The sequence below is a fragment of the Pseudomonas sp. Pseusp18 genome, from assembly GCF_059506005.1.
Map to the genome: position 1 here is coordinate 3204359 of NZ_CP169240.1, position 115343 is coordinate 3319701.

Consider the following 115343-nt stretch of genomic DNA (forward strand, 5'->3'; position numbering starts at 1 on the left):
ATGCACGCCCTTGCGCATCACCAATCTGACCAACAAAGCCTGGGACTCGCGGGGCAGTCGATTGAAGTCGCGGATGAAGTCCTGCTCTTCGATGCTGAGTACATCAGCATAACGATGCTCAAGCCAATCAAGCACTTGCATGAAGTTGTTCAAGTAATAGAACGGGTCATCGAGCGGATTTACAATCACGGGCAATCGGGCCATGGCAAGCGAATACTGGTTATGCGTACAGATACCAGCTATGCCCCACCCGGTGCAAACGGAAAAGGATAAGTGGCGACGCTATCGGGCAATTTTCGGGTGACCATCGAACTTTCTGCCATTCCATCGCACCAACCGCGTTAGAAGCACAGTGAGGATTGATCTCGAATGAGGCGTTCGCATTGTTTTTATTGAGTGATGGAGGTGTGTATGAATATCAAGACTCTGGGTTTGCCCCTGGTGGTAGCGGCCCTTCTGGCCCTGACCGGTTGCTCGACGCCAACGGTCGTGACCCTGCAGAACGGCACCCAGTATTTGACCAAGGACATGCCGAACACCAAGGGCAAGGATGGCTTCTTCGAGTTCGAAGATATTTCCGGGGCGAAAGTGAAAGTCCGCGCCGATGACGTGGCCACGATTCGCAAGGAAGACTGATCCCTTGCGTTCGGCCGTAGCAGCTGTCGAGCCTGCGAGGCTGCGATCGGCGACGAAGTCGTCGTAAATCCTGTCCACGGTTTAGCTGAAACACCGCAGTGCCTGATTTCACGACTGCTGCGCAGCCGAACGCAGTCTCGCAGGCTCGACAGCTGCTACACAAGGAGTGCGTCGCAGGCTTTAAAGCGCTTGCGCGATCGCCTTGCCGACCTCCTGAGTCGAGCCCTGCCCGCCCAGGTCCGGGGTGATTGGCCCTTCTGCAATCACCCGTTCGATCGCCTGCAGAATCCCGTCGTGCGCGGCGCGATAACGCTCATCGCCATTGCCCAGAAAATCCAGCATCAACGCACCGGACCAGATCATCGCGATCGGGTTGGCGATGTTGCGCCCGTAGATGTCCGGGGCCGAGCCGTGCACCGGTTCGAACAGCGATGGAAAACGCCGCTCGGGATCGAGGTTGGCCGACGGTGCAATGCCAATGGTGCCGGCGCAGGCCGGGCCGAGGTCGGACAGAATGTCGCCGAACAGGTTCGACGCCACCACCACATCGAACCGGTCCGGTTGCAGTACAAAACGCGCGCACAGGATGTCGATGTGCTGTTTGTCCCAAGTGATGTCCGGGTACTGCGCGGCCATCAATGCCGTGCGTTCGTCCCAGTACGGCATGCTGATGGAAATCCCGTTGGACTTGGTTGCCGCCGTCAGGCGTTTGCGCGGTCGGGTCTGGGCCAGGTCGAAGGCGAACTTGAGAATCCGGTCCACGCCGCGTCGGGTGAACACCGACTCTTGCAGCACGAACTCATGCTCGGTGCCTTCGAACATCTTGCCGCCGACCGAGGAATACTCGCCTTCGGTGTTCTCGCGGATCACCACGAAATCGATGTCCCCCGGTTTGCGCCCGGCCAGCGGGCACGGCACGCCGGGAAACAGACGTACCGGGCGAATGTTCACGTATTGGTCGAAGTCGCGACGAAACTTCAGCAGCGAGCCCCACAGGGAAATATGGTCCGGCACCTTGTCTGGCCAGCCGACGGCGCCAAAGTAGATCGCGTCGAAACCCTTGAGCTGGTCGAACCAGTCGTCGGGCATCATCTGCCCGTGTTCCAGGTAGTAATCGCAGTGGGCCCAGTCGAGCACTTCGATGCTCAACTCCAACTGCCACTTCTTCGCGGCCTGCTCCAGTACCCGCAAGCCTTCGGGCAGGACTTCCTTACCGATACCATCGCCGGCAATCGCGGCGATTCTGAATGGTTTACTCATCAATCATGCCTCGCAAAATGACAGTGCAATCGTTGCCGGGTTACAGCCCACCGATGTGGAAGGCTTTGACTTCAAGGTATTCATCCAGGCCGTACTTGCTGCCTTCACGGCCCAGCCCCGACTGTTTGATGCCGCCGAACGGCGCGACTTCCATGGAAATGATCCCGGTGTTGAGGCCGACCATGCCGAACTCCAGCGCCTCGCCGAACCGCCAGGACCGGCGTAAATCCTGAGTGAAATAGTAGGCACCCAGACCAAAAGGCGTGGCATTGGCCAACGCAAGCGCTTCGGCCTCAGAGGTAAACCGCATCAACGGCGCCACCGGGCCGAAGGTTTCTTCGTTGGCCAGCAACATGTCGGCGTGGGTGTCGCCAAGGACGGTCGGCTGAACGAACTGGTTGTCACCCTCGGGAATGCCGCCGCAGAGCAAACGCGCGCCCTGGCTCAGGGCATCGTCGATGTGCCGGGCGACCTTGCTCACCGCCGCCGGGTTGATCAGCGGGCCGATGGTCACGTCGGCGTCCAGGCCATTGCCGACCTTGAGTTTGCCCACCTCCTCCACCAGTCGCTGGGCGAAACGTTCGTAGATGCCATCCTGCACCAGAATGCGGTTGGCGCAGACGCAGGTCTGCCCGGCGTTGCGGAATTTGCTGAGCATGATCCCGGTTACCGCCTGCTCCAGGTCGGCGTCGTCGAACACAATGAATGGCGCGTTGCCGCCCAACTCCAGACTCAAGCGCTTGATGTGTTCGGCACTCTGGCGCATCAGCAGTCGACCGACCGCGGTGGAGCCGGTGAAGGAGATCTTGCGCACCGTCGGGTTGCCGGTCAGTTCTTCGCCGATGCCGGCGGGCATGCCGGTCAGCACATTGAACACCCCGGCCGGAATGCCGACGCGTTCGGCGAGTACCGCCAGGGCCAGGGCCGACAGCGGGGTCAGGTCCGAGGGTTTGACGATGATCGGGCACCCGGCGGCCAGGGCCGGCGCGCACTTGCGGGTGATCATCGCGTTGGGGAAATTCCATGGGGTGATCGCGGCACACACACCGACCGGTTGCTTGAGGGTCAGCAGGCGGCGGTCGCCGCTGGGGGCCGGCATGGTTTCGCCATAAACCCGGCGGGCCTCTTCGGCGAACCATTTGACGAACCCGGCACCGTAGCGGATTTCACCCTTGGCTTCGTTCAGCGGTTTGCCCTGCTCGCAGGTCATGATCAAGGCGAGGTCGTCGAGGTTATCGATCATCGCCTGATACCAGCGCTCCAGCAGCGCCGCCCGTTCTGCTGCCGGGCGTGTGCGCCACGCGGGCCAGGCCCGCTCGGCGGCTTCGATGGCGCGTCGGGTTTCTGCGCCCTGCATGGCCGGCACCCGGGCAAGCAACTGGCCGGTGGCCGGGTCGATGACGTCCAGGGTCGCGGCGTTATCGGCGCCGATCCACTGCCCGTCCACATAAGCGAGTTCTGCCAGAAGGCTGGGGTCTTTCAAACGATTCTTGAGCATGGTCGAGTCCTGATCCGAGACATTTCCAGTCTAGGGAGGTGCCACGGATAAGGATGCTGAAAGCGTTTGATGGGCAGTGTTGGATGCTGAAATTCGCGGTGGGACGGCAGGCTCTACCGGCAAGCAGAAATCAAAAGATCGTGACTATTTCAAAGTTTCAGGGAGCCCAGCAATCCCTCCAGAAACCGCTCCCCAGCCTGCATCTGGCTGATCTCGATGAACTCGTCCGGCTTGTGCGCCTGTTCGATCGAGCCTGGGCCGCAGACCACCACCGGTACATCCAGACGCTGCTTGAACAGCCCGCCCTCGGTGCCGAACGAGACTTTGGCGGTGCCGGTGTCCGGGGCGGCGAAGTTTTTCAGGAAGCGCACCGCTTCGACGCTCGGATGGGTATCGAGGCCCGGATAGACGTTGAGGGTTTCGATCTCGATGTCTGCCACGCTGGACAGCTTTTTCGCCTCGCGCACGATCACTTCGGCACGCTCGCGCATCTGCTCCAGGAACTGGTCCAGATCGTCCGCCGGCAAGTTACGCACCTCGAAATCCAGGGTGCACAGGTTCGGCACGATGTTCAGCGCCTTGCCGCCGACAATCTGCCCGACGTGCACGGTGCTGTAAGGCACGTCGTAATCGGCATCCTGCGCGCCCTGCTCTTGCAGGTGTTGCTGGCTCTGACGCAGAGCCGCGATGAAATCGCAGGCCACGTGAATCGCATTGACCGAACGCGGCGCCAACGAGGAATGCGCTTCCAGGCCACGGCAATAAGTGCGGTAAGACCCCTTGCCCTTGTGCCCCAGCACGAACTGCATGTTGGTCGGCTCACCGATCAGACACAGAAACGGCCGTACCGGCGCCAGGTGCAGCACGTCGAGCAAACGGCGTACACCGACGCAGCCGGTCTCTTCGTCATGGGACAAAGCTATTTGCAGCGGTCGGCTCAACGAATGGTCGGCGGCATCGAGCATGGCGTCGATGGCCAACGCGATAAACCCCTTCATGTCGCAACTGCCGCGCCCGTAGATCCGCCCGTCCTGCACCGTCGCCTCAAACGCCGGCAAGGTCCAGGCCTGGCCTGCCGCCGGCACTACGTCGGTGTGGCCGGACAACAGAATGCCTGGTAACTCTTTAGGGCCGGTGCTGGCGAACAGGTTGGCCTTTTTACCCGTTTCGTCCTTGACGATCAGTGACTCGATGCCCTTGGTCAGCAGCAAGTCGCGTACGTACTCGATCAGGGCCATGTTCGACTCTGAAGACACGGTGTCGAAGGCCATCAGGCGTTTGAGAATATCCAGTACACGGGGTTTCATGAGGCCCTGCTCCTTTGCTCAGTTGTCCGTTGCTCGGATGAAGGGGTGAACCGGCGGATCGAGAACGGCTCAATCGAAGTGCTGGTGCTGCCGGTGCTGATCAATTCGGCCATCACGTCGCCGACACCGGGGCCGAGCTGGAAGCCATGACCGCAGAAGCCGAACGCGTAGTACAAACCGTCAACGTTGCCGCTGGGGCCCATCACCGGCAGGGAATCGGGCAAGTAGCCTTCAATGCCGCTCCACACGCGGATGATGTTCAGGTTGCCGACGCCTGGCAGCAGGCGACGCATCTGGTCCATCTGATTGAGAATGCTGCGCGGCTCGACATAGGCGCGGCGGTTGAGCATGTCCGGTTTGCTGCGGTAGCCGCCACCGATGATGATGTTGCCACGCGGGATCTGGCGGAAGTAGATCACTTCTTCGGGGATCTTGGTGTACACGCCGATCACCGTTGGCAAGGCGTACGGCACCGGTTCGGTCACGGCCATTTGTGGGCCGTTGGTATCCAGCGGCACCGGTTCGCCGAACTGCGCCGAGAGTTTCTGGCCCCAGGCGCCGGCGGTGATCAGCAAGCGCTCGGCGGCGAACTGGCGACCGTCGGTGGTGGTCACCGTGAACTCGCCGGCAATTTTCTGCACCTCGGCGACTTCAGTCTGTTCCTCGATCCGCGCCCCGAGGCGGCGGGCAGCCCGGGCAAACGCCGGTGCGGCCAGACGCGGGTTGGCATGGCCATCGTGGGGCGCGTAAGAACCGCCCTTCACGTCCGGCCCGAGGAACGGAAAGCGCTGGTGCAGCTCGGCGCCACGATAGATCTTCAAATCCAGTTGCGCCGCCTCGGGCGCCGCCGCGTAGGCTTCCAGTTCGGGAATTTCATCCTCGCGATAACACACACGCATGTGCCCGCTGGCAATGAATTCGAGATCGTCGTCGATCAGCTCTGGCAAGCGTTTCCACAGCGCCCAGGAACGGTTGGCCAACTCCAGTTGGCCAAGGAAGCGCCCCTGCCGCCGGACGTTGCCGAAGTTCACCCCGCTGGCGTACTGACCGATCTGGTCGCGCTCCAGCAGAATCACCGACTGCCCGCGCTGGCGCAGGAAAAACGCCGCCGCCGAGCCCATCAGGCCGCCGCCGACAATCACTACATCGGCTTTGTGTAGCGTCATGGCGACACCTCCTCGGTGAGCATCGAAAGGGGTTTGACCGGTGCCTGTCCACGCTGCCGACCGACCTGTTGCACACTGACGCCTGCCGCCGCCGCGATCACTTCGGCCCCGGCCTGGGAGCAATAACGCCCCTGGCAGCGGCCCATGCCGACCCGGCTGAAGGCCTTGGCCCGATTGACTTCACAGGCCCCCTTCTCGCTCACGGTACGGCGCAACTCGCCGGCGCTGATCATCTCGCAGCGACAGACGATGGCTGAGTCCGGCAAGGCTTTGGCTTGATCCGCCGGCCAGGGAAACGCCTTGGCCAGACCGAGGCGAAACTCATCCATCACCGCCAGCGCGTGGCGTTGTTCGTCGCGCAAACCGGCGTTCACCGGTTGCTGCAGATCTTCCAGCAACGCCATGGCCGCCAGGCGCCCGGCGTGCTCGGCGGCATCGGCGCCGCGAATCTTCGAACCGTCCCCGGCGGCATACACACCGTTGACCGAGGTGCGGCCGTCTTCATCGACGGCCAGCCACCACTGGCTGGACGCCTCATCGAAGCGCATGCGACAACCGGCCAGATCGGCCAGTTGGGTTTCCGGGCGCAAGTGATAACCCAACGCCACAGCATCACAGTCCACCGTTAACGTCTCACCGCGCGCGGTACGCACCCGCACACCGCTGACGCCACTGGCCGCGTCGCCTTGCACCTGAAGCGGCGAAATCCCCAGATGCACCGGGATTTTCGCCCGATACAACTGCGCCAGTAACTTCATCCCGGTGAACAGCAATCCCGGACGCGCCATCAGCTTCGGCACTGCCGCGATGCGCTTGTTGAGGGGTGAAGTGTCGAGCACCGCCGCCACATTGGCGCCTGCTTTGACGTATTGGCTGGCGACCAGATACAGCAACGGCCCGCTGCCCATGAACACCACGCGGTGGCCGATGGAAACCGCCTGGGACTTGAGCGCGATTTGCGCCCCGCCAAGGCTGTAGGTGCCTGCCAACTGCCAGCCTTCGATCGGCATCAAGCGGTCGGTGGCACCGGTGCAGAGGATCAGCGCATCGTAGTCCACCGTCGAGTGCTTGCCCTGGCTGACGCAGCACAATTGCCCCGGCGTCAGGTTCCACACCAGCGTGTCGGGGCGGTAGTCGATTTGCCCGCGCAATCGGTCGAAACTCTGGTGCAGACTCTTGGCCTTGGCCGCTTCGGTGCCATACAAGGTGGCGTAGTCCCGGGTAAAACCTTCGGGCTGGCGCCGGTAGATCTGCCCGCCATCCCGGCGATTCTCATCGATCAGGATCGGTTTCAAGCCAGCCGCCAGCAGCGTTTCGGCACAGCGGATGCCGGCCGGTCCGGCACCGACAATAACCACTCGTTGAGCGCTCAGCCGTGCAGTGGCCATATTGCCTCCGGTTGTGTGGTGACGATGTCCAGCCCTTCGCGGACTTCATTGGAACAGGCGCGCAAACGCTCGCCACTGCGGGTCCAGACCCAGCAATCCTGGCAGGCGCCCATCAGGCAGAAACCGGCGCGGCGGCCCGAGTCGAATTCCGATTGGCGCAGCGCCGAGCCCTGGGTCAGCAACGCGACCATTAATGTGTCGCCCTGCAATGCCTCAATGGGCGAACCGTCCACCGTCAGCTTGACGGTCGGCCGGCCCTGCTCGGCCAGCCTCACAAAACGCCCTTTCATGCATAAGCTCCCAGGCTCATGGTGGATAAACCCTGCTGTGTTTTCAGCAACTCGGCACTGTCGTGATGACAAAGAATTTCGCTACCGCCGTCGATGATCCGCCGGTTCGGCGCGGTGCGATTGCACAGGCCGTCGACCCGCACCGGACAGCGACTGAGAAAGGTGCACAGTTCCGGCACATTGGCCCTGACGCCGATTGGCGGCAGCGCGCCGCACGTGGTGCCGCAGTTTTCCAGCCAGCCCTGACGCAGTTCCGGCACCGAATGGATCAACAGGTCGGTGTACGGATGGAACGGTGCCTGGGAAAACGCCTGCCGGCTGCCGGCCTGAACCTTGTGGCCGCTGTACATCACCACAATGTCGTCGCACAGCGCGCGTACCGTGGAAATGTCATGGCTGATGAACAGATACGACATGCCCAGTTGCTGACGCAGGTCGCGCAGCAGTTCGAGAATCGCCGCGCCGACCACGGTGTCCAGCGCCGAGGTCACCTCGTCGCAGAGGATCAGGTCCGGTTTGGCCGCCAGGGCTCGGGCCAGGTTGACCCGCTGTTTTTGCCCGCCGGAGAGTTCATTCGGACGGCGTTCGGCCATGGCGCGCGGCAAGCGCACCAGGTCCAGCAGTTCGCCGATACGCTCGCGCAGCGCTGCGCCCTTGAGGCCAAAGTACATTTTCAGCGGACGGCTCAGAATAGTGCTGACGCTGTGCATCGGGTTGAGCGCAGTGTCGGCATTCTGGAACACCATCTGAATCCGGCGGAACTGTTCATCGGTGCGCTCGGACAGGCTACCGCCCAGTGGCTGGCCATCGAAGGTCAGGCCGCCCAAGGCCGGCGTCAGCAACCCGGCCACCACCCGCGCCAGCGTAGACTTGCCGGAGCCCGACTCGCCGATCACGCCAATGGCCTGGCCCCGGCGCACAGTCAGGTCGATGTCTTCGAGCACGCGAATCGACGGCATGCCTTGCAGGTTCTTGTTGCCGTATCCGGCGGTCAGCCCCTGGATGGTCAGCAGCGGTGTTTCTTCAGCGATGCCGCAAGGTGGGCGGATCGTCGTGTCCGGGCGGGCCGCCAGCAGCAGGCTGCGGGTGTATTCGTGGGCCGGGGCCTTGAGCAGCGGCGCGGTGGCGCTCTGCTCGAAAATCTGTCCGCCGTTGAGTACCACAATCTGATCGGCCATTTGCGCTACGACCGCCAAATCATGGGAAACATAAACCGCCGTCGCGCCTCGCTCGCGGACCACCCGCTTGAAAGCGCGCAGCACGTCGATCTGCGTCGTCACGTCGAGGGCGGTGGTCGGCTCGTCGAGCACCACCAGCAGCGGATCGCTGATCAGCGCCATGGCCGCCATCACCCGTTGCAACTGCCCGCCGGATACTTGGTGCGGGTAACGCTGGCCAATGTGATCGGGGTCCGGCAAGGCCAGATCGCGGAACAGTTCGATGGCTTTGGCTTCCAGCACGGCCCGGCTACCCAGGCCGTGAATCAATGCGCCCTCCACCACTTGATCGATCAGTTTTTTCGCCGGGTTGAACGCAGCGGCGGCGCTCTGGGCAATGTACGACACCCGATTGCCGCGCAGGCCTTGCAGTTCGCTTTCACTCAACGCCAGCATGTCGTGCTCGCCGACTTGCACCACACCGGACGCCAATCGGCACCCGCGCCGGGCATAGCCGAGCAACGCCAGCGCTATGGTGGTCTTGCCGGAGCCGGACTCACCGATCAACGCCAGCACTTCACCTTTGGCCAGGGAGAAGCTCACGCCTTTGACGATCTCCACTTCGCCACGCTCGCCGCAAGCGACCACGCGCAGGTCTTCGACTCGAATCAAATCACTCATTTCAATGACCTCCCGTACGTCGACTACGCCGTGACGACAGTCGGTCGATGAACAGATTCACGCCAATGGTCAGGGTCCCAATGGCCAGCGCCGGAATCACGATGGCTGGCGCGCCCTGATTGAGGCCGCCGATGTTCTCGCGCACCAGCGAACCGAGGTCGGCATCCGGCGGTTGCACACCGAGGCCAAGGAAGCTCATGCCACTGAGCAGCAGCACGATGAAGCCGAAGCGCAGCCCCAGATCGGTCAGCACCGGGTTGAGCATGTTCGGCAGGATTTCCACGCAGGCGATGTACAACCGACGCTCGCCACGGGTGCGGGCCACTTGAACGTATTCCAGCGCTTCGATGTTCACCGCCATGCTGCGGGCGATGCGGAACGCGCCTGGGGTGAAACTCAAGACTGCGGTGCAAATCAGCAACAGCACCGAAGAACCGAACGCCGAGACCATGATCAACGCCAGCATCTTGCTCGGGATGGATATAAAGGCATCCATCAAGCGGCTGATCACTTCGTCCAGCCATTTCGGCGACACCACCGACAGCAGCGCACATCCGGTCCCCAGCGTGCTGGCCAACACCGCTGAAACCAGCGCCAGGCCCACGGTGAACCGCGCGCCGACGAGAATGCGGCTGAGCATGTCGCGGCCCAGGTAATCGGTGCCCAACGGGTAAGCCGCGCTGAGGCTGTCGAACACGTTATCGGAGACCACTTCACCCACCGGGTGCGGCGCCAGCCACGGACCGAAGATAGCCACCAGCAGCCAGATCACACACATCGCCGCCCCGACCAGGCCAAGCCACGACGGTCCATGGGCGACCTTGCCCAATGCCAGCTCGGGCCCGGCAGGCGCCGATTTCGCCATGAGATCGTTCATTGGTTTCTCAGCCTCGGATTGGAAAGAATCGCGCACAGGTCAGCAATCAGCACCAACCCCAGGTACGCCGTACAAAACAGCATGGTGCAGGCCTGAACCAGCGCCATGTCACGGTTGGTCACGGCATCGACCATCAGGCTGGCGATGCCGGGGTAGTTGAAGATCGTCTCGACGATCACCACCCCGCCCAGCAGGTACGACAGGCTCAGGGCGATGGCATTGGCAATCGGCCCGATGGCGTTGGGCAAGGCATGGCGCAACACGATCCGCACCGGGCTCACGCCCTTGAGCCGGGCCATTTCCACATAGGCGCTGTCGAGCTGATCGATCACTGCCGCCCGGGTCATGCGCGCCATTTGCGCGACAATCACGCAGCACAGGGTCATCACCGGCAAGGCGTAGGTGCGCATGAATTGCCAAGGTGAGGTGATGTCACTGGCATAGGACAGCGCCGACAGCCAGCCCAGGTTCACCGCAAAGATCAGCACCGCCAGGGTCGCCACCAGAAACTCCGGCACGGCGACCAGGGCCAGGGTGATGAAGCTGAGGAAACTGTCCATGCGCCCGCCCCGGCCCATGGCCGAGCCGATGCCGAGGATCAGCGCCACCGGCACCGACACCAGCGCCGTGACGGCCGCCAGCATCAGTGTGTTGGGCACCCGCCCGGCCATCAGCTCGCTGACCGGCAAGGCATTGGACACCGATTGCCCCATGTCGCCGCTCAGCAGATTGATCAACCAATGCAGGTAACGCACCACACCGGGTTGATCCAGCCCCAGTTTCAGGCGCAAGGCCGCCACCTGTTCCGGCGTGGCGAATTGCCCGAGTGCCTGTTGCGCCGCGTCCCCCGGCAATACCGCCGTGATCGCAAACACGACCATAGACACGATCAACAAAGTCACGATCGCCGCGCCCAGGCGCCGGCCGATCAACCACAGTGTGTTGCTATTCATCGCCCTACCCTCATGCAATAGCCCCGCTGACGCCCGTGTGCGGCCGATCAGGCATCGAGCCAGACCTGTTCGGCGAACATGTAGCCCATGAATCCGCCGAGGGGGTTGCTGCCGTAACCCTTGATGCGCTGATCGACACCGTCGATGTTGCTGATGAACACCGGCACGCCGATGCCACTGTGTTCATGCACCAGGGCCTGCATGTCGGCGTACATCTTGCTGCGCTTGTCGTCGTCGGTTTCACCGCGGGCGAGCATCAGCAGTTGGTCGAACTGATCGTTCTTCCAGCCCGACTCGTTCCATGGCGCGCTGGACTGGAAGAACTGCGAGAACATCACGTCGGCGTTCGGCCGAGGGTTGATGTTGCCGAAGCTCAGCGGGTGCTTCATCCAGTGGTTGGACCAGTAGCCGTCGCTGGGCAGGCGGTTGACGTCGAGCTTGAGCCCGGCCTGTTTCGCCGATTGCTGCAACAGCACGGCGATGTCCACCGAACCGGTCGCGGCAGGCGATGCCACCAGCGGCATGCTGATGCTTTCCATGCCGGCCTTCTTCAGCAGGAATTTGGCTTTTTCCGGGTCGTAGGCCCGCTGCGGCAGGTCGGCGTTGTAGTAGCGCGAGCCAGGGGAAATCGGATGGTCGTTACCGACGACGGCAAAGCCACGGAACACCGCGGATTTCACTTGTTCACGGTCCAGCAAATACTTCATCGCCTGAGTGAATTCGGCGCTTTTACCCGGCAACTGGTCCTGACGGATGATCAAGTCGGTGTAGTTGCCCGACGGCGCATCGACGACCCGGTGTTTGGCGCTGGCCTTGATCCGTGTGGTCGAGCGTGGGTTGACCTCGTTGATCATGTGCACGTCGCCCGACAGCAATGCGTTGACTCGTGACGGTTCGTCGGCAATCGCGATGAATTCGATCTCGTCCAGGTACGGCAGGCCCGGTTTCCAGTAGCCGGTGTTGCGCGCGGCAATCGAGCGCACGCCCGGTTTGAATTCCTTGACCGTGAACGGCCCGGTGCCGATGCCCTGGTTGAAGTCGGTGGTGCCTTCGGGAACGATCAACAAGTGCGACACGGCGAGGATCGACGGCAGCTCGGCGTTCGGCGCGCTCAGGCGGATCTGCACTTCGTGGGTGCCGGTGGCCTTGATCTCTTCGAACTGCGCCATCAGCGGCATGACCTTGGAACCGGTCAGCGGGTCTTTGTGGCGCGCCAGCGAGAACACCACGTCGGCGGCGCTCAGGGTCTTGCCGTTGTGGAAGGTCACGTCCTTGCGCAGGGTAATGATCCACAGCGTCGCATCGGTGTTATCGATGCGCTCGGCCAGTTCCAGTTGCGGCACCAGGTGGCTGTCGAAACGGGTCAGGCCGTTGTAGAACATGAAGTGACGCACGTAGTCAGTAGACAGCGCGCCCTTGGCCGGGTCCAGGGTGTCGGCGGTGGAACTGGACATGCCGGCGACGCGAATCCGCCCGCCCGGCTTGCCTTTGCCCGGGGTCGCCGCTTCTTCGGCGAACAGTTTGCCGGCGGCGCCGAACAGGCTGCCGGCACCCGCTGCGGCAACACCCGCCACGCCGAGCATCTGCAAGGCGTGGCGGCGTGACATGCCACGATTGAGGCCTTCGAATACCCGCAGGCTGTCCTGGCCGGAGATCAGTTTCGAGTCGATCTTGTTGTCAGTCATATCAGTTGTACCTGTCGAAAAAATGAGGCTCGAGTGCCCACGGATGTCCGGGGCGTCCTGGAAACGCAAACGACGGTGACGCCACAACATCAACTCAATGCAAATAGTCCTGGAGGCGGTAGTAAGCGCCCACGAACGGCAAGAACCACGGCTTGCCGAAATGCCCGGGAATCGCTGGCCAGTCGAGTTCGCGCCAGGGATTGGCCTCGACTTTGCCGGCCATCACCTCGGCCATCACCTGGCCCATGTGCACCGACATCTGCACTCCATGGCCGCTGTAGCCCATGGAGTGATAAACCCCGCCATGCTGACCGGCGCGAGGCAAACGGTCGGAGGTCATGTCCACCAGCCCGCCCCAGCAGTAGTCGATTTTCACCTTGGCCAACTGCGGGAACATCTGCACCATCGCCGCTTGCAACACCTTGCCGCTCTTGGCGTCGGACACGCTGTCGGACATCGCGAACCGCGCACGGCCGCCGAACAGCAAGCGGTTGTCCGGGGTCAGGCGAAAGTAGTTACCGATCATGCGACTGGTGACATAGGCTCGCCGACCGGGCAGCAACTGATCGATGAGGAACTGCGGCAGCACCTCAGTGGCGATCACGAAACTGCCGACCGGCACGATCCGCCGCCGATACCAGCCCAGGCCACCGTGCTGACAAGCGCCGGTCGCCAGCAGTACTTGCCCGGCGTGCAAAGAACCCTTGGCGGTGTTGACCCGATAACCGCCGGCCTGGGCCTTCCAGTCCGTCACCGACGTACCTTGATAGATCAGCGCGCCGTGACGCGCCGCAGCCTCAGCCAGACCGACGCCGAAACGCCCGACATGCATCTGCACACCGTTGCGCTGCAGCAAGCCGCCATGGAACTGGGCCGAATTCACTTCGGCGCGGGTCTGTTCGGCGTTCAGCAACTCGACCTCGGCATCGACCTCCTTGCGAATCAATTCGCAGGTGCGCGCCAGGCCTTCGTAGTGCAGCGGTTTGGCCGCCAGTTTGAGCTTGCCGTTGCGCTTGAGGTCGCAAGCGATCTGCTCCTGCTCCACCAGGGACACAACGCTCTGCACCGCGTTTTCATAGGCCTGGTAATAGGCCCGCGCCTTGTCGGCACCGAGGCTGGCACTCAGCCCGGCATAGTCCTGGGCAACGCCGGTGTTGCATTGGCCGCCATTGCGCCCGGAGGCTTCGCCGATCACTCTCCCGGCTTCCAGCACCACCACACTGGCGCCCTTCAAGGCCAGCGCGCGAGCCGCCGCCAGGCCGGTGAAACCGCCACCGACGATGGCCACGTCGACCTGCCCGGGCAATGCGCCGAGCTGAGCACCGGTGAAGGCCGGTGCGGTGTCGAGCCAGTAGGATTCACTGCCCATGTCTAACCCCTTATTCCGTGAAGAGCGCCGTTACCGTTCAACTCAGAGGCCGACCAGCGCCGCCAGTCCACCGATGTCGGTGATCTGCTGGTAGCCGTAGAACGCATTGCCCGGAACCTCGTGACCGCGGGCGACGAAGGCCTTGTTCTTGATCTTCATGTCGTGGGCCGGCATCAGGTCGTAACGGAAACTGGAAGACACATGCAAGATGTCTTCCGGGCCGCAGTTGAGGTTGTCGAGCATGTACTCGAACGCCGCCAGGCGCGGCTTGTAGGCCTGGGCCTGTTCGGCGGTGAAGACCTTGTGAAACGGTGCGCCGAGCTTGTCGACGTTGGACATGATCTGGCTGTCGCTGGCGTTGGAGAAAATCACCAGGGGGATCTTGTCGGCGATTTTCGACAGACCGGCCGGCACGTCCGGGTGCGGGCCCCAGGTCGGCACGGCGTCGTAATACAGCTGGCCTTCGCCACGGTATTCGACACCCCAACGCTTGCAGACCCGCGCCAGGGAGGTCTTGAGGATTTCGTCATACGGCATCCAGTCACCCATGACCTGGTCCAGGCGATAGGCCGAGAAGTCCTTGACGAACTGATCCATCTGCTCGGGCGCCACGCGGTCGGCGAACAGTTCGCGAGTCATCGTGCCCATGTGGAAATTGGTCAGCGTACCGTAGCAGTCGAACGTAATGAATTTGGGGCGTAGAAAGCTCATTGAGTGCGGTCCTGAAGTTCGTTGAGGTCATGGCGCGACAGGTATTCGCTGCGTTTCGGGAGCGGCGATGCAACGCTGCAGCACACCGTCATTACAACACCGTGAAATCAGCAGATGGCGTTAAAAGCGACCTCTGCTTGATACAAACCACCGTTTTAGCCTGCCCCCTCAGCAGACTTTGCGGCTCGCTCCAGCCTTGGGCAACCCCCGTATTTATGCGCTCTTATGGACCTTCATGGCTACGCGAGGCTGACGAACGCCCCCATTCACGGCAGAACCTGCGCCGGGCTGAACGAAAACGGGCGCTTACCAGAGGAAGCGCCCGTTTGGGTGCGGTTTGAAACCCGTCGACGATCTGCGGTTAACGGATCACCTGTGGCGAGGGAGCTTGCTCCCGTTCGGCTGCGAAGCAGTCGTAAAGTCGGCTGATGCGTACTACCTGAAGGATTGTGGTCGTTGGATTTGGGGTGCTTCGCCCCCCAGCGGGAGCAAGCTCCCTCGCCACAGGTGTTAGGGGGCGGACATTAGCCAGCGATATCGATCAGCACACTCTTGAAGCGCAGATTGGCTTCGAAGGCTTCGCGACCCAGGTCCTTGCCGATGCCGGAGCGTTTGTAGCCACCGGTCGGCAGGATGTAGTCGTTGCTGCGTCCATAGCGGTTGACCCACACCGTGCCCGCCTCCAGCCGCCGGACCAGTCGCAGGGCGCGGTTGATGTCGGCGGTGTGCACGCCCGCCGCCAGGCCGTAGGTGGCGTGCGCGGCCAGGCTCAGTGCCTGCTGTTCGTCATCGAACGCCTGCACCGTCAGCACCGGGCCGAAGATTTCTTCACAGATCGCCGGGTTCTGATTGTCCAGGCCGGCCAGCAAGGTCGGCTGGTAATAGGCACCGCCCAGCCCTTCAAACAAACCACCGCCAGTCAGCACTTCGGCCCCGGCCTGGCGTGAACGCTGGACGATGCCGTCGATACGGCTGGCCTGCAACCGGGAAATGATCGGCGACAGCGTACTCTCGGACGACCAGGTCGGCCCCGGGCGCAATTCCTCGAAATACGCCTGCAAGTGCGCAACGAACGGTTCCATGATCGAGCGCTCGATCAACAACCGCGAACCAGACACGCACACCTGCCCGGCATTGCCGGTGATAGCCAGCGCCACGGTGCGCGCGGTTTTCGCGATGTCCGGCACATCGGCGAACACCAGTTGCGGACTCTTGCCGCCCAGCTCCAGCGTCACCGGTTTCGGCCCTACCAATGCACAAGTGGACATAATGCTCGAACCCGTCGCCGTGGAGCCGGTAAAGGTTACCTTGCCCACCCGTGGATGACGGCACAAGGCGTCGCCAGTGACGCGGCCATCGCCCTGAACCACGTTGAAAATCCCGGCAGGAATGCCCGCCTGCAGCGCCAGTTCGGCAAAGCGCAGGCTGGAAAACGGCGTCAGCTCCGACGGCTTGAGCACCACGGCATTGCCGGCAGCCAGCGCCGGCGCGACTTTCCATGAAGCCATGCTCAAGGGGAAATTCCACGGCGCGATGGCGGCGATCACGCCGTACGGTTCAGCGATCTGCATGCCCAGGCGATCGGTCTGGGTCGCCGCGACTTGGCCGCCGTGCTTGTCCGCCAGTTCGGCAAAGAAACGAATGCCCTCGGCGACATAAGGAATGTCCCAGGCGATCACATCTTTATGCGGACGGGTCGAGCCCACCGCTTCCAGCGGCGCCAGCACGGCGACATCGGCTTCGATCAGATCGGCCCAGCGACGCATGACCCGTGCCCGTTCCCGGGGCGGACGGCTGGCCCAATCGCTTCGGTTAAACGCCTGCCAGGCATCGTTCACCGCCTCATCCACCAGGTCGGCATCGGCGATCGGCAACTGGGCATAGGCCTGACCGTCTGAAGGGCGAACCACCTCCAGCCCCGGTTGGGCGTCGCGGTATTTTCCGGCAATAAAATGAGCGCTGCGCACAGCGATAAGGCGAGGATCGAAGCTATCCATGGAGCACTCCAAAAAGGGACGGCGAGGCGTTTACTCAGGCCTCCATCGTAGAAAAAAAGCCCAAGCATTTGCTGCCGACCTTATGGGGCAATTAAGTAGTAAGTGTGGTCTGCAGGCCTTTGATGTGAGGAATCTGCCGAATCCTTCCACCCCCCTTGTCAGGCCTTCACGCAGATGGGATACAGGCATCCTCGCGCCGGAAAACCGGTTGATCGCGCACACTGTAAAACGGAGATTCATCATGTCCGCCTCGCACCCTTCCGCTTATGTCTATCGGCCGATGACCGCTGCTGATTTGCCTTCGGCCCATGCCTTGTCTGTCGAGTTGAAGTGGCCTCATCGCCTGGAAGACTGGGCGATGTTGCAGCGGGTCAGCGAAGGCTTTGTGGTGCTCGATGGCGATCGATTGATCGGCACCGCATTCGCCTGCCGGCAAGGCGACTTCGCCACCATCGGCCTGGTGATTGTCAGTGACAACTATCAGGGCAAGGGCATCGGCCGTCGGTTGATGGAACACGCGCTGCTAGCCTGCCAGTCGCGCACGCCGATGCTCAATGCAACCCTAGCCGGCGCACCGCTTTACGCCAGCCAGGGGTTTGTCGAGTTCGGGCGGATTCAGCAGCATCAAGGCCTGGCCCAGGCGCCCGCGCTTGAACCGCTGGCGGATGGTGAAGAATGCCGTCCGTTACAGGCGGCGGATCGGGCTCCTCAACTGGCACTGGCCAACGCCGGCAGTGGTCTGGACCGGCAAGCGGTGCTCACGGAGCTGTTTGCGGTGGCCGAGCATTCGGTGGGCATCGAGCGCGACGGTCAGTTGCGTGCCTTCGCCCTGCTGCGCCCGTTTGGTCGCGGTCGTTGCCTCGGCCCGGTCATCGCCGAAACCCTTGAACAGGCCAAACACCTGATCGCCGTGTTGCTGGCCCAGGTGCCGGACGCTTTCGTGCGAATCGACATTCCAGCGGACAGTGGTTTGAGCGAGTGGCTGGAGCTGGCCGGTCTCAAACAGGTCGACACCGTGGCGCAAATGGCACGGGGCACGCCGCCGCAAGCGGCCAACGGCGTACGCCAATTTGCCCTCGTCACCCAAGCCATCGGCTGATCCCGGCGCGCGATGAAGCGAGCGCCTTCCATCACTTTCTACCCCCCATTTGCAGGGAGCGTCACCCGCATGTCTCAACCCACCATTGTGCTGTTGGCCCGCGCCGACGGCAGCCGCGTGTCTACGTCTTTCAAGGCAGCGCCCTTGAGTTCCATCGATCCGTTCATGGACGGTCGTCAGATCGCCTACATTGGGTCCGACAGCATCTCGGCGGGGCTTGTTTACACCAGCAAATCCTTCGATATCGAGGGCTTCCCGCACACCGAAGTGATTGTGGTCCATGCCGGGCATGTGGTGCTGCAATCCGGGGAACAGGTGCTGGAACTGGGCATCGGTGCCAGCGCCGTGATCGGTCGCGGCACGGCGCTCAGGTTTCAGGCACAACCCGATACTTGCTGGGCCTTCTGCGCCGTCACCAGCCCCAGCGCCGAACAGAAACCGGGGCTGACAGCGCTCGACCCGCTGGCGATGCTGTCCCCTTCGGCGGCACCGGAACCGCAGATACTGATCGGGCCCACGCCGCAGTGCCGCTCGCGCAATGCCTTCGAAGACGACACGACTAATCTGCGCGTGGGTGTCTGGGATTCGACGCCGTACACCCGCCATGGCCGAGCGCACAAACTCAACGAGCTGATGCACCTGCTCGAAGGCAGCGTGACTTTACAGGCGCCGGATGGAACCAGCGTAACCGTCAACCCCGGTGACACCGTGTTCGTACCGCAAGGCGCACCGTGCGCCTGGAGCAGTGCGCGGTATGTGCGCAAGGTTTACGCCGTCAAATAGCGCTGGCCGATTTGAATCAGCGTAATCGGTCCCGGTTACGCTAATCCCGTAGCAGCTGCCGAGCTGTGCGAGGCTGCGTTCGGCTGCGCAGCAGTCGTAATCCCTGAATGCGCAGCGTGCCTGACGGACCGCAGCGCCTGATTTTGCGACTGCTACGCAGCCGAACGCAGCCTCGCGCGCTCGGCAGCTGCTACAAGGCGTGGGCCTCAGAATTTCACACCGAATGGGGGCCACCGAGGGGCGTCTTTGAATCAAAGGTATTTGAGAATCGCGATGTCGCGACGGCGCTGCTTGAGGTTGGCGAACCAGCGCGTCGGGAAGAACAGCAGCACCCCGAGAATCACGCTCCACAGCCAGACCATGGGCAGGTTATCGAAGCCGTAATAGGTGCCCTGATTGGCGCCCCAGATGGCAACGGCCACCAGGTACATGGCCTTGAGCACATACAGGTGCAACAAGTAGAAGAACATCGGCGCACCACCGTAGACCGCCAGAGTCGCGGTGGACCAACGATCCTGGGCCTTCTCGAACAACGCCAGGAGAATCAGCCCCAGGCCAAGGGTCGGCATCAGGAACATCAGTGACGGCGGGTACTTCTTCGCGCTCATGAAGCTCATGAAAGTGCGCAGCGAATCACCGGTCTGCACCCAGGGTTTCTCGCCGTAAACGTTCAGATAGCGGATGAACACAAACGCCGCCAGCAGGCCGAAGCCGACTTTGAGCAAGCGGGAAATCCGCTCTGCCGGGGCCATGTCCTTGCCGAACCACGGCCCGATGGCCCAGCCCAGCAGGATTACGCCGATCCACGGCAACACCGGGTACGTGGTGCGAGCCCGGGTGAACTCGGTGATGTCGATGAATACGCGCTGATGCAGGATCGACCACGGCACGAAGAACGGCGACTCCGGCCCCACGGTCACGCCATCGAGCAGGTTGTGCCCGGAGACGATCGCCACCCCGAGCACGATCAGCCAGCCGCGCTTGAAGTGCAGCAACCCGGCAAGCACGATCATGCAGATGCCGATGCACCAGATCACTTGCAGCCACAGCGTCTTGGGCGGGAACTCGGCGTTCCAGGCAAAGCACACGAACGTGAGCTCCAGCAACACCAGGAATAGCCCGCGCTTGAGCAGGAACACCGACGTTTCATTGGCCGTGTGTTTCTGGCTGTAGAGCCAGGCCGACAACCCGGTGAGGAAGATGAACACCGGGGCGCAAAGGGTGCTCAGCAGGCGGGTGAAGAACAGGTCCGGGGTCACGCTCAAGGCATCGATCGGGTCGGTGACCTGGCGGTGCAGCAGAAAGGTTTCGCGCACATGGTCGATGAGCATCAACAGCATGACAAAACCGCGCAGAGCATCGATGGCCAGCATCCGGGTGTTGGTTTTGGCAACGCTGGTGGCCAGCGCAGGGGAAACACTTCCCGCCTGCCCTGCCACGCTTGTGGATAGGGTCATATCAGTTACTCATGTCTTGGTCAGTGGACTACCGCTGGCTCAGCCCTGTTTCTTCAGCCTGGCAACTTCCGATGCCGGCAGCTGCGACGGCGCCCGCGGCAAGGGTACCTGACCTTCCTTTCGATAGAACGACAGTGTTGAACTGAAGCCGTGCAACGACCTGCCCCTCTCTCTGAACGCATTACAACGCAGGCGATTTTGCGCTTTGTTCCGAATTCATCGCCCGTAATGCAAACGAAGACTGTTTTCGCCGCGTAAACAGCGGTTTATACGGCCTGCGCCAGCATGAAGCGTGTTGAAGCGGTTGTGCGGCCCCGATGTCCGATTGAGGTGCATGCCCAAACCGAATTCTCCGTAGCAGCTGTCGAGCAGCGCGAGGCGGCGTTCGGCGGCGAAGCAGCCGCAAAATCAGTCACTGCGATCCGTCAGGTACACCGTGCATTCAGGGTTTACGACTGCTACGCAGCCGAACGCCACCTCGCGCTGCTCGGCAGCTGCTACACAGAGCCCGTCGCGCGCCTCTTTCGAAGGCGCGGCAGGCTGCAAGGGAATGGGGGGATGTGGCGTCAGCTTCAGTGCCGCAACAATTTGCGCAGCGGCACGCCGTCCTTCAGTACGGGTGACTTGATGACGATGTAGCTGAAATACTTGGAGATGCCGATGTTCTTGTCCAGCAGGCTTTCGACGACTTCCTGATAATGCTGGATGCTGCGTGTCATGAAGCGCACCAGGTAATCGTAGCCACCGCTGATCAAGTGGCATTCGAGCACTTCATCGACCAGACGGATATTGGACTCAAACTTGGCGAAGTCCTCGCGCTTGTGGTCGCTCAAGGTGATCTCGGTGAACACCGTGACCGAGTCGGTGATCTTGGCCAGGTTCAGGTGAGCCTTGTAGCTGGAAATATACCCGGCCGACTCCAGCCGCTTGACCCGTTGCAGGCAGGGGCTGGCCGACAGGCCCACGGCATCGGCCAGGCTGACGTTGGTCATGCGCCCGTCCTTTTGCAGCTCAACCAGGATGCTGATGTCGATTCGGTCCAGTTTTACTAAACCTTCCATTGCGTACCTCTTGACTGCCGTTTGTAAGACAATCTTCTAGCAAAATCAGCGCCGTAAAGACAGCTGATGCTGAGCCACCAGATCCGCCATGCTGTTGATGCAGTAATCCGCCGCGCACGGCGACGGGTGTCTGGCCCGGCCGCGACAGATCAGGCAGACCGCGCCCGCCCCCGGTTGCCGGGCGCCAGGCCGGGTTACCTGGAGGATGGTGTTGGCATCAAGGTCATTGGCCGCCAGCCAGTCATGATCCTGCAATGGGTCGCTTGCCAGGGAAATAAAATCGTCGGGCATGATCCCCAGGCGTTCGCACAGCAGGCCGCGATCTTCGGCGTCACGGTCGCCATGCACCAGCAGGCGATAGAACTTGCGCAAGTACAGCATGGCGCCGGGTGCATCCTCGAACAACGACCAGCCGACGACGGACCGGGCGAAGCTCATGCCCTCCTCCCAGCTGGCTTTCAACTCCCAGCGCTCGGCCAATTGACGGTGGGCGAAACACAGCAAACCACTGAAGCCCAACTCGCCGAAACGCGGGTACAGCGCCTGCACCACCTCGCTGAATTCGGCCAGCACCTGTGCCTTGTCCGGGTGACCGCCACGGCTGTCGAGCAGCGGCTGCAACGCCGCCCAGACTCCGGAGTCGCGATCCACCAGCACCTCATCGCAATCGATCAGCAACGCTCGATAATCAGTCAGCCCCATGGTGTGTAAAGCCTCCGATGATGCATTCCATCAATCCATGCTCCATAAATGCTCACGGGCGATGCCGTGTGGCAGCGCCCGTGAGCTGGCGTGAGCTCAGTTCAAGACTCGTGCCAGTGCCGCGTCGAGAATCTGCAACGCTTCATCGATCTGTGCTTCGCTGGTCACCAGTGGCGCGAGGAAGCGCAACACGTTGCGTTGCACGCCGCACTTGATCACCAACAGGCCACCGGCCCGGGCTTCGTCGATCAGTCGTTGGTTGAGGTCGGCATCCGCGGTCCGTGCCTCGTCATCCTTGATCAGCTCGATCGCCAGCATGAAGCCGCTGCCGCGCACGTCGCCGATCCGCGGGTAACGGGCCTGCAAGCGCAACAGTCCCTGACGCAGACGCTCGCCCAACGCTTCGCCACGGGCCAGCAACTGCTCTTGCTCGTAGGCCTCGATCACCGCCAGCGCCGCCGCGCACGACAGCGCGTTGCCGCCGTAAGTACCGCCAAGGCCGCCGGGCAATGGCGCGTCCATGATCTCGGCTTTACCGACCACACCGGACAGCGGCAAACCGCCGGCCAGGCTCTTGGCCACGGTGACCAGATCCGGCTGAATCCCGGCGTGCTGGAAACCGAACCATTTGCCGGTACGCCCGAAACCGGTCTGGATCTCATCGAGGATCAGCACGATGCCGTGCTTTTCAGTCAGGGCACGCAGGGCCTGTAGAAACTCCGCCGGTGCCGCAAGGAAACCGCCATCGCCCTGCACCGGTTCGATGATGATCGCCGCGACCCGCTCAGGCGCCACTTGGGTCGCCAACAACTCGTCCAGTGCCTTGAGCGCCATGTCGCTGGTGACACCGCGATAGGCATTCGGATACGGGGTGTGGAAGACCTCCGGCGCGAACGGCCCGAAGTTCTGTTTATACGGCTGGCTCATGCCGGTCAGCGTGGTGCCGAGCAAGGTCCGGCCATGGAACCCGCCACGAAAGGCGATCACTGCCGAGCGGTTGGTGTGGGCGCGGGCAATCTTCACCGCGTTTTCCACCGCTTCGGCGCCGGAGGTAAAGAACGCTGCTTTATAAGCGTCATGGCCGCCGATCATTTCGCACAGGCGCTGGGCCAGGTCGAGATAAGGCTTATAGGCCACCACCTGAAAACACGCGTGGGAGACTTTCTGCAACTGCGCCTGCACCGCCGCGACCACCTTCGGGTGATTGTGACCAATGTTAAGCACACCGATACCGCCGACAAAGTCCAGGTAGCGCTTGCCGTCCACGTCCCACAATTCTGAACCCTGGGCCCGATCGATCACCAACGGGTGCGCGGTAACCAGGCCACGTGGCACGAATTGATCGCGCTGACGGAGCAAATGAGGGGTTTCGTCGACTTTGCTATTCATGGCATTTCCCATCGTGAGTCCGGCAACCGGGAAGTGGTTGCGATGGTGTTCAGGTTAAGGCTTGCGCGAAACGAACTACGCCGAACTTGCCCCCTGAGAAATTCGGATCGACTGTTTTCACCCCGCCAAACGGCAGATTCCTTCAGCCCGCCGAATCTGCCGATGCCGGGTCGATACAAGATCACACAACCCGTTAAAGCCGCTGCTTTCGACAGATCCTGCGCTGGTATTGCGCGATGATGGGCAGCCCCTTCACCTTTCAGGAAATGCCCATGGCCCTGCTGTATAAAGCTGACCCTGTGCGCGGCGAACAGTGGAAAGCGCTGTTTGCCGAACACGCCCCGGATATCGAATGGCGCGCCTGGCCGGACATCGGCGACCCGAAGGACATTCAATACCTGGCCGCGTGGCAGGCACCTGACGATCTCGACGTTGTGCTGCCGAATCTGCAAGTGCTGTTTGCCCTGTCCGCCGGCGTCGATCAACTCGACCTCGGACGCCTGCCGGCGAGCTTGCCGGTGGTGCGCCTGCTGGATCCGGGCATCACCCGTGGCATGTGCGAATACGCGACTTTTGCCGTACTCAGCCTGCACCGCGACATGCTGCGCTATCGCCAGCAACAAATAGCTCGCTGCTGGCAGGCGCACTTGCTGCAACCGGCGGCCAAACGTCGGGTTGGGGTCATGGGGCTCGGCGCCCAGGCGCAGCAGATTCTGGCGACCTTGCAACCGCTGGGCTTTGCCTTGTCTGGCTGGGCGCGCAGTGCCCATCACATTCCGGGGATCGATTGCTATGCCGGCAACGCGCAACTGTCGGCGTTCCTCAGCCAGTGCGACATTCTGTTGTGTGTATTGCCGCTGACCGAACAGACCCAGGGCATTCTTGATCGCAACCTGTTTGAGCAACTGCCCAAGGGCGCGGCGCTGATCAACATGGGCCGTGGCGGGCATTTGATAGAAGAGGATCTGCTGGAAGCGCTGGGCAGCGGGCATTTGAGCGGCGCGGTACTCGATGTGCTGCAGCAGGAACCGGCACAGGAGGATCATCCGTTCTGGCACCACCCGCAGATTCTGCTGACGCCACACATCGCCGCGATGACCCAGCCGGAAAGCGCGTTCGGGGTGTTGCTGGAAAACATCCGCCGGCATCAACGGGGTGAGCCGATGCTCGGCGAGATCGATCGCGCACAGGGGTATTGAGCGCCCATGCAGTAACGGGCGCTCAGGGGCTAATGCCGGTCAGTTCAGCCGGAACGCACTCTTTGTGCGTTCGCCGTAGCAGCTGTCGAGCTTGCGAGGCTGCGTTCGGCTGCGAAGCAGTCGTGAATCCGGCTAACGCGGTCTGCCTGATGCACCGCAATGTCTGGTTTTACGACTGCTCTGCAGCCGAACGCAGCCTCGCAAGCTCGACAGCTGCTACAGATCGCATTACGGCTTAATTGTCCGGCATTAATAGGTTTAGTGAGTTCCCGGGAACGTTGTTATCACAGGAAATGTATTGCCCGCCACGCCGGATCAGTTGTTCCTGCATTCGCTGGCAGCGCTCCTGTTCCTGCTGCATCGAACGGTCGATGCTGATGTTGCCGGTCTTCTCCGGTTGTTTGCCGTCACCCAGGCGCACGGTCACCCAGGGCTGTTCCGGCTGGAGCTGGAAGCGGCTTTTTTCTTCGACGGGCTTGGCGGTTTCGGCGGCTGCCGGTTTCGGCAACTGATCGGAAGTGACCCCGTAACGGGTCAGAATCGAGCTCTGAGGCAGTTCTGCGGCGGCGGCTGCCGATAACAAGGCCAGCGCCAGACCGAAGGTATACCTCTTGCTGTTACTCACGTTACTAAATCTCCTGTACTCAATGGCGGCATGCAGCTATAGCGTTATAGCGTAACGCATGAGAGGGCTGATGCTTTAGTGCCAGTTCCTGTTGGTGCAGGTATTCAAGTCCGGGAGCGGTTGGTGAGTCACGGAGACAACCGCGTTATCGTTCTTTGCGGGCAAGCCTCGCTCCTGCATTGGAATGCATTCCCTGGAGCGAAGCTTGCTTGCGAAGAGGCCCTTACCGGCGCCCCATTACCCTCAGGCGATCACAATCGCGCTACCGGACAAACTGTCCAGCCCGACACCCACCAGGGTCACCGAATCACTGCCAAATGTCAGCAAAGTATCCTGCCCCACCGCCGTGGCATGGGCGCGGAAGTCGTCGTTTGGTGCGACGCCCTGAACCCCGAGGAACACCAGTTTGTCGTTGGACTGGTAGCCCACCACCCGGTCATGGCCAAATGTGCCGCTAAACAGGAAAGTATCAATCCCGCCGCCCGACTCGATCAGGTCATTACCCGCCCCGCCGACAAACACATCGTTGCCGGCGCTGCCGATCAAGTGGTCGTTGCCGTCCAGGCCAAACAACCAGTCGCCCGTTGTATGGGCCTTGAGGGTGTCGGCGCCGGTGGTGCCCTTCACGCTCGAGGCGTACTGGGTCAGGTTGCTGCCGACGGTGAGGCCATTGGCGGTGACGCTGTGGGTCACGTCATCCTTGAACAGGCCCCAGAGAAACCCCGGTTCCTTGGTAACGATGCTGCCGATGTCGCGGGTGATGCTGATGCCGCCATTGGCGTCACGCACGTACAGGTTGCCGGCACCGTCATTGGCGAAGACGAAATTCTTCACCGACTGTTGCAGGTCCAGCACGTTGCTGCCCTTGCCGCCCAACAGGATGTTGTAGCCACCACTGTCGCGGAAGGTGTCGTTACCGTCGCGGCCTTCGATGTAGTCGTTGCCCTTGCCGCCCTGGATCAGGTCATTGCCGTCGCTGCCGATGATGAAGGTGCTGCCTTTGTGGGTTTCGGCGTTGCGGTTCAAGTCCTGGACCCAGGTGTTGGCTCGCGCCGGGTCCGAGAGGTTGGCGACGATGATCGTCGAATCCTTGCTGGTCAGGTCGTAGAATTTGGACTCCAACACCCGGGTCATGCCGTCGCCGTAACCGGTGGGCAAGTGCGAGATCCAGGTAGGAATGTTAAGGATGGAATACGGCAACACATTCCACGCCGTCGAGGCGTAGTGGTCGTTGAAGCTGACGATGTTATCGGTCGCTGAATCCTTGGGAGCATCGTGCACGCCTACCGAAGCCAGGTTGAACGACGAGCCGTCGAGGGCGCGGAACACCGGGTCGTTTTCGTAACCGATGTTCAGCACTTTGTCGCTGCTGCTTTGGGTCGGCGAGGCGTAGGCGATGTAATTGGAGTCCTGGTAGAACCCGGACCATTTTTCGCTGCTCAAGTCCGCCAAGCTGTTGACGGCCAACCCGCCGAGGCTGTGGCCGCTGACCAGCACGTCCTTGCCTGCCAGGCCATTGGCCTGGGCAAACGCCGCGACTTTGCCGAGCAAATTGCCAAAGGCTTCGCCCACATAGTTTTTCGCGTAATCCTTGGGGCCCAACGCCGCCAGCAGATCGTTGATCACATCGCCGATGGAATCGCCGATCTGGATTTCCCGTGGGCCGCTGGTGCCGCGAAAAGCGATGCCGATTTCCGTGAGATGGCCCTGGGCGTCGTACTTGCCGAGGATCTCCACTTGCGCACTGGTGTAACCGGCCTTCTCGCCGAAGAAGGTTCCGCGAGCGTCGGTCTTGCCGTCATAGCCCAGTTGCGCGGCGGTGATTGGTGTCCAGCCGGCCTTTTGCACGGCGTCGAGCGCGGCCTTTTCCGAATCGGGGTTCCAGGGAATGCCGGGAATGACGCCCTGGGAGTCGGTGCCGCCGATCAGCGCGGTCACCAGGGTTGCCGGCAAGCCCAGGCCGAAGCCGTTTTGCTGGTACCCGGTGGCGAAACCGTTGTCGAGGTTGTGATAGGAATACAGCGTGATCGCCATGGCATCGCTGAACAACGCCTTGGAGTCTGCTGCGCCGAAGTTTTTGTAGTCATACACACCCATTGGTATTGCCTCTCTCTTTGTTGGAATTGTCAGAGATAGCTCACAGCCAGGACGCCTCGATCACGAGGCGCCCCGGAGCATCCAGTGCATGCAGCCTTTACGCAAAGGTAATTCCCGAAGCCGACAGGTTATCCAGTCCCACCCCCACCAGCGTCACGGCGTAATCGCCAATCTTCAGCACTGTGTCGTTGCCGGCCTGTGAGGCATGCTGGGTGTAGTCATAGCCCTGCCCCGCGCCCTGGACGCCGATGAACACCAGTTTGTCGCTGCCCTGGTAGCCATTGATCGCGTCAAAGCCGAAGGCGCCGCTGAACAAAAAGGTGTTGCCGCCGCCTGAGGCATGCATCACGTCATTGCCCGTGCCGCCGACGAAGGTCACGTGGCTTTTGTCGCTGCGCAGCAGGTCGTTGCCGGCGTTGCCGAACAGCCAGTCACCGTCGACGCTGGCCACCAGCGTGTTGCCGTAGGCGTCGCCGTTGAGCGAATGGTTGTAGTGGGTCAGTTCCGTACCATTGAGCAAGCCATTGGCGGTGACGTTGTAGGTCACCTCCTTGCTGCCCCACCATGAACCCGACTCCTTGCTCACCAGCGCGCCGATGTCGCGGGTCATGCTGATGCCGCCGTAGGCGTCGCGCACATACAGGGTGCCGTCGCCGTCATGGGCAAAGCTGAAGTTCTGCAACGGCTTCTGCAGCTCGAAGGTGTTGCTGCCCTTGCCGCCCAGCAGCAGGTTGTAGCCGCCGTCATCGCGGAACCGGTCGTTACCGTCTCGACCTTCGATGAAGTCATTGCCGGCGCCGCCCTTGAGCCAGTCATTACTGTCGGTGCCGATGATGAACGTGCTGCCGGTGTGGGGCTCGCCGCTGCGGCCCAGGTCCTCGACCCAAGTTGTGCCTCGGGACGACTCCGACAGGTTGGAAACGATCAGCGTCGAGTCCTTGTCGGTGAGGTCGTAGAAGCGCGAGTCGATCACCCGGTTCAAGCCGTCGGCATAGCCCAACGAGCCATGGGCCGACCAGTTCAGCGGGTTGAGGATGCTGAACGGCACCAGGTTCTGCGCGGTGGACGCGTACTGGTCATTGAAGTTGACGATGTTGTTGGTCGCCGAATCCTGATGACCGTCGTGCTTGCCCAGCGAGCCACTGCTGAAGGTGGTGCCGTCAAGCACGCGAAACACCGGGTCGTTCTCGTAACCGATGTTCAGCACGTTGTTGCCGGTGGCGCTTTGGGTCGGCGAGGCGAAGGCGATGTAGTTGGCGTCCTTGAAGAAACCACCCCAGTTATTGCCGCTCAACTCCGCCAGGCTGTTGACCCCCAACCCGCCGAGGCTGTGCCCGCTGACCAGTACGTCCTTGGCGCTCAGGCCGTGGGCGATGGCAAACGCGGCGACATTTTTGAGCAAAGTGTCGAAGGCATTTTTCGCGTAGTTCGTCGCGTAATCCACCGGGCCGACCGCGGCCAGCAGGTTGTTTTTCATGTCACCGAAGGTGTCGCTGTAGCCCAGGCCACCGGTGCCACGGAAGGCGATACCGAGGCCGATCAGCTGCCCTGCCCCGTCGTATTTACCGAGGATTTCGGCTTCGGCGCTGGTGAAGCCGTCCTTCTCGCCATAGAAGGTGCCTTGAGGCCCGACCTTGCCCTGATAGCCCAGGGCCGCCGCGCCAATCGGCGCCCAAGCGGTCGCCGGCAGTGGCTGGCCGGTGGGCGTGTACGCGTAGAGCGTCAGCGCGATCGCGTCGGAGTACAACGCCTTGCCGGCCTCACTGCCGGCATTTTTGTAATCAAACAGTCCCATGTTGTTGCTTCCTTTGCGTCAAATCAGAACTGCCAGTCCAGGGTCAGGCCCACACCGTGGTCTTTTTCCCGGGAGCCGAGCAGCCCGTTGTAATCCAGGTTCAAACGGGTATCGCGGCCCAGCGCCAGTCCGGCACGGGCGCCGACCACCGCGGCATCGCGGTCCATCGACACGCTTTGCACGCTGAACGCGGTGTTGCCGTTGACGAAGGCCAGGTGGTCTTCGGAACGGGTGTTGCTCAGGTTGTGCTGCCAGCCGAGCGTGCCGGACAGTTCCAACTGGTGCTGGTCGGACAGCGCAATGGCTTTGCTCGCCCGCAGACCGAGGGTCGAGAGCACCGCATCGCGGTTGTTTTCACCGCCCTTGAGTGCGGCGGCGTCACCTTTTTCGCTAAAGCTGTCGCTGTTCAGGTGCACGTAGGCCAGGTTGGCGAACGGCTCCAGTGCCAGCGGTTGCAGGTCCAGGCGATAGGCCGCTTCGGTGAACAGCTGTGCAGTCGTCGCATCGCGTTTGGATTTCTGCTTGCCGCTGACGTCACCGAATTGCAGGTCGCGTTTGACGTCGATGCGATGCCAGCTGTAAGCACCGCCGACACTCAGGCGCAGCGCGTCGATCTCATGGCCCAGGTAGGCGCCCAAGTGGTAGCTGTCGACCGATGCCTGCGAATGCGTGCCGTCGCCCATGCTCAACGAGCTATCGCTGTAACCAGTGACGAAACCCAACCGCGTATGTTCAGTGATCAAGCCATCGACACCGGCCAGCAGCCCGCCAATGGAGCTGTTGGAACTGGCGTTGTCATGCCCGCCATCGCTCTTGCCCCAGGCGCCGAGCACTTTGAGCCAGGCATTGCTGCGGTCATCGGTCGGTGCGCCGGCGTCGAACAGATCACGCTTGCGCAAGCGTTCGCCGACGGCATCGCGCAGGTAGCGGCTGTCGTTGATCAGCAGCGTACCGATCGCCGGATGAATCTCGCCAGACAGCTGCTGGAACGCTTGTTGCGCGACAGCGGCGGTCGGCGACAGCAGCAGGGTTTCGTACAGCGGATTGCCTGCGCCCAGTTGCTCGGCGGCAGCGGCCACGGCGCGTTGGTTCGGGGTTTGGCCGGCACTGGTGAACGACGTTGCGTTGCGAACGACGGCCAGTTGAATGCCGCCCGCCGAATAATCGAGAGTGCCGCCGAGGAACAGGTAGTCCGGCACTACCGCACCGAAGCGCCCTTCAATCCCGCCTGCTGCTTGCAGAATGTTGTACCGAGTGCCGAGCAGGGTTTTCGCCTCGCCGGTGGTCAACAGCGTCGGGCTGTTTTCCAGCGACAGGCTGACCGTTGCGCCGTCAATGATCGCCTTGCCGCCGGCGATGATCTGGTCGCTGCTGGTGGGCGACAGTTCTACGGCGTAGGTCGAACCAGGTTCGAAGGTCACGTCGCCCGCCACCTGCAAGGTGCCGATTGAGTTGCCGGGCGCTACGGTGCCGCCGCTTTTGGCGGTCAGCGCCGCAATGCTGCCGTTACCACCAAGGATGCCGCTGTTGTTGACGGTGACGGCCGACAGCAGCGAACCGTTGATCGCCAATCGGCCCTGATTGACCAGGGTCGGGCCGGTGTAGGTGTTGGCGCCGGTCAGCACCAGTGTGCCGATGCCCTGCTTGGTCAGGCCGCCATGGCCGGAAATGTCGTTACGCCAGAAGTCGAGCCCGCAATGCACGTCATTGCACACGCGCTCGGTGGGTTTGCCGGCGTCGATGATCGCGCCGATACCCGGCAAGTCCGCGACGAACTGGCTGGAGCCGTAGGCGCCGTTGATGCGGAACTCCTCGGGAATGTCCTGCTCGGTGACGAACATCGCCGGGCCATCGATGCCTTTGCGCAGGTTGATCATGCCCCAGCCGTACAGTGCGTCGACGCCGGGTGCGCCGAGGTCGGTAGCGGTGGTGCGCAGCACGCTGGCAACTTGCGCGCCGGTCATGTACGGGAAGCGTTCCATCAACACTGCCACCGAGCCGGCAACGTGCGGCGCCGCCATCGAGGTGCCGTTGTAGTTGGCGTAGCCGGTGGTCAGGTCAGCGGCATTGGTGCCGCTGATGATCGAGCTATAGATGCGGCTGCCCGGTGCCGACACGCAGAAACTCGCGGTGTAGCCGCAACGCGACGAGAAGGTGCTGATGGTGTAGAGGTCCGGGCTGTTGATGTCCGGGTTCTTCTGCAACGCGGCGACGGTCATCCAGTTCGGCGTGATCTGGGGGACGAAGTAACCGAGGCCGGCGATGGCGTCCGGGTTGTTGAGGTTGTAGTCGTTGCCGGCGGCGAAGATCGTGACGATGCCGCTGCGGGCCGCCGCGATGGCGCCGTCGTAGGCACCGCCGGGTTTGGTCCCGAGCAAGGTCTGGATTTCGTTGAATTGCAGCTGCGCGTCCTGCACGGTGAAGTGCGGGTATGCCGGGTCCCGGCCGCCGAGGTCGAAGCGGTCGGTGATGCCGATGCCCCAGCTGTTGTTGATGATCCGCGCGCCGCTGGCGATCAGGGCGTCCCAACCGGCCTTGTACACCGCGCCGTCGTTGCCACGGATGATGCCGTCTTCCGGGCCCGGGTCGCCGTTGTCGGCGCTGATGATCTGCGCGCCAAAGGCGACGCCGTGCATCGGCCCGCCATCGCGACTGCCCGCGGCGATCCCGCCGACGTGTGTGCCGTGGGCGCCGAGTTTGCCGTTGGAGCCTACCGAGGGCGAACCGTCATAGAGAAAAGCGTCCCCGGCTTTGACCGGAATGTACGGGTCGGTGTATTCGCGGATGCCGCTGGTGATCAGGGTTATCACCTTGTTGGCCCCGGAAAACTCCGGGTGCAAGGCGTAGACCGGCTGGTCGAAGATCCCCAGTTTCACCCCTTTGCCGGTGTAACCGGCCGCATAGGCATCCTGAGCGTTGATCGCCCCCAGCCCCCAGTCGGCGTTGAACTCCGCGCTGCGCCAACTGTTCGGGTCACCGACCCTGCCGTTTTCCACGTAGGGTGCCGCGTGTGCGGTGCCCAGGGTTGCCAGTGCACAGAGCAAGGCAAGTTTGTTGTACTTGTTATCCATCAAGCTACCGTCCTTAGTTGTGTTGCAAAAATCCATGTGCCTTCAAAGGCGTGTCTTGTCCTGCTGATACATCACGCATCAACCCGATCTGTAGCAGCTGCCGAGCAGCGCGAGGCTGCGTTCGGCGGCGCAGCCGTCGCAAACCCTGCCTGCAAGGTTTTCCTGACACACCGCGATAGCTGACTTCACGACTGCTTCGCAGCCTCGCGCTGCTCGGCAGCTGCTACAGGCGAACTACTAAAACTGCCAATTGAGACTCAGCCCGACTCCATGGCTCTTCTCGCGGCTGGCCAGTTGGCCGGTGTAATCGAGGTTCAACCGAATGTCCCGACTCAAGACCAGGCTGGCATGGGCGCCCACCAGCGCCGCATCACGAACCAGCGGCGAGCTCTGCACCGCGAACGGTGCGCCACCGCTGGCAAACGCCAGGTGTTCTTCGGAATCGGTGTTGCTCAGGTTGTGTTGCCAACCGAGGCTGCCGCTCAGGTCCAGCTGTTGCTGGCCGGACAACGTCAGGGTTTTCAGCGCGCGAACGCCCAGCGTGCCGAGCACCGCGTCACGCCGGACGCCACTGTTGTTGAGCGCGGCGGCGTCGCCTTTCTCGGTGAAACCCTCGGTGTCGAGGTGCACGTAAGCGAGGTTGGCGAACGGTTCCACCGCCAGCGGTTGCAGGTTCAGGCGATAGGCCGCTTCACCGAACACCTGGGTGGTCCCGGCATCGACCTTGGCTTTCTGTTTGGCGCTGATGTCAGCGTATTGCAGGTCACGTTTGATGTCGGCCCGATGCCAGCTGTAGGCACCGCCGGTACTCAGGCGCCAAGCGCCCATTTCGTGCCCGGCATAGGCGCCCAGGTGATAACTGTCGACCTGCGCCGATGAATGAGTTCCAGAGCCCATGTTGACGGAGCTGTCGCTATAGCCGGCGACCAGGCCGACACGGGTTTCGTCATCCACAGCGCCATCGACACCGGCCAGCAAACCACCAATCGACGTGGTGTAGCCGGCGGTGTCGTGGCGTTCATCGGTCTTGCCCCAGGCGCCCAAGGCTTTGATCCAGCCATTGCTGCGCGAACCGTTGGCTTCATTGAGACGCTCACCCACCGCATCGCGCAGATAGCGACTGTCATTGATCAACACCGAGCCCAGCGCCGGGTAGATTTCCCCCGACAATTGCCGGAACGCCTGTTGCGCCGAGCTCGCGGTCGGCGACAGCAGCAGGCTTTCGTACACCGCATTACCCGCGCCAAGCCCTTCCACCGCAGTCGCGACGGAACGCTGATTCGGGGTCTGGCCGACACTGGCGAAGGTTGTGGCGTTACGCTCGACGCTCAGCTGAATGCCGGTCGCGGCGTAATCGAGACTGCCGCCGATGAACACATAGTTGGGCAGCACCGCACCGAACTGGCCTTGAACTCCACCCGCCGCTTGCAGGATGTTGTACTGATGCCCCAGCAGGCTTTGCACTTGTTGGGTGCTGAGCAAGGTCGGGCTGTTTTCCAGCGACAGGCTGACGGTGGCGCCGCTGACCGTGGCCGTGCCACCGGCAATAATCTGGTCGCTGCTGCTCGGCGAGAGTTCGACGGCATAGGTCGACCCCGGCGCAAACGTCACATCGCCGCTGACTTGCAACGTACCAATGGAATTACCGGGCGCCACGGTGCCGCCGGCATTGGCAGTCAAGGCAGCGATTCGTGCGTTACCGCCGAGGGTGCCGCTGGCATTGACCGTCACCGCCGATGTCAGCGAACCGTTCACCGCCAGTAAGCCGCCGTTGACCGTGGTCGGGCCGCGATAAGTGTTGTCGCCAGTGAGCATCAAGCGTCCGGCACCGGACTTGATCAGGCTGCCTTCGTAGACTCGGCTGGCGGCGGCGGAATCCCTCGCCATACCTACCGCATAGTCGGTCTGATCCTGCTGACTGGCGCTGGCCGGGATACCGTTTGCCCAACCTTTGTCCTGCAACGTCTGTTGCCAGGCGCTGTGTTCGGCGGCGTCTTCGGCCTGGCGCTGAATCAGTGCCTTGTCCGAAATGTCATTGGTCCAGACATCGCTCTGCCCTGCCCCCAGATTGGCGTCGAACGTGCCGAGCAATTGCCCCGGCCCGCGCATCGCCCGGTCGAGGTTGGCCACCCCCCAACCGACGCGCGTGGTCGGCGCGTCGGTGATCGAACCGTCGAGCTGGGTCGCGGTGGTCAGCAACACCTCCAGCGCCTGCTGGTTGTTCATGTACGGATAGCGCTCCATCACCAGCGCCAGCGCCCCGGTGGCATGCGGCGCGGACATGGAGGTGCCGGACTTGATCGCGTAACCGCCTCCGGGAATGGTGCTGTCGATCTTCGCTCCCGGCGTGGTGATGCACCAATATTTGGCGATCCCGCACTGGTTGTATTTCTGCTGGTTGCCTTGATCCAGCCCCGATACCGCCAGCCAGTGGCCTTCCAGGTCTGGCTGAAAATACGGCAGGGCCGAGCGGACACTGGCATTCGGATAACCGCTGTTGCCGGCGCTGAACACGTTGATCACACCACGGAGTGAAACGTCGGCGGCGGCGTCGAGCCAGGTGCCTTGGTTCCAATGCTGGGCGTAGGCGGCGTGCAGGTCGTCGAGGGTCCGGTAGCTGACGTCCTTCGGCTGGCTGCCCCAACTGTTGTTGATCGCGCGTACCCCGGCATCCGCCAGGGCGTTATAGACCGCTTTGAAGTAGCGCGGGTCGGGGTTGGGACCGAACAGGAAGCTGTCGTTCTTGTTGGTGTTGCCGACGTAGATTTGCGCGTTTAACGCCACACCGTGCGTGCCGCTGCCATCGCGGGAAGCGCCCATGGTGCCGGTGACGTGGGTGCCGTGGGAGTCATTGTTGGCGTTGAGCGTGCCGTCGACGTTGAACGCTGAACCATCGACATAGCTGCCGCTGGCCGTCACGGCGTGGTAACGGTCGGCGGCGAATTCGGGATGGCTGGAATCGAAACCGGAATCCAGCGCGCCGATTTTCACGCCTTTGCCGGTGATGCCGGCGGCATAGGCTTGATCGGCCTGCATCCGCCCCAGGCCCCAATCGCGCTGGAACTCCGCCGAACGCCAACTGGCCGGGTCACCGAGGGTGCCGGTTTCCAGGTACTGCGCCTGGGCCGAACCCGGCGCTGATGAAATCAAGAGCAGCAGCGTGCCGACCGACATCGGCTTGATCTGTACGTCCATGTGCATGAAATCTCGCTTTCTTGGCGTTTTTAGAGTTCTAGGCCCCGGTCCCAGGGGCGACGTGTTGCTGTGATTCTGTGGCGAGGGAGCTTGCTCCCGTTCGGTTGCGCAGCAACCGCCATTGGGTCTGCTTCGCAGCCCAGCGGGAGCAAGCTCCCTCGCCACACTGTTTTCTAACGGCTACTGTGCCCTCGCGCCTTGCCCGAACGCCTCATCCACCTTGGCCAAGTCCTGTTCGTTCAAGGTGCCGGCGTAGTAATGCAACTTGGTCCAGGCCATCAGGTAGTCGTAGCGTGCCTGTGCCAGATCCCGGCGGGTGGTAAATAGTTGTTGTTCGGCATTCAATGCGTCGAGGTTGACCCGTTCACCACCCAGAATGCTTTGCTTGGTCGAGACCACCAGCGCTTCGGCCGAGGTCAGGGCCTTCTGATAAGCGCGCAACTTGTTGACCCCCGACAGGCAGGCGCTGAACTGGCGGCGCAGCTGGATCAAGGTTTCCCGGGTCTTGCCGTCCAGCTCATACTCAGCCTGTTCCATGGTGCGGCTGGCCTGCCGGGTCGAGGCCGAGACGCCGCCACCGGCGTACAGCGGCACGTTGACTTCGATACCGATGGTGTTGGTGTCGTAGCGCTGGTTGTAGGTGTTGCCGCTTTCCGATTCGTTCTGGCGCATCGAGGCGTAGGCGCTGACTTTCGGCAAGTGCCCGGCGCGGTTGCGTTCGACCTCGTAGCGCGCCACTTCCACCGCCTGGCGCTGAGAGGCCAGGTTCGGGTTATTGGCCACCGCCATCTCGTGCCAGGTGTCGTAGTTGGCCGGTTGCAGGGTGAAGGTCTGGAAGTTCTGATCCAGCGGCGTCAGGTCGCCAATATCGATGGCGGCTACACCCACCAGGGCGCCCAGTTCCCGCAGAGCCGCATCCTGTTCGTCACGCGCCTCGATTTCCTCGGCGGTCGCCAGCTCGTAACGTGACTCGGCTTCGAGGATGTCGGTGCGCGTGCCTTCCCCTTGGCGGAACATCTGCTCGTTCTGCTGGAACTGCTCCTCGAAGGCTTTTTTCTTCGCGCGTGCGATGTCGATCTGGTCCTGGGCAAACAGTGCCTTGGTGTAATTCTCCAGCACGCGAACCAGCAGTTCCTGGCTCTTGCCACGGAAGTTTTCATCGGCGAACAGCGATTGCGCCACACCTTTGCGATACGCCGCGTAAGCCTCGTAGTCGAGCAATGGCTGTTGCAAGGTCAAGGTCGAGCCGTAGCTACTGTAGTTGCGATCTTCACTCTGGCTGTTACCGCGGTCATTCAGTTGCGTGACCTTGGAGGAGTTACGCCCCTTGTTGTAGTTGTAACCCAGCTTCGGCAACAGCCCGGCGCGGCCGATGGCGCGGTTTTCAAGGCCGGCATCGCGCTCCTTGATGGCACCGAGGAACACCGGATCATTGCGTAATGCTTGCTCATAGATGTCGAACGGCCCCATGGCCATTGTGCTGTTGCACGTCAGCAAGGCCAGGGTCGCTGCGAGCAGGGAAAGCTTATTCATACAACCGAACATCCTTATTCCTCGGTCAACGCGGAGCCTGCCCGGTCGAGCAGCGGTTTGAACAGATAGTTGAGGAGTGAACGTTCACCGGTGCGCACGAACATTTCTGCAGGCATGCCGGGCTTGATCACCAGGCCGTTGAGTTTTTCCATGGCCTGATCGCTGACGCTGCTGCGCAGCACGTAATACGGCGCACCGGTTTTCTCATCGACCATTTGGTCGGCGGAAATCAGGCTGACTTCGCCCGGCACTCGCGGGGTACGGCTCTGGTTGAACGCGGTGAACAGAATGTCCACCGGCAAGTGCGTGCCGACCTTGTCGATCAGGTTGATCGGCAAGTGCCCTTCCACTTCCAGGCTGGTGCCTTGCGGGACAATCTCCAGCAGGTTTTCGCCCTGGCGTACTACCGCGCCTTCGGTATGAACCCCAAGGTTGACCGCAATGCCGTCGGCGGTGGCGACGATTTCGCTGTGTTGCAGGTCGAAGCCGGCGGAAGTCAGTTGCTCTTCCAGGGTCACGCTTTTGAGCTGCGCGTCGGCCAGTTGGCTGCGCACTTCCTTCTGGTATTCCTCGCTGTGCTGTTGCAGCTTCAGCCGGGATTCGAGGATGCCCTGCTCCACCCGCCCGCTTTCGCCGGTGTTCTCTGCCAATTGTTGCTGCACTTGCGACAGCTGACGCTGGTACTCCATCAAGCGGTTGCGCGGGATGTAGCCGTTGTCTGCCAGGGGCTGCAGATTGCTCAACTGTTGTTGCAGGGAACTGGCCTGGGCTGTCAGGTCCGTGCGCGCGCGGCGCATGCCGGCCAGTTGCGCGCTGGCGCCTTCGATGTTCGCGCGCAAAGCGGCTTGCTCACGGGAAAACGCTTCGCGGCGGCTGCTGAACAATTGCCGTTGACCTTCAAGCACCAGCGCCAGGCGCGGGTCGGGATCGTTGCTCAGCTCAGCGGGGAAATTCACCTGCTTGAGGTTGTCCCGTTCACTCTGCCAGCGCGCCAGGCTGGCCCACGCCATGCGGTATTGCGCTTGCAGCGATTGCACGTCGGCCGCGACCTGGGTCTGGTCGAGGCGGAACAGCGGCTGGCCTTGTTTCACTACTTGGCCTTCATGCACCAGAATCTGGCTGATCACGCCGTTGCTCATCGATTGCACGGCTTTGCGCTTGCCCGAGACCACCACGGTGCCTTGCACCGGGATGCCTTGATCGAGCGGCGCGAGGCTCGCCCAAGTGAAAAAACTGCCGGCGCCGACAATCGCCAGAATCCAGCCCATGCGGGCGAAGAAACGGGCGTCGCGCTCAGGGCGTTCGGCAATGTAGTCGTGTTCCATCGTCGCTTCGCTGTCGTTGTTCATGCGTGTGCTGCTCATACACCCGAATTCCTGGTCGTGGGCTGATACTGCCGGCTCATGCTGAGCCCGCCCGGTGCCTGCGCGGCTTTTTCACGTTGTGGTTCCTGAGCGCCTGACTGGTTGCCGGCAAGCGCCTTGAGCACGTCCTGGCTTGGGCCGAAGGCTTGCAAGCGACCTTCGTTGAGCACCAGCAACTTGTCGGCCTGAGCCAGGGCCGAAGAACGATGGGTGACCAGAATCACGCTGGTGCCCCGGGCCTTCATGTGTGCGATGGCGCCGGCCAGTGCCGCTTCGCCAACGGTGTCGAGGTTGGAGTTCGGTTCATCCAGTACCACGAGGCTCGGATGGCCGTACAACGCACGAGCCAGGGCCACGCGTTGCTTCTGGCCACCGGACAAACCACTGCCGTCTTCGCCGAGCACGGTGTCGTAGCCCTGGGGCATGCGCAGGATCAATTCATGGACGCCAGCCTGTTGCGCGGCTTCGACGACTTTTTGCGGGTCTGCCTCACGGAATCGGGCGATGTTTTCGGCGATGCTGCCACTGAACAATTCGATGTCCTGGGGCAGATAGCCGATGTAAGGGCCGAGGTCGTCGCGGTTCCAGCGATGAATGTCCGCGCCGTCGAGGCGCACCGTGCCGCCCAGCGTCGGCCAGACGCCGACCAGCACCCGGGCCAGGGTCGATTTACCGGAGCCGGAAGCCCCGAGCACGCCCAGCACTTCGCCGGCGCCCAGGTTGAAATTGACCATGTGCAAGGTCGCTGCCCGCTGCCCCGGCGGGCCGGCGCTGACTTGCTCGAACGTGATCTGGCCTTTCGGTGCCGGCAGCGCCATGGCCTCGTCACTCGGAGGAAAGGCTTGCAGCAAGGCGTCGAGGCGGCGGTAAGCGAGTTTGGCGCCGCTCCACTGTTTCCACACAGCGATCAACTGATCGATGGGGCTCAGCACCCGGCCCATCAAAATGGAGCCGGCGATCATCATCCCGGCGGTCATGTCGCCCTTGATCACCAACAAGGCGCCCAACCCCAGAACCAGGGACTGCAGGCACAGGCGCAGGGTTTTGCTCAGGGAGCTGATGACCGCGCCGGTATCGCTGGCCTGATTCTGCAAGCCGAGAAAACGCGAGTGCACCCCGAACCAGCGTTTGCGCAAGGCGCCGAGCATGCCCATGGCCTGAATGGTTTCAGCGTTATGCAGGTGACTGGTGGCCAGTTGGCTGGACTTCTGGGAAAACCCCGCGGCTTCGCCCAAAGGTTTTTTGGTCATGGCCTCGTTGAGGCAGGCCAGCCCGATCAGCAGCACCGCCCCTGCGGTGGCCAATACGCCGAGCCAGACGTTAAACAGGAAAATCACAAACAGATAGACCGGAAACCATGGCGCATCGAAGAAGGCAAACAACGCCGGGCCGGTGACAAACTGGCGAATATGGGTCAAGTCGCCCAGGGATTGCCCGGCGTTGCCCTCACCCTTGAACAGGTTGCGCTCGAAAGCAGCCTGATACACCCGCAGGTTGAAACGGCGCTCCAGTTGGCTGCCGATACGGATGACGATGAAACTGCGCACGGTCTCCAGCAGCCCGATGAAGGCAAAAAATCCAACCACCATCAGCGACAACATCGCCAGTGTGGTTTCGTTTTGCGACGACAGCACCCGGTCATAAACCTGGAGCATATAAATCGACGGGACCAACATCAGAACGTTGATCAATGCAGTAAAGCAGCCGACGCTGATCAAGATGCTCTTATAGTCGCCCAGTGCCTTGAATAACGGTGCGGTGGCCGGGCTCTTCGCCATCTTCATTGGTTTTTCCTGAGGTATTAAGCCTCGCCTCACTTGGCAAGGTTCCAATTAACTGTCCGCACACGGGTCGAGACATTCTTTTGCCGGTTATCGCTGACAGATTAATAACAACTCTTTGTGGACTTTAAAGAGCCCTGGTTATTGATCTGCTGCTTATAACTACAACAACGGTCTTTATATTCAGTACCTGCCGTCGGTCCGACGCTTTTCGCTTATTGCGCTGCGCGCGTAAGCGTAATAATCAGCCCCGACTTCAAGGTGCTTTTATAAAGCCCCTCATGCTGTCGGCTGAAAAACACAATTCTTGAGCCTTCTTCCCCGGTCACGGCAATGCCGTCCGGCTCCGGGAACCAGCCCATCGCCGATTTTTCCAGCCAGGCACTGAGGCAATCGGCCCCCTCACCCAGGGTCTGATCCGACTTAAGCTCTATCGTGCAGACATTCGACGGTTTGTCCTGCAGCGCCTGGGACTCGGGCGAGTCTTGCGCGGTATTCAAAATGGCTTGCCATTTGCCGGCGAGCTCCGACGGGTCGGCTAGTTTCAGACTGCTTGCCATGGCTACTTCTCCAAGAAACATCATCAGCGTCGCTAACAGCCACGCGGTTGTTTTGCAGGTAAAAGCGTTCTGGGTCATAGGGCGTTTTACTCTGGATCGGGGCAGAGAGCGACGCGTAAAGCGCCGCCCTCCTTTATGCCTTGAATCAGGCCACGATGTCCGAGAACGCCGCCTGGCCAACGGTGCTGACCAGGAAATCAGCCACGCCGTGCCCGGAGAAGTCCACCGACAACAGGCTGTTGCCGCCCGAAGTGGTCAACACTGCATCGCCTGCCGCACCGGTGAACGAGCTCACGAAATGCAGGCCCGCGCCTTTGGTGATGCCGGTCAGGTCGATCTTGTCCAGGCCGCTGACAAAATCGAGGATCTGGTCGACCGCGCCTGGCTTGGAGTCGCTGCTGGCCGCGAACACGAAGGTGTCCGAACCCGAGCCGCCCCACAGTTTGTCTGCACCGCCCGCGCCGAAGAGGATGTCGTTGCCGGCACCGCCCTTCAGTTCGTTGGACACACTGTTACCAATCAGCAGGTCGCTACCCGAACCGCCAATCGCGTTCTCGATCGTGACGCCTTTGGCGATGGACACGTTGCCCACCAGGCCGCCAACGTCGGAGAACGAGGCTTCATTGAGGTTGATCTTCTGGTTCTGGGTAAAGCCGGAGAAGTCCAGTGTGTCCTTGCCGCCCGCATCCCACACCGAGAACACGACTTTGTCCGACGACGAAGACGCGCTCAGGAAGTCGCGACCGGCGTTGGAGTTGAAGCCGTAGGTGGTGTCACCGGTGCGGGTGGTGGTGTTGGCACCGTAGAGTTTCTGGATGGCCGCGATATCGTCCATCAGTGGGCCGGAAGAATAAGCTTCCACACCGCCCTTGCTGAAGTTTTGATCGGTATTGCTTTCACTCCAGTAACTCATGACGCTGTAACCGCGGGTGTCTTGCCCGTAAGTCGCGTCATTGTAGGTCGGCGCACCTTCACCGGCGTTGTAATCGCCAGGGTGGGCCAGGCCCAGGGTATGACCGATTTCGTGGGTCAGGGTCTGACGGCCGTAGTTGTTCAGGTCCGGCGTCTTGTTCGGCGTATAGCTGCTGTTGGTCAGGTACCACGAAGTACCGTCATAACCGGCGCCCGTACCAGGCAGATAAGCGAATGCCGCCGCGCCATCCTGACCACCGCTGTAGTTGCCGAAGGTCATGTGACCGTCGCCGCCAGTGGTTTTCTCGGTGAAGGTGACGTTGGCCACGTCGGCCCAGGATTGCATGGCGAGCACGGCCTGGGCTTTTTGTTGCGTATTGAACTGGCTGAACCCGGTAATGCCATGCTTGTTCATGGTGCTCGACGAGGCCGAGGTCAGGAACGTGTAGGTAAGTTCGATTTTGCCACTACCGTCCTTGTCCTGGTAGGCAGCGCCGTCACGCAGCAGCTGGGTAGCGGCCTGGTCGACGGAGAAGGAGGGTTTGCCATTGACCGTAAGATTGCCGCCACGATCATACTGATGGCTGAAACTATCGATCTGGTTGTAGGCAGAACTGGGTGCAGCCAGCGCTTGCAATGGCTGAAAAGCCTGTTCGGCAAGATCAATAGCGTTGTCTTTTACTTTCGACATAAACACACTTCCTTGTTTAGCAATGGAACAGTTTTTGTCCGATACGACAATCTCTGGCGAGATCGTCCTATCACTCGCCCAATGAAGGCGTAGGAAAACTGACACAATTCGAAATCAAACGTCTACATTTTTTTTGACGTCAAATTGAACTGTTTCGCAGAACTCCAGCAAACATTGCCTGCGCTGTCGAAAGATTGTTTTTAGTTGAGGTTTTCAGCAAGATTGTCCGACAATTTCATATTTAAATATTAAATATTGGTAAGTTGTTTTTTTGCTGATGGCTTCTCGTTTTCTTGACTTGTTAGTGTCAGTGCCAGTGTATTGATATCAACTAAATTAAACGTCCGGTTAGTTGCAATAGTGGTCGGAGACAGAGCTCCGAAGGCCAGTTCATCCCGACACTGCCCTCAGACTACGGCCTGCTAGACTGATTACGCCCTGGCTGCCGATCAACGTTGCCAGGCCACCGCATCCGAGCGGCCAACGCCGCAGTCTCCTGATCTGGAGGTGTCCCATGAGCGACAGCACCGAACTCACTACTTTTACCGGCTGGGCTGCAACATCGGCAGGTGCTCCACTGGAGCGCTATAGCTACGATCCCGGCCCATTGGGCGCTGAGGAGGTGGAAGTCGCCGTGGAGTATTGCGGCGTCTGCCACTCCGATCAGTCGATGATCGATAACGAATGGGGCCTGAGCCACTACCCGTTTATCCCTGGCCACGAAGTGGTCGGCAGTATCGTGCGAGTGGGCGCACAGGTACGCGGTCTCGAAGTGGGACAACGGGTGGGCATCGGTTGGTACAAGGGCAGTTGCATGCATTGCTCCTCGTGTATCGAAGGCTCCCACCAGCTATGCAGCACAGTCCAACCCACCATCGTCGGCAGCAACGGCGGCTTCGCCGATCGCCTGCGTTCGCACTGGGCCTGGGCGCTTGCGATACCGGACGGACTTGACCCGGCCATGGCCGGACCGCTGTTCTGCGCAGGCTCGACGGTGTTCAACCCGCTCGTGGAATTCGACGTCAAGCCCACTGACCGGGTCGGTGTCGTGGGGATCGGCGGCCTCGGTCATCTGGCACTGCGCTTTCTCAACGCCTGGGGCTGCGAGGTCACGGCCTTTACCTCGTCGTTGAGCAAGCAGGACGAAGCCAGGCGCCTGGGCGCGCACAACGTGCTCACCTCTACCGACAGTAACGCGCTGAAATCCATTGCCGGCACCCTGGATTTTCTCCTGGTCACCGCCAACGCCGACCTCGACTGGCCGGCCATGCTCGGCACACTGCGCGGCAAGGGTCGCCTGCACTTTGTCGGCGTCGTGTCTGGCGCTATTCCAGTGCACGTATTCAACCTGCTGCCCCAGCAAAAGAGCGTGTCCGCCTCGCCGGTTGGCTCGCCCAGTAACACAGCAACCATGCTGGAGTTCTGCGCCCGGCATCAGATCTTGCCGCAGGTCGAACACTTTCCCATGAGCCGGATCAACGACGCCATCGATCACCTGCGCAGTGGCAAGGCGCGCTACCGCGTCGTGCTGGACGCCAGCAAATGACAGACTGGCGCGTCGGGTAATACCGCACGCGCCTTTTGCCGCCGCTACGTCCGGGGAATCGGTAAAGGCGATCCTGGAAGCAAGCGATGCTGACCTGGTCGCTTCTGGGTGCCGCAGTTGCCCCTAGACACCTGTTTCGTTTCCAAAGAGGTGCCAAGTCTATGAAGGACACGACTGCTGCGCAGCCGAACGCAGCCTTCGGCAGCTGCTACAGGTCTGCGGCCGTTACGGCTTTTGTAGCAGCTGGCGCAGCCTGCGTTCGGCTGCGCAGCAGTCGTAAAACATCACAGCCAACACGCATCCCACAGCGGATAATCATGAACGCGTGTCACCAGTCCCGCTCGAACAGGATTGGCAACGACATATCGAGCAAGATCTTTCACGTCCTCCTCCTGCCGAACCGCTCGATCGTGATAGCCCTTCTGCCACAAACGTCCGCTTCGCCCTAGCGCCTGATTAACGGCCAGACTGCTTCGGGATTTGATTCGGCACATTAGCTCGGCCAACGTCTTATCCCGAAGTTCGACCAAACAGTGCATATGGTCTGGCATCACCACCCAAGTCAAAAAGTCTGCCCAATGCTCCTCCTGGGCCTGACGTAATTGTTGGGCAACCAGCCTCCCCATGCGCCAATCGGTAAAAATTGGCTGCCGATCGTGAACCACAGCTGTTAACAAGTAGATGCGTCCAGGCTCCGAATATCGTCCAATGCGCAGATGACCAGCTTTCGAAAACGCAGGCATTCCATTGCCTCCTGCTTACTGAAAGAGGCATGAAATCTAACCCATTGCAGTCAGCCCGACTGGCTCCATTGGCTACAAAAGATGACCGATCAGCTACCGGTCCTGATCTTGTTCCACACCCGCGTCCGCACCCGGTCGATGTTCAACGGCATCGCCTCAAGGGCAAACAATTTGCCCATCATTTCCGGGCTCGGATACACCTTGGTGTCGTTCTTGATCGCCGGATCGATCAGGCGGTCGGCCTGTTCGTTGCCGTTGGCGTAGTGCACGTAGTTGCTGATGCCGGCCATGACGTCGGGACGCAGCAGGTAGTTCATGAACGCGTAACCGGCTTTCTCGTCCGGGGCGTCAGCGGGCATGGCGACCATGTCGAACCAGATGGCTGCGCCTTCCTTGGGAATCGAGTAGCCGATGTCCACACCGTTCCCGGCTTCCTTGGCGCGGTTTTCCGCCTGGAGAATGTCGCCAGAGAAGCCGACGGCCACGCAGATATCGCCGTTGGCCAGGTCGCTGGTGTATTTGGATGAGTGGAAATAGCTGACATAGGGCCGGACTTTCATCAGCAGCGCTTCGGCCTTTTTATAGTCTTCGGGGTTCTTGCTGTGATGCGGCAGCCCCAGGTAATTCAACGCCGCCGGCAACAGTTCGGGCCCGTTGTCGAGGATCGCCACGCCGCACTTTTGCAGTTTTGCCATGTTCTCGGGCTTGAAGATCAGGTCCCAGGAATCCACCGGCGCGTTGTCGCCCAGCACAGCCTTGACCTTGGCCACGTTGTAGCCGATGCCGGTGCTGCCCCACAAATACGGGAAGCCATGTTCGTTGCCCGGGTCGTTGGCCTGCAACGTTTTGAGCAGTACCGGGTTGAGGTTTTTCCAGTTCGGCAGCTGGCTCTTGTCGAGTTTCTTCAGGGCCCCGCCCTCAATCTGTCGGGCCATGAAGTGGTTGGACGGGAATACCACGTCATACCCGGATGTGCCGGTCATCAACTTGCCATCAAGGGTTTCGTTGCTGTCGAAGACGTCGTAACTGAAGGCGATACCGGTTTCTTTCTGGAAGTTTTTTGTGGTGTCCGGGGCGATATAGTCCGACCAGTTATAGATTCTCACGGTCTCGGCGGCCTGACTGAGGGTCGCGACGAGCGCAAGTGGAGCAAGCGTCAGTGTCTTTCGGATCATGGGTCGATTCCTGTATGGGTTGTTTTCTTTTTATTGGAGAACTGGCAGGCAATCAGAGATCAAAAAATCAAAACGTAGGTCTTGCGCACGGTTTCCTGGATGTCCCAGATGCCGAGGCTGTTGGCTGGCAACATCAGTGCATCGCCGGCTTCTATGTAGAGGGTTTCACCGTCATCCGAAGTGAAGGTGCAGCGACCCTGGATGAAGTGACAGAATTCCTGGGCAACGATCTGCCGGCGCCAGCGGCCGGGAGTGCATTCCCAGACGCCGGTTTCGACACCGTCGTCGCGTTCGACGCTGGTGGTTGAGGCCACCGCCACGGGCATCCCCAGTGGCACGGCGACGGGCGTTGACTCTTCCAGCTTCAGGATTGCGGCGTTCTTGAATTGAGTGATGGGCATGGGAGTACCTGTCGATTGAGAAAACGCCGTTCAGCGCATGAAACCTTCCATGAACCCCGCGACCCGGCCGGCCAGTTTGCGACGCCAGGGCGCGGTGGACGGGTTGGCCAGGGTCTGGTCTTCGTGAACGAAGCTGCGGATGATTGCGTTGTAGCCCAGCCAGCGGCAGGGCTCCGGCTCCCAGGCCTTGAGCGCGTCGAGACCGCCCTGAGCAATCACCCACGGCTGGCGCACCAACTCGGTATCGCGCTGAAGAATCAGATCGGCCAGCGTCCGCCCGCCGAGGTTGCTGGCACCCACGCCCTCCCCGCCATAACCGCCCGACAAGGCGATGCCGCTGGCCTGATCGCAGAGCATGTGCGGCTTGAAGCGCCGGGACATCCCCAGGTTTCCGCCCCAGGCGTGGGTGATTCGCACGTCCTTGAGCTGCGGGAAGAGTTCACCGAACAGGTAGCGTCGTAACTGCACTTCGCTGGCGCTCAGCTCGAAGTCATGGCGCAACTTGCCAGCAAACTGATAGCCGCCACGGGCGCCAAACACCAGACGGTTGTCGGCCGTGCGCTGGCCGTAGGTCACCTGGCGGCTGCTTTCGCTGAACGCCTGACCATGGCTGAGGCCGATGTCGTCCCAGATCGCGGCGGACAGCGGTTCGGTCGCCACCAGTAAACTCTGCACGGGCAATTGATAACGACCCAGCGGCGGCAACGTGACCGCGTAACCTTCCACCGCCGGCACGATCCAGCGGCTGCGAACCTGCGCGCGGGCGGTACGCAAACTGCCCGACTGCCATTGGGTGACCGGGCTGTTTTCATAAATGTTGACCCCCATGCGCTCCACCGTCCGTGCCAGACCTCGCACCAACTTTGCCGGGTGAATGGTCGCCACATGCGGTGCATAGATACCGCCATAAGGTTTGGCAATTCTGATCTGTTGCGCCAATTGCTCGGGGCTGAGCCAGCGGTAGTCGGCCTCGGTCAGCCCTTGGCGGTAGAGCGCGTCCAGATAATTGCGCAGGCTGGCTTCCTGCTCCGGGTAACGCGCCGCACAGTAAAGCGCCCCGCCCTTGCGGTAATCGCAGTCAATGCCTTCTCGTTCGAGGACGAGCTCTACTTCATCAGGGATGCTGTGCAACAGCTCGAAAGAGGCGCGACGTTGTTCCGCCGGTAGTCCGGCGAGCAAGCGGTCTTCACCCAGCAGATTGCCCATCAACCAGCCGCCGTTACGGCCCGACGCGCCAAACCCCGCGGTTTGGGCTTCGACGATGGCGATGTTCAGTCCCGGCGCCAGGCGTTTGAGGTAGTACGCCGTCCAGAGCCCGGTGTACCCGGCGCCAATGATGGCCACGTCGACCTCCAGGTTCTGTTCCAGCGCCGGGCGCGCCAGCATCGGCTCGTCGAGTTGATCCATCCACAAACTGATCGTTCGCCACGTTGCCATGCAAGACTCCGCCACTCAATACTTCGATGGCGTCGATCCTAGTGCGTGGGCTCAGGAGCCGTCTTGCGCGCGTGCACGCAAAGAAATTTGTTTGGCGTAAGCCTTGGGCGACAGACCGGTGTGCTGGCGGAAACAGCTGTAAAACGCCGACAGCGAATTGAAGCCTGCGGCAAAGGCCAGCTCATCGATACGCAGTGGTGGAGTGGCGCTGTCCAGTGCCGCGAGCAAATGCTGCAACCGCGCCTGATTGACGTAACGGTAGAAGCTTTGGCCGAGCACCTGGTTCAACAGGTAGGAAATCTGATTGCGGCTGTATCCGCACTCCTTCGCCACCCGTTGCAGGTCGAGCTCGGGATCCAGGTACGGCTGCTGACGCTGGAAATACTGTTGCAGGTCGTCGGCCATGAAACTTAGCTGCCGCGGTGACAGTCCGAGCCGGCTGACCGCTGGCCGCAGGTTGCGGGCGGCTTTGCCGGATGTTTGTTCATGTACAAGGGTGGCGTATTCATTGACCCGCCAGATCAGCCCGTCACGCACAGTGATCGCCTCGCTGGTTCGAAACGACACCAGCCCTTCACCGCCGCGAAGGGTGATGCGGTATTGAATGAACGCCGTGTTGCCATCCAGTCGGATACGGTCCGAGTGCTCCAGCGCCTCATCCGGATCGCGAGGCATGCTGTCACGCACGTACTCGCGCAACGCGTCCAGGCCCATCACGCGGTTCTGGAAAAAGTCGTTGTACTGAATGTCCGGGTGATAAAGCGCCATCACACCGTCCAGATCCCGGTGCTTCCAGCGCAGGTGGTAACGCATGACCGTGTCGCCCGTGGCCTGGGTTTGCGACGGACCATCATCATCGGCGTGCATAGAGGACTCGACGAGAAAAAACCGAGCTTGCCGAAGTTCTGTCCGGGCTTCAATGACCGATGGGATGCCCAGCAATGCTGGCCGTTGGCCGAGATGCCGGTATCTCATGACCTGCATCAAAAAAAACTGAACCAATCGCTGAACGGTCTGAAAAATTCCACATGATTTTCACATCCGGATGCTACTTTTAAAGACAGTCACCGGTTGAGCCATTGAAGGCTCTTCCCTCCTAACATGAGCTAAAGGAAGCGCTCGATGAAGAAGGTGGGCAACACATGAATCAAGGTTCATTCAGCAAGGTCACTTTTCCAAATGCCTGCCAGCTGATGCGCTGGCATTTTCATCCCATGGGTTTCGAAGCGACCATGGATGCACCGGGCAGCATGGTTGCTCGTCTATTCGACCGAGCCAGCGGCGAAACCATGATCGCCATTGCCGGCATTCCTTGTGCAACGGTCATGAATGCCGCCGATGTAGAGCGGATTATCGAAGCGGTCGAGGATGAGCTGGAAGCGTTCATTCCTCCGCAGACGCTCAGGAGTTATGCCTGACAGCCAACACCCGACAAAAAGCCCGCTTATCGATTTAGCGGGCTTTTTGTAGCAGCTGCCGAGCCCGATCGGCTTGTAGCAGCTGTCGAGCCTGCGAGGCTGCGTTCGGCGGCGAAGCCGTCGTAAAATCAGAACTCACGGTGTATCAGGCAGACTATGTCAACCGGATTCACGACGGCTTCGCCGCCGAACGCTGCCTCGCGCTGCTCGACAGCTGCTACAAGGAGTGCGTCGCCGCAACTTGCATCAGCGCCTGGCCCAAATCGGCGCGTAGGTCTTCGACATCCTCCACCCCCACAGACAAACGCACCAGCGCATCGCTGATACCTAGCTGCGCGCGGGTTTCTGCGGGAATGGTGGCGTGAGTCATGATCGCCGGGTGTTCGATCAGGCTTTCCACCCCGCCAAGGCTCTCGGCCAAGGCAAAGATCCGCACACTCTCGAGAAAACGTCTGGCGCCCGTCAGGTCGCTGTTCAGCTCGACGGAAATCATCCCGCCGAACCCGCGCATCTGTCGCCGCGCCAATTCGTGCTGCGGATGCGATGGCAGGCCCGGATAATACACGCGTGCCACTTGCGGCTGACTCTCCAGCCATTGCGCCAACTCCAGCGCATTGCTGCAATGACGTTCCATGCGCAGCGCCAGGGTCTTCACCCCGCGCAAGGTGAGGAACGCGTCGAACGGCCCGGCGATAGCCCCCACTGCGTTCTGCAGAAAGCCCAGGCGCTCGGCCAGATCGATGTTCTGCCCAACCACCGCAATGCCGCCGATCACATCGGAGTGACCGTTCATGTACTTGGTCGTCGAGTGCAGCACGATATCGAAGCCCAACTCCAGCGGGCGCTGGATCCACGGGCTGGCGAAGGTGTTGTCCGCCACGCAGATGATGCCGCGCTCGCGACAGATGCGTGCGACGGCGGCGAGATCAGTGAGGCTGAGCAAAGGATTGCTCGGCGTCTCGACCCAGACCATCCGCGTGTCATGCTGCAACGCCGCTTCGAAGGCCGTCAGGTTCGTCAGATCGACAAAGCTGAAGCGATGCCCCGCGCTACGTCGGCGCACCCGTTCGAACAGGCGGAAAGTCCCGCCGTACAGATCATTGCCGGAGACGATGTGCGCGCCTGCGTCGAGTAGTTCGAGTACGGTGCCGATCGCCGCCAGTCCGGAAGCAAAGGCGAAAGCCTGGGTGCCGCCCTCAAGATCCGCCACGCAACGCTCCAGCGCAAAGCGCGTCGGGTTGTGCGAACGCCCGTAATCGAAGCCCTTGTGCACGCCGGGGCTCTGCTGCGCATAGGTGGAGTTGGCGTAAATCGGCGGCATCAGCGCCCCGGTGGTCGGGTCCGGTGTTTGTCCGGCATGGATTACACGGGTGGCAAAGCCCCGTGGTGCGGTGCTTTCATCGTGCTGACTCATGCCAGTGATCTCCGCAAGTGATTGAGCATGTCGACGCGGGTAATCAAGCCGTGAAAGCCCGAGGTGTCGGCGATGATCGCCACCAGCCCACGGTCGAGCACCGCCTCCAGTTCAGCAAGACTGGCACCGGGAGGCAGGGTTTCGAGTTTGTCGGTCATCGCGCTGGTCACGGTCATGCGAAAATGCGTAGCGTCTTCATGCACGCCAAACAGAATATCGGACTCGTCGATGACCCCGACCAGCCGCTGTCCATCCACCAGCACCGGCAGTTGCGATACATCCGCCAGGCGCATGCGCTGGAAGGCGGTGAGCAAGGTGTCGTCCGGGCCGACGCTGACCACACGGCCATCCTCGAAACGCCGCGCGATCAGGTCACGCAAATCGCCGTAGCGTTTGCGCGCAAGCAGGCCCTGATCGTTCATCCACTGGTCGTTATAGATCTTCGACAGATAACGGGTGCCGGTGTCGCAAACGAAACTGACCACCCGCTTCGGCTCGGTCTGCTCGCGGCAGTAACGCAATGCCGCCGCCAGCAAGGTGCCAGTCGAAGAACCGCCGAGAATGCCTTCGGCGCGCAGCAGTTGGCGGGCATGATCGAAGCTTTCCTCGTCGCTGATTGAATAGGCCTTGCTCACGCTGGAAAGGTCGGCAATCGACGGAATGAAGTCCTCGCCGATGCCCTCCACCGCCCAGGAGCCCGGCGTACCGAGGATCCCGCTGCGGCTGTACTCGGCCATCACCGAGCCGACCGGATCGGCCAGCACCATTTCCAGATTCGGTTGTACGCGCTGAAAGAAACGAGTCAGCCCGGTCAGCGTGCCGGCCGAACCGACACCGACCACGATGGCATCCACATCATGCTGAGTCTGCGCCCAGATCTCCGGCGCGGTGCTGCACTCGTGGGCCAGAGGATTGGCCGGGTTGTTGAATTGATCGGCGAAAAACGCGTCGGGAATATCCTTGGTCAATCGCGCCGCGACATCCTGATAATAATCGGGATGGCCCTTGCCGACGTCGGAGCGGGTGATGTGCACTTCGGCGCCCATCGCCTTGAGGTGCAGGACCTTCTCGGTGGACATTTTGTCCGGCACCACCAGCACCACCCGATAACCCTTGGCGCGGCCAACCAGTGCCAGGCCCAGACCGGTGTTACCGGCCGTCGCCTCGACGATGGTGCCGCCGGGGCGCAAGCGACCATCGCGCTCGGCGGCGTCGATCATCGCCAGGCCGATGCGATCTTTGATCGAACCGCCTGGGTTCTGCGATTCGAGTTTGAGAAACAGTGTGCACGGGCCGGTATCGAAGCGGCTGATACGCACCAGCGGCGTATTGCCGATCAGTTCGAGCACGGCGGGACGGGAGTTGTTCGGCATGTCGTCACCTCGCTACGGGTCTCCGCACTGGATGGACAACGACCTGAAGCCAGTCGAGCACATCCGTCGCGGTCAAAGCCTCGCTTGGACCATAGGCCGGGATCGCGCCACTCGCAACTTTTGTGGCGAGCGAGCTTGTTGTGGCGAGGGAGCTTGCTCCCGCTTGAGTGCGCAGCGCTCACAAAAATCGGCAATGCTTGTCGCATTTTTGGGGCCGCTACGCAGCCCAGCGCGAGCAAGCTCCCTCGCCACAGGTTTTTTGACTCAAGACTCTCTTGAGGTTCAGGCCTGCACTTTTCCCTGACGGTGATCAGCAAAAAAAACCTTGCCCTTGCCGATCCGGTCGGAGGCCTTGGGCATATTCGCCGCCTGGGTATCCTGGCCATCGACATACCAGTAGCAATGGCTCACCGCCCGGGTGATGCCCACGTAGGCCAGACGCAGGATCTCGTCTTTCTGTGCGCTGTCGTAGGGCTCGCTGTCGCCGGCCCTGCCGAGCCCGGCCATGCGATAGACCTGGTTCTTGTAAGGCGAACTGGTCAGATGCTGGCAATCTCCCAGCAGGAATACCGCATCAGCTTGCAGTCCCTTGGCGCTGTGATAGGTCAGTTGCTTGAGCCGTCGCGCGTCGTACGGCAAGCTGGAATCCACATTAACTACAGACTGAATATGCTCCTCTATCAATGACTTATCGCTGCTTTTTCGATAAAGCATCAAGATTGAATCACCTTTTCTGTAGTGCTCGATCAGACGCTGGGCCATGCCCTGGTCATCCCGATCGAGCACGTTCACCGGCAGCAGCGCCTTGGGTTCGCCGCTGGCCTTGGCCTTCTTGCCGGCGATCGCCGGTGCGGCGCGGACGATGTGCTCCGCCGCGTCGATGATGTGCTGATGGCTGCGGTAATTGTCGCTGAGCATCACCTTGGTCGTGCTCGGTGACGGGAACTCCTTGTTGAACTCCATGAAGTAGCTCGGCGAACTACCGCGCCAGCCGTAAATCGACTGCCAATCGTCCCCCACACAGAGCAACGACGAACGTTGCGCGCCGCGCCCTACATGCATGGCCGGGCCACGACTGCGGATTTCGGCCAGGCTGGCGCGAATCCAGGAAACGATCTGCGGCGATACGTCCTGAAACTCGTCAATCATCAAGTGCGACATCGGCCTCAACAGCTCATCGCTGAGCAGCTTGAGATTCTCCGGCGAATGCTCGCTGAACAGGGCAAACATCCGGTTGTAGGTCATCACGGGTGGCGATTGATCCAGCAGATGATCTTCCAGCGCTCGCCAAAACAGGCTCAAGGCCTCGAAGAAGAATCGGTCCGGGTCATCCTTGGCGAAACTCATCTGGCCCACGGCATTGGGCACATCCAGGCCGAGGTTTTCGATAAACCCGGCTGCCGCGACAAAACAGTCCAGCAACGGCGCGGAAGCAAGTTCGCCCTTGACCTTGTAATCAAAGCCCGGCCCGGCGCTGGCATCACCGGCAAGCGACGCCAAAACACGTTTTGAAGATTCATAACTATCCAGCCATATCAAAGGCTTACGACAGAAAGCTTGAAACAGGGTGCGCTTTACAGCCCATTCCGCACGCACGGTAAGCTTGGCATTCGGACGGCTGACCTGTGGGTTTTCCCGAGGATCGAAACCCAGCACCACCCAGGCATCCAGTGCCGGAATATAGCCGTGGCAATGGAAGGTCGAACCGTTGATGTCGAAGGTCTGACGATTCGGCTCGATGCCCTTGATCGGCCAGGCACCTGCGCGAAACCACAGATCCTCGATGGTGTCGCACAGCTCTTCATCGCGCTTGGCCGCCAGTTCAGTCACCGCCATGCGCTTTTGCACGTCCGGGTGATCGCGCTCCAGTTCCTTGAGCTGCAAGGCGTGACGAGACAACGGCTTGATCAATTCGCGGAAACGCTCATCGCGGGTGTGCAAGTTGTGATAGCAGGCGTTGAGTTGCTGGCGCTGGGCGTCGTTGATTCGCAGGTCGAAGGGATTGCTGTCGACCTCCTCATCGGTGCCCTGCACGCGAAAGCTGAGGTTTTCGAAGGCTTGCAGCCGCTCGAAACCCGGCAGGCTGCGCACCATTGGCAGGATCCGCGAATGAAAAGTGCGCACCAGGTCCCGCGCTTCTTTGAAACTGAGTGCCCGGCCCCACACGGCAAACAGTTCGATCAGCTTATTGATGAAGTCCTTGCGCGACTCGCGGGTGAAGGTCACCACGGTCATCGAGCTCAGCTCAAACCCCAGGTAATGGCTGAGCAGCAGGATACGCAACACCAGGGTGGTCGACTTGCCCGCACCCGCCCCGGCGATCACTGAAGTCGACGGTGTGTCACTGAAAATCATTTTCCATTGGGCAGCGCTTGGCTGGGCATGCGCAGGCAGCAGTCGCGCCACGTCGGCCTTCATGCGCTTCTTCAGCTCGGCGCTCAATGGCAGGCGCCAATCGTCGAACAGGTTGTCATCGACGTTAGGCGGTCGATGCTCAGTCGAGCGCGAGTCACGAATCAGCAGCACTTGCCGGCCTTCTTCCAAGCCCTCGAGCTTGCCTTCCTTATAGCCGTATTCCACGCCAGCGCTGTGGCCGCTACGAAAACCGTCGGCTTGCCCGTGCAGCCAGGACGCACGGTGTTGCGCGCGCAAGCGGGTCAGGCCGTGGCCAAAGAACCGGGCGGCCAGACGTTTGAGCAAAGGCATCTCGGCCAGGGGACGAAGTTCGGGCGGAAGATCGGGTGTGTGTTGCGGCACGCAGGCGGACTCCAGTGTGTGAGGCTGTCGAGGGCTATGGTGTCTGCATTTGCCGTTGAGTTCTAGTGAAATGCTTACAGGTCATTGGCTTATGCGATGAAGTGAAGGCTGGATGAGAAAAATTCGAGATTATTCGATATCAAATAATTCGATTGTATTGAGGCATTTTTTACGCTTTTTATCGATGGATGCCTGATGGATGATACTGACCATCAACCACCGGTTCTCGTTTGTGGCTCAGACGTTCTGCCCCATGACGAACCTTTTTCAGGAGACGATCATGCTTGAACTCAGACCTTTCAACTCCCTGGGCGGCGCGCACCATGGCTGGCTGGATGCTCATCACCACTTTTCGTTCGCCGAGTACTACGACCCCAAACGCATGAACTGGGGCAACCTGCGGGTATGGAACGATGACGTGATTGCCCCCGGCACCGGGTTCCCGCAACACCCGCACCGGGACATGGAAATCATCACCTACGTTCGTGAAGGCGCGATTACCCACCAGGACAACCTGGGCAACAAGGGCCGTACCGAAGCCGGTGATGTGCAGGTCATGAGCGCCGGCACCGGGATCGCCCACAGTGAGTACAATCTGGAAGCGACCGAGACCCGGATCTTTCAGATCTGGATCATCCCCAACGAAACCGGTCTGGCACCGTCGTGGGGCGCCAAGCCCTTCCCCAAAGGCCAGCGCGAAGGCTTCGTGACCCTGGCCAGTGGCAAGGCCGGCGACGATCAAAGCCTGCGGATTCGCGCCGATGCACGTCTGGTGGCGGCCAACCTGAAAGCCGGGGAAACGGCTGAATATCGTCTGGACAGTGGCCGTCGCGCTTATCTGGTGCCAGCGACAGGAGCGATTGAAGTCAATGGCTTGCGCGCACAAGCTCGAGACGGGGTCGCGGTTGCCGATGAGCAAGTGTTGCGCGTGACTGCGATCGAGGACAGTGAAATCGTCTTGGTAGATTTGGCTTGAGGTGGTAAATGCGCGGCAAAAAAAGGGGCGACCGTTGATGGTCGCCCCTTTTTACGTGTAGCCATTGTGATGAGGGATTTACCTGTGGCGAGGGGGCTTGCCCCCGTTGGGTTGCGAAGCAGCCCCAAAACCAGCAAGCGCGGTGCATCAGGTACACCGCATGCAATGGTTTACGACTGCTTCGCAGCCGAACGGGGGCAAGCCCCCACACCACAGGGCCCTCAATCACTTCGCAGAAATTGCGCCATCCACAAGCGTCTGAGCCTCGGCCACCAGTTGTTTCAGGTGGTCGTCACTGACAAAGCTTTCTGCGTAAATCTTGTAGATGTCCTCGGTGCCCGACGGCCGCGCCGCGAACCAGCCGTTCTCGGTCATGACTTTCAGACCGCCGATGGCCTGGTCGTTGCCCGGTGCATGACTGAGGATGCTCTGGATCGCTTCGCCCGCCAGTTGAGTCGAAGTGACCTGCTCCGGCGACAATTTGCTCAGCAGAGCTTTCTGTTCAGGGTTGGCCTTGGCGTCAACGCGTACCGAGAACGGCTCACCCAGTTCATCGGTCAACGCGCGATAGGCCTGGCTTGGATCACGGCCCGTGCGAGCGGTCATTTCAGCGGCCAGCAGCGCCGGAATCAAACCGTCCTTGTCGGTACTCCAGACACCGCCGTCCTTACGCAGGAACGACGCACCGGCACTTTCTTCACCGCCAAAACCCAGGGAGCCGTCGAACAGACCGTCGGCAAACCATTTGAAACCGACCGGCACTTCGTACAGACGACGGCCCAGACGTTTGGCGACGCGATCGATCAAGCCGCTGCTGACCACGGTTTTACCCACGGCCGCATCGGCGCGCCACTGTGGACGGTTCTGGAACAGGTAGTCGATCGACACCGCGAGGTAGTTGTTCGGCGCCAGCAAACCACCGGACGGGGTCACGATGCCATGGCGGTCGTGATCCGGGTCGCAGGCAAACGCCACGTCGAAACGCTCTTTCAGGCCGATCAGGCCTTGCATCGCGTGACTGGACGATGGGTCCATGCGGATCTGCCCGTCCCAGTCAACGGTCATGAAACGGAACGTTGCATCAACCTGTTTATTCACCACTTCCAGGTCCAGGCGGTAGTGCTCGGCAATTGCCGACCAGTAGCGCACCCCTGCTCCGCCCAGCGGATCGACACCCAGACGCAGCTTCGCATCGCGGATGGCGTCGAAGTCGATCACGTTGATCAGGTCAGCGACATAGGTGTTGAGGTAATCATGACGATGGGTAGTGCTGGCCTTCAGGGCCTGCTCGTAGCTGATGCGTTTGACGCCGGCGAGCTTGGCTGCCAGCAACTCGTTGGCCTTGGCTTCGATCCACTTGGTGATGTGGGTGTCGGCCGGGCCGCCGTTGGTTGGGTTGTACTTGTAGCCACCGCTTTGCGGCGGGTTGTGGGACGGCGTGATGACGATGCCGTCCGCCAGGCCTGAAGTGCGCCCACGGTTGTAGCAAAGAATCGCATGGGAAATGGCCGGCGTCGGAGTGTACTCATCGCCTTCGGCGATCATCACCGTCACACCGTTCGCTGCCAGCACTTCCAGGGCACTGGCACCGGCCGGCGTGGACAGCGCGTGGGTGTCGATCCCGACGAACAGCGGGCCATCGATGCCCTGGGCTTCGCGATACAGGCAGATCGCCTGGCTGATGGCCAGGACGTGCCATTCATTGAAACTCAAGTCGAACGAGCTACCTCGGTGTCCGGACGTGCCGAAGGCGACGCGCTGGGTAGAAATGGCTGCATCGGGCTGGCCGGTGTAATAGGCCGTTACCAGTCGCGGGATGTCGACCAACAGTTCTGCCGGTGCCGGTTTGCCCGCAAAAGGACTGAGTGTCATGCAAAACCTCTGAGAGAGAGTGGTTCGGGATAGGAACGCAGTTTACTGACAGTTTGGCTGTCGCGCGACGTTATCGAATGTCAGGTTCCGAGGAGCGCTGGCGCTTCGGCTCAATCGATCGATTCCAGACGCAAGGCATCCCCCAGCAGCCCCAATGCAACGACGAGCTCGTGGTCGCCACCGAACGTATGACTCAGGCGCAAGTGCTGCGTGTGCATGCCCTGCAGACTGAACAACTCCCCCGGTGCGATGACCACTTGCTGCTTGAGCAGTCTCTGGAACACTCGATGTACATTGACCTGGCGCAACGAGCGAATCCAGACCGTCGCGCCGCCCTGGGGCTCGACGAAATGCAGCGATTCCGGCAGACGCTCCTGGAGCAGCTGGGTCATCAGCACCATGCGCTCCTTGAGCAGTCGACGCAACACCAGCAGGTGTTGATCGATGCGTCCGTTGCTGTACAGCCGTGCAATGGCTTTCTGACGAATCAGCGACAAACGGAATGCCCGCAGCAGAAAGTGCCGTTGCAGTTCGGCACGCAGTTGTCGCGAGAGCAGGCAACCAAAGGGCGCCTCCGAGCCGATGATTTTCTCGAAAGTGGAAAACACGATCAGCCGATCAGGGTCCACCAGGTCACGAAACCGCAAGCCGCTCGGTTCGAATTCGAGCTCGCCGTAACAATCGTTTTCCAACACCCAACAGCCATGCCGTTCCAGCAGTTGCGCAGTGGACTGCCGGTTGTCGTCAGGCGCCACGCTCCCGCGCGGCATGTTCAGTCCCGATGAAAGCATCATCAGTCGCACCCGCCCGGTCTCGAGCTGCTCTCTCAGCTGTTCGAGATCCAGGCCACCACAGGCTTGCAGCGGCAGCTCGACAACCTGCACGTCTGCGTCCTGGAACAAGCGCAGAATCACCCAGTCGCACGGCGACTCGACCACCACCACCGAATCTTTGAGCTCAAGAACGGCGATCAATATTTCAAGTACGCCGCGCATATCTGCGCCGATATAGACATCATCGGCATGCCAGCAGCGTGTCGGTGAAGTGGTGTAGCGTGCCGCAAGCGCCGTGCGCAGTTCCAGCTCGCCGCAGGGTTGTGAAGACGGTTGCGGTTGGCGCGGATACTGGCGCAGCAATTCTCTCTCCAGCAACAACAACGGGCTGTCCAGGGGTTGTAACAACGCCGGTTCATCGGCGCTCAACACCAGCATGCCGGGGCGCCTGGCGTTGACATAGACTGTTTCGAGCAGGTCTTTGCCGCTGCCGGGCAGGCCGATAGAGGACACCGGCAGTGCGTAATAGCCTGACTTGGCAACCGAATAGATGCGTCCTTCCTTCTCCAGCAGCGAATAGGCGTATTGAATGGTCGAGATCGACACACTCAAACGATCCGCCAACTGTCGCAATGAGGGCAGGCGCACTCGCACGTCACTGCCCGGCTCATTGATCAGATTGTTCAGGTAGCGGTACACCGCCTGGTACGCGAAATCGGAATCTCGTGATCCTTTCATGGGTGATGACCGAACACGCTACGAACGTCATGACGCACTCTCGATGCATCCGCCAAACCAGGAACGCTCACTGGCCCATCGACCATTCGCCAGTCACTGCTGTTTCATTCCCGGAGTCCATGCCTTCGGCTTGCACGCCTGCGTCGCCGCTTTCCGTACCTGGCACCCTACCCTCGTCCCGAACCACCGGCCCCATGCGGTAAAGCGTACCGATCAGGCTGACCGACAACCCGCTGACATCAACCATCCACTGCAGAACCTGCTCGGGGGCCGGACCGCCCTGCATCGCCCGGTGCAATTCCGGCAGCGCCACCAGCATGCCGGGATGGCACTGACGAAGAAAATGCTCCAGGGCCGCGCCGTTATCGACAAACGGGGCGAACAGCAGGCACACCAGTTGCGCTTCACTCAAGCCGAGGTTCTTTTGTGCCTCGGCCGTCGCCAATCCGCGCTGATCGGCCATGGTCAGCGGATTGCCGAAGGTCCCCATTGCCTGCTCGCAAAAACGCTCGGGCAATTGTTTACGGCGCATCATCACCAACGTCCGCTGCAGGTATTCGCTGACCCCCTCTTCGTAGGTGCGACCGTGCACAAAGCGCGCTTGCAAGCCGCGAAGGTGCGCGGATATCGACAGGCTGACATAGTCGTTATCACTGAGTTGAGCCGTCAGTTCGTCAGGTTGAAACCCGAGGAAGTCAGTGAGCAGCGGCCAGCGCTCTTCCAGATTGCTGACCAGCATGTCGTGAATGTCGATGAAGGTCGTGCGACGGCAGGCCTCAAAATGCTCGGCAGGACGCCACGCAACCTGAGCAGCGTCGGGATAAAACTCGCGATAGCAGTCGCTGCCCAGTTCATCGAGCCGCGCGAACAATCCCTCGTAACCCGTTTCATGGCGGCTCGTCGGCGCAAGCCCGGCCTTGGCTGCGGCACGGTTCAAACCCTCGATAAACTGCGCCTGCCGACGGGGTGAATCGCTGCTGACCATGACATCGACGCCGTTGTCCCAGCGGGCAATTTGTCCATAAAAATCACCTGTGGCCAGGTACCCGTCGTCCCACAACTCAAGCGGCCCCTTCCAGGCGCGACGGTGCCCGACCATCAGCAGGTTGAGCCGATTCGACTCGCGGCCGGCTTCGGAGATTGGCGCCAAGTGATTGAACGGCAGGACCTCACGATTATCGACCATCAACATTTCGACCCGGGGATCGTCGAAGAGAAACAATGCACTGCTGCTGCGATGGATGTTTTCCAGTGCTGTCGAAGCCGTACCATTCAAGCGCAAAGTGGCCACTCGCAGCTGAAACGTCGCCGGTGCCCGTCCGGCGATACTCAGTTGCGCGGCGCGCAGCAGCGCCAGTGTGTAGCAGCTATCGCGGGACCCGGACTGGATCGCCAACACCTTGTAATCGCCGATACGCTCCATACCTCCAGCCGACACCACCAGGCGCTGAATCATCAGTTGCAATGCCGTGCGCTCGGCGCGAGAGAAAAAGCTCAGCAAGCGCTGCAGTACTTGTTGATAAACATAATTCATTGCCTGTTCATGGGTATGGGTCATCATTGTTTACCTGTTACTCATAAGTTCGACGCCACGCAAACAATTACATGCACTGCGCGACGGATTGCCTGTCATGAATGGGGTGGCGGGGTTGTTATCAAATGCTAGCACTTAAGCATTTTGTAATTATTTGAAATAGTTGCATGTCTCGAGAACCCCAAACAGGGCAAGACCGCCGCAACGCCCGGCAGGACGGGCGCTTTTCGGCCTCGTGCGATTTCCTAGGAAATTTCCGACAACATCCCACAGACGTGTAATACAAGAAATAAAGAAAGAAGTTGCCAATAAATGTATGACCGCCGAGCGGCGTCGAATTATTTGTTGAGCATGTATTGCCGATGCGCGTTGAAAAGTTTCAACCTGATACCCAGCCATGACTCTTTCCTTGAGATGAAATAATCATTCAATTATCAGGGCTTACATAATGATTAGAAGATACAGATCGAGAGCAAAAACCAGTTCAGTTGCTGAACCGCCCCACCGTGGGATCGATGGAATGTCTCATTTTGGAGGTTTTGACAGCGGAAAAGTCCGTGCTTGCACGGACCTTTCCAGAGGGGCTTATACAAAGAGGCTCGTACGAAGAGCTCAGGCAGGTTCGACCTCAAGGGCGACCCGTTCGCGGCATGGGCATTCGTCCATGTAGCGGTGTGCTTCGACAAACTGGGAAAACGGGAATACCCGAGTCTTGAGCGGCAGCAGCACATGGTCTGCGGTCAACTGGTTGATGTCGCGCAGGGCACGTTGCAGTGCGGCCTGATCCTGGAGGATGCCCAGCTCCGGCTTGCCGGTGAAGTTGCCGATGCAGTGCACGAAGAACTGAATGTTCTTCTGGAACGCAGCACAGGCCGGAAATGGCGTCTGGTTACCACCCTGCAGGCCATAGAGCACCAAGCTGCCGCGAGGCGCGAGCACATCGCCGAGCAGCGACATCTGCGGGCCACCCAGGCCATCGAAAACCACATCGACGCCACGGTTGTCGGTAATTTTGTTGATCCGCATCAGCAGATCTTCTTCTTCGGTGACGATGACTTTTTCGGCACCCAGCGACAGCAGGTATTCACGCTCATCCGCGGTTTTGGTCGCAGCGATTACTCGCACACCAAGGGCTTTGCCCAATTGCACGAACGACGGCCCGGCGCAGTGACTGGCGTCGGTCACCAGAGCGAATTGCCCGGGTTTGACGCGCGCCAGATCGGTGTAGCCAAAATAGGCGACCAATAGCGGCGTGTAATGCACGCTGGCTTCGACCGGACTGAGCACGTCCGGGTAGCGGGTCAGCGCCGTGCGCGGCAGAACGATCTGTTCGCCGTAGACCGGATAGTCGTTGGGGCTTTCGGCCGGGAAGCTGGCGACCTTGTCACCGATAGCGAGGTCATCGACTCCCTCACCGAGCGCCGTGACCACGCCGGCCATTTCATGACCCAGGCCTGAAGGCAGGCGAGCATGGGACGAGGCCAGGTTCTGGCGCCAGAGAATGTCGTACCAGCTGATGCCTATCGCCTCGACACGCACCTGCACTTCGCCCGGCGCAGGCAGAGCGGCCGCATGCTCTTCGCATTTGAGCACCTCGGCTGGACCAAACTTGTGAAAACGGATCGTGCGGGACATCGCAAACCTCGTCAAAGTAACCTCTAATGCCCTGAACTCTATCTGGGCTTTCTACCCAAGACCATCAGTGGCTATTAATAGTCGACATGCCTGTCATTGATTCCGCAGCGACGGCGACATCATCCAATGCCGTAAAAACCGAAGCAGCCTTTCAGGGAAAACTGAATTACCCTGTGCAGAGTACCAGCCTTTCCCCGTAAGATTCACGCCGGCCATTGTTCTCATATGGTCGCTCACGTCAAGTTTGCTGAATCTGCCAGGACCCCAGATGAATCGTAATGACCTGCGTCGTGTCGACCTGAACCTGTTGATCGTTTTCGAAACACTGATGCACGAGCGCAGTGTGACCCGCGCTGCGGAGAAATTGTTCCTCGGCCAGCCAGCCATCAGCGCGGCGCTCTCGCGCCTGCGCGGGCTGTTCGATGACCCGTTGTTCGTGCGCACCGGCCGCAGCATGGAACCTTCCGCCCGAGCGGTGGAAATCTTCGCCCTGCTCTCGCCGGCCCTGGATTCAATTTCCACCGCGGTCAGTCGCGCGGCGGAATTCGATCCGGCCACCAGCACCGCGGTGTTCCGCATCGGCCTGTCGGACGATGTCGAGTTCGCCTTGCTGCCGATGCTGCTCAAGCGGCTGCGCGCCGAGGCACCAGGCATCGTGCTGGTGGTGCGTCGGGCCAACTACATATTGATGCCGAACCTGTTGGCCTCGGGCGAAATTTCCATTGGCGTCAGCTACACCGCCGACCTGCCGGCCAACGCCAAGCGCAAAGTACTGCGCCGCAGCATGCCGAAACTGTTGCGAGCCGACACAGTGCCGGGGCCATTGAGCCTGGATGATTTCTGCGCCCGCCCCCACGCGCTGGTGTCGTTCGCGGGCGACCTGAGCGGCTTTATAGATGAAGAGCTGGAGAAACTGGGGCGCAAACGGCACGTGGTGCTGGCGGTACCGCAGTTCAACGGGTTGAGCACACTGATCAGCGGCACCGACATCGTGGCCACCGTCCCGGACTACACCGCCGAAGCGTTGACCGCCGCCGGTGGTGTTCGGGCGGAAGATCCACCGTTGCCGGTGCGCAGCTTTGAATTGCACATGGCCTGGCGCGGGTCGCAGGATAATGATCCGGGTGAGCGGTGGTTGAGGTCGCGGATTCAGATGTTCTTTGGGGACCCGGATAGCCTGTAATGGAATTCCACCAAAATCCATAAATCCGTTTAATAACAAGGCGTTATACATAGATTCAGTCCACTGCCGCCTGTCTAAATCCAATGGATTCCAGACCTTATGGGGGCATAATCGGGGGCAAATTTCGATTTTTAAAAAACGGTGCCCCCACCGATGCCCCCAGATAACGCCCCTGTTTTCAGACGAAAACTCAGCGATGCCTTCATCCGCTCGCTCACCCAACCCGGCAAACACGCCGACGGCGAAGTCCCTGGTCTCTACTTGGAGGTGAGGGCGTCGAGCAAGGCAGGAAAATCCCCTTCCAAGTTCTGGCGTTTAAAGTATCGGCTGCGCGGCAAGGAGAACCGTTTCTCGATAGGTGCTTACCCCGACATTGGGCTGAAGGAGGCGCGCGACATTGCCCGCGGTGCACGCCGTGACGTGGCTAACCACATCGCCCCGCTCAAGGCCAAGACCGCCAAGATCGAGGCACAGTTGCTCAATGAAGAGCGCACCTTCACGTACGTGGCCGAGCAATGGTTGGCATTCAAGTCTGCCGAACTGGTGGTCAAATCCATTGCGGGGTTTCGCGGGGCGCTGAACAACCACATCTTGCCTGCCATTGGCAAAAAGCCGATCAGCGAGATCAAGCTGGAGCACATCACCACTATTATCACCGAGCTGCGTCGCCAGCGCACCATGGCCATGGCCCGGCGTGTGCGCACCATCATCCGTGCAATCTTGGGCTTTGCCGAGGGACGCGGCTGGGTGGAGCGCAACGTGGCACTCAGCAACATCGAGGAGTTGAAGATCCGCCACGTCGTGACAAGTAATCCGGCAATCGAAAGGCCAGCCGACCTGGGCAGGTTTCTGCTGCGACTGAGTGACTGCAGCAACGGCAGTGTTGCCACCGCAATGCGCTTGCTGGTCATGTTGCCGGTCCGCCCCGGCGAATTGGTGCAGATGCGCTGGGAAGACGTCGACTTGGTGGGCGCCGACTGGCGTTATGTGGTGAGCAAGACCAAGCACCTGAACAAGAGCAAGCACGTCGTGCCGCTACCGGAGCAAGCCCTGGTCCTGTTGCGCGAGCTACATAAAACCCGCGTGGTGGATGACGAAGGCAAAGGTTGGGTGTTCGTCTCGCCGGTCTATCCGGGTCGCCCCATCAACCCAACGTCGATGCTCAAGTCTTTTCAGCGTATCTGGCCGGAGTACGACATCACTGCCCACGGCTTTCGCGCTACCTACCGGACGATTGCCCATGAACACTTAGGTATCGATCCAATCGTGCTCGAACTCTCATTATCCCACCGGATGCCAGGCGCTCTGGGGGCGGTGTACGCGCGCGCGCAACTGCTAGTGCAACGCCGGGAGGCGGCTCAGCAATGGGCGAACTACTTAGACCTGTTGCGGCAAAATGCAGAGCGAGTGACAACAGATTGACAATACGGCGAATACCATCAAGAGATTGGAGCGGGAAACGAGACTCGCATCTGGCGTCCGGCCCATTGAAATCTAAGGGGGTTCGTTTATTCCTGAAGCAGGAATGACTTAATTCTGGACTTGTTTTTCAGGGTGTATCAAGAGCAAGTCGACAGTTTCTCAACCAACAAGCGCTCTCTCCATTCAAATGCCACTCATGCGCGCATTTATGCCGCTACCCCTGCCCTCGCAACACCGCAATATCCCGCTTGGGGGGTATGCCAAACAACCGGCTGTATTCGCGACTGAACTGGGACGGGCTTTCATAGCCGACCTTGAAAGCCGCACTGGATACGTCCTGGTGTTCATTGAGCATCAATCGTCTCGCCTCGTTCAATCGCAGCCATTTCTGGTACTGCAAGGGGCTCATTGCGGTGAGTTGACGAAAGTGGTGGTGAAAGGTCGGTGTGCTCATCTGCACTCGGGCCGCCAGTTCCTCGACGCGAAGCGCCAAGGTGTAATTCAACTTCAGCCAATCGATAGCTTTGGCGATCCGGTAACCCTGGCCATCGACGGATGTGATTTGTCGTAGTCTGCCCGCCTGATCACTCTGCAAGAGGCGGTAGTGAATCTCTCGTTGGATCAAGGGTGCGAGAACAGGGATGGACTCCGGCTCATCGAGCAGTGCCAATAAGCGCTCGAATGACGCCAGCATTGGCAGGGTCACTGAACCAATCCCTACCCCTTTCGCAACTGATCGATCCCGGATTGGCGGCAGGTCACTTTGCGATATCAGCTCAGCCAGCATGCGCAGATCGAGTTTCAAAGTCTGCCCCAGGCATGGCTTTTCCGGGATTGCAGCAAGCACCTCTGAATTGGCTGGCAAGTCCAATGACGTGACCAGGAATCGCGACGTGTCATACGGATAACCTTCGCCGCCTACCCACAGTTGCTTCTCGCCCTGAGCGACAAGAATGACGCTCGGCTCGACCATGCAAACGACGGGGGAGAAGGATACTCACGCCGATAAAAGCCCAGGCCAGCAATCGAAGTCGCGCAGTCACCAGGCTTTGCGATTCGAGTACCAATGGTATGCGCAAGCGCTTCTTGGGGGGATGTGTATCCAGCTGCGGTTTCGTGTTTGATCGTCATGTTCGTCTTGTACCTCTTCGCTGAACTCTAACTCGCCAGCTGGCGACCGTCCTGCAAAAAGCCAAGACTCATAGGATCAGGCAAGTAATCAAACGGAATGCTCTACAGAGTCTCTGGGCAGATCCGGAAAATGATCATCCGACACCGCCATTCAGGACTTTCCCATGCATGTAAAAGCCTATGGTGCTCACGCGGGCGACAAACCGCTTGAGCCGTTGCAGATCAGCCGCCGTGCACCTGCTGCCCATGACGTACAGATCGATATCGCCTTTTGTGGTATCTGCCATTCGGATCTGCATCAAGTGCGTGCCGAGTGGGCAGGCACGCAATTCCCCTGCGTACCAGGGCATGAAATTGTTGGCCGCGTATCAGCAGTGGGTGCGCATGTTTCGGACTTCACCGTCGGTGATCTCGTCGGGGTCGGTTGCATCGTCGACAGCTGCAAACACTGTGATGACTGTGCCACGGGCCTGGAAAATTACTGCGACGACATGGTCGGCACCTACAACTTCCCGACCCTGGATTTACCCGGCTGGACACTCGGCGGCTACTCGCAAAACATCGTGGTGCATGAACGTTACGTACTGCGCATCCGCCATCCCGAAGACCAATTGGCTGCCGTTGCGCCGCTGTTGTGTGCGGGCATCACCACCTACTCCCCACTCCGTCAACGGAACGCCGGGCCGGGTAAGAAAGTTGGCGTAGTCGGCATCGGTGGCCTAGGTCACATGGGCATTAAGCTGGCCCACGCGATGGGCGCCCATGTAGTGGCGTTCACCACCTCGGAGTCCAAGCGCGAGGCGGCAAAGCAATTGGGTGCCGACGAGGTTGTCGTGTCGCGCAATGCCGAAGAAATGACCGCGCATGCCAAGAGCTTCGACTTCATTCTCAACACCGTCGCAGCCCCGCACGATCTCGATGCTTTCCTGGTGCTGCTCAAGCGCGATGGCGTGCTGACTCTCGTCGGTGCGCCCGCATCACCGCACCCGTCGCCTAACGTATTCAATCTGATCATGAAGCGCCGAACGATTGCCGGCTCGATGATCGGCGGCATTCCCGAGACCCAGGAGATGCTGGATTTCTGTGCCGAGCACGGCATCGTCGCCGACATCGAACTGGTTCGAGCCGATCAGATAAACGAGTCCTATGAGCGAATGCTCAAGGGCGACGTCAAATATCGCTTCGTGATCGACAACGCAACGCTGGCTGACTAAACGCCTGAGTCAAAAACTCCAGCGAACAACCATGCAATCGAAAGGAATGTCCGATGAAAGGAACTTTGCTAGCCCTGGGGCTGCTCGTTACCTCTTTTTCTTCAATAGGAGCCGATGTGTCGAACGGCGCAGACAATTTCTACAAAAGCGATAAAGTGACCGTTGAAAAGGTCACCTTCAAGAATCAATACGGCATGAACGTGGCGGGTAACCTGTTCACCGTGAAGGGCCTCGACCCCATAGCGAAAAATGCCGCCATCATCGTTGGCCATCCCATGGGGGCGGTGAAAGAGCAGAGTGCGAACCTGTACGCCACCAAAATGGCCGAGCAGGGCTTTGTCACGCTTTCGCTGGACTTGTCTTTCTGGGGCGCGAGCGAAGGCACACCTCGCCAAGCAGTCTCGCCAGATATCTACGCAGAAGACTTCAGCGCCGCCGTAGATTTCCTCGGAACACGACCATTTGTCGACCGTGAACGTATCGGTGTCATTGGCATCTGTGGCAGTGGGAGCTTCACTATTAGTGCAGCCAAAATTGATCCACGCCTGAAGGCAATCGCCACTGTCAGCATGTATGACATGGGGGCGGCCAACCGAAACGGACTCAAACACACAGTGACTCTCGAACAGCGCCAGCAGATCATTCGAGAAGCGTCCGAACAACGCTATGCGGAATACCGAGGTGGCGAAATCCGCTACACCAGCGGCACGCCCCTCAAACTGACCGGCAATAAAATAGGAGACGAGTTCTTCGACTTCTATCGCACCCCTCGAGGTGAGGTCACTCCGGCAGGCGCAACGCCGCAGACTACAACCATGCCGACGCTGACCAGCAATGTGAAGTTCATGAACTTCTATCCGTTCAATGACATCGAGACCATCTCTCCGCGTCCATTGCTGATCATTGCTGGTGCCCAAGCCCACTCACGCGAGTTCAGTGAGGATGCGTACCAGCGGGCTGCCGAGCCTAAAGAGCTGCTCATTATTCCAGATGCCGGACACGTGGATCTTTATGACCGGGTCAGCCTCATTCCATTCGCCAAGTTGACCACGTTCTTCAAAAGCAACCTGAAGTAGCCCGGTTGGTGCCAGCCGGGCATCAATTCTCTCGTAGCCTCGCCCTCAGGGCTACGATGCTTCGAGCAATACAGGATTCAAGCAATGACTGATCACCTACTCCCTGCAACCCATAAATCATGGGGTGCAGTATTCGCCATGTCGCTCGCCGCCTTCGTGCTCGTGGCATCTGAGTTCATGCCCGTCAGCCTGCTGACACCGATCGCCGCAGATTTGCATATCACCGAAGGGCAAGCCGGTCAGGGAATTTCCGTCTCTGGGCTGTTTGCCTTGTTCACCAGCCTGCTTATACCGCTGGTAGCGACGCGGGTTGACCGTAAGCCGTTGCTTCTTTCTCTGACACTGATGATGATCCTCTCTGGAACAGTGGTCGCGTTCGCCCCGAACTACTCGGTCTTCATGGTCGGACGTGCACTGATCGGAGTGGCAATCGGCGGATTCTGGTCATTATCGGCGGCGACGGCCATGCGTCTGGTACCTGATGACCAGGTCACTCGGGCCATGGCAATCGTCAACAGCGGCAACGCTTTGGCGACAGTGATCGCAGCGCCATTGGGTAGTTTTCTCGGTGCCTTGATTGGCTGGCGCGGTGCATTCTTGTGCGTGATCCCTGTCGCGATAGTCGCCGGTGTCTGGCTGTCGTTAAGTCTTCCAGCGATGAAATCGCACAGCGGCTCAGGCACAGGAAACGTCTTTAGGCTGATGAAAAGCATGCCCGTCGCTTTAGGCATGGTGGCGGTCAGCGTCTTTTTCATGGGCCAATTCATGCTGTTTACTTATTTGCGCCCGTTTCTTGAAACGGTAACGCACGTCAGTGTGTCCATTCTGTCGCTGATGTTGCTCGTCCTGGGTCTGGCGGGCCTCGCGGGAACCTTCCTGATTGAAGCATTCTTGAAAAACGGCCTGCATCGAACCCTCATCGTTATCCCAATATTGATGGCGGTGATTGCACTGGCGCTAGTTTCATTCGGTAGCTCAGCGGCCACCACGACCGTCTTGCTTGGCCTATGGGGACTGGTTGCGACTGCAGCGCCCGTAGGATGGTGGACATGGCTGGCCAGAACGCTACCAAACGCAGCTGAAGCAGGAGGCGGCTTAATGGTGGCGATCATCCAACTGGCCATTGCATCTGGGGCAACCGTTGGCGGGCTGGTTTTCGACTCGAGCGGCTATCAAGCGACCTTCGAATTGAGCGCAACTTTGCTAGGCGTGGCAGCCGTTCTTGCCCTCCTGGCTGCACGCGCAGCATCGCGGGAACCTGTTGCATCGGTAAGCATTGCTTAAAGTAACCGTAAGACACGCCAGGGCATGTCTTACGGTTTCAGTGGAGAAAAAGCTCGGAAATTGGACATAACTGTAAGCGTGCGCTGTCGATGATTTGGCCTCCACACGGAGTAAGGCTGTAGCCTGCAAGGAACTGTGCATCCTTGCAGGCAAGGAACAGCACGACCGACGCAACATCCTCTTCGGGTGATCCTCAACGGTTAAGTGCGTTAGTGGGTGATTCGCGCAGTCGCCGATGGCACTGGCATTGACTGGGAATCCGGTGGCGACAAGTTCGTACCGGTTGATATCTTCGACGAGGGTGGCGTGAAAGTTTTCGCTGCCAAAATCACGATGAATGTAAAAATCGCCTAGGCCTTTTTGAGTGGCTCGGCGTTTGCCGAGCCACATCGTTCGGCTTGCGGATATGGCGAATCCCCGCTTCTGATCGGCAGCTCAGAGTCTACAGACATTCGACATGGACGAACCATTGGAACGATTCTGTGAGTGCTGCAGCGCGGATCAGCTGAGTTTGTCGAAAACGTTCGCGGTGCTTTGGACGTAATCAGTACGAACGAAAAACTCATCTGGTTGACGCCTCTTATCCGCGCAGCTCGCGGCTCTATGTTTTGAATTGAGTGATTAGCCAGTCCTTGAAGTCTCGACAAGCAGGATCATCTTCCTTCTTCTCATTGATCATCAGGTACTGCACTGACTCCCTGAGCGCCAGCTCCTCGGTTACAGGACGAACCAGATGCCCCTGCTTGACCAAATGTCGGACTAGATGATCCCACCCTAGAGCGAGCCCTTGATCATCCAACGCCATTTGTATGAGAAGGCTGTAATCATTGCTGCTGAAGTAGTGCGGACTTTGCGCTGCCGGTATCTGTAGATCGTGGGATTGAAAAGCGAACCATACGTTCCAGTCGACCTGCTCCGACAGTTGTGAACGGCCATAAGGGTTCAAGTCCAGTAGAGTGTTACGTCGCATGCCTTCAAGCGTCCGTATTTCAGGATGAGCCTCAAGAAAACGAGGTGTGCACACGGGATAGACAACCTCATGAAACAGCGGTACGCGTAGATAACCGGGGCGAAGATCTATCGTCTTGGTAACAAAGATGTCTGGATTGATACCAGGCTCCATGACCAGAAAATGCTGGGTTGTGATGACGTTCAGGTCGACATCAGGATTGGTACTGAAAAAGTCTTTCAGTTTGTGCGATAGCCAAAGCGCTGATAAAGCCGGGGAGCAGCACAACGTGAGGGAGCGCTTGTCGCTTTTTTCTCTGCGAATTCGTTCAGTCACTTGAAAAATATTGAGTAGCGATAGCTGTGCAGCATCGAACAAAGTTGTCCCCGAGGAGGTCAACTTGACCTCTCTCCCGGTACGAATGAACAACTCTGTACCCAGATAAGTTTCCAGCTCGCGAATCTGGCGACTTATTGCTGCCTGGGTGACGCACAATGCTTCTGCCGCCCGGGTGAAATTCCGATATTTGGCGGCGGCAACGAATGACCTCATGGCCTTGAACGACGGCATTTTCATTAGTGCCTGATCAGGCTGGGAGTTTCTTGCCATAACAAAAAGTACCTGTTTTCTGGAAAAAAAAGTCGGTTCTGCCCATCGTCTTCCGGCGCCTACACTCTACTCCACGAAGCCCTACGCAGCCCCAGTCAACCGAAAGTCCGGCACAGCTGACGTCAGATCCAGATTGGTGTGACAACCTGAATCCTCCCCATTTCCAGTCCTGGAACAGGCAACGTGCCGTTGGCCATACCAGCTGCCCAGAAACAATAAGGAAACCAAATGCAGTACCGAACTGGAATGGAAGCTTTTATGCACGGCGTTCGAACGCTCATTCCATTGACTCCTGGAGTGATTCCATTCGGGCTGATTACCGGTGTGATGGCTATCGAAATGGGAATGTCGCCTGGTATGACGATGGGTATGACGCTGCTGTTTTATTCTGGATCTGCTCAAATGGTTGCACTCCAGCTGCTACATAATGGCGTCTTGCCGGTGGCGATAGCGGTCACAGCCTTGATCATTAACTTGCGCTTCATCATGTACAGCGCTTCGTTAGCCCCTCACCTGCACCACTTGCCCCGTCGCTGGACATGGCCTATGTCCTACCTGATTTCTGATCAATCTTTCGCACTTTGCAGCCTAAAGTTTTCGTCGGGTGAATTAGGTCGATTCGCACATCATTTTTATGCCGGTACTGCTGTTGCCATGTGGCTAGCTTGGCAGCTATCGGTATTAGCTGGGGTCGTTTTGGGTGCAAGCATTCCTGAGTCGTGGTCATTGAGCTTTGCCATCCCCCTGTCGTTTTTAGCGCTCCTCGTCCCCAACCTACGTGGAGCGGCGAGCTTAGGGGCCGCAGTGGTCGGCGGGTTGATCGCCGTATTGGCTGTCAAGATGCCCTACAACCTTGGATTAGTAATGGCTTCCATAGGTGGCGTTGTTGCTGGGTTACTGATCGAGAACACTCGTAAAAACCCGTTGAGCAGTATGTGTACTGACGATATCGAGAGGGAGACGCGATGAGTGATCTGGCTTTGTGGGGGATGTTTCTGGTGATAGGTGTGGGAACGTTTGTTATGCGTCTTTCTTTTGTTGAACTCTATGGTCGGTGGCGAATCCCCAAACTACTGAGTCGAGCCCTGCTCTATGTGCCGGCAAGTGTGCTGGCGGCATTGGCACTCCCCGCCGTGGTGTATCCCAACGGTCACAGTGAATTCGTGCTCGGTAATCCTCAGATACCTGCCGCTATTGTTGCTGCCTGGGTAGCGTGGAAGACTCGAAATACTATCCTGACACTGGCGGTGGGAATGGCAGTGCTATGGTCTTTCAAGCTGGTAGGATCATAAAAGCGGCTTTTGGAAATGTGCCCATCAGTTAGCTTATGACTAACGTTGATGCTATAGCTTGCCCTTCTCGGGTAAGCCGATCGATTACGCCCTCCTTTTTGCTCCTTACGACACGACAACCCATCAGTGCAGCTATGTATTTATGCCATGAACGGAGTTGATCCTTTAAGAAGGACGCACCTCGAGAGTACGGATATCGTTGCATCTACAACAAGCAGAACTACCGCAGATTTGTCATAACAACGCCCCCAAAAACGGCGCACCTCTGGGCGCTCATAGTTCCTCGACGCGAAGCGCCAAGGTGTAATTCAACTTCAGCCAATCGATGGCTTTGGCGATCCGATAACCCTGACCATCGACGGATGTGATTTGTCGTAGTCTGCCCGCCTGATCACTCTGCGAGAGACGGTAGTGAATCTCGCGTTGGATCAAGGGTGCGAGAACAGGGATGGACTCCGGCTCATCGAGCAGTGCCAATAAGCGCTCGAATGACGCCAGCATTGCCAGGGTCACTGAACCAATCCCTACCCCTTTCGCAACTGATCGATCCCGGATTGGCGGCAGGTCACTTTGCGATATCAGCTCAGCCAGCATGCGCAGATCGAGTTTCAAAGTCAGCCCCAGGCATGGCTTTTCCGGGCTTGCAGCAAGCACCTCTGAATTGGCTGACAAGTCCAATGACGTGACCAGGAATCGCGACGTGTCATACGGATAACCTTCGCCGCCTACCCACAGTTGCTTCTCGCCCTGAGCGACAAGAATGATGCTCGGTTCGACCATACAAACGACGGGGGAAGAAGGATGCTCACGCCGATAAAAGCCCAGGCCAGCAATCGAACCCGACGGCTACAGAACACAATGAAGTGTTTGGTAAAATATTGTGAATCGATGTGCACAACTACTTCGCAATCGACACGAGGTATTGGGCAGCACCGGAGACAGCCCCTCAGAAGGCTCATGGGCAAAAAGTCTGCGAGCACGTCGACTCTCCACCAGGAACGTTCGATGAAACTACTTGCCGCTACTACCTTCACGACCCGCCTCTTCTCCGCCGTTGTGGGCGCCGATCAGGCGCAACCACGCCCTGATCCAAAGCCATCATCGGACGTGCTGGAAGTCAAACGTGGCGCGGCGCTGTTGGTGATGGAACGCACCTCCTACTTCGCCGACGGCCGCTGCTGCGACCGCACGACGTTTTTTATCCGTCCCGAACGTTTCGCCTTTGTTCTTAGCGGTGTATTCAAATCCACAAGCGGTCGGTAGATCGGCCACTTACCGAAAGCGCTCATCGTAACCTCACGGGCGACCCGTCATAGGTGAGCTTGCCTACTGCATCGGGCGCAACGGTTGGCGGGTTAGTCTTTGACTCGATCGGGTATCAAGCGACATTCGAGTTGAGCGCTGCATTGCCCGGTGTGGCGGCTGTGCTTGCCTTTCTGGCTGCACGCGCTGCCTCGCGGGAGCCTGTTGCATCGATGAGCATCTCTGAAAAACCACAAGACACGCCAAGGCGTGTCTTGTGGTTCGCGTGGAGCAGATGCTTCCCTGGATTCAATAGCCCTTCGAGCGATCGACTACATTCACTAAAGGCTTTCGCTCTTTTTCTCTGGCGAGATTCTCGACTATCACTGCCACAGCGCCCGATATCTGTACATCGCTCGCAACATGAGGTGTCAATAATATGCGCGGATGTTTCCAGACAGGGCTACCTTGCGAGGGAGGCTCTTGTACCAATACATCCAATACAGCACCTCCCAAACGGCCTACATCCAACGCTTCAAGCAGATCCCGCTCTATCACGTGGGCACCACGTCCTACGTTAATGAGTCCAGCACCGCGAGGAAGACAAGCAAGCCTTGCAGCATTGAGTATCCCGTCTGTGTCAGGAGTTAGTGGAAGCATGTTTACCAAGATATCGCATTGCCCTAAAAACTCATCAAGCTGATCTCGACCGACGTAACAGCTTCCGCCAGGTACATCCTTCAAAGAACGATTCCAGCCACTGAGCTGAAATCCCAATGGTTGAAGGCGATCAAGCGCAGCTCGTCCGAGAGTGCCAACCCCCATGACACCGACACGCCGCTGTGAAGCGCGGACGATGGGTCGAGGATGCCAGCGGCCACTGCGCTGATCCTCTTGATAAGTGAGGATGTCTCGATGCAAGGCAATCACACCAAACAGAACATACTCGGCCATGATGTCAGCCATCGAGCTATCTACCAGTCGAACTAGCGACACGTGTCCAGGCAAGCAGGCCAAATCGAACTGATCAACCCCAGCCCCGGCAGCGTAGATGACTCGAAGATTGCTAAACTGCTCCGCAAAGTTGGTGAGAGGCTCCCAAGTCAAGATGTAGTGCACCTCTGCCGGGTTGCCGATATCAGGCCATTGGCGGAACTCAAGTTCAGGGGTGAGTGTTGATAGGCTATCCCGCCATTTCTCCGCGTCGGCGGGGTCTGCCATGTACAGGAGGCACATTGAAAACTCCATATTAAAGCTTCTAGCATGAGGCGCTTTATGTGGAGCCTCATGCTTTCGCGCACATGCATCTGAAACGGCCCGAGTTCAAAGTCACAATGAGACTCAACGATATCTTAACCAGGCACATGCGTAGTCAGAAGAGCGCTCATACTTTCTCGATTTCTTTCAGATGCGCGTAGCTATCAACGAATCGCTTAAATTTGTGGTTACCACATGTGTATGCTTCATATTTCGCGGGTGAAGTCTCACTCACGCAGGTTGGCACAGGTTCAACAACCGCATCGAAATCCAGATCAATGAAGAAAGGTATAGAATAACGCTCCAGCCCGCTGGTGTTGATGACGCGATGCATTGTCGAAGTGTAGCGATCATTGGTGAGAGTTTGAACTAAATCACCAATATTGACGATAAATGTGCCTTCAACGGGTGGCGCAGTAACCCACTCCCCTGCACGATTCCTGACTTGCAAACCGCCAACTGCATCCTGGGACAGGACAGTCAAGAAACCGTAGTCTGTGTGAGCCCCAATACCAATTTCCTCTTGGGAAACCCTTCCGATCTGGGGCGGGTAACGCAAAATTCGCTGAATTGTGATCGGTTTACGCTGAAGATGTTCAAAGTAATCTTGTGGCATACCCAGACTCAGCGCGATCCCGCCGATGAGCGTTCTGGCGAGCTTCAATACAGCGGAATGATAAGCGTCGGCAACCTTCTCGAATTGCGGCAGTACAGCCGGCATTTGATTAGGGCCAAAAAATGGAGAAACCTCATCGTAATGAGCTCCGTAATCAAAACACTCTTTAAAATCGCGGGTATTGGCGGGATCTACGTTTTCCGCATACATGGGTATATAGCCGCGTAGCGTACGCCCGGAATTGACGACATTAAGTCTATTTTTCTCTTCGTATGGGAGTTTAAAAAAAGCCTTGCTCAGCGCATACATCTCATCTATCAATTGCTGATCGATACCATGGTCTTTAATGTAAAAAAACCCCACCTTTTCGCATGCGTCACCTATTTGGCTAGCCACCTGCAGCGGATTTTCACCATTTAGAAGTTTGGAAATATCTATGATTGGAATTTCAGTAAATGCTGTTTGCTTGCTAGCTAGACGAATATCAGATGACTCTCTCACGGATGCTCTCCTCTTCCAAATATCAATAAGACAGAAGATTCAGAAAGCACCACCGCGCCCCTTTAATCTTACTGAACCACTCTACTCAACAGCGCGTTCGCATGCGACGACACAAAGGGATAAAGACAATTTGCAGGCCATTCGCGTCGATACCTGGACGTCACCTTCACGCCAACTTTTACGTTCGGGTCGATGGCGCGCTTTACCGCTACGAGCACTTTCATAAATCCCTCAAGGACTCATGGATCGATGCATTGGACTACCGACGCGAATGAGCCAGATCAGCCCCTGTTTTAAAGGATGTTAATCCTGGTTTTTTGGAGATGCAAGCAAAATGTACACCTATGTCACATTAATTGACCAACATGAACATTGGACGTACCGTTATGTCAACACCAATCCCGATGTTCTGCTCCAGGAGCACAACACATGTCCGGCGATCCCTCGCTGCAACCCCATACCACACATGAAAAACCGACCAGGCGCTGCGATCGTCAATACATCATCCGTTTGGGGTATTTATCCTGGCTCCGCCCACGTGGTGTATTGCACCAACAATGGGGCCGTTGCGGTTTTGACCAAGAATTTGGGCCGCGATTGTGCCCTCTGGGAATCCGTGTGAATGCCGTCTGCCCGCACGAAATCATTACCCCCAGGATACGCAGCGGATTTGAACGTCGAGGCCCGGATCCGGACAAGGCAGTGCAAGAGCTGAACAAGAACGTGCCACTAGGCCGTATCGCCGAGTCCGAAGATATCGCGGATGTGATCGCGTTTCTGGGACCCGACGAGGCGAAGTACATCGTTGGTGAAACAGTAGAAGTCACAGGCGTCAAGCCGATATCAGGCTAAAGAGAGAAAGCAATGCTTAACGGCAAAAATGTAGTGGTTACCGGGGGCGGCAGAGGTATTGGCCGGGGTATTACCGAACAACTGCTTGAGGTGGGGGCATCGGTGTTGATTGCTCAGCGCCAGGCACTGGACGCCGAGTTGCAAAATCACCCCCGAGTCTATTTCATCGAGGCAGATCTCGCCTCGATGGCGTCACCTGGTTTGATCGCGCAAGTAGCGCAGGAGCAGCTCGGCGGAGTCGATGTCCTAGTCAACAATGCCGGATTCATGTTCGAAAAATCCCTTGATGACATGACCGAGGAAGATTGGGATCGCATGATGGCTGTCAATCTGCGTGCGCCAGCATTCTTGTGCAGGGTATTGGTGCCACAGATGCGTCAGCGGGGCGGTGGCAGCATCATCAACATTGGATCGATCGAAGGAATAGGTTCTAACCCTGAACATGCCGCATATTGTGCCTCCAAAGCGGGCCTCCATGGATTAACCAGGGCCTTGGCGGTCGATCTGGGACGGGACAGCATTCGCTGCAACGCCATCGCTCCTGGGTGGATCAATTCTGAGCTAAGTGATGCGTATCTCGCCAACCAAGCTGATCCACATGCGGCGCGTCAGGCCCTCCTGCGACTTCACCCGGTTGGACGCACCGGAATGCCGGCGGACATAGGAAGGACAGTGGTTTTTCTGGCCTCAGAATCATCGGCCTTTATCACCGGGCAAGTGCTTGTGGTGGACGGAGGTCGCACGGCAAAACTGCAATTGCCATTTTGATCGAATCAGCCTGATTTGCAACGGAGGGCGCCACTCACCCACCTCCGGTGCAGATTGCGCCACACTCTCGCCCGTTGGAAATTTTTTGCGGCGGGCAACGCTTTAACACTTGGGCGCTTTGTTCTCTATCAGGTAATTGCCACCATCGACCACCAGCAACTCACCGGTGATGTGACTGGACTCAGGTGAGGTACGGAAAGTAACGGCATCAGCCACTTCCTCCTGGCGACCTGCCATGCCAACCGGGACATACTTCGCTGCATTCATATCCTCTGGAGTGCTTGCCCCAGTGGCAATCCAGCTAGGTGCGACAGAGCTCACAGTGATTCGATATCGCGCGACATCAAGAGCCAGCTCATGTTCATATCCACCATTCCGGCTTTAGCCGCCGCAAAAGCCGCCTCTCCCGGATTACCGGCTCGAGTGCCAGTCGTGGAGCTGACATTGACGAAACCTTACACTTCAAAACCCTGCGCAGGGTTCACGCTTTCACCTTAATCGCAAGTGCTGCGACTTCCAAAAGCGCATCCGGTCGAATCACTAGGCCGAGGTCGCTGGTGACCTCTCCTCCCTGCAACCCAAAAGTTCGTGAGGAAAACAACGTGGGCCGTAAAAGGTTCGCGGTGACAATCGTATCGAGCGCTTGCGTAAATGCAGGCAACGAGAAGTGCTCGAGCAGTAAAAATCCTACCCGAGCATGAGGGGGCGGCTTACTCAGAGTCTCTTCCAGATAGCGCAGGTTTTTACCTTTCATGCACCCACTGAAATCTCTCCGTTCGATCACATACGCCTCGCTTCTGTGCATTAACAAACGCAGCCTTTGTGCAAACCACGATTGAATCTGCGCATCGCAGACTCAACCGCTGACGCCGTGACCAAACTGTTTATGCGAGCTGGAACCCGCGTGCTTGAAGGTCTTCAGCCTCTGTTATTAGTGACTTGTTAAATGGCCTTTATAGGAAACGCCGACAATTTAAACCGACTAACCTTCTCGCCCGGCCCAAAATTCATGCCAACGAATGACCGAGCTGACGCCCAGCTTCGTTATTATTTTTGGGGGGAGCCTGCTGGGCCCTGGCGCCTGATTGAAACTGTTCAGAAAATCAGAACGTATACCCGAAGCCAACTCCGCCGCCATTACACCTGCCAGGGTACTTTTAACCGTCCCCAGGCCGTTTTCGCAGCAGGCCGAATACAAGTTTTCTTCGATCTCGCCAAATGCTGCAGCACTGTTACGACTCAAGCAGAGGCGGCCGGCCCAACTGAACTCCAACGGAGTGGATTTTAGTTCGGGAAAACGCGCATCCAAGGAGTGTCGCTGCTCTTTCGCAACCGCAGCTACACGCTCCGGAGTGACCTGGATATCCGGGTCATAGGTGAACTTTGTCCGGATGACGATACGCGAGAGCCCATCTGAAGAAATCTTGCGAACGGTCGCTCCCATTGGATCAGCCGGCAACAAAGCCCAATTGGCTTTGCCCGGAACCTCTTTCCTGAATGCATCGTCACTATAAGCTGCGGTCATTGAGGCGTACGTAAAGACGTGCAGCAGGCGTCCTTGATAATGCCCAAAGTCTTCAATGTGGCCGTTAACCCCCAGGATAACCTTGGGTGCGTGCACTGTCCCGTTAGGAGATCGAGCAGTCCAGCCGCTTCCCTGCTTCGACAATTCAATAATGGGAGAACATTCAAACAGCGTGATTTTGCCTTCGAGCCCTGCTGCCAGATCCCGGATGTATTGTGCGGGTTGAATCAACACTGCGCCGGGGGTATAGATTCCACCGTGGTAATAGGTGGACCCGGTGATTTCACGCATTTGCGCTGCATCAAACATCTCGAACTTTTCGCCAATGCGCTCAAGGGATTTGGCGTAATTGACGTTCAGCTTCAATCCCCGCTCAGTGGCGGCCGCGTTGATCTTCCCTGAAGGATTGAAGGTGTCTGCGGACATGCCGTACTCGCGTGCTGCTTGCGCGGCGAAATCAATCGCGAAACGATTTTGTGTGATTTCCAGCGCCGTTGCAGACTCACTCGCCACGGAGTATTCCCCGGACGACAGACTGTGCGGCACATCAATCATGAAGCCAGAGTTTCTACCCGCCGGCCCCTTGGCGACTTCATGAGCATCGACCACAACAATACTGTCACCCGGGTGCAGTTGTGAGAGTCTGCGAGCGGCGGACAGGCCGGCAAAACCGGCCCCTATAATCAGCCAATCCGCCGTCACGTTTCCATCAAGCATGCGGACAGGCGCAGTGCGTGCGGAAATCGCCTCCCAACCTGAAACCCCGGTGTCTACGGGCAGGCGCTTGATGGTATGGGTGCTCATTTTTCGGTCTCTTCATCCGACCGATCAGACACATCGATCCAGATGGTTTTGATTTCGGTGTACTGGTCATGGGCAAAAATGGATTTGTCCCGACCGCCGAAGCCCGACTCTTTGTAGCCACCGAATGGAGTCGAGGCGTCGCCCTCACCAAAACAGTTCACGGTGACGATGCCCGCGCGAATTTCACGCGACAACTTGATTGCCCGCCGCAGGCTGCCGGTGTAAACAGAAGCCGCAAGGCCATATACCGTGTCATTGGCCAGCGCAATGGCTTCGGAGATCGTGTTGAAGGAGGTGACCGAAAGAATCGGGCCGAAGATCTCTTCCTGGAACAGCCGGTTGTCTCGACCCACACCGTCAATCACCGTTGGCTCTACAAAGGCACCGCCTTTGGTCGTGCCACCGTAAACAACTTCAAACTTTCCGGCGGCGGCGTGCTCAAGGTACGACTTCACCTTGGCGAAATGCTCAGGGCTGACCAGCGACCCTACGCGATTTTCCGGATCGAGGGGGTCGCCCATCTTCCATTCGCGGATGTAGGCGCCCATGCGCTTCAGCAGCTCGTCTTTAACGGACGCGTGGACGATCAGACGAGAAGTCGCGGAGCAATTTTCGCCCATGTTCCAGAACGCGCCATTGACGACATGCTGAGCAACCAGATCCAGGTCTTGCGCATCGTCCATCACCACGGCCGGATTTTTTCCGCCGCACTCAAGGACGATGCGCTTCAGGTTCGAATCGGCGGCGTAATGCAGGAAACGGCGACCGGTCACAGTAGAGCCAGTGAAACTCACCATGTCGACATCGTTATGCAAACCAATGGGCTCACCGACCTCTTTACCCGTGCCGGTCACAATGTTGAGTACACCGGCAGGTATACCGGCATCAAACGCCAGCTGAGCGACACGCAACGTAGTCAGCGAGGTTTGTTCAGCAGGTTTGACGATGACCGAACAGCCAGCAGCGAGCGCCGGGCCGATTTTCCAAGCCAGCATCAGCAGCGGGAAGTTCCAGGGCAATACGCAGCCCACCACGCCGATCGGCTCCCGGACCACCATGGTCAGCGCATCGCTGCCAACCGGGGCGGTGTTGTCATAAATCTTGTCAATCAGTTCTGCGTGCCAGCGGATCGTGTGGATGGTGTCCGGGATGTCGACCAACTGACATTCACTGACCGGTTTGCCGCTATCGAGACTTTCGAGGACGGCCAGTTCGTATTGATGGCCTTCAAGTAGGCTTGCAAACTTCAACAGAACCGCTTTGCGCTCCCTAGGAGAAATAGATCTCCAGCGTCCATCCTCAAAGGCCTCCTTGGCATTGCTCACAGCCAAGTCGACATCTTCGGACGAACAAGCTGCGACGTCAGTTAAAAAGTCGCCGGTCGCCGGATTGTTCGTGGCGAAGGTTTTGCCAGAAATCGCCGGCTTAAACGCGCCATTGATGAACGCCTTGGATGGCAACGAAATGTCTTTAGCCAGAGCGGCATATTCAGCCTTGCTCAGAAGATCACCCATGGCTGGCTCCCGAAGAAATGTTGGCTACGTTACGTTTAAGTTCAGTAATGACTGAAGCAAAACGCTGCTTTTCGTCCGCTTCAAGTGGCTGCAACGGCAAGCGCACGTTACCGACTTTCAATCCTGAAACTTCGCAGCCGTACTTGATCGACTGCACGAACTTGCCACCGTCCAGGGCATTCATCAGCGGCATCATTGCCGACATGATTTTTCGGCCTTTGTCGAAGTTCTTTTCAATCACGCAGGCTTCATAAAGCGCTACGTGTTCCTTGGGCAGGAAGTTGGAACCTGCGCACACCCAACTGCGGGCACCCCAGGCAAAAAACTCGAGGGCCTGATCGTCCCATCCGCAGGACAGGGCGATGTTGGGGAACTGCCGGGCCAGCATATGCACCTGGCCCATGTCGCCGGAACTTTCCTTGATGGCGACGACGTTTTTCGATTGGCTGACACGCGTGAAATATTCTTCGTCCATCGAAACGCACATGCGCCCCGGATAGTTGTAAAGCATGATCGGCAAGTCCGCTGCGCGATCTATAGTGAGCGCGTGAATCGCGTTTTCCTGTGAGGTTGGCAGCGCGTAAGGCGGGGACGTGACGAGAATGGCGTCTGCTTTAATCGATTTGGCATCCTTGGCGTACTGGACCGCATCTTCGGTACGAATTGCCCCCGTACTGACGATCAGTTGCACCCGAGTGCCGATCACATCTTTGGCGTAGGCCGCCAACTCCGTGCGTTCTTCCGAAGTCTGCGCATAATATTCACCTGTCGACCCGCCGATAATAATGCCGTGCACCTTCGCCTCAATCAGCGACTCCAAAACTTCCGAGTACACATTCCAGTCAATCTCCCCATCAGAGTTATAAGGAGTTACTGCTGGTGTGTAAATACCTTCAAATTTCAAGATAAATGCTCCGAATGCGAGTTAGGTGGAAGATCAACGCGCGCGTCAGCTTTGATGCCTTGAGGCGCGATAAAAATCTCCATGTTTTCACGGGACAGTTCCCCATGCTCAAACACGAGATCAACTACGGCACTTTCATCACGCCGTTCAATGGCTTCAATAAAAGCGTCATGATGTCCAGCGGATTGCTCGAGTCGTTTCTCCACGTCCCCGTTTTGGGGGCGAAAAAACGCATTGCCGATACGAGCGCCAGCCAAACGTCTAAACACTTCACGAACAGGCGTTCGCGATAGGCCATAACGCTCACTAATAACAACGTCGTCCAGCGCTTCATCTGGATCAAGTTCCATTATCAGAATCTGACGTTTCAAGTCTTCGTAAAGAGCACTTATGCTGCCTTTCACAAATGACCTCCAGAGGTTGTTTTGCCGACTAGTACGATTAACTGTTGAATCCAGACTGGCATGGGCCAAGAAGGCGGTCAATAGAGTGCATTTCTGGCGTATACATCTCTAGATGAGCGCCCCACTCCTCCTAAAAAATATTTTTACCTTTATTTTCAATGGCTTGAGATTTTATCATCAGAACCACTACGCCAATCGATAACATTTGTTTATGCATTGGTAAGAGTAAATGTTTCTTGTTGATGCATGATTACCGTCGTAGCCTTACAACAGCGATATTCTACCGACGAATTGGATAAGAGTATTTTTCGTACATTCGCTCCATTAGTTAGAACCTGTTTGCCCGGGCTCGAATGAGGAATTGTAGAAAAATTGCTATTGATGCAAACATCGGCATTACAGAAATGTCTGCATTAGTAAGGACTCGAACGGAATGAGTGCACGGATGGCGCCACCATCCAAGAAGGCACATTTTTCGTAAGACGCTTCCTGGACGAGGCAAAACGTTCCGGTTCGCGGATAGAAGCAGCACGTTTGATGGGCTTGCATCCACAAACGGTACTGCGAACTCAAGACCGTTTGGCCTCGCCTCACAGAGCCGGCCGAACGTGTCGCCCCCTTGGTATTTTGGAGTGTGTTGACCGTGAGCACTAAATCGGCAGTTTCAAATCTTATCGCGCAGCGCAAGACTGACCACGCGCTGCCAGGTGCCCTATATAGCGATCCAGACGTTTATCGGCAGGATCTGGAACAGATCTGGCACAAAAGCTGGATCTTCGCAGGGCACACATTTGAGCTGGAGAAGTCAGGTCAGTACCTGTCGCTGCAAGTCGGCGATTACCCCGTCGCGGTCGTCCGTGGCGCAGATAAACAGATTCGCGCGTTCCACAACTCCTGCCGTCATCGCGGCTCCAAAGTGTGCCCGGAAGCGAGCGGCAAGGTCGCCAAGCTAGTGTGCCCTTACCACAAATGGACATTCGAGCTGGACGGCCGACTGCTTTTCGCCGGGAACATGGGGGACGATTTCGACAAGTCTCAACACGGTTTGAAATCCGTACATTGTGAGGTCGTCGAAACGTACATCTATGTGTGCGTCGCTGACGTCGCCCCAGACTTTTCTTCTTTCAGAAAATCCGTCACCCCTTTCGTTGCGCCTCATAACCTGGACGACTGCAAAGTTGCGTTTGAGTCGAATATCATCGAGAAAGGCAACTGGAAACTGGTTTTCGAGAACAACCGTGAGTGCTACCACTGCGATTGTACTCACCCGGAATTGATGCACTCATTCGTGGACAACCCATCAGTGGGCGGCGCTGGCGGTGATGAAGATCTCGAACTCAAAGAGCACTGGGATCGCTGCGAGGCGGCAGGCCTGCCTAGCCGATTGGTCATGGACGATGACGGTCGCTTCCGAATGACGCGCATCCCGCTGTTTTCCGGGGCCGTCAGTTACACAATGGATGGCAAACCTGCGGTCGCCAGCCGATTGGACACATCCGGTGAGGCCAACATCGGTGCGCTGCTTTATTTCAACTACCCATCAACCTGGAACCACTTTCTGGGCGATCACGCGTTGAGCTTCCGCGTTCTACCCATCGGCCCGAATGAGACGATGGTCACTACAAAATGGATCGTCAAGAAGGATGCACAGGAAGGTGTCGACTACGACATCGATCGACTCACCAAGGTCTGGCTTGCGACCAATGACCAGGACCGTACCTTGGTGGAAGGCGCACAGATAGGGGTGAACTCACCTGCTTACGAACCAGGCCCATTGTCGGTGGCCAGCGAAATTGGTGTGTGTCAGTTTGATGATTGGTACTGCAAAACGATGCTTGAGCAACTCAATGACACGATCCCGTTAAGATCTGTCAGCTAAGTGCAAAACTGCCGGTGGTGAGAACCACAAATGAGCACCACCGGCACACCCAACTCTCCCTTCCCTGTAATCCGAGTCACTGTGCCGCCAATAGTCTTCTAAACATCTCTGGAAAACTGGGCGAGGATCCAATCTCGGAGCCGACAACAAGCGTCATCATTGATCCGATCTTCACGAAATGTCAGATAGTGCTGACTTTCATGGAGAACCACTTCTTCTTCGATCGGACGAATCAGCGTGCCGTTTTCGACCAGGTTTTCGACCAGGTGATTCCAGCCCAGCGCTACGCCTTGGTGTGTCAACACCATGCTAATCACCAGGTTGTAGTCATTCGCGTTGAAGACGTGAGGGCTGTCGTGGGGGCGTTTCTCGATATCAACGTCGTGATAAGCCAGCCAAACGCCCCAGTCAACGTGCTCCGCAACCTGGGATCTGCCATAGGGACTGAGGTTTAACAAAACACCGTCGCGCAATCCTTCCAGGCTGGACAACTCAGGGTGCTCCTCTTTGTAACGAGGCGTGCACACCGGGTAGATGACATCATGAAACAACGGATAACTGCGGTAGCCATCCTGAATCCTGGCCATTTTAGTGATGAAGATATCCGGAGTTACCCCCGGCTCCATCGACAAGAAGTTTTGAGTGGTTACCAGATTGAGGTCGATGTCTGTGTTCTTGGTAAAAAAAATCGGTAGCTTGGCTGCAAGCCAGAGGGCTGAAAACGCTGGAGAACAGCAAAGCGTCAGGGTGCGCTTGCCTGCATTGTTGGTACGAATACGCTCGGCCGCCTGGGAAATGTTGACGAACGATATCTGCGCAGCATCAAAAAAAATGGTGCCGGCTTCCGTCAACTCGACCGCCCGCCCCACCCTTTTGAAAAGTTCCACGCCAAGGTACGCCTCAAGCTCCCGAATCTGACGGCTGATTGCCGCTTGAGTAACGCACAGTGCTTCTGCCGCACGCGTAAAGCTCTGATATTTGGCGGCTGCTACGAATGACTTCACGGCTTTCAGAGACGGCATTTTCAGCAGCGTCATGTCTGGATCGATGTGCTTAACCATAACCTAAAGTATTGGATATCCGGTTCGGGGCCCTTTTGAAGGCCGTTAGGGACGTGCTCGGCGAGAGGATTCCAACCTAGAGCCTACGCTGGAGCGTAGCTGAAACAGAGGTTCTAAGACAGGGCCAGTGGCAGTCGCTTTCGCAACCAGTACAGCCACAGTCGCAAATTGACATAATCAAATGATTGATAACATGACGTTATTGATTGGTCAGAATAAATGTTGTTAGACGTTGACCCTATTAGGTAATAACTTGGTCCTCAAGGATCTGCTTAATTCAGCGCCGATAAAACAAAAATAATAAACATCACATAATAAAGAGGATGGTCACAATGACTAATTCCCAACCTTTCTTCCATTCTGACTGCCCCCACAAGCACCGTCTTAACTGATCAAGACACGTACACCTAAATTCTTGATCTTACGTCGTAATTGCAGCAGGAGGGGTTATGAGTCTTGGTGACGAGATACTCTCGGTAAAAAACATTTACAAAGTCTTTGGCACTCAGCCAAAGCTCGCGATGGAGATGCTTGCTCGCGGTGCTGACAAGAATGAAATTTTCAGCAAAACCGGCCAAGTAGTTGGTGTTTTCGATGCCAGTTTCTCCGTAAAGCGCGGTGAGATTTTCGTCATCATGGGGCTTTCCGGTTCTGGAAAGTCGACGATGGTTCGGCTGTTCAACCGATTGATCGAACCGACCTCCGGCACCATCCATCTCAACGGCCAGGAAATCACTGGTCTATCGGATGCTGATCTCCTCAGCGTGCGGCGCAAAGACATGAGCATGGTGTTTCAGTCGTTTGCTCTGATGCCCCACATGAGTGTGATCGACAACGTAGCTTTCGGTCTGGAAATTTCGGGTGTAGCGGAAATTGAACGGCATAAACGTGCACTCGAGGCACTCAAACAGGTGGGACTCGATGGCCACGCCTATAGCTATCCGCACCAACTTTCCGGCGGTATGCAACAGCGAGTAGGCCTGGCCCGCGCGTTGGCCAACGACCCCGCCATCCTGCTGATGGACGAAGCCTTCTCGGCACTCGACCCGTTGATTCGCCACGAAATGCAGGGCGAACTGATCCGCCTGCAGGCAGAACAGCACCGCACCATCATCTTCATCTCCCATGACATTGACGAGGCGATTCGCATCGGCCATCGCATTGCGATCATGGAGGGTGGCCGGGTCGTTCAAATCGGTACCCCGCAAGAACTACTGTGCAACCCCGCGAACGATTACGTCAGAGCGTTCTTCAAAGGTTTCGATGCCTCGAAGATCCTCAAGGCGGGTGATGTCGCCAAAATTTGCGCCGAGCATCCGTACGCCATGGATCACTCCACTCCTACGCTTCGCGACGATGTACTCCTGCAGGACGTCTTTCACATCGTTGCTGATGCCGTTAATCCAGTTGCCGTGCTCGATCGCCAGGGTGTGTTCAAAGGCACGATCTCCAAGAGCCTACTGCTTCAAACAATGAGCCGACACTAACAGGCTCTATTTGCTGGCTTGCCAGGCTCGGACATTCAGGTGATTACATGAACGAATTCAATTTCCTAGACCCATTTCAATCCATCAACGTCCCTTTGGGTCAATGGGTAGAAGTTGCCCTGAACTTTCTGGTTCATAATTTTCGCGAGGTTTTCCGATCGATAAGATGGCCAATAGACCAAGTACTTAATGGTATTCAGTTCGGATTGTTGGCTATTCCTCCGTCAATATTCATTATTATTGCAACGCTCTTCGGCTGGCAGGTAGGAGGGAAGAAAATAGGGATCCTTTGTTTCGTCACCCTCACCCTTTTAGGAATAATCGGCGTTTGGAATGACGCCATGATCACTCTCGCCCTGGTGCTCACTTCACTGTTTTTTTGTGCCGTTATTGGCATTCCGCTGGGCGTTCTGTGTGCCCGCAGTGACCGACTTGAGATGCTTCTGCGGCCGGTACTCGATGCAATGCAAACGCTGCCTGCATTTGTTTATCTGGTACCCGTAGTGATGCTGTTTGGCATCGGCAACGTACCGGGAGTACTGGTCACGATCATCTTTTCGGTAGCACCACTGGTCAGGCTCACCAATCTGGGAATTCGCCAGGTACCGGAGGATAAGGTCGAAGCAGCCCGCGCTTTCGGATGCACCCCACGCCAAATGCTAAGACGGGTTCAGCTTCCTTTAGCTGCACCGACGATCATGGCGGGTCTGAATCAGGCATTAATGTTGTCACTTTCCATGGTGGTGATCGCCTCAATGATTTCCGTTGGCGGACTGGGAATGATGGTGCTTCGAGGAATTGGCCGTCTTGATATGGGCTTGGCAACCGTCGGCGGATTGGGGCTGGTATTGCTGGCGATTTTCCTCGACCGATTGACCCAGGCAATGGGCGAACGCAGTAACAGGGCAACCAAAGGTGAGCACTGGTACCAGACAGGCCCAGCCGGTGTCATTTATCGCCTGAAGAGAAAAAACGCTGTTACGAAAATAGAAGTCAGTCCCAAAGAGAGCCAACTCCGCTAAGCGGAACGTCGTGAACCCAAAGAAATGCCAACTTCTCTAATCCAGCCAAGGCAAACGATAATGAACTTCACAACATTCGGAATAAAACAGAAATTCATTCACTCTGTGGCGCTTTTAGTACTAGCGGTTTCCCCTGTTTTCGCATCAGCCGCCACGGCGCAGGAGCCCGGAAAAGGGGTATCGATCACCCCAATTTTCCCGTCAATTGCCGAAGAGCGATTTCGCGGAGAGATTGCAATGGCGGGGCTCAAGGAATTGGGCTACGACGTTCAGACTCCGAAGGAAACCGAATACTCCACCATGATGATTGCAATTGCCAATGGTGACGCTGATTTCTCGGTTCATCTGTGGGAGGAGCTACACAAATCTTTCTACGAGAAGGCCGGCGGCGATGACACGATGGTGAAAACCGGCAATATTATGCCGGGCGTACTACAAGGCTACATGATCGATAAGAAAACGGCTGACCAGTATCACATCACCTCGATCGATGATTTGAAAAAGCCAGAGATTGCCAAGCTGTTCGATAGCAACGGCGACGGTAAAGCGGACCTGACAGGTTGCAACCCCGGCTGGGGCTGTGAGCTGGTCATTGCCCACCATATGAAAGCCTATGGCTTGGAAAAGACCGTTTCCAATAACCAGGGCTCCTATTTTGCCCTGATGGCTGACACCATTGCTCGTTACAAAGAAGGCAAGCCGATTCTCTATTACACCTGGGTACCTCAGTGGATCTCCGGTGTTCTGGTCGAAGGTAAAGATGTGGTTTGGTTAACCGTGCCGCGTACGGATCTCCCTGGTGGCAAAAACGATGTCAACACTACCTTCAATGGTAAAAACCTTGGTTTCGCGGTAGACAGTGTCAAAGCAGTCATCAACAAAGAGTTCGCAGAGAAAAACCCGGCGGCTGTGAAGTATCTGTCTGAAATGCAGATCACTACCGACGATGAAAGCGCGCAAAATCTCAAAATGCACAATGGTGAAAAAAGTGCAGCTGACATCACCCGGCACGCCAAAGAATGGATCGCGGCCCATCGCGCGAAATACGACAGCTGGCTGGCGGACGCGCGCGCAGCGGCTAATGCCACCACCGCAAAGAAGTAATCAGCTTTTCTAAAACTGCTTAAAAGGTTGCCCTTCACTGGGCAACTTTTTATCCGTTTCAGCATTCAGCAGCCGGAGCCCACAACAATCAAACCAGCGTCATGTTCAAAGCTTTCGCTGACGACCACTACTTTGCCAATAAGCTGTCCAGCCGCCTTTAGTTCGACGGCAGAGCCTTACATCCATTGTGCGCCGCATATGCACGCGGTTTTTCGTTGATAGCCTGGATGCCCATGAGGGTCACTTCACAATGCATTATCGCGACTTCTTTGGCGTAGCACCGAGTAGTTATAGAGCGACGTATGAGTGCAGGCGCTAAGTCTTCCGAAGTCCGCGTCAGCAGCACACATATGAAACCCGCGATGTCTCATTCGAGTAATCATGGCTAGCATCATCGATAAGGACAACCGAGAATCATGAATGCTCCATCGCCGGTGTTGATCCCCACGGCAAACCACCGCGAACGGGTGTCTACCCGCATCTCCTTCCTCATCGCGGGCTTACTCATGTCCGCATGGGCACCATTGGTTCCATTGGTTAAAGCACGCGCTGGCTTGGACGATGGTGGCTTGGGGCTGTTGCTTCTATGCCTCGGAGGTGGATCTATTGTGGCCATGCCCTTCGCTGGATATCTCACCGCACACTATGGATGCCGCCCGGTTGTAATTTGGGCGACGATTGTCTTGTGTGCCGTTTTTCCGCTGTTGAGCACCGTAGTGTGGCTGCCTGGTCTGGTATTAGCTGTCATCATCTTCGGTGCCAGCATGGGCATGCTTGATTGCGCCATGAACATACAGTCCGTCATCGTCGAGAAAACCAGCGGGCAAGCACTTCAGTCCGGCTTCCATGGACTTTACAGCGTCGGAGGCATATTGGGCGCCGGCGCTATGACCGCTTTATTGACCTTAGGGCTGGATCCACTAATTGCGGCGGTCTGTATCGTTGCCACAGTTTTGGGATCGCTTTACAAGGCTGCGCCTGCTTTGCTGACTTATGGCACCGAACGGGGTGGGCCATTGTTCGCGGTGCCCAGAGGTATCGTGCTGCTTTTAGGGACGCTCTGCTTCATCGTTTTCCTCACTGAAGGCGCATTGCTTGACTGGAGTGCAGTCTTCCTTGTCTCGAATCGAGGGTTAGAGCCGAGCATCGCCGGTTTGGGTTACGCATCCTTCGCGGCGGCGATGACGGTGGGTCGCCTGACAGGGGACACCATCGTCAGTAAACTAGGTGGTGTGCGCGTAGTTACGCTGGGCGGACTTTGCGCAGCCGCGGGAATGATCGTGTCGCTTGGGATCGATGGCTGGCCCGCTTCCTTAATTGGCTACGCCATGGTCGGGGCTGGCTGCTCAAACATTGTCCCGGTGATCTTTACCGCTGTAGGCCGGCAGCAACGTATGCCACAAGCGGTAGCCATCCCCGCTGTCATCTCGATGGGCTATGCGGGCATTCTGATAGGTCCTGTATTCATTGGGGCGGTCGCCCATTTAAGCACCCTGCCATTCGCTTTGAGCGGCGTAATTGCTCTGCTGTTTTTTGTAAGTGCAACAGCTCGATTACTCAAGGCGACGCCCTGATGTTCTAGCGCGAGCTGGATCAAGAGGTTGTAAGCGTTGGCGTTGGCGTTGGCGTTGAAAAAGTGTGGCGCTTTGCTGGATCGGGCTTTTAGGTTGATATCATGATGAGCAATCCATCCGTACCAGTCCAAATACTCAGCTACCTGCGAGCGGCCGAAGTGGCTGAGGTTCTATAGCGCGCTGTCGCGAATGCCATAGATGGATTCCGCCTGCGCCACGCAGAGCGCTCTTCAGCGGCTCGTGTGAAATTCTGTCAGCTAGCCACCGCTAAAAAGGCTTTGACTGCGCGCAACGAAGGCATATTTATCAGCGCCTGATCGGGCCAAGTCTGCTTAATCATTACAATAGGTCATCATTACCCCATATAAAATATCGATTCTTCAGGCCAGCGGCCTCGTCCTAGACTGTTTGCAAGCAAATAAAAGTAAACCGACGCATAAAACCTGATTATTCGGAGGAAGACTTCGCAACGATCTTTCTGGCGCAGCCGTCAAAGTTATCCAACAAGTTTATCGCAATATTTAAAATCCTTTATTCATTAGGTCACTTTCTCGAACTGTCACCCGCTTGAGCAAGGCCTTTTGTAAATTGAAATCAGGACGGAATTTTGATGACTTCACCTTTTTCGATTCCAAACAGCGCGCGCCGCATCGACCCAGCCAGGCAGCGTGCTGTTGCGCTAAAAAGGGATGGTTCTATAGATGACAACAATCGCGTCGAGATAGGTCCTACACCGCTGGCTTTCGCGGAGTGGGATCGGCTGGGCCTGGAGCCGCCTCATCTGCCCACCATGCGTAAATTTCGACTGCAAAGAATAGTCGATCAGCTCATATCCCGAGACTTAGGCGGCGTCCTGCTATTTGATCCTCTGAATATCCGTTACGCGACCGACACCACGAACATGCAGTTGTGGACGACCCATAACCCCGCGCGTGCATGCTTCATCGCAGCCGATGGTTATGTCGTGTTGTGGGATTTCCATGGTTGCGATCATCTCTCTGCCCACTTGCCGCTGATTAATGAGTTACGCAGTGGCGCGTCGTTCTTCTATTTCGAGACCGGTGAGCACACCGACCAACATGCCAGGCATTTCGCAGCCCAAATCGACGAATTGCTGCGCCAACACGCCGGCACCAATCGCCGCCTTGCGGTAGATCGGATTGAAGTAGCAGGCGTGCGCGCACTGGATGCGCTCGCTATTGACATTTGCAGTGGTCAAGAAGTGACGGAGTTCGCCCGGGTGATTAAAGGCCCCGATGAAATCAAGGCGATGCGGTGCGCGGTAGCGTCGTGCGAAGCTTCCGTGGCCGAAATGCATCTAGCACTAGGCGCCGGAGCCACCGAGAACGATGTCTGGGCCGCCCTGCACTCCGGCAACATCCGCCGGGGCGGAGAATGGATCGAAACGCGAATACTCAGCTCCGGCCCACGCACCAACCCCTGGTTCCAGGAGTCCGGCCCACGGGTATTAAGTGATGGCGACCTGTTGTCGTTTGACACAGATCTGATCGGTACCTACGGCATGTGCGTGGACATGTCCCGCAGTTGGATCTGTGGAGGGCTGGAGCCAACAGCCGAACAAAAGCGCCTCTATCGGATTGCCCATGACCATATCATCCATAACACCGAGTTGATAAAGCCAGGCGTGCGCTTCACGGAACTCACCGCCAAGGCTCATCGACTACCCGAACCATGCCGCGCTCAACGGTACGGCGTGCTTTACCACGGCGTAGGTTTGTGTGACGAGTACCCTTGCATCCGCTATCCAGAAGATTTGGAGTCCTACGGATACGAAGGCGAACTCCAAGCGGGAATGGCCCTTTGTGTCGAGGCGTATGTGGGTGAGGTTGGCGGCCAGGATGGAATCAAATTGGAGAACCAGTTGCTGGTAACCGAGACCGGCTATGAATTGCTTACCCATTATCCGTTCGACGAAAGTTTCCTGCGGGATACGAAGCCCAATGTATGAGTCAGTCAATCGAAGTCCATAAAGGGAAAGCAACACTGCTGGCCCCTGCTCCGGGCCGATCTTAACAAGACGAAAAAACGATGGACCAACCAAATGTACATCAGCGCCTCCGCTGCTGACGCCGATGTACATTTCAGAGACATGATGTCAACTCCATCCTGAAGTGCCCGGCCGGGAACGTAACTGTTTGGCATTGGAGCCGTTATAGATATTGAAAGCGGTGATCCAACCTCTGAACTTCGTAGATGAAGTCCGAACAGTCCCCCGTAGTTAGACCTATGAAAGTAAGCGTCGAAGTGGCGCCGCGCTCCCTGCTTGCCTTGAGGACTGAAAAATTGACCACAATTAACCAAACAATTCATTCCATCCCGCGGGATTCTGCTCCACGATCCGTCGGATTCCTCCTGTTGGAGGATTTCACTTTGATCGCTCTGGCATCCGCAGTAGAACCTTTGCGCATGGCAAATCAACTCTCCGGTTGCGAGTTATATCGATGGCTCACCCTGAGCAAGGGCGGCAACCCAGTATCTGCCAGTGTCGGGTTGAAAATAACTCCAGACGCTAAAATGGAAGAAGCTTCTGATCTGCATACCGTGATTGTGTGCGGCGGATTGGATATCCAGAACCGCGTATGCCACGAACATGTGCGTTGGTTGCAGCGCCAGGCCCGTTTGAGTTGTCAACTAGGCGCTGTTTGCAATGGAAGTTGGGCATTAGGCAAGGCCGGATTGCTGGATGGCCATAAGTGCAGTGTTCATTGGGAATGTCTGGCGTCCATGCGGGAAGCATTCCCCAAATCAGAAGTCACTACACGCCTGTTCTCCATTGATGGAAACCACTTAACCTCTTCAGGTGGCACTGCCCCGATGGACATGATGCTGCACTTGATCAGGTGCGAGCACGGCCGTGACCTGGCAGAGGCAATCTCCGATATGCTCATGCACGAACGCATGCGAAGTGCTCAGGACCATCAACGAGTACCGCTCAGGCATACACTTGGCGCAAATCAACCCAAGCTGCAAGCAGCTATTCTATTAATGGAAGCCAGCCTGGAAGAACCCCTCGAACTTACCGAATTGGCTTTCCAGACAGGCATTTCACGTCGTCAATTGGAGAGGCTGTTTGACAGGTACCTGGATTGCTCTCCGTCGCGCTATTACCTCAAGCTGCGTTTAGTCCAGGCACGTCAGTTGTTAAAGCAAACCTCATTGCCCGTTCTGGAAATAGGCGCTCTCTGCGGCTTTGCTTCAACTCCACATTTCGCCAGAAGCTATCGTGAACATTTCGGCGTACCGCCTAGTGATGAACGTGCCTCATCAAATGCCGATGTAGTGGCGCCGATGCCCGCTCGGGACAGCCTGGTAAATAGCGCAAGTCTATAGCCAGTTTAGCCCTCTGCCGTGCGCAGAGTGAGGTGACCTTTGCCAGCGTGAAAATCTAAAGGGTGTAGACGATAAGCAGCCTTTAGCGTCCGCTAAACCGACTATGCCAACTTTCTTAAGAGCCACTGTTCATATGTCGCCGCAGGGCGATGCTATGGCGCAAAGAATCTTTTTCTAAAAGTTCTTTCCCGATAATGTCTTCAATTCGTGCCCCAGCTTCAACCTTTTCAATAAGCTGTAAAATCGCTTTCTTCATGAACCAGTGGGAGGTGCGATCCAGCTTTGCCGAAACGGATTTCAGCCTGGCGCGAGTTTCCCCATCTAACTTGATACCCAGCGTTGTAACCGATGACATGTCTCACCCTCTAAATAACCATCCGATCTCGTTTGCCACAGCCTTTTATGCAGAAGCACTAATGCATCAAGCCCCACAGCGCAAACAGTGGAGCATCTGTCGATTTCATTGCATGGATACAGGATGGGCGGTTAAATACAGCGCCCCCTGCTCCAGGACTCCACCACCCCACGTCCTCTCGATACCATTGGCCTGGCGAAAGAACTAGATAGAACTCAGCCGGAGGGTGATGGTGAAAGGGATAGGTGGTATCGGGCGCCATGAGTGCCAAGCCCAACGTCAAGTTGGAACATTCAAATAGCCCTCCCGGGCCAGTAATCAGCCCATGACGATGCCTTTCCACGAACCGATAGTCCTGGCCAGGCTGGGCCTGACGATTTATCCAGGTGACATGAGGCAACAGAGTGCTTAAGGCATCCAGGACCGCCACCAAGCATTCGTTGGTTCTTGGCGCAACGTTAAGTGCCTGGGACAAATAGGGCTCCAGGGATTCTGGTAGCGGCCGTGGCGTTTCCGACGGCTTTTTAATGGTCCATTGGGCAGTGGTTATAGATGTGAAGCGCGTCTGGATCGAATCTGGCACCGCGTCGGAAACGACGTTTGACAAAGCCCCATGAAGTGAGCGCTGAAGCAACTGCCCGTTTCTAATAAAAACCTGATCCAACGATAAATTTTCAATGCTGTTTATCATCGTTTTCGAACCCACTCTTAAGCCATATTTCAAACTGGATTACAGGCTGCTCAGCTCGTTCAGCAGATCCACGGAAACACTGATTCCATTGCTTTGCGACTCCATCATCGAGTGCTGACGTTCCCACCCTGCCCGGTGGACGCCCATCTGTGTCAAGCGGGTCAACTGACTGGTAAGTCGGCGTTCAAATCCTGGCGAAAAGAAATCCGGAGCAAGAACCAGAATGAGCAGGCCACAACCCGGTGTCTGGGGCCCTTGATGAAAAGCTGGTGAATCCAGCGACCAGTTAGCACCGGTGAGACCTGCGGCCAAGACCTCCACCATGAGCATCAGATTAGCCCCGCGATGACCACCAAAAGGAAGTAGCGCGCCGCCTAACGCCTCCAAAGCATTACGTGTTCCGTTTCCATGCTGATCCACCGCCCATCCATCAGGAATATCGCCCCCCGTCGATGCGGCATGGGAGATATTCACGAATGCCGCGGCGCTGCACGCCTGGTCAAACATGAGGGGAATACCATCGGCCGAAGGCGCTGCAAATGAGAGTGGATTTGTGGAGTAGGTTTTGCCCTTGGCTCCAGGAACTGCAACAAGCGCGGGGCCATTGGCGACCGCCAACGCAATGAGCCCAGCCTTGGCAAATCGGAGTGTGTAGTCACCGAGTTCACCGCTTGTAAAACTATTGCACTGGCTCAGCGCGGCCATACCATTTTCATAGGCGGCATGGCACATCAAATCGAAGCACCGATCTATCCCAAGCTGGGCGATCCCGCTTCTAGCATCAGATTTGAAGATAATCGAACCAGAGGATGAAATTCGTGGTTCGGCACGAGGATCTATTCGACCCGATGAAAAGCCAGACAAGTAATCGGCAAGATGACGAAAACCCACGGCTTCGTTACTGCGGGCTTGCGCCGCAACTGTGGCGCGGGCCAATGAGTCGGCAACCGCTTGGGAACATCCCTTTGATTCGCAGAGTTGCTTCACCCAGCCGACAGCTTCATCGATCGTAAAGCTACGATAGGCTGCTGTGTTCAAAGGTACCGCCTTAAGGTTTAACGATGCAGCCGGCGCCCTTCACTCTGCGTCAAAGGCGCCAAACTGCAAATATCTATAGGGAAGTGGCGGTCATTCCTGACCTGTTGTCGCGGATGCCGTTTGACTGCCAAACATCGCCTCAAAGCGGGGCTTGTTGGCTGCGTAGTATTCTGCAACGACTTTGTCAGCCGAGCTATCACGCGCAGTAGCCATCAAACTTTCTAGGTCAGCTTTAGGAATTTTGAAGTTGGCGAAGAATCGAGCAACATCAGGATGTTCCGCGCTGAAACCTTTGCGTGCAACCGCGTGGATTTGCTCAGCACCACCGAAAATCTGCTTTGGATCATCCAAATAGCGCAGCGGCCACTTGGCGAACATCCAATGTGGGCTCCAGGCGTTGATCAAAGACCATTTGCCACGCTTAAGGTTACGATCCAACTCGCTCAACATTCCAGATTCCGAAGAAGCGACCATCTTGTAGCCATCAAGCTTGTATTCTTTAATAGCTTTTTCTGTAAGCTTGTATTGCCCGTTACCAACTTCGGAAGTCAGAATCTTGCCGCCGAGTTTTTCTCTAACTTCTGGCTTGTTAAGATCCTCGACGCTGGCGATCTCACTCGTCGGAATGGAAGTTGGCACCGCCATACCGATCCGACCCTCATACAGCACGCCGAGGTCTTCGAGCTTGTCTTTGTATTTGTCATAGAATGACTTGTGAGTGCTCGGCAGCCAGACCATCGGGATCAGGTCAATATTACCGTTAGCCAGCGCTTGGAACTGGATACCTATATCGGCCAGAATCAATTTAACCGGTTGCTTCAGGTGGTCTCGCAGTGCCGTGTCTGCCAGCTTTACAGCGATTTCAGTATCCGACCAATTCACCCAACCGATACGAATAGGCGCGGGTTCCTCGGCTTGAGCAAACAGGCTGCTGGAGGCCATAGCCAAGCCTGCAAGCCAGCTGATACAAATTTTACTGGATAACGTCATCTGGTGTATCTCCGCGTACTGTATTAATAGTTATTAGCAGGGCAGCAGAAGAATCAATTTTTCTCATGAGAGCAAAATGACATCGCCATCACAAGGTATTTAATGTTATATCCGCATGAGTTTTAGTTATGCGAGATTATTTAACTTATTCAAGTAGCTCGCCCCCTCCTTTGCCCTTTGGCAGAGAAAATTTGAATGGTATATGCGTCGAGCTGTAATGGAATGATGAGCTCACTTACAATGCCGTTTCGAGCTCCGGTAATGCCTCAAATAAGTCCGCAACCAGCATGTAATCTGCAACTTGTGCGATCGGCGCCTCTGCGTCCTGGTTGATCGCGACGATTACCTTTGATCCGCTCATGCCCGCCAGGTGTTGAATGGCACCACTGATACCCGCGGCGATATAAAGATCCGGCGCTACGATTTTCCCCGTCTGCCCGACCTGCAGATCGTTGGGGGCAAAACCTGCGTCCACTGCGGCGCGCGATGCGCCCACGGCACCACCGAGCTTGTCTGCCACACGCTCGATCAACGCAAAACTCTCTTTGCTCTGCATCCCGCGGCCACCGGAAACCACGACCCGAGCGCTCGACAGATCTGGCCTTTCGCTAACCGTCAGCTGTTCGCTTACAAAGCGAGTATTGCTTGCGCTTTGCCCACTATCAACGGCGATGAATTCGCAGCGATTATGCTGCGATGACGCCTGCGCGAAAGCCGAGGCACGGACAGTGAGCAATTTAATCGGATCAAGCGACTGAACCGTGGCGATTGCATTGCCTGCATAAATGGGTCGCTGGAAGGTGTCCGCCGACACAACCCTGATCACGTCCGACAGCATGCCGACATCCAGGCTGGCCGCTACGCGTGGCAACACATTGCGGCCCATGCTGCTTGCATCAGCCAGTGCATGCGTATACCCGTCGGCCACCAGCGAAGTGATCAGCGGCTGGACATTCTCAGCCAACGCCTTCTCGAACATTGTTCCCTGAGCGAGCAATATTCGATGAAGCCCTAGGGTAAACGCAGCCTGTTCCGCTACTGCCGGCGCATCTGCCCCGCCCGTCACGAGCAAATCCGTTTCAGCACCAAGTTCGATGGCGGCGGTAATTGCACTCCACGTACCTGCCGTCAGTTGACCCGCGACATGCTCGGCGATAACCAATGTGCGCATCAAATCACCCCAGCAACGTTTTTCAGTTTATCCACCAGCTCGGACACCGAACCGACCTTGATTCCCGCTTTGCGCACTGGAGGGGGTGCAACCCCTAACAATCGAACGTGCTCTTTCACGCTGGCACCCAAGGTGTCGGCAGCGATGACTTCAAGGGGTTTTTTCTTGGCTTTCATGATATTCGGCAGAGAGGCATAGCGCGGTTCATTCAGGCGCAGGTCGCAAGTGACAACCGCAGGAACTGAGAGCGCCAGCGTCTGGCTACCACCATCGACCTCACGCTCGACCACCCATTGATCCTCGATGTAACTGATGGATGATGCATAGGTGGCCTGACCGCTTCCGATCAACTGCGCCACCATTTGCCCAACCTGGTTGTTCTCTTGATCAATAGCCTGTTTACCAAAAAGGATCAGTTGCGGCTTTTCGTTATCGATCACTTTGCTCAGGTATTTGGCCACGTTGAGCGGCTCGAGTACCGCGCTTGTTTCCACCAGAAGGGCTCGATCCGCGCCGAGCGCCAATGCCGTGCGCAATTGTTCCTGCACGGCAGAGGAACCTACCGAAACCACCACCACCTCAGACGCCAGCCCCTTTTCCTTAAGGCGGATCGCCTCCTCCACTGCTATCTCGCAGAAAGGGTTCAAGGCCATTTTTACGCCATTAAGCTCAACGTCTGAACCGTCAGCTTTCACCCGAACTTTCACGTTCGGGTCGATGGCGCGCTTTACCGCAACGAGCACTTTCATAGTCCCCTCGCACTCTTGGATCGATGTGTGGAATGGCCAGCCCGAACAGGCCAGGTCACCCCTGTTTCGAATGGATATTAATCCCGGGTTTTACGTCACGCAAGAAAAATGTACACCTGTGTCTTACTCGTTGACACGCATGCACATTCGACATACCGTTATGTCAAACCAAGCCTGCTGTTCTGTTCCCGGAGCGCAACACCATGTCCAGCGATCCCCTGCTGCAACCCTTTAAGATCAAAAACCTGACCCTCAAAAACCGGATCATGACCACCTCCCATGAACCGGCTTACCCGGTCGACGGCATGCCTAAGGAGCTTTATCGGGCGTATCACGTCGAGCGCGCCAAGGCAGGCGTGGCACTGACGATGACCGCCGGCTCCGCCGCGGTGTCGCGCGACAGCCCGCCGGTGTTCAACAACATCCTGGCTTACAAGGACGAAGTCGTCGGGTGGATGAAAGATCTGACTGACGAGTGCCACGAACATGGCGCTGCAGTGATGATTCAGCTGACCCATCTAGGTCGGCGTACCCGCTGGGATAAAGCCGACTGGCTGCCAGTGGTATCGCCGTCTCACCGCCGCGAAGCATCGCACCGGTCCTTCCCCAAGAAGATGGAAGAGTGGGATATCGACCGGATCATCAAGGATTACGTGGATGCCGCCGAGCGGATGAAAGCCGCTGGCCTCGACGGTCTGGAGCTTCAGGCCTACGGGCATTTGATGGATCAGTTCTGGTCACCATTGACCAACGATCTTGAGGGCCCTTACGGCGGCCCCCTGGAAAACCGGTTACGGTTTACGTTCGATATCCTGCGAGGCATCCGCAAGCAATGCGGTGAGGACTTTTTGCTAGGTGTACGCTACACCGGCGATGAGGACCTGCCTGGTGGATTCGGCGCGCAGGAAGGCATCGCTATCTCGCACATGCTCAAGGACAGCGGCCTGGTTGATTTTCTTAACGTGGTGCGCGGGCATATCGACACCGATGCCGGTCTGACCGATGTGATCCCGATCCAAGGCATGCGTAACTCCCCGCACCTGGATTTTGCCGGCGAGATCCGTGCGGCCACCGGTTTCCCCACCTTTCATGCGGCCAAGATTCCCGACGTTGCCACCGCCCGTCATGCCATCGCCTCCGGCAAAATCGACATGGTCGGTATGACTCGTGCGCACATGACCGATCCGCACATCGTGCGCAAGATCATCGAAAAGCGCGAAGAGGAAATTCGCCCCTGTGTAGGTGCCAACTACTGCCTGGACCGCATTTATCAGGGCGGCGCCGCGTATTGCATCCACAATGCTGCGACCGGGCGTGAAACCACCATGCCCCACGAAATTCCCAAAGCGCCGGCCAAGCGCAAGGTAGTAGTAATCGGAACCGGCCCGGCGGGCCTGGAGGCGGCGCGCGTCGCCGGTGAGCGCGGCCATGACGTAACCGTGTTCGAAGCGGCTGACCAGCCCGGCGGGCAGATCCGGTTGACCGCTCTTAGCGAGCGTCGCCGCGAAATGATCAGCATCATCGATTGGCGCATGGTGCAATGCGAGCGCCTCGGTGTGAAGTTCCACTTCAACACCTGGGCCGAGGCCGAAACGGTGCTGGCTGAAGAGCCAGATGTAGTGATCGTGGCCACGGGTGGCTTGCCGCACACGGAGGTGCTCAAGCAGGGCAATGAGCTGGTGGTATCGACCTGGGACATCATTTCTGGCGACGTCAAGCCCGGCAAGAATGTGCTGATCTTCGACGACGCGGGTGACCACGCGGCGCTACAGGCTGCCGAGGTCATTGCCAACAGCGGTGCAAAACTGGAGATCGTCACACCTGACCGATCGTTTTCGCCGGAGGTAATGGCGATGAACCTGGTGCCTTATATGCGCAGCCTGCAGGACCTGGCGGTCACCTTCACTGTGACGTATCGGGTGGACTCTGTAGAGAAGCGCGACGGTCAGTTGATTGCCAACTTTGGCAGCGATTATGGCCAGGTGCACAAGCAGCGAGTGGTCGATCAGGTCGTAATCAACCACGGCACCCTGCCCCTGGACGATTTGTACTTTGATCTGCGTCCCCATTCGAGCAATAACGGCGCGGTCGAACAGCACAATCTGATCGCCGGGAAAACTCAGAACATCGTTACCAACCCCGAAGGCCGTTTCCAGCTGTTCCGTATCGGCGATGCGGTCTCGGCGCGTAATACCCACGCTGCGATCTACGATGCGCTGCGACTGCTGAAAGACATCTGAAGTCATGCCCCTGACCTCAAACATCAGGGGCAATTTTCACACTTAACACGAGATTCCTCCATGTCAGCACAGACCTTGAAGTCCAGGGCGGCTGTCGCGTTCGCTCCCAATGAACCGCTGCAGTTGGTCACCATTGACGTTGCACCTCCCAAGGCTGGCGAAGTGCGGGTTCGCATTGTCGCCACGGGCGTCTGTCACACCGACGCCTTCACCCTTTCGGGAAGCGATCCCGAAGGCATTTTCCCCACGGTGCTGGGGCATGAAGGCGGTGGCATCGTCGAAGCCATCGGCGAAGGCGTGACCTCGCTGCAAGTCGGCGACCACGTGATTCCGCTCTATACCGCAGAATGCCGGCAGTGCAAATTCTGCCTCTCCGGCAAGACCAACCTCTGCCAGGCAGTCCGGGCAACCCAAGGCAAAGGCCTGATGCCCGACGGCACTTCGCGTTTTTCCTACGAAGGCAAGCCGCTATTCCACTACATGGGCTGCTCGACGTTTTCCGAGTACACCGTACTGCCTGAAATCTCCCTGGCGAAGATTTCAAAAGAGGCTCCGCTGGATCAGGTTTGCCTGCTCGGCTGTGGAGTGACCACAGGGATCGGCGCCGTACTCAATACCGCCAAGGTAGAACCTGGCGCCAGCGTCGCAATCTTTGGTTTGGGCGGTATTGGCCTGGCCGCAATCATCGGCGCAAAAATGGCCAGCGCCGGGCGCATCATTGCCATCGATATCAACCCGGCCAAGCGCGACGTCGCCCTGTCGTTGGGCGCGACGGACTTCATCAATCCCAAGGACTATGACAAACCCATCCAGGACGTCATCGTCGAACTCACCGATGGCGGCGTGGACTATTCATTCGAATGCGTCGGCAATGTGCAACTGATGCGAGCGGCACTGGAGTGCTGCCACAAAGGTTGGGGCGAGTCGATCATCATCGGCGTTGCCGGCGCAGGCCAGGAAATCCGCACCCGCCCCTTCCAGCTCGTAACAGGTCGTGTATGGCGCGGCAGTGCCTTCGGCGGCGTGAAGGGCCGCACGGAGCTTCCCAGTTATGTGGAGAAAGCCAGTCGCGGAGAGATCCCCCTGGAAACCTTCATCACCCACAACATGTCCCTGGACAAGATCAACGAGGCATTCGAGCTGATGCACACAGGGCAAAGCATTCGTACCGTCATTCATTTCTGAAATCGCCGGGTCTCAGATCCGCTCGGCAGTCCCATTACCACCCACAGAAAGGAAACCAAGATGTCCGTTTTTACCCACGTAACCGTCGGCACCAACAACCTGACCAAAGCACGTGCGTTTTATGACGCAACCCTGAAAGAAATCGGCCTGAAGCGCGTGGCCGATCTCGATGAAGCCGGCTCCATTTGGGGCGTCGATAAACCTTCGTTCTTCGTACTCAACCCGGCCAATGGAAATCCGGCTTCTATCGGCAACGGTGTCACCGTCAGTTTCGAAGCACCGAACCGCTCTGCAGTCCATGCCTTCCATACTGCCGCATTAGCGAACGGTGGCGTTTGCGAAGGCCTGCCAGGCTCTCGTGGCTGGGCTGAAAATGCCTATGCCGCTTACGCTCGTGATCTGGATGGGAACAAGCTTGCCGTTTACTGCTTCAAGGCAGAGTAAACGACACTTACCGAAGCCCCTGTAAGGGGCTTCGGTTTATCAGGCCTTTAGCCCTTTGCGGGCAACGGCAGCACCGGCTAGCAACGCCCTACCAATTTGTTCTTCGAAATGACCTTGCGTCATCGTTCGCAAAGCCGCAGCCGTCACTCCGCGGTAGGCAACCAAGGCATCGATCATCTGTTGAGCATCGTGGCTGGCCAACAGCTGGCTGCTGTTTACAACAACGTTCTTCGCGGCAAGCTGCGCTATTTCGGCCGGTATGCCGGCAACCATCGCCTGATTGGCCAGCGCCGTCATCAGCAAGGCAGGAAAAGCCGGGCCCGTGCCCGAGAGCGCCGAGAGATAATCAATAAAGTCCTCTTGCTGAACCTCAGCCGCACTGCCGACGCATTCGAACAAACGCTGCACGATAATCTTTATCGCGCCCTCAACCTCTCCAAAACAATACCAGGGCGTGAAGGACTTCTCGATTTCTACCGCCGCGTTGGGCATCGCCCGCACGACCGCCGAAGCCGAGGTCTGCGCAGCAATGGCGTGCGCTGTAATCCCGGCCATCAGAGAGATGACTGTCTTGCCCGTCGCATTGATGTTCAGGCTGGCGAAATGCTCGGGTCGAACCGCAATGATGACCACGTCGCTGCAATCCACCAAGTCCTGGTTATCAGCGACCAGGCCAACGCCGTGTTGCGCCAATGGTTGGCTGCCCGAACGATTAGAGATGACAAGATTGCCAGCTGGTACCAGCGCTTTCGCCAGCACTGCCTTGGCGATCGCCCCGCCCAACCAGCCCGTTCCTCCAATAATGCCCAGCGTCTCATTAAACATCTGCAGGCGTCTCCTCGAAGGTGTCTGTCAAGGGCACGAAAACTCCGGGCTCCTTTTCGGCATAACCAAACTTGCCATAGAAACGATCCAGCTCGCGCTGCTTGGGGACTTTGCCAGTAAAAATACTCACGTAATGAGGAATGCGTTGGAAGCGCACGGTGATCAACTCAGTCGTGTTCATGGTGATGTAGCCGATCTGGGTCAGATAGATCGTGCGGGCCCGCGCATCAGCAGCCTGGCTGTCATAGCCGAAGCGCTTGAACATGCTTGCCAGAGCGTTCATTCGTTGCTCGTCGACGACAGCGACTTCTTGAGCAACTTCATTTGACTGAAGCGCCCAGCTGCGCACGGCAAACTCGAATTGCGAGTCGAACAGTTGCGGGTTGAGCCAGCACTCGAAGACATTCAAGATCGCCTCGGAGATGCTTTCAGCATAGCTTTCACTTTGCCGGATCAATCCTCCCGTATTGGTCTCCCGCCAGCGTGTCAACAAAGCGGCCAGCAGCTGTTCACGGTCTTCAAAAAACCAGTAGAAGCTGGTTCGTGACAAGCCAAGGCGCTTGGCCAGCGGCATGACCCGAACGGCATCGATGCCGGACTCCTTCAGGGCATCATAGGCAGCTTCCAGCCAACCCTCCGGCGACCCACGCCAGCCTGCATCCTGCGCCTTACCACGTGCCTTTCCTACCTGAGGCATCTTGCTTACCTTCTTCAATAATGCGTAACGTGAATGTACTCGGATGACCGTCCAATGTACACCTTGGTACATTCAATTGACTCTCCAAGGTTGCGGCGTCCTAACGTCCAATTTCATTAATGATAAAAAGTCATGAAACGTTGACATAAAATGGTTTGTCAGCGACACGCAGCTGGATAAATATCTCCTCCAGGCAAGGACTCCAAACCAAAACAACAACGAGCCGCCATTATGAATCTTGCAGTGCACACCCCAGAAAGAAGTTCGACATCTGGCCAAAGAATGCCGGGGCGACCGACTTTGTCTCACCTCACATCTGTTATTCATTCACTGCCCAAACTTTGATAACTACCAACGCGAATTTATCGCGCAGTCACTTTGTGCCGCCTGACCTATGGCGCACATATATCAACCGTTTGAAGCGAGGTAATAGATGCTCCAGCTAGAAAAAAACCGAAACCCCATTAGATAGTTTGCCGTCCCACAGTGACAACAAAGCGTTCAAGCACACCGTTCGTTTGGATCAGCTGTGCTGAGCCGTGCCCGAGCGGTTGTGTACGTGAGTAATTTCTTCCATCAGCCGGATGAGTAATATGTGGATTACACAAGAGAAGCTTCCACTGGGTGAGCATATCGCCCGGTATGTCGACTGGTTAACTCAGCATGGTGCAAGCGTATTCGATTCCATATCGCTGTCGCTGTCTGGAATCATCACTGTTTTTACCAGCGCCCTCTTTTGGTTCAACCCCTTGGTTTTGATAGCCGTATTCGCCCTTCTCGCTTATTACATCCAGCGTAAGGTGAGCCTGACGCTCTTCGTCGCCTTCTCGTTTCTGCTGATATTCAACCTCGGCTACTGGCAGGAGACCATGGAAACCCTTGCCCAAGTGACATTCGCCACGCTCGTATGCGTGATCGTCGGCGTACCGCTGGGCATCGTCGCCGCGCATCGGCCCTGGTTTTACGCCACCCTACGGCCAGTACTCGATCTGATGCAAACCGTGCCCACCTTCGTTTATCTGATCCCGACCCTGACGCTGTTCGGCCTGGGCGTCGTTCCAGGATTGATATCCACGGTGGTCTTCGCCATTGCCGCACCGATCCGCCTCACCTATCTGGGTATTTGCGATGTTCCGGAGGAGTTAATGGACGCCGGCAAGGCCTTCGGCTGCTCACGCCGCCAGCTGTTGGCGCGCATCGAACTGCCGCATGCGATGCCCAGCATCGCCGCCGGTATCACCCAGTGCATCATGCTGTCGCTGTCCATGGTGGTCATCGCGGCACTGGTGGGCGCCGATGGCCTTGGCAAACCGGTGGTCAACGCACTGAACACGGCTGATATCGCCATGGGCTTTGAAGCGGGCCTGGCAATCGTACTCTTGGCTATCACCCTCGACCGTATCTGCAAGCAACGTGAAACCATGAAGAGAGGTGACGCATGAGCACCATTCGTTTTGAAAACGTCGACGTTATCTTTTCCAACCGCCCAAAGCCCGCGCTGGACCTGCTCGACCAAGGTTTTTCGCGGCCGGACATTCTTCAGAAAACCGGCTTGATCGTCGGCGTGGAGAAGGCAAACCTGGAGATCAACAAAGGGGAGATCTGCGTGCTTATGGGCCTGTCTGGCTCCGGTAAATCAAGCCTATTGCGATGCATCAACGGCCTGAACACCGTCAGCCGCGGCAAGCTGTTCGTCGAGCACGAAGGCGGGCAGATCGATATTGCCTCCTGCTCCCCCGCAGAGCTGAAGATGATGCGCACCAAACGCATTGCCATGGTGTTCCAGAAGTTCGCCCTGATGCCCTGGCTGACGGTTCGCGAAAACATCAGCTTCGGCTTGGAAATGCAGGCCCGGCCGGAGAAGGAACGACGCAAGCTGGTCGATGACAAACTTGAGCTGGTGGGCCTGACCCAATGGCGCAACAAGAAGCCGGACGAGTTGTCAGGAGGTATGCAGCAGCGCGTAGGGCTGGCTCGTGCGCTGGCGATGGATGCCGATATTCTGCTGATGGACGAGCCCTTTTCCGCGCTCGATCCGTTAATTCGCCAGGGCCTGCAGGACGAATTACTCGATCTGCAGCGAAAATTGCACAAGACCATTGTGTTCGTCAGCCATGACTTGGACGAAGCGCTGAAGCTGGGCACACGCATTGCCATCATGAAAGACGGGAAGATCATTCAGTACAGCAAGCCCGAAGAAATCGTACTGAACCCGGCTGATGACTACGTTCGTAATTTCGTCGCCCATACGAACCCGTTGAATGTTCTAAGTGCGAAAAGCCTGATGAGCACGCTGGATGAGTGCGTTTTTTTCCGGGAAGAATATTGCCTGGATACGATTCAAAACCTCTGGATGACGGTGAATCGATCCCGTCGTTTAACCAGCATCCGACGCGGAACCTCAGTCGCGGAAGTCCAACGATGGAATCCAGCCAAGGGACTCGGGCCGCTTCGTCGACAGGTCACTTCGGTGCCGCCGGATACCAGTATGCGAGACGCGCTTAGGATTCGCTATGAAACCGGCCATCCACTGATCGTGCAGGATGAGGCGGATACGGTTCTAGGCGTATTGGGCAATGGCGAACTGTATCGGGCACTCCTTGGGCATGACCTATCGCGTCCTGTTCCATTCGAATCAATAGCGGACTGCTCAGTAGCTTGACTCACCATGCATTAGCTTTGGAACGCACCTATGCAACCCGGAAATATCGATAAAAAAGTCAAAGGCTATCGGCGGCTGATACCGTCCATGACTGCTTTACTGGAATTCGAAGCGGTGGCGCGGCTTGCAAGCTTTACCTTGGCCGCTCAAGAGCTGGGCGTAACGCAGGCAGCCGTCAGCAAACAAATCAAGTTGTTAGAAGACACTTTGGAGACCAGGCTTTTTCATCGACTTCATCGTGCAATTAAATTAACTCAGGAGGGCTATATTCTTCATTCGGTCGTCACGGAATCCATTCATAGAATGGCAAGTGTGTTCGACAAAATTTCCGAGGGAATCGGTGAGCGGGAAATAGCTATTGCATGCACGGAGGCGTTTTCTCATCTGAGAGTGCTCCCCAGATTGACCCCGCTTCGCACCCTTCAACCCAAGCTTAAGTTGCGATTAGTTACGCAACTGCTGTCCCCGAGTTTGTATCGTGATGACGTCGACCTGGCGATCCGTTTCGGCAATGGGAAATGGGACGACGGAAGTTCTATCTTCTTGTTCGATGAGGAGGTATTCCCAGTGTGTTCACCCTCCTGGCTGGCGGTACACCAGGCACCTGCATCGATCGATGATTTTCTGGACGTGGCGCTGATTGACTCAGATTCAACCCTTGAAGGTTGGATGACCTGGAACAGTTGGTGTCGGGAACTCGGAGATACGCGCCCCAAACTTAATTACTCACTTCGTTGCAGCTCTTATAGCGATGCGGTCCAGGCCGCTCGTCAAGGATATGGCATTGCACTCGGATGGGGCCGACTGGTTACGCACTTACTCAACAGCGGTGAATTAGTCAGAATAACGCCGCACACCGTCAAACCAAAAGACGCTTACTACGTAGTCGTTCCAACCGGTCGAGAGCCTGGTTCAATAACGCAAACGCTGGTTGACTGGCTACGCGAAGACCGACACTCAAGCCATTGATAATTATCAATTTATAACGCGCGGTTACGCATAACTCAGAGTTATGCGAACGTGAGAATAAAGCGCGTTGACGGAGTAAAACTGCCTTTCGATACTGTATCTGCCGTCACTTACGACTGTACGTTTAAGCGAGATCGATAATGACTCTAAATACCGTGAAAACCCATCGAGAACTACTAGCCGACCGCACGCTTGGGCATGGTATGCCTGGCGGCTTGTTTGGTCGCCAAGATATTTTTGAAACCGACATAGATATCTTTTTTAACAAACATTGGATTTTGGTCGGTGTCTCGGGCGACATACCCGAACCAGGGGATGTCTCTACCATCGATATCGGAAAATCGTCCATCATACTAGTGCGTGATGATGACGAGCAGGTACAGGCTTTTCGAAATGTCTGCCGTCACCGCGGGGCTCGTTTGAGGCAGGCAGGTAAATCGACCGTGGGCATGCTGGTTTGTCCTTACCATCAATGGAGCTACGATCTTGATGGAAGCCTGAAACATGCGGCACACATGGGCCAGAGTTTTGATCATAAATGCAAAAGCCTGATCCCTGTTCATACTCGAGTCATCGGTACCCATGTCTTCGTTTGTCTGGGCGACGAGCCGCCAGAAGACATTTTGTACCTTGATCAGACCATGACGCCGCGCTTCGCTCAATATGACATCACCCATTCGAAGATTGCTTACGAATCGGAGATCATCGAGGACGGAAACTGGAAGTTGGTGATAGAGAATAATCGCGAGTGCTACCACTGCGCTGCCACCCATCCTGAACTGACCGCCTCTTTCTTGCCCGAAGACTTTGGATTTTGCACGGATGGGCTTGGTGAAGATTCACTTCAGGCACTGGCGGAATATCACCGCCGCAATGCCGACACCAAGAGTAACTGGGAAAGCGAAGGCTATATTTGTGACGCCGTCGAACACCTGGGTGAAGAAGCGGTGACCCAATTCCGCTCCCAGCGATTGGCAATTGCAGGTAACGGCGAATCGCAGACCCTCGATACGCGCGTGGCATGCACCCGCCTGTTTGGCAACCTTACCCGCCGCGATTTGGGCGACATGCACCTGTGGACACACAACTCGTGGACTCACATCATGAGCGACCACGCCGTCGTTTCCTACATCATCCCGCTGGCTCCAGATAAAACCCTGGTGCGGACCAAGTGGCTGGTACATGCGGAGGCCGTCGAGGGCGTCGACTATCAAGTAGATAAGCTGATCGAAGTATGGGCAGCGACGAACCTACAGGACGCCAGCCTCGTCGGCATTACCCATAGCGGGACCCAGGATCCCGCCTACACGCCTGGGCCGTTCTCTACCTTCACCGAAACCTATGTTGACCAGTTCTCTCGCTGGTACGCCGCGCGTCTTGCCGCCCATGGCGTCTGAGGAATGAACATGACAACTTTCGAAAATTTACCGCCCGCCGAAAACATCGATGCAGTCCAGCGTTTCACCGACACAATGACTTGGGTCGCGTGCGGCTCGCAATGGAACAGCGGCGAACAGAAGACGCTGCAGTGTTGCGCCGTGCGGCAGGAAACCCATGATGTAAGGACCTTTATCTTTCGGTGTGCAGACTTCAGCGCATTGAGCTTCGAACCGGGTCAATTCATCACCATTTCTCCCGTCATCGGGGGGCAAACCATCGCTCGGTGTTACACCCTTTCGTCCTCCCCCCCCCGCCCGTTTGCTTTCTCCATAACCGTCAAACGGGTGCCTGGAGGAGCAGTATCGAACTGGTTGCACGACAATCTCAAGCCGGGCGATAACCTGCGGGCTTCCGGCCCGGCAGGCAGTTTTACACCAGTTGGTCACCCTGCGGCCAAGTTGCTGTACCTGTCGGCTGGCTCCGGCGTGACACCCTTGATGTCGATGACACGCACCGCCGCTGACATGGCCGGTAACCTCGACATCGTCTTTGTGCACAGCGCCCGAACCCCCGCTGACATCATCTTCCACGAAGAGTTGAAACGTATGCAGGCCGATATGACAGGGCTGCGGGTCATAAATATTTGCGAAGGATTTGGCGAAACCGCCGAATGGCGACAGCCTATAGGCCGACTCGATTTGCCTTTGTTAAGCCAGCAAGTGCCGGACTTCCAGGAACGGGAAATCTTTACCTGTGGGCCCCAGGGTTACATGGAGGCAGTCAAATCAGTTCTCAGGGAAGCGGCGTTCGATTTCGACCACTACCATCAGGAAAGCTTCGACATTACGGTACTGAATGAAGAACCTTGGATCGAGCAAGCCTCTCCGTCCGATCAGCAAGACGTGTTTACGGTAACCCTGTCACGCTCGGGGAGGACGTTCAGCATGCCGGGAAATCAGACCGTGCTGAGTGCTGCCAAAAAAGCCGGCGCAATCGTACCGTCCTCCTGCAGTCAGGGTGTTTGCGGCACGTGCAAAACAGCCCTGCTTAAGGGTACTGTGGAAATGAACCACAACGGTGGGATCAGACAACGTGAGATCGACAAGGGCTTGCGCTTGCTTTGCTGCAGCAAGCCCACTTCTGACTTGGTCATTGATCTCTAGTCTTACATCATTAACAGGTAGTCACTACACCCTGGTTTCTGCACAATATCTGTGCACGGTGCAAAATCAAAAATACAGTGACCCTACCTGATGAAGCTGCAACCCTTGCCGCCACTCAATAGCCTGGTGGCGTTTGAAGCCGCGGCCCGCCATTTGAGCTTCACCTTGGCAGCCCGCGAACTAAACGTCACTCAAGGCGCGATCAGCCGTCAGATTCGTTTGCTCGAAGACTATCTGAGCACGGCGCTTTTCACCCGTACGACCCGTGAAATCAAGCTCACCGCCTCGGGCAGCCAATATTACGAAAGCGTCCGCGATACGCTGCAGCAAATCGCCCATGCCACAGCGGGAATGCTCCATTGGCAAGGCGCCCGGCAGGTAACCGTCGTTACCAGCACGGCGATGGCATCGTTGTGGCTACTGCCTCTCGTATCGGAGTTCCAACGCCAGAATGAGGAGATTGATCTGCGCATCATCGCGACGGATCAAGTCAGTGATTTTTCCCGGCTAGACTGCGATCTGGCGCTTTACTACTGCAGCACCCCACCAAAAAACATGAAAGTCACTCCGTTGTTCAACGAAGAAATTTTCCCGGTCTGCAGCCCTGCCTTTCTAGCGCAGCATCCAGAGATTCATACGTTAGAGCAGCTAGGCGCGTGTACCTGGTTATGGTTTGAAGACCCGCAACGAGACTGGATTGGGTGGAAGGAATGGTTTCAACGTCTTGGCTACCAAGCTCCAGAACCTCGGCGGCGCATCAATATCAACAGCTATTCAATGTTGATTCAGTCAGCGCTGGCTGGCCAGGGTATCGCTTTGGCTTGGTCGGGCCTACTCAGCAACCACTTGCAAACTGGCAACCTCGTTCGACCGACGCAAACCACCCTGCGCACTGACGCTCAGTTCTGCCTGCTGGAACCTCAAGGTCGGCCCCCACATAGACAAAGCGTCGACCGTTTTCGCCAGTGGCTGATGGCGCATCTGGCGGAGACGGTCGACGTTTGAGTAATAGTCATGGGTGCGGCTCGTATGCGGCTCACCTCTGCCCCAAAAAGCATGAGCGACCAACAGCGTGAAGAGGCGGCTAATGCGATCGATGGCGGCGCGAGCGACAGATTTCCGGCAGGAATGATCTGCGACCAGATAGATTGGCGTCGCAGGGCTTAACCCGGATTTAATGTTGACCTGCCGATGGTCGCAAATATAGTGGGTGGCGGCGCACTCAGCTGCCGACCGGCACTATATCGTCTTCCGACGATCCATGCCGTCCAAGTCTGTTGGCCGCCGGAGGCGTGTCAGGCCCGGCGCCCATGTGTCGGCGACCGGCAGAACGTTGTTGAGGGTGATCTTGTCAGCGCCCATATGCACGCGCGGCATACCGGGTCAGGGGGTAGATGAACCTGGCCAGGCTATCTAGGATTGGCGCAAGGAAGGAAGGCATCCATCAATGACAGCAAGGCCAAGGTGGACGTGTACCGGATTCCTGGTCTCACCCGGAACTTTCCAAAGCTATGCCCAGGAGTTTCCTGGTATCTCATAGGGTGCAGACTAAGAGATTGCGAAATGGCGCTGGGTGCAGACGCAGTTCAAAAAACTGAAGGTTCACAGGAAACATGGGGACGACGTTAACATCTGGACCTTTCAGGTCGAAGGATCTCGGTAGAAAGCTAGACTCAAAGGTTACTTGCTGGAAAAACCAACGCTGTTGTTCGAAACCGTACTTGCCGACAATCCTCTTCTTAAAATCGAGACAGCTTAAACTCCGTAGCATTTAGGCGAGCGCGGCGACGCAGCACTGTCGTCATCGCGCGACCGTCCATGCCGGCGACAGCCACCTTTTCCCGTCTCATCGCGGCGTTCAAAGAAACTCCTTTCGGATGTCGATACTCGACCGTTCGCCAATATTCCGATAGTTCTCGGTGAGCCATGCATCGGCCTCGCGTCGTCCGTTGTCGCGCAACCCGCAAAGGAAGTCCCAGCCTGCGTTGTACTTGCTGGACACGCTGAGCGCGCACATTGCTGCGTCGGACCGAATGGAGTGGATCAGCATCTCCTTCATCTCGTCGCGCTCGACCTTTCCTTGCTCGATGAGGTCGGTGACAAAAGCGATGGTGCGCATCTCACGCATCAGCGACGAGTTGAAGCTGATTTCATTGATGCGATTGAGGATGTCGGCAGCTGTCATGGGCACGCCCGGGCGGACGAGCGGGTTGATGTGGACGATCACCACATCGCGCGTATTGCAGTGGTAAATCAATGGGAAAATCGCCGGGTTTCCCATATAGCCGCCATCCCAGTAATGCTGGCCGTCGATCGTGATCGCCTGGAACAATGTCGGCACACAGGCCGAAGCCAGCACCGCTTCGGCGCAGACGTCCTCGCCTGAGAAGATGCGTATCTTCCCCGTCTCAACATTGGTCGCACACAGATAGAGGTGGAGCGGGCATTGCTTGCGCAAGACGGCGAAATCGACCTGATTCTCCAGCACCTCCCGTAGCGGATTCAAGTTGTGGCGATTGAACTGGTAAGGCGAGAAGATACGAAGCGCCATGTCCGCAAACGCATACATGGGCGAATAGTCCAGCCCGAAACTGTGCGTTCCTTTCAACCATGGCGCCCAGCGCAACGGGTTATGTCGCTCGGCGGACTGCGCCACAGCGGACCAAAAATCATGCAGCGCCTGGCGCGCGCCGGCCTCTTCACCCTGCAGCATGCCGTAGGCCAGCACGACGGCATTCATCGCGCCGGCACTGGTTGCACTCACCCCTTCAATGGCAAGCCTGCCGTCCTCGAGCAACCGATCGAGCACGCCCCAGGTGAACGCACCGTGCATCCCGCCGCCCTGCAACGCCAGCGCGACCGGCTTTTTCGTGGTCATTCTTGGTCTCCTCGTCGGTGCTGGCCGCATCGGGTGCTTGGCGCAGTGCTTCGCCCCGTCACGCACTTGCCGACGACACGCCGCTGCTTCATTCAGCACCATGCGTCATCGATCGTTCACCCCACATTTGATGCCCATGCATCGAGCAGCTCCTTGGCTTGTAGCAAATCAACGCTGTCGAAGCCTTCGGTGAAGAAACTATAGATGTCGGCCAGCATCTGCCTGGCCGCCTCCTTATCTCGTGTTTCCCAAAGCTGAGCAAGGCTCACTGTGGCTCGTAGCTCGAGTGACTTTGCACCTTGCTGTCGAGCGACCGAGATCGCCTTGTGAAAGCATGCTTGCGCTTCCTGCTGCACGGAAGAATCCTGTCTGTCTTCACCCGGACATTGGAGGGTAAACGTTCCCTTGAGCCGGTACAGTTCAGCTTCGTAAAAGTGCTCGCCTGTTCTGTTCACCATAGCCAGAGCGTCGGTCACGACATCCAATCCTGCCTGCGGTTGCCCGGCGCGCCCATGAGCAGCGGCCAGCAGAGCCAGAAAATAAGAGCACCCAAGCTCTGCTCCGGCTGTTTGATAAGTAGCGATTCCCTCAGTTATTTGAGCAATTCCCTCGTCAGTACTCCCCTGCTCGGCGCGAGCCCAACCTAGGAGAATAGTCCCCCACGCCAAATAACACGGAAACCCATGTTCGAGTGAAAGCTTGATGGCGGCATCAGCACACTCTTCGGCGAGTTGTACGTCGCGCCGAAACTGTCCCAGTATCGACGTAGCAGACAGGGTGAAGGCCAGGCTGAACGGGTCGGAAATCTTATTGGCCAGAGCAAGAGCATCCCGGCTGCGCGTGCGTGCCTGATCGGAAAAACCCAAGTACCAAAGGCACCAGGCCGAAAATGGCAGGGCGTAGCCCGGATCCATGCCGTATGTAATGGTATGAGTGCGATGACGTTCCGGGTTGTAGAGGTTACGCGCCCGCTCCTGGTGTTCAAGGGCATTGCGCAGATCACCCTGGAAAAACAATGTCGCCCCGAGTGCCGCATGAGCTCCCACGAGCAAGTCCGGATCCTGCGCAGTTTGCGCAACACTGAGCAATCGCTCACCCAGTTCGCATGCAGTTGAGTATTGCGCACGTAACTCGTAGTAAGTCCGCAGCCCCAGCAGCACAGGGAAAAGCGAGTCGTCGCCTACTTGCTCGCATAGCGCCAGTGCACGGGTATAGGTGGCCGCCACCTCGGGCGCACTATAGCCCCGCACGACCATCAAGGCCGGCCCCAAGCAGAGCAGCAACGTCAGTTCCTGATGAGCACGCGCGGGCGTGTCGGGCAAATGCTCAAGCAATTCCAGCGCCGCGCCGAGGTGACGCATTGCATCTAGATGGGCGGAGTGCTGAAGGGCCTGTTGCCCGGTACGGTGCAGGTATTCCACGGCCTTCGGGACATTGCCGCTCAGCCTGTAGTGGTGCGCCAGTTCGCTGCAATAATCGGCGATGCGGGTGGGGAACAGTGCCTCGATGGCCTGCGCCGTGCGTTCGTGCAGTGCGCTACGCCGCTCCGTGAGTAGCGAGTGGCCCGCGACCTCCTGGGTCAGGGCATGCTTGAACGAATACTCCACCTCCGGAAATGCAGGCCGCTGGTAAATGAACTCCGCGGCCTCCAGTCGGGCCAGTAGATCGCGTAAATCGTCGTCATTCCGAGCGCCACGTCCATCACAGATGCGTTGGATCAGACTGAACGCAAACTCCTTGCCGATGACGGCGAGCGTCTGCAGCAACTCCTTCTGCGCAACGGGGAGCCGGTCGATACGG

General features: G+C 57.9%; 90 protein-coding genes and 9 pseudogenes (2 of these 99 running past the window's edge). 37 read left to right on the forward strand and 62 right to left on the reverse strand.

Features of this window, described 5'->3' with window-relative positions; translation table 11 throughout:
* Positions 1-204 carry the beginning of a VRR-NUC domain-containing protein gene (locus ACEN9A_RS14395; RefSeq protein WP_258674116.1) on the reverse strand. The gene continues 1464 nt to the left of window position 1, outside the view, so only the first 204 of its 1668 coding nucleotides appear in the window; the start codon lies at positions 202-204; its stop codon lies off the left edge, out of view.
* A gap of 207 nt (positions 205-411) precedes the next feature.
* Here ACEN9A_RS14395 and ACEN9A_RS14400 point away from each other — a divergent pair, with 207 nt between their 5' ends.
* The gene (locus tag ACEN9A_RS14400; RefSeq protein WP_258674117.1) at positions 412-636 is read left to right on the forward strand and encodes a YgdI/YgdR family lipoprotein; all 225 of its coding nucleotides are present in this window, start codon (positions 412-414) and stop codon (positions 634-636) included.
* A gap of 180 nt (positions 637-816) precedes the next feature.
* Here the strand turns inward: ACEN9A_RS14400 and ACEN9A_RS14405 are convergent, their stop codons facing one another.
* From ACEN9A_RS14405 to ACEN9A_RS14465, 13 genes are all read right to left on the reverse strand, one after another.
* A complete protein-coding gene (locus tag ACEN9A_RS14405) occupies positions 817-1896 on the reverse strand; it encodes a tartrate dehydrogenase (protein ID WP_019649861.1) in 1080 nt (359 codons plus the stop codon).
* A gap of 40 nt (positions 1897-1936) precedes the next feature.
* On the reverse strand, positions 1937-3394 hold the full coding sequence (locus ACEN9A_RS14410) for an NAD-dependent succinate-semialdehyde dehydrogenase (protein ID WP_258674118.1): 1458 nt from the start codon (positions 3392-3394) through the stop codon (positions 1937-1939).
* Between the two features lie 149 nt (positions 3395-3543).
* On the reverse strand, positions 3544-4701 hold the full coding sequence (gene argE / locus ACEN9A_RS14415; RefSeq protein ID WP_258674119.1) for an acetylornithine deacetylase: 1158 nt from the start codon (positions 4699-4701) through the stop codon (positions 3544-3546).
* Positions 4698-5867: an NAD(P)/FAD-dependent oxidoreductase gene (locus tag ACEN9A_RS14420; protein ID WP_258674120.1), complete on the reverse strand. Its 1170-nt coding sequence runs from the start codon at positions 5865-5867 to the stop codon at positions 4698-4700. The genes argE and ACEN9A_RS14420 overlap by 4 nt, the downstream gene beginning before the upstream one ends.
* Complete coding sequence (locus ACEN9A_RS14425) at positions 5864-7255, reverse strand: FAD/NAD(P)-dependent oxidoreductase (RefSeq protein WP_258674121.1); 1392 nt, start codon at positions 7253-7255, stop codon at positions 5864-5866. The genes ACEN9A_RS14420 and ACEN9A_RS14425 overlap by 4 nt, the downstream gene beginning before the upstream one ends.
* Positions 7237-7545: a (2Fe-2S)-binding protein gene (locus ACEN9A_RS14430; RefSeq protein ID WP_018925981.1), complete on the reverse strand. Its 309-nt coding sequence runs from the start codon at positions 7543-7545 to the stop codon at positions 7237-7239. The genes ACEN9A_RS14425 and ACEN9A_RS14430 overlap by 19 nt, the downstream gene beginning before the upstream one ends.
* Positions 7542-9383 (reverse strand): ABC transporter ATP-binding protein, encoded by a 1842-nt coding sequence (locus ACEN9A_RS14435; protein WP_258674122.1) that lies wholly within the window; start codon positions 9381-9383, stop codon positions 7542-7544. Before ACEN9A_RS14435 ends, ACEN9A_RS14430 begins: the two co-directional genes overlap by 4 nt.
* 1 nt (position 9384) lies before the next feature.
* Entirely contained in the window at positions 9385-10260 is an 876-nt protein-coding gene (locus tag ACEN9A_RS14440) for an ABC transporter permease (protein WP_258674123.1), read from the reverse strand.
* On the reverse strand, positions 10257-11213 hold the full coding sequence (locus ACEN9A_RS14445) for an ABC transporter permease (RefSeq protein WP_258674124.1): 957 nt from the start codon (positions 11211-11213) through the stop codon (positions 10257-10259). Before ACEN9A_RS14445 ends, ACEN9A_RS14440 begins: the two co-directional genes overlap by 4 nt.
* 47 nt (positions 11214-11260) lie before the next feature.
* Positions 11261-12898 carry an ABC transporter substrate-binding protein gene (locus tag ACEN9A_RS14450; RefSeq protein WP_258674125.1) on the reverse strand — a complete coding sequence of 546 codons (1638 nt, stop codon included), beginning with the start codon at positions 12896-12898 and terminating at the stop codon, positions 11261-11263.
* Positions 12899-12992: 94 nt separating this feature from the next.
* Positions 12993-14267, reverse strand: a complete 1275-nt coding sequence (locus ACEN9A_RS14455) for an NAD(P)/FAD-dependent oxidoreductase (protein WP_413386319.1) — start codon at positions 14265-14267, stop codon at positions 12993-12995.
* A gap of 42 nt (positions 14268-14309) precedes the next feature.
* Positions 14310-14978, reverse strand: coding sequence for a haloacid dehalogenase type II (locus tag ACEN9A_RS14460; RefSeq protein WP_258668447.1), 669 nt, complete (start codon positions 14976-14978; stop codon positions 14310-14312).
* A 524-nt stretch (positions 14979-15502) separates the two neighbouring features.
* Positions 15503-16975 (reverse strand): aldehyde dehydrogenase family protein, encoded by a 1473-nt coding sequence (locus tag ACEN9A_RS14465; protein ID WP_258668448.1) that lies wholly within the window; start codon positions 16973-16975, stop codon positions 15503-15505.
* A gap of 241 nt (positions 16976-17216) precedes the next feature.
* Between ACEN9A_RS14465 and ACEN9A_RS14470 the strand changes: the two genes are divergently transcribed.
* Both ACEN9A_RS14470 and ACEN9A_RS14475 read left to right on the forward strand, forming a co-directional pair.
* A complete protein-coding gene (locus tag ACEN9A_RS14470; RefSeq protein ID WP_258668449.1) occupies positions 17217-18074 on the forward strand; it encodes a GNAT family N-acetyltransferase in 858 nt (285 codons plus the stop codon).
* A 69-nt stretch (positions 18075-18143) separates the two neighbouring features.
* Positions 18144-18857, forward strand: coding sequence for a cupin domain-containing protein (locus ACEN9A_RS14475; RefSeq protein ID WP_258668451.1), 714 nt, complete (start codon positions 18144-18146; stop codon positions 18855-18857).
* Positions 18858-19108: 251 nt separating this feature from the next.
* On the opposite strand, the gene ACEN9A_RS14480 is transcribed toward ACEN9A_RS14475, so the two are convergent.
* From ACEN9A_RS14480 to gabT, 4 genes are all read right to left on the reverse strand, one after another.
* Positions 19109-20314, reverse strand: coding sequence for an acetyltransferase domain-containing protein (locus tag ACEN9A_RS14480; protein WP_258668453.1), 1206 nt, complete (start codon positions 20312-20314; stop codon positions 19109-19111).
* Positions 20315-20886: 572 nt separating this feature from the next.
* Positions 20887-21375, reverse strand: coding sequence for an Lrp/AsnC family transcriptional regulator (locus tag ACEN9A_RS14485; RefSeq protein ID WP_003174918.1), 489 nt, complete (start codon positions 21373-21375; stop codon positions 20887-20889).
* Positions 21376-21420: 45 nt separating this feature from the next.
* Positions 21421-22077 carry an HAD family hydrolase gene (locus ACEN9A_RS14490; protein WP_258668455.1) on the reverse strand — a complete coding sequence of 219 codons (657 nt, stop codon included), beginning with the start codon at positions 22075-22077 and terminating at the stop codon, positions 21421-21423.
* A 96-nt stretch (positions 22078-22173) separates the two neighbouring features.
* Positions 22174-23466, reverse strand: coding sequence for a 4-aminobutyrate--2-oxoglutarate transaminase (gabT, locus tag ACEN9A_RS14495; RefSeq protein ID WP_019649875.1), 1293 nt, complete (start codon positions 23464-23466; stop codon positions 22174-22176).
* Positions 23467-23738: 272 nt separating this feature from the next.
* Here gabT and ACEN9A_RS14500 point away from each other — a divergent pair, with 272 nt between their 5' ends.
* On the forward strand, positions 23739-24665 hold the full coding sequence (locus tag ACEN9A_RS14500; protein WP_258668457.1) for a 2-hydroxyacid dehydrogenase: 927 nt from the start codon (positions 23739-23741) through the stop codon (positions 24663-24665).
* Positions 24666-24900: 235 nt separating this feature from the next.
* Here ACEN9A_RS14500 and ACEN9A_RS14505 read toward each other — a convergent pair whose 3' ends face one another.
* The 10 genes from ACEN9A_RS14505 to ACEN9A_RS14550 all read right to left on the reverse strand — a co-directional run bounded on the left by ACEN9A_RS14505 (position 24901) and on the right by ACEN9A_RS14550 (position 42289).
* Positions 24901-25290 (reverse strand): hypothetical protein, encoded by a 390-nt coding sequence (locus tag ACEN9A_RS14505; protein WP_258668459.1) that lies wholly within the window; start codon positions 25288-25290, stop codon positions 24901-24903.
* A 243-nt stretch (positions 25291-25533) separates the two neighbouring features.
* Positions 25534-27387 carry a polyurethane esterase gene (locus ACEN9A_RS14510; RefSeq protein ID WP_258668461.1) on the reverse strand — a complete coding sequence of 618 codons (1854 nt, stop codon included), beginning with the start codon at positions 27385-27387 and terminating at the stop codon, positions 25534-25536.
* 97 nt (positions 27388-27484) lie between these two features.
* Positions 27485-29182, reverse strand: coding sequence for a polyurethane esterase (locus ACEN9A_RS14515; protein WP_258668464.1), 1698 nt, complete (start codon positions 29180-29182; stop codon positions 27485-27487).
* 23 nt (positions 29183-29205) lie between these two features.
* Positions 29206-32253, reverse strand: coding sequence for an autotransporter serine protease (locus ACEN9A_RS14520; protein ID WP_258668467.1), 3048 nt, complete (start codon positions 32251-32253; stop codon positions 29206-29208).
* A 237-nt stretch (positions 32254-32490) separates the two neighbouring features.
* A complete protein-coding gene (gene eprS, locus ACEN9A_RS14525) occupies positions 32491-35448 on the reverse strand; it encodes an autotransporter serine peptidase EprS (RefSeq protein WP_258674183.1) in 2958 nt (985 codons plus the stop codon).
* A 180-nt stretch (positions 35449-35628) separates the two neighbouring features.
* A complete protein-coding gene (locus ACEN9A_RS14530) occupies positions 35629-36993 on the reverse strand; it encodes a TolC family outer membrane protein (RefSeq protein WP_026345905.1) in 1365 nt (454 codons plus the stop codon).
* A gap of 2 nt (positions 36994-36995) precedes the next feature.
* Entirely contained in the window at positions 36996-38345 is a 1350-nt protein-coding gene (locus ACEN9A_RS14535) for an HlyD family type I secretion periplasmic adaptor subunit (RefSeq protein ID WP_258668470.1), read from the reverse strand.
* Entirely contained in the window at positions 38342-40129 is a 1788-nt protein-coding gene (locus tag ACEN9A_RS14540; RefSeq protein ID WP_019649883.1) for a type I secretion system permease/ATPase, read from the reverse strand. Before ACEN9A_RS14540 ends, ACEN9A_RS14535 begins: the two co-directional genes overlap by 4 nt.
* Positions 40130-40341: 212 nt before the next feature.
* Positions 40342-40764: a protease inhibitor Inh/omp19 family protein gene (locus ACEN9A_RS14545; RefSeq protein WP_258668472.1), complete on the reverse strand. Its 423-nt coding sequence runs from the start codon at positions 40762-40764 to the stop codon at positions 40342-40344.
* 67 nt (positions 40765-40831) lie between these two features.
* Positions 40832-42289, reverse strand: coding sequence for a serralysin family metalloprotease (locus tag ACEN9A_RS14550; RefSeq protein ID WP_258668473.1), 1458 nt, complete (start codon positions 42287-42289; stop codon positions 40832-40834).
* Between the two features lie 514 nt (positions 42290-42803).
* On the opposite strand from ACEN9A_RS14550, the gene ahr reads away from it, so the two are divergent.
* A complete protein-coding gene (gene ahr, locus ACEN9A_RS14555) occupies positions 42804-43835 on the forward strand; it encodes an NADPH-dependent aldehyde reductase Ahr (RefSeq protein WP_258668475.1) in 1032 nt (343 codons plus the stop codon).
* Positions 43836-44119: 284 nt separating this feature from the next.
* Here the strand turns inward: ahr and ACEN9A_RS14560 are convergent, their stop codons facing one another.
* The 5 genes from ACEN9A_RS14560 to ACEN9A_RS14580 form a co-directional block, all read right to left on the reverse strand.
* Positions 44120-44578 carry an REP-associated tyrosine transposase gene (locus tag ACEN9A_RS14560; RefSeq protein ID WP_258668476.1) on the reverse strand — a complete coding sequence of 153 codons (459 nt, stop codon included), beginning with the start codon at positions 44576-44578 and terminating at the stop codon, positions 44120-44122.
* A gap of 89 nt (positions 44579-44667) precedes the next feature.
* Positions 44668-45753: a polyamine ABC transporter substrate-binding protein gene (locus ACEN9A_RS14565; RefSeq protein ID WP_258668478.1), complete on the reverse strand. Its 1086-nt coding sequence runs from the start codon at positions 45751-45753 to the stop codon at positions 44668-44670.
* Positions 45754-45812: 59 nt separating this feature from the next.
* Complete coding sequence (locus ACEN9A_RS14570; protein WP_258668480.1) at positions 45813-46154, reverse strand: cupin domain-containing protein; 342 nt, start codon at positions 46152-46154, stop codon at positions 45813-45815.
* Between the two features lie 30 nt (positions 46155-46184).
* Positions 46185-47591: an NAD(P)/FAD-dependent oxidoreductase gene (locus ACEN9A_RS14575; RefSeq protein WP_258668481.1), complete on the reverse strand. Its 1407-nt coding sequence runs from the start codon at positions 47589-47591 to the stop codon at positions 46185-46187.
* A gap of 51 nt (positions 47592-47642) precedes the next feature.
* Complete coding sequence (locus tag ACEN9A_RS14580; RefSeq protein ID WP_258668482.1) at positions 47643-48458, reverse strand: helix-turn-helix domain-containing protein; 816 nt, start codon at positions 48456-48458, stop codon at positions 47643-47645.
* A 275-nt stretch (positions 48459-48733) separates the two neighbouring features.
* Between ACEN9A_RS14580 and ACEN9A_RS14585 the strand changes: the two genes are divergently transcribed.
* A complete protein-coding gene (locus ACEN9A_RS14585) occupies positions 48734-49009 on the forward strand; it encodes a DUF1652 domain-containing protein (RefSeq protein ID WP_018926009.1) in 276 nt (91 codons plus the stop codon).
* Positions 49010-49226: 217 nt separating this feature from the next.
* Here ACEN9A_RS14585 and ACEN9A_RS14590 read toward each other — a convergent pair whose 3' ends face one another.
* From ACEN9A_RS14590 to ACEN9A_RS14600, 3 genes are all read right to left on the reverse strand, one after another.
* On the reverse strand, positions 49227-50423 hold the full coding sequence (locus tag ACEN9A_RS14590) for a cystathionine gamma-synthase (RefSeq protein WP_258668483.1): 1197 nt from the start codon (positions 50421-50423) through the stop codon (positions 49227-49229).
* Positions 50420-51796 (reverse strand): cystathionine beta-synthase, encoded by a 1377-nt coding sequence (locus ACEN9A_RS14595; RefSeq protein WP_258668484.1) that lies wholly within the window; start codon positions 51794-51796, stop codon positions 50420-50422. The genes ACEN9A_RS14590 and ACEN9A_RS14595 overlap by 4 nt, the downstream gene beginning before the upstream one ends.
* 282 nt (positions 51797-52078) lie before the next feature.
* Positions 52079-54553 carry a UvrD-helicase domain-containing protein gene (locus tag ACEN9A_RS14600; protein ID WP_258668485.1) on the reverse strand — a complete coding sequence of 825 codons (2475 nt, stop codon included), beginning with the start codon at positions 54551-54553 and terminating at the stop codon, positions 52079-52081.
* A gap of 280 nt (positions 54554-54833) precedes the next feature.
* Between ACEN9A_RS14600 and ACEN9A_RS14605 the strand changes: the two genes are divergently transcribed.
* The gene (locus ACEN9A_RS14605) at positions 54834-55529 is read left to right on the forward strand and encodes a pirin family protein (protein WP_258668486.1); all 696 of its coding nucleotides are present in this window, start codon (positions 54834-54836) and stop codon (positions 55527-55529) included.
* A 225-nt stretch (positions 55530-55754) separates the two neighbouring features.
* Here ACEN9A_RS14605 and pgm read toward each other — a convergent pair whose 3' ends face one another.
* From pgm to ACEN9A_RS14625, 4 genes are all read right to left on the reverse strand, one after another.
* On the reverse strand, positions 55755-57401 hold the full coding sequence (pgm, locus tag ACEN9A_RS14610) for a phosphoglucomutase (alpha-D-glucose-1,6-bisphosphate-dependent) (RefSeq protein WP_019579023.1): 1647 nt from the start codon (positions 57399-57401) through the stop codon (positions 55755-55757).
* A 110-nt stretch (positions 57402-57511) separates the two neighbouring features.
* Entirely contained in the window at positions 57512-58912 is a 1401-nt protein-coding gene (locus ACEN9A_RS14615; RefSeq protein ID WP_258668487.1) for an aminotransferase-like domain-containing protein, read from the reverse strand.
* A gap of 67 nt (positions 58913-58979) precedes the next feature.
* Positions 58980-60470 (reverse strand): hypothetical protein, encoded by a 1491-nt coding sequence (locus tag ACEN9A_RS14620; protein ID WP_258668489.1) that lies wholly within the window; start codon positions 60468-60470, stop codon positions 58980-58982.
* 588 nt (positions 60471-61058) lie between these two features.
* A complete protein-coding gene (locus tag ACEN9A_RS14625; RefSeq protein ID WP_019649900.1) occupies positions 61059-62081 on the reverse strand; it encodes a zinc-dependent alcohol dehydrogenase family protein in 1023 nt (340 codons plus the stop codon).
* A 268-nt stretch (positions 62082-62349) separates the two neighbouring features.
* Between ACEN9A_RS14625 and ACEN9A_RS14630 the strand changes: the two genes are divergently transcribed.
* Both ACEN9A_RS14630 and ACEN9A_RS14635 read left to right on the forward strand, forming a co-directional pair.
* On the forward strand, positions 62350-63264 hold the full coding sequence (locus ACEN9A_RS14630) for a LysR family transcriptional regulator (protein ID WP_239077644.1): 915 nt from the start codon (positions 62350-62352) through the stop codon (positions 63262-63264).
* 153 nt (positions 63265-63417) lie between these two features.
* Positions 63418-64686, forward strand: coding sequence for a tyrosine-type recombinase/integrase (locus ACEN9A_RS14635; protein ID WP_413386337.1), 1269 nt, complete (start codon positions 63418-63420; stop codon positions 64684-64686).
* A 214-nt stretch (positions 64687-64900) separates the two neighbouring features.
* Here the strand turns inward: ACEN9A_RS14635 and ACEN9A_RS14640 are convergent.
* Positions 64901-65817 (reverse strand): annotated as a pseudogene (locus tag ACEN9A_RS14640) (AraC family transcriptional regulator).
* Between the two features lie 164 nt (positions 65818-65981).
* Between ACEN9A_RS14640 and ACEN9A_RS14645 the strand changes: the two are divergent.
* The 4 genes and pseudogenes from ACEN9A_RS14645 to ACEN9A_RS14660 form a co-directional block, all read left to right on the forward strand.
* A complete protein-coding gene (locus ACEN9A_RS14645; RefSeq protein WP_413386339.1) occupies positions 65982-67031 on the forward strand; it encodes an NAD(P)-dependent alcohol dehydrogenase in 1050 nt (349 codons plus the stop codon).
* A 53-nt stretch (positions 67032-67084) separates the two neighbouring features.
* Positions 67085-68107 (forward strand): alpha/beta hydrolase, encoded by a 1023-nt coding sequence (locus tag ACEN9A_RS14650; protein WP_413386341.1) that lies wholly within the window; start codon positions 67085-67087, stop codon positions 68105-68107.
* A gap of 84 nt (positions 68108-68191) precedes the next feature.
* Positions 68192-69391 (forward strand): MFS transporter, encoded by a 1200-nt coding sequence (locus ACEN9A_RS14655; protein WP_413386344.1) that lies wholly within the window; start codon positions 68192-68194, stop codon positions 69389-69391.
* Between the two features lie 219 nt (positions 69392-69610).
* Positions 69611-69745, forward strand: a pseudogene (locus tag ACEN9A_RS14660) (DUF4442 domain-containing protein); the annotation flags it as partial.
* A gap of 247 nt (positions 69746-69992) precedes the next feature.
* Here ACEN9A_RS14660 and ACEN9A_RS14665 read toward each other — a convergent pair.
* Positions 69993-70949, reverse strand: a complete 957-nt coding sequence (locus ACEN9A_RS14665; RefSeq protein WP_413386346.1) for a LysR family transcriptional regulator — start codon at positions 70947-70949, stop codon at positions 69993-69995.
* Positions 70950-71177: 228 nt separating this feature from the next.
* On the opposite strand from ACEN9A_RS14665, the gene ACEN9A_RS14670 reads away from it, so the two are divergent.
* Together ACEN9A_RS14670 and ACEN9A_RS14675 are read left to right on the forward strand one after the other, a co-directional pair.
* Positions 71178-71918, forward strand: coding sequence for an AzlC family ABC transporter permease (locus ACEN9A_RS14670; RefSeq protein ID WP_413386348.1), 741 nt, complete (start codon positions 71178-71180; stop codon positions 71916-71918).
* Entirely contained in the window at positions 71915-72241 is a 327-nt protein-coding gene (locus ACEN9A_RS14675; protein WP_413386350.1) for an AzlD domain-containing protein, read from the forward strand. The genes ACEN9A_RS14670 and ACEN9A_RS14675 overlap by 4 nt, the downstream gene beginning before the upstream one ends.
* Before the next feature lie 276 nt (positions 72242-72517).
* Here the strand turns inward: ACEN9A_RS14675 and ACEN9A_RS14680 are convergent.
* Positions 72518-73075: pseudogene (locus tag ACEN9A_RS14680) on the reverse strand (AraC family transcriptional regulator); the annotation flags it as partial.
* Positions 73076-73291: 216 nt separating this feature from the next.
* On the opposite strand from ACEN9A_RS14680, the pseudogene ACEN9A_RS14685 reads away from it, so the two are divergent.
* Positions 73292-73504 (forward strand): annotated as a pseudogene (locus tag ACEN9A_RS14685) (UTRA domain-containing protein); the annotation flags it as partial.
* 53 nt (positions 73505-73557) lie between these two features.
* Positions 73558-73728: pseudogene (locus tag ACEN9A_RS14690) on the forward strand (MFS transporter); the annotation flags it as partial.
* 64 nt (positions 73729-73792) lie between these two features.
* Here ACEN9A_RS14690 and ACEN9A_RS14695 read toward each other — a convergent pair.
* Positions 73793-74731, reverse strand: a complete 939-nt coding sequence (locus tag ACEN9A_RS14695; protein ID WP_413386352.1) for a 2-hydroxyacid dehydrogenase — start codon at positions 74729-74731, stop codon at positions 73793-73795.
* Between the two features lie 136 nt (positions 74732-74867).
* Positions 74868-75857 (reverse strand): isopenicillin N synthase family dioxygenase, encoded by a 990-nt coding sequence (locus tag ACEN9A_RS14700; RefSeq protein ID WP_413386354.1) that lies wholly within the window; start codon positions 75855-75857, stop codon positions 74868-74870.
* A gap of 466 nt (positions 75858-76323) precedes the next feature.
* Here ACEN9A_RS14700 and ACEN9A_RS14705 point away from each other — a divergent pair, with 466 nt between their 5' ends.
* The 3 genes from ACEN9A_RS14705 to ACEN9A_RS14715 are packed head-to-tail and all read left to right on the forward strand — an operon-like array spanning position 76324 to position 77477.
* Positions 76324-76479: an SDR family NAD(P)-dependent oxidoreductase gene (locus ACEN9A_RS14705; protein WP_232291327.1), complete on the forward strand. Its 156-nt coding sequence runs from the start codon at positions 76324-76326 to the stop codon at positions 76477-76479.
* A complete protein-coding gene (locus ACEN9A_RS14710; RefSeq protein ID WP_413386356.1) occupies positions 76476-76709 on the forward strand; it encodes an SDR family oxidoreductase in 234 nt (77 codons plus the stop codon). The genes ACEN9A_RS14705 and ACEN9A_RS14710 overlap by 4 nt, the downstream gene beginning before the upstream one ends.
* A 12-nt stretch (positions 76710-76721) precedes the next feature.
* Complete coding sequence (locus ACEN9A_RS14715) at positions 76722-77477, forward strand: SDR family NAD(P)-dependent oxidoreductase (protein WP_413386358.1); 756 nt, start codon at positions 76722-76724, stop codon at positions 77475-77477.
* A gap of 102 nt (positions 77478-77579) precedes the next feature.
* On the opposite strand, the pseudogene ACEN9A_RS14720 reads toward ACEN9A_RS14715, so the two are convergent.
* From ACEN9A_RS14720 to ACEN9A_RS14745, 6 genes and pseudogenes are all read right to left on the reverse strand, one after another.
* Positions 77580-77926, reverse strand: a pseudogene (locus ACEN9A_RS14720) (SDR family oxidoreductase); the annotation flags it as partial.
* Between the two features lie 53 nt (positions 77927-77979).
* Positions 77980-78282: pseudogene (locus ACEN9A_RS14725) on the reverse strand (GlxA family transcriptional regulator); the annotation flags it as partial.
* A 177-nt stretch (positions 78283-78459) separates the two neighbouring features.
* Complete coding sequence (locus ACEN9A_RS14730; RefSeq protein WP_413386360.1) at positions 78460-79806, reverse strand: NAD(P)/FAD-dependent oxidoreductase; 1347 nt, start codon at positions 79804-79806, stop codon at positions 78460-78462.
* Positions 79803-81320, reverse strand: coding sequence for an aldehyde dehydrogenase (locus ACEN9A_RS14735; RefSeq protein WP_413386362.1), 1518 nt, complete (start codon positions 81318-81320; stop codon positions 79803-79805). Before ACEN9A_RS14735 ends, ACEN9A_RS14730 begins: the two co-directional genes overlap by 4 nt.
* Positions 81313-82224 (reverse strand): dihydrodipicolinate synthase family protein, encoded by a 912-nt coding sequence (locus ACEN9A_RS14740; RefSeq protein WP_413386364.1) that lies wholly within the window; start codon positions 82222-82224, stop codon positions 81313-81315. The genes ACEN9A_RS14735 and ACEN9A_RS14740 overlap by 8 nt, the downstream gene beginning before the upstream one ends.
* Complete coding sequence (locus tag ACEN9A_RS14745) at positions 82221-82628, reverse strand: GntR family transcriptional regulator (RefSeq protein WP_413386366.1); 408 nt, start codon at positions 82626-82628, stop codon at positions 82221-82223. The genes ACEN9A_RS14740 and ACEN9A_RS14745 overlap by 4 nt, the downstream gene beginning before the upstream one ends.
* 643 nt (positions 82629-83271) lie before the next feature.
* On the opposite strand from ACEN9A_RS14745, the gene ACEN9A_RS14750 reads away from it, so the two are divergent.
* On the forward strand, positions 83272-84507 hold the full coding sequence (locus ACEN9A_RS14750; RefSeq protein ID WP_413386368.1) for an aromatic ring-hydroxylating oxygenase subunit alpha: 1236 nt from the start codon (positions 83272-83274) through the stop codon (positions 84505-84507).
* A 98-nt stretch (positions 84508-84605) separates the two neighbouring features.
* Here the strand turns inward: ACEN9A_RS14750 and ACEN9A_RS14755 are convergent, their stop codons facing one another.
* The gene (locus ACEN9A_RS14755; RefSeq protein ID WP_413386370.1) at positions 84606-85568 is read right to left on the reverse strand and encodes a LysR family transcriptional regulator; all 963 of its coding nucleotides are present in this window, start codon (positions 85566-85568) and stop codon (positions 84606-84608) included.
* 449 nt (positions 85569-86017) lie between these two features.
* Between ACEN9A_RS14755 and ACEN9A_RS14760 the strand changes: the two genes are divergently transcribed.
* From ACEN9A_RS14760 to gbdR, 6 genes and pseudogenes are all read left to right on the forward strand, one after another.
* A complete protein-coding gene (locus ACEN9A_RS14760; RefSeq protein WP_413386373.1) occupies positions 86018-87055 on the forward strand; it encodes a quaternary amine ABC transporter ATP-binding protein in 1038 nt (345 codons plus the stop codon).
* An 8-nt stretch (positions 87056-87063) separates the two neighbouring features.
* Entirely contained in the window at positions 87064-88077 is a 1014-nt protein-coding gene (gene proW, locus ACEN9A_RS14765) for a glycine betaine/L-proline ABC transporter permease ProW (RefSeq protein ID WP_413386517.1), read from the forward strand.
* A gap of 60 nt (positions 88078-88137) precedes the next feature.
* Entirely contained in the window at positions 88138-89181 is a 1044-nt protein-coding gene (gene proX, locus ACEN9A_RS14770) for a glycine betaine/L-proline ABC transporter substrate-binding protein ProX (protein ID WP_413386376.1), read from the forward strand.
* 416 nt (positions 89182-89597) lie between these two features.
* Entirely contained in the window at positions 89598-90755 is a 1158-nt protein-coding gene (locus tag ACEN9A_RS14775) for an MFS transporter (RefSeq protein WP_413386378.1), read from the forward strand.
* A 610-nt stretch (positions 90756-91365) separates the two neighbouring features.
* On the forward strand, positions 91366-92724 hold the full coding sequence (gene dddP / locus ACEN9A_RS14780) for a dimethylsulfonioproprionate lyase DddP (protein WP_413386380.1): 1359 nt from the start codon (positions 91366-91368) through the stop codon (positions 92722-92724).
* A 335-nt stretch (positions 92725-93059) separates the two neighbouring features.
* A pseudogene (gene gbdR / locus ACEN9A_RS14785) lies at positions 93060-94165 on the forward strand (choline metabolism transcriptional regulator GbdR).
* 56 nt (positions 94166-94221) lie between these two features.
* Here the strand turns inward: gbdR and ACEN9A_RS14790 are convergent.
* From ACEN9A_RS14790 to ACEN9A_RS14815, 6 genes are all read right to left on the reverse strand, one after another.
* Positions 94222-94461, reverse strand: a complete 240-nt coding sequence (locus ACEN9A_RS14790; protein WP_413386382.1) for a transcriptional regulator — start codon at positions 94459-94461, stop codon at positions 94222-94224.
* A 58-nt stretch (positions 94462-94519) separates the two neighbouring features.
* The gene (locus ACEN9A_RS14795) at positions 94520-95152 is read right to left on the reverse strand and encodes a dimethylsulfonioproprionate lyase family protein (protein WP_413386384.1); all 633 of its coding nucleotides are present in this window, start codon (positions 95150-95152) and stop codon (positions 94520-94522) included.
* A 39-nt stretch (positions 95153-95191) separates the two neighbouring features.
* On the reverse strand, positions 95192-96190 hold the full coding sequence (locus ACEN9A_RS14800; protein ID WP_413386386.1) for an Ldh family oxidoreductase: 999 nt from the start codon (positions 96188-96190) through the stop codon (positions 95192-95194).
* 90 nt (positions 96191-96280) lie between these two features.
* Positions 96281-97180 carry a glycine betaine ABC transporter substrate-binding protein gene (locus ACEN9A_RS14805; RefSeq protein ID WP_413386388.1) on the reverse strand — a complete coding sequence of 300 codons (900 nt, stop codon included), beginning with the start codon at positions 97178-97180 and terminating at the stop codon, positions 96281-96283.
* A 235-nt stretch (positions 97181-97415) separates the two neighbouring features.
* Positions 97416-98351, reverse strand: coding sequence for an electron transfer flavoprotein subunit alpha/FixB family protein (locus tag ACEN9A_RS14810; RefSeq protein WP_413386390.1), 936 nt, complete (start codon positions 98349-98351; stop codon positions 97416-97418).
* Positions 98351-99100 (reverse strand): electron transfer flavoprotein subunit beta/FixA family protein, encoded by a 750-nt coding sequence (locus ACEN9A_RS14815; protein ID WP_413386392.1) that lies wholly within the window; start codon positions 99098-99100, stop codon positions 98351-98353. The genes ACEN9A_RS14810 and ACEN9A_RS14815 overlap by 1 nt, the downstream gene beginning before the upstream one ends.
* Positions 99101-99303: 203 nt before the next feature.
* Between ACEN9A_RS14815 and ACEN9A_RS14820 the strand changes: the two genes are divergently transcribed.
* From ACEN9A_RS14820 to ACEN9A_RS14830, 3 genes are read left to right on the forward strand one after another with little or no spacing between them, the layout of a single operon-like run.
* The gene (locus tag ACEN9A_RS14820; RefSeq protein ID WP_413386394.1) at positions 99304-101340 is read left to right on the forward strand and encodes an oxidoreductase; all 2037 of its coding nucleotides are present in this window, start codon (positions 99304-99306) and stop codon (positions 101338-101340) included.
* Between the two features lie 60 nt (positions 101341-101400).
* A complete protein-coding gene (locus ACEN9A_RS14825; RefSeq protein ID WP_413386396.1) occupies positions 101401-102525 on the forward strand; it encodes an S-(hydroxymethyl)glutathione dehydrogenase/class III alcohol dehydrogenase in 1125 nt (374 codons plus the stop codon).
* Positions 102526-102585: 60 nt separating this feature from the next.
* A complete protein-coding gene (locus ACEN9A_RS14830) occupies positions 102586-102969 on the forward strand; it encodes a VOC family protein (RefSeq protein WP_090404415.1) in 384 nt (127 codons plus the stop codon).
* A 39-nt stretch (positions 102970-103008) separates the two neighbouring features.
* Here ACEN9A_RS14830 and ACEN9A_RS14835 read toward each other — a convergent pair whose 3' ends face one another.
* A complete protein-coding gene (locus ACEN9A_RS14835; protein WP_413386398.1) occupies positions 103009-103794 on the reverse strand; it encodes a pyrroline-5-carboxylate reductase family protein in 786 nt (261 codons plus the stop codon).
* Positions 103787-104491 carry a TetR/AcrR family transcriptional regulator gene (locus tag ACEN9A_RS14840; protein WP_003174082.1) on the reverse strand — a complete coding sequence of 235 codons (705 nt, stop codon included), beginning with the start codon at positions 104489-104491 and terminating at the stop codon, positions 103787-103789. The genes ACEN9A_RS14835 and ACEN9A_RS14840 overlap by 8 nt, the downstream gene beginning before the upstream one ends.
* 593 nt (positions 104492-105084) lie before the next feature.
* Between ACEN9A_RS14840 and choW the strand changes: the two genes are divergently transcribed.
* From choW to ACEN9A_RS14875, 7 genes and pseudogenes are all read left to right on the forward strand, one after another.
* The gene (gene choW, locus ACEN9A_RS14845) at positions 105085-105933 is read left to right on the forward strand and encodes a choline ABC transporter permease subunit (protein WP_413386400.1); all 849 of its coding nucleotides are present in this window, start codon (positions 105085-105087) and stop codon (positions 105931-105933) included.
* The gene (gene choV, locus ACEN9A_RS14850) at positions 105930-107153 is read left to right on the forward strand and encodes a choline ABC transporter ATP-binding protein (protein ID WP_413386402.1); all 1224 of its coding nucleotides are present in this window, start codon (positions 105930-105932) and stop codon (positions 107151-107153) included. The genes choW and choV overlap by 4 nt, the downstream gene beginning before the upstream one ends.
* Before the next feature lie 30 nt (positions 107154-107183).
* Complete coding sequence (locus tag ACEN9A_RS14855) at positions 107184-108122, forward strand: LysR substrate-binding domain-containing protein (protein ID WP_413386404.1); 939 nt, start codon at positions 107184-107186, stop codon at positions 108120-108122.
* 140 nt (positions 108123-108262) lie between these two features.
* Entirely contained in the window at positions 108263-109519 is a 1257-nt protein-coding gene (locus ACEN9A_RS14860) for an aromatic ring-hydroxylating oxygenase subunit alpha (protein WP_413386406.1), read from the forward strand.
* Between the two features lie 9 nt (positions 109520-109528).
* Complete coding sequence (locus tag ACEN9A_RS14865) at positions 109529-110665, forward strand: FAD-binding oxidoreductase (RefSeq protein WP_495688585.1); 1137 nt, start codon at positions 109529-109531, stop codon at positions 110663-110665.
* Positions 110666-110755: 90 nt separating this feature from the next.
* Entirely contained in the window at positions 110756-111670 is a 915-nt protein-coding gene (locus ACEN9A_RS14870; RefSeq protein ID WP_413386410.1) for a LysR substrate-binding domain-containing protein, read from the forward strand.
* Between the two features lie 420 nt (positions 111671-112090).
* Positions 112091-112424 (forward strand): annotated as a pseudogene (locus tag ACEN9A_RS14875) (conjugal transfer nickase/helicase domain-containing protein); the annotation flags it as partial.
* 99 nt (positions 112425-112523) lie between these two features.
* On the opposite strand, the gene ACEN9A_RS14880 reads toward ACEN9A_RS14875, so the two are convergent.
* Entirely contained in the window at positions 112524-113543 is a 1020-nt protein-coding gene (locus ACEN9A_RS14880; protein WP_413386414.1) for a patatin-like phospholipase family protein, read from the reverse strand.
* 116 nt (positions 113544-113659) lie between these two features.
* On the reverse strand, positions 113660-115343 hold the final stretch of the coding sequence (locus ACEN9A_RS14885) for an adenylate/guanylate cyclase domain-containing protein (protein WP_413386416.1). 1766 nt of this gene lie beyond the right edge of the window; 1684 of the gene's 3450 nt are visible here — the last part of the coding sequence; the start codon falls outside the window, past its right edge; its stop codon occupies positions 113660-113662.

Excerpts from the sequence above, each read along its gene's own strand:
- ACEN9A_RS14400 (WP_258674117.1), top strand. The coding sequence starts at position 412 with ATGAATATCAAGACTCTGGGTTTGCCCCTGGTGGTAGCGGCCCTTCTG.
- ahr (WP_258668475.1), top strand. The coding sequence starts at position 42,804 with ATGAGCGACAGCACCGAACTCACTACTTTTACCGGCTGGGCTGCAACA.
- ACEN9A_RS14425 (WP_258674121.1), bottom strand. The coding sequence starts at position 7,255 with ATGGCCACTGCACGGCTGAGCGCTCAACGAGTGGTTATTGTCGGTGCC.
- ACEN9A_RS14775 (WP_413386378.1), top strand. The coding sequence starts at position 89,598 with ATGAATGCTCCATCGCCGGTGTTGATCCCCACGGCAAACCACCGCGAA.
- ACEN9A_RS14460 (WP_258668447.1), bottom strand. The coding sequence starts at position 14,978 with ATGAGCTTTCTACGCCCCAAATTCATTACGTTCGACTGCTACGGTACG.
- eprS (WP_258674183.1), bottom strand. The coding sequence starts at position 35,448 with ATGGACGTACAGATCAAGCCGATGTCGGTCGGCACGCTGCTGCTCTTG.
- ACEN9A_RS14580 (WP_258668482.1), bottom strand. The coding sequence starts at position 48,458 with ATGCACGCCGATGATGATGGTCCGTCGCAAACCCAGGCCACGGGCGAC.
- ACEN9A_RS14500 (WP_258668457.1), top strand. The coding sequence starts at position 23,739 with ATGGCCCTGCTGTATAAAGCTGACCCTGTGCGCGGCGAACAGTGGAAA.
- argE (WP_258674119.1), bottom strand. The coding sequence starts at position 4,701 with ATGAAACCCCGTGTACTGGATATTCTCAAACGCCTGATGGCCTTCGAC.
- ACEN9A_RS14550 (WP_258668473.1), bottom strand. The coding sequence starts at position 42,289 with ATGTCGAAAGTAAAAGACAACGCTATTGATCTTGCCGAACAGGCTTTT.
- ACEN9A_RS14655 (WP_413386344.1), top strand. The coding sequence starts at position 68,192 with ATGACTGATCACCTACTCCCTGCAACCCATAAATCATGGGGTGCAGTA.
- ACEN9A_RS14595 (WP_258668484.1), bottom strand. The coding sequence starts at position 51,796 with ATGCCGAACAACTCCCGTCCCGCCGTGCTCGAACTGATCGGCAATACG.
- ACEN9A_RS14490 (WP_258668455.1), bottom strand. The coding sequence starts at position 22,077 with ATGGGGCTGACTGATTATCGAGCGTTGCTGATCGATTGCGATGAGGTG.
- ACEN9A_RS14715 (WP_413386358.1), top strand. The coding sequence starts at position 76,722 with ATGCTTAACGGCAAAAATGTAGTGGTTACCGGGGGCGGCAGAGGTATT.
- ACEN9A_RS14795 (WP_413386384.1), bottom strand. The coding sequence starts at position 95,152 with ATGATAAACAGCATTGAAAATTTATCGTTGGATCAGGTTTTTATTAGA.
- ACEN9A_RS14645 (WP_413386339.1), top strand. The coding sequence starts at position 65,982 with ATGCATGTAAAAGCCTATGGTGCTCACGCGGGCGACAAACCGCTTGAG.
- ACEN9A_RS14570 (WP_258668480.1), bottom strand. The coding sequence starts at position 46,154 with ATGCCCATCACTCAATTCAAGAACGCCGCAATCCTGAAGCTGGAAGAG.
- ACEN9A_RS14575 (WP_258668481.1), bottom strand. The coding sequence starts at position 47,591 with ATGGCAACGTGGCGAACGATCAGTTTGTGGATGGATCAACTCGACGAG.
- dddP (WP_413386380.1), top strand. The coding sequence starts at position 91,366 with ATGACTTCACCTTTTTCGATTCCAAACAGCGCGCGCCGCATCGACCCA.
- ACEN9A_RS14510 (WP_258668461.1), bottom strand. The coding sequence starts at position 27,387 with ATGGGTGTGTATGACTACAAAAACTTCGGCGCAGCAGACTCCAAGGCG.
- pgm (WP_019579023.1), bottom strand. The coding sequence starts at position 57,401 with ATGACACTCAGTCCTTTTGCGGGCAAACCGGCACCGGCAGAACTGTTG.
- ACEN9A_RS14445 (WP_258674124.1), bottom strand. The coding sequence starts at position 11,213 with ATGAATAGCAACACACTGTGGTTGATCGGCCGGCGCCTGGGCGCGGCG.
- ACEN9A_RS14840 (WP_003174082.1), bottom strand. The coding sequence starts at position 104,491 with ATGCCTCAGGTAGGAAAGGCACGTGGTAAGGCGCAGGATGCAGGCTGG.
- ACEN9A_RS14825 (WP_413386396.1), top strand. The coding sequence starts at position 101,401 with ATGTCAGCACAGACCTTGAAGTCCAGGGCGGCTGTCGCGTTCGCTCCC.
- ACEN9A_RS14705 (WP_232291327.1), top strand. The coding sequence starts at position 76,324 with ATGAAAAACCGACCAGGCGCTGCGATCGTCAATACATCATCCGTTTGG.
- ACEN9A_RS14730 (WP_413386360.1), bottom strand. The coding sequence starts at position 79,806 with ATGAGCACCCATACCATCAAGCGCCTGCCCGTAGACACCGGGGTTTCA.
- ACEN9A_RS14830 (WP_090404415.1), top strand. The coding sequence starts at position 102,586 with ATGTCCGTTTTTACCCACGTAACCGTCGGCACCAACAACCTGACCAAA.
- ACEN9A_RS14560 (WP_258668476.1), bottom strand. The coding sequence starts at position 44,578 with ATGCCTGCGTTTTCGAAAGCTGGTCATCTGCGCATTGGACGATATTCG.
- choV (WP_413386402.1), top strand. The coding sequence starts at position 105,930 with ATGAGCACCATTCGTTTTGAAAACGTCGACGTTATCTTTTCCAACCGC.
- proX (WP_413386376.1), top strand. The coding sequence starts at position 88,138 with ATGAACTTCACAACATTCGGAATAAAACAGAAATTCATTCACTCTGTG.
- ACEN9A_RS14410 (WP_258674118.1), bottom strand. The coding sequence starts at position 3,394 with ATGCTCAAGAATCGTTTGAAAGACCCCAGCCTTCTGGCAGAACTCGCT.
- ACEN9A_RS14650 (WP_413386341.1), top strand. The coding sequence starts at position 67,085 with ATGAAAGGAACTTTGCTAGCCCTGGGGCTGCTCGTTACCTCTTTTTCT.
- ACEN9A_RS14465 (WP_258668448.1), bottom strand. The coding sequence starts at position 16,975 with ATGGATAGCTTCGATCCTCGCCTTATCGCTGTGCGCAGCGCTCATTTT.
- ACEN9A_RS14630 (WP_239077644.1), top strand. The coding sequence starts at position 62,350 with ATGAATCGTAATGACCTGCGTCGTGTCGACCTGAACCTGTTGATCGTT.
- ACEN9A_RS14855 (WP_413386404.1), top strand. The coding sequence starts at position 107,184 with ATGCAACCCGGAAATATCGATAAAAAAGTCAAAGGCTATCGGCGGCTG.
- ACEN9A_RS14545 (WP_258668472.1), bottom strand. The coding sequence starts at position 40,764 with ATGACCCAGAACGCTTTTACCTGCAAAACAACCGCGTGGCTGTTAGCG.
- ACEN9A_RS14470 (WP_258668449.1), top strand. The coding sequence starts at position 17,217 with ATGTCCGCCTCGCACCCTTCCGCTTATGTCTATCGGCCGATGACCGCT.
- ACEN9A_RS14865 (WP_495688585.1), top strand. The coding sequence starts at position 109,529 with ATGACAACTTTCGAAAATTTACCGCCCGCCGAAAACATCGATGCAGTC.
- ACEN9A_RS14735 (WP_413386362.1), bottom strand. The coding sequence starts at position 81,320 with ATGGGTGATCTTCTGAGCAAGGCTGAATATGCCGCTCTGGCTAAAGAC.
- ACEN9A_RS14420 (WP_258674120.1), bottom strand. The coding sequence starts at position 5,867 with ATGACGCTACACAAAGCCGATGTAGTGATTGTCGGCGGCGGCCTGATG.
- ACEN9A_RS14880 (WP_413386414.1), bottom strand. The coding sequence starts at position 113,543 with ATGACCACGAAAAAGCCGGTCGCGCTGGCGTTGCAGGGCGGCGGGATG.
- ACEN9A_RS14805 (WP_413386388.1), bottom strand. The coding sequence starts at position 97,180 with ATGACGTTATCCAGTAAAATTTGTATCAGCTGGCTTGCAGGCTTGGCT.
- ACEN9A_RS14480 (WP_258668453.1), bottom strand. The coding sequence starts at position 20,314 with ATGACCCTATCCACAAGCGTGGCAGGGCAGGCGGGAAGTGTTTCCCCT.
- ACEN9A_RS14760 (WP_413386373.1), top strand. The coding sequence starts at position 86,018 with ATGAGTCTTGGTGACGAGATACTCTCGGTAAAAAACATTTACAAAGTC.
- ACEN9A_RS14815 (WP_413386392.1), bottom strand. The coding sequence starts at position 99,100 with ATGAAAGTGCTCGTTGCGGTAAAGCGCGCCATCGACCCGAACGTGAAA.
- ACEN9A_RS14625 (WP_019649900.1), bottom strand. The coding sequence starts at position 62,081 with ATGTCCCGCACGATCCGTTTTCACAAGTTTGGTCCAGCCGAGGTGCTC.
- choW (WP_413386400.1), top strand. The coding sequence starts at position 105,085 with ATGTGGATTACACAAGAGAAGCTTCCACTGGGTGAGCATATCGCCCGG.
- ACEN9A_RS14535 (WP_258668470.1), bottom strand. The coding sequence starts at position 38,345 with ATGAGCAGCACACGCATGAACAACGACAGCGAAGCGACGATGGAACAC.
- ACEN9A_RS14670 (WP_413386348.1), top strand. The coding sequence starts at position 71,178 with ATGCAGTACCGAACTGGAATGGAAGCTTTTATGCACGGCGTTCGAACG.
- ACEN9A_RS14455 (WP_413386319.1), bottom strand. The coding sequence starts at position 14,267 with ATGGGCAGTGAATCCTACTGGCTCGACACCGCACCGGCCTTCACCGGT.
- ACEN9A_RS14475 (WP_258668451.1), top strand. The coding sequence starts at position 18,144 with ATGTCTCAACCCACCATTGTGCTGTTGGCCCGCGCCGACGGCAGCCGC.
- gabT (WP_019649875.1), bottom strand. The coding sequence starts at position 23,466 with ATGAATAGCAAAGTCGACGAAACCCCTCATTTGCTCCGTCAGCGCGAT.
- ACEN9A_RS14620 (WP_258668489.1), bottom strand. The coding sequence starts at position 60,470 with ATGACCCATACCCATGAACAGGCAATGAATTATGTTTATCAACAAGTA.
- ACEN9A_RS14515 (WP_258668464.1), bottom strand. The coding sequence starts at position 29,182 with ATGGGACTGTTTGATTACAAAAATGCCGGCAGTGAGGCCGGCAAGGCG.
- ACEN9A_RS14450 (WP_258674125.1), bottom strand. The coding sequence starts at position 12,898 with ATGACTGACAACAAGATCGACTCGAAACTGATCTCCGGCCAGGACAGC.
- ACEN9A_RS14440 (WP_258674123.1), bottom strand. The coding sequence starts at position 10,260 with ATGAACGATCTCATGGCGAAATCGGCGCCTGCCGGGCCCGAGCTGGCA.
- ACEN9A_RS14540 (WP_019649883.1), bottom strand. The coding sequence starts at position 40,129 with ATGAAGATGGCGAAGAGCCCGGCCACCGCACCGTTATTCAAGGCACTG.
- ACEN9A_RS14565 (WP_258668478.1), bottom strand. The coding sequence starts at position 45,753 with ATGATCCGAAAGACACTGACGCTTGCTCCACTTGCGCTCGTCGCGACC.
- ACEN9A_RS14605 (WP_258668486.1), top strand. The coding sequence starts at position 54,834 with ATGCTTGAACTCAGACCTTTCAACTCCCTGGGCGGCGCGCACCATGGC.
- ACEN9A_RS14585 (WP_018926009.1), top strand. The coding sequence starts at position 48,734 with ATGAATCAAGGTTCATTCAGCAAGGTCACTTTTCCAAATGCCTGCCAG.
- ACEN9A_RS14405 (WP_019649861.1), bottom strand. The coding sequence starts at position 1,896 with ATGAGTAAACCATTCAGAATCGCCGCGATTGCCGGCGATGGTATCGGT.
- ACEN9A_RS14675 (WP_413386350.1), top strand. The coding sequence starts at position 71,915 with ATGAGTGATCTGGCTTTGTGGGGGATGTTTCTGGTGATAGGTGTGGGA.
- ACEN9A_RS14430 (WP_018925981.1), bottom strand. The coding sequence starts at position 7,545 with ATGAAAGGGCGTTTTGTGAGGCTGGCCGAGCAGGGCCGGCCGACCGTC.
- ACEN9A_RS14870 (WP_413386410.1), top strand. The coding sequence starts at position 110,756 with ATGAAGCTGCAACCCTTGCCGCCACTCAATAGCCTGGTGGCGTTTGAA.
- ACEN9A_RS14835 (WP_413386398.1), bottom strand. The coding sequence starts at position 103,794 with ATGTTTAATGAGACGCTGGGCATTATTGGAGGAACGGGCTGGTTGGGC.
- ACEN9A_RS14530 (WP_026345905.1), bottom strand. The coding sequence starts at position 36,993 with ATGTTCGGTTGTATGAATAAGCTTTCCCTGCTCGCAGCGACCCTGGCC.
- ACEN9A_RS14790 (WP_413386382.1), bottom strand. The coding sequence starts at position 94,461 with ATGTCATCGGTTACAACGCTGGGTATCAAGTTAGATGGGGAAACTCGC.
- ACEN9A_RS14810 (WP_413386390.1), bottom strand. The coding sequence starts at position 98,351 with ATGCGCACATTGGTTATCGCCGAGCATGTCGCGGGTCAACTGACGGCA.
- ACEN9A_RS14615 (WP_258668487.1), bottom strand. The coding sequence starts at position 58,912 with ATGAAAGGATCACGAGATTCCGATTTCGCGTACCAGGCGGTGTACCGC.
- ACEN9A_RS14860 (WP_413386406.1), top strand. The coding sequence starts at position 108,263 with ATGACTCTAAATACCGTGAAAACCCATCGAGAACTACTAGCCGACCGC.
- ACEN9A_RS14520 (WP_258668467.1), bottom strand. The coding sequence starts at position 32,253 with ATGGATAACAAGTACAACAAACTTGCCTTGCTCTGTGCACTGGCAACC.
- ACEN9A_RS14820 (WP_413386394.1), top strand. The coding sequence starts at position 99,304 with ATGTCCAGCGATCCCCTGCTGCAACCCTTTAAGATCAAAAACCTGACC.
- ACEN9A_RS14755 (WP_413386370.1), bottom strand. The coding sequence starts at position 85,568 with ATGGTTAAGCACATCGATCCAGACATGACGCTGCTGAAAATGCCGTCT.
- ACEN9A_RS14695 (WP_413386352.1), bottom strand. The coding sequence starts at position 74,731 with ATGGAGTTTTCAATGTGCCTCCTGTACATGGCAGACCCCGCCGACGCG.
- ACEN9A_RS14635 (WP_413386337.1), top strand. The coding sequence starts at position 63,418 with ATGCCCCCAGATAACGCCCCTGTTTTCAGACGAAAACTCAGCGATGCC.
- ACEN9A_RS14665 (WP_413386346.1), bottom strand. The coding sequence starts at position 70,949 with ATGGCAAGAAACTCCCAGCCTGATCAGGCACTAATGAAAATGCCGTCG.
- ACEN9A_RS14485 (WP_003174918.1), bottom strand. The coding sequence starts at position 21,375 with ATGGAAGGTTTAGTAAAACTGGACCGAATCGACATCAGCATCCTGGTT.
- ACEN9A_RS14435 (WP_258674122.1), bottom strand. The coding sequence starts at position 9,383 with ATGAGTGATTTGATTCGAGTCGAAGACCTGCGCGTGGTCGCTTGCGGC.
- ACEN9A_RS14590 (WP_258668483.1), bottom strand. The coding sequence starts at position 50,423 with ATGAGTCAGCACGATGAAAGCACCGCACCACGGGGCTTTGCCACCCGT.